The sequence below is a fragment of the Paenibacillus nanchangensis genome (genome assembly GCF_046543445.1).
In the GTDB taxonomy this organism is placed as follows: domain Bacteria; phylum Bacillota; class Bacilli; order Paenibacillales; family Paenibacillaceae; genus Paenibacillus_AQ; species Paenibacillus_AQ nanchangensis.
On sequence record NZ_JBHOFD010000014.1, the window covers coordinates 56,627 to 168,228 of the forward strand.

Consider the following 111,602-nt stretch of genomic DNA (forward strand, 5'->3'; position numbering starts at 1 on the left):
GGCGATTTCCTTGCTGATGACAATCACCCGGAGATGTACGAGATAGCGGGGGTCCGCAATTTTTTGCTGCAGATTGTTCATACAATCATCCAGTGTACGGCCTACTACACTTACGACCCAGACGGGATTTTGATTTTTACTGCCGCCTTCCGAGCCGCTGCCGGGACCAAGCGGTACACGGCCGGGCACGGCGATTTGGGCCGTAACCTTAAGCATTCGATTCGGCAAATTTTCCCTCAGATGCGTACTTTTGATCTCATGCGATTCGCTCTCCGGCGGGGCGGGATCGATGGCAAGGCCGAGCACCAGTCCGCGCTCCTCAATTTGCAGCTGGTCCCAACATCCGGACAGGAACACGGTTAGCATAAGCAGCAGTCCTGCGGCAGCCAGACGGCGGTTCATGAGGGATTCCTCCTTTGTTTCAGCATCGCGGCGATAAGGAGAACAAGCGGATACAAGGTGAGCAGCACCACGCCGGCCGCCATCAGCGAGTGGGACCACGTATAGGCTTCAAAAATATTGGGGGGCAGCATTGCGGCAATAAAAATAAGGGGCAGCAGCGCCGAACCTGTGAGCCGGTGATCCCGGAACCTTCCCAGCTCGCGAAAGGCGTAAGCCGCCAGATAAAACGTTGAATAGGCGGTAGTGAATACCGAGGCCACCCAAATGATGATGAACAAGGCGTCAAACCGCTCGAGCAGGCTGACGCCAATAGATACGGAACGGACACTCTCCAGCGTCGGATAAAACAGCAGCTTGGTCTCTTCCGCACCAAACAGGCCGATGGTGTTGGCTGAGATCAGCACATAGATTAGGCCGGCCAGCAGCACGCCCCAGGATCCCGCCCCCAAAATACGGCCCGGATGCCGCATGTACGGCACAAGCAGCACGGCCACAAACGAACTCTGGAAAAAGGCGGTTGTATGCAGCGATCCCAAAATCATTTGTCCCGCAGTGTGCAAACCCGGTTTGCCGTTCCCGGTTAAAGGAAGGAGGTTCTGCCACTCTACTTCCTGCAACGTTACCAGAATGATAATCAAGCTGAGCCCGATAATGAAAGGCAAGTAGAAATAGTGGATATACGAAAATTTGACGATTCCTCTGCGTGTGGAGAACAGGCAGAGCAGCAGCAGGGACAGGATCACCGCTTCAATCGGCGTCTGCCGGAACAGGACGATTAAAGCGACCTCGCCAAACTGCCGGGCGGTCTGTCCGGTTAACGCTACAAAAAACAGTACCACCAGCAGCGTGAAAAAGTCTGCCGCCGGCCAGCCAATCAATTTACGGGAGAACTGGAACAGGTTCTCATCGGGAAACATGCGGATGAGCAGCAGTACCGGCAGCATGGATAAATAAGCAGCGATCACGGCGATTGTTGTGACCAGCGGAGCGCCGCTTCCTCCGGCATCGGCCATATAACGGGGAAAACTCAAGATGCCGACCCCGATTATGGAGTTACAGACCACCGCGCCCGCAAGCAGCGGTGTTATAGGTTTGCTATTCATCGGTCTCGCCCCGTCCAAATATTCTGCGTTCAAAACGCCGCGAAACGGAATCCGGCAGCCGCTTCCCGTCCTGGTCTTGCAGATAGCTTGGCCGTCTCCGCAATGACCAGAGCGGCGCGCGGATCAGCGTATCTTTAAAGTCATACCATTTTCCCGAGACAAAAGGCGTCATATACGGAACCCCAAACGATTCCAGATACAGCAGGTGATTGAATATCAAAAGCGTGCCGATCATAACGCCGTACAGCCCGAATATGCCGGCCATAAGGATGAGCGGAAAGCGGAGCATCCGCAGCGCAATAGCCGCGTTATAAGCCGGGGTAGCGAAGGAACCGATTGTCGTGAGTGCGACGATCACAACCGTGACGGGGCTCGATAAGCCGGCGGAGACGGCGGCTTGGCCGATGACCAGCACGCCTACAATCGACAAGGCGCCGCCGACCATTTGCGGCAGCCGGATGGTTGCTTCCCTGAGCACTTCCATCGAGATCTCCATAATGAGCACCTCCAGAACGGCAGGGAGAGGAACGCCCGCCCGTCCACCCGATACGGCCACTGCAAACTCTGTTGGAATCAGCTCGGGGTTGAAGGAGATGACCGAAACATAAATAGAAGGGAAAAAGAGCGAAAACATCAGGGCGGCCAGCCGGATAAACCGGATCAGCCCGGCAATGATAAACCGTTCGGAATAGTCGTCAACCGTCTGGAAAAATTCATTAAACAGTCCCGGCATGATGAGACAGAAGGGAGAACCGTCGACGAGCAGCGCTACGCGGCCTTCAAGCAGCGCGGCGGCGGTTTTGTCGGGACGCTCCGTATTTTGGATTTGCGGAAAAGGAGACAGCGGCGCATCTTCGATAAACTGCTCCAGGTATCCCGAATCGATTACGCCTTCGATGTCAATGGCGGACAGCCTTCGCATCACCTCGGCCACCAGCTTCGGGTCGGCGATTTCGCTCATGTAGCAGAGCGCGACGCGGGAGCGGGTACGCTGGCCGATGGGCGCCATGATAATACGCAGCTCGGGGGATTGAATCCGCCTGCGCAGCAGAGACAGGTTCGTCTCCAGCGCTTCGATAAATCCTTCCCGTGCTCCGCGGATCACCTGTTCGGTCTGCGGCTGCTCGATCCCGCGTTTTTCAGTTTTGCGCAGGTCCAGCGTGAGGGCTTCCCGGCGGCCGTCAATCAGCAGCGCTACCAACCCCTCCGGAAGCCCGCTCTCCATTTTGGCCCCCTCCGACACTACCTGCCCTTGAGTAAGCTCGACAGCGGTGTCTAATATATGGTCGGGCAGCGGGGGAGCGTCTGAATCCGGAGCCTGTTTGCTGACTGGATCGGAGGGAAGCGAACCGGTATCAGAACCGGACATTAACGGCTGAAGCACACGTTCGTTAAGTACGTTTATGTCCGCCATTGAGGAAAAAAATACGACCGCAGCCGCATACCGGCCGCGGATCAGAAAACGGCGGGTTACCCAGTCTCCGTTATCGCCGAACCGGTCTTGGAGACGGCGCAAATTGTCATCCAGGGAGGCGGTCAGCCGGAAGGATTCCGGCTTGCCGGCCCGGTCCGGGTTCGCGGACGCACTCCCGTCCCTCCGGCTGCCGGATGGTGAATCGCCGGTTCCTTGCCCGTGCTCCTTTTGCCCTCCGTCCGGCTCCCGCCGGCCCGGCGCGCCGGTGAACGAATCGTATATTTCTTTCCAGCTCTGCATATCCGGCAGCCTCCCTGATCTTCGTTCCTATCTTTTCAGTCTTATAGTATTTGCAGGCTTTTCCTCCTTTATGTAAGGGGGGAAGCCGCTTTTCGCCGGTTGCCCAAATCCGCCCGTCCCGGTAAACTAAGAAGACACTAGAGTTTGAGGAGATAAAAAGCGATGAAGACGAGTATCAAGACGCTGGAAGAAGCGCGGGGCGAACTGCAGAAGTATTTCGGTTACCCTGACTTTCGCGCGGGCCAAACCCCCATCGTCGCCAATCTGCTGGAAGGGCGGGATACGCTCGGCATCATGCCCACCGGCGGGGGCAAATCGATCTGCTATCAGGTGCCGGCGCTGCTGCACCCGGGCATTACGCTTGTAATTTCGCCGTTGATCTCCCTGATGAAGGATCAGGTGGACGCTTTGACCGCCGCAGGCATCCCTGCGGCTTATATAAACAGCACGCTGTCCGGCAAAGAAGTAAACGAGCGCATCCGCGCCGCCCGCTCCGGCGGGCTGAAGCTGCTTTATGTCGCCCCCGAGCGCCTGGAGCTGGACTGGTTCCGCCAGGAGATGGCGGAGCTTCCGCTTGCCTGCGTCGCCGTGGACGAAGCCCACTGCGTTTCGCAGTGGGGACACGACTTCCGCACAAGTTATCTGTCGGTGGCTCCGTTCGTCGAGAGTCTGCCGGAGCGGCCGATTCTGGCCGCCTTTACGGCAACGGCCACGCCTGAAGTCATGGACGATATCGTCCGGCTGCTCCGGCTGCGTGAACCTGGCATTTACATGACGGGGCTCGCCCGGGACAACCTGGCGATGTCGGTGCTGCGGGGCGAAAACAAACGCGAGTACGTGCTGGAGTACACGGCCGGACATGAGGCGGAGCCGGGGATCATCTACGCGGCCACCCGCAAGGAGGTCGACGATCTGTACCAGCGGCTGAGAAACGCCGGTATAGCGGCCGGGCGGTATCACGCCGGGATGACCGACGAGGAGCGGGCGGAGAGCCAGGAGGCTTTTTTGTATGACGATATCCGGGTTATTGTGGCGACCAACGCTTTTGGCATGGGGATCGATAAGTCGAACGTGCGTTATGTGATCCACTACAATATGCCGAAGAACATGGAGGCATATGTTCAGGAGGCAGGCCGCGCCGGCCGGGACGGGGAACCCAGCCAGTGCATTTTGCTGTTCAGCGCCCAGGACATCATGACGCAAAAGTTCCTGATTGAGCAAAATCCGCAGGACGGCGACCGTAAAGCCAACGAATACCGGAAGCTGCAGCAGATGGTGGACTACTGTTATACGACACGCTGCCTGCGGAGCGCCATGCTCGACTACTTTGGCGAGCAGCATAACGGGCAGCCCTGCGGTATCTGCAGCTCCTGCACGGACGAGCGGGAGCTTGTGGACATCACGATTGACGCCCAAAAAATCTTCAGCTGCATCCACCGGATGCGTGAACGTTATGGCGTGGCGCTGGTTGCGTCCGTGCTGAAGGGCTCGCGCAGCCAGAAGGTGCTGCAGTACGGCTTCGACAAGCTGCCGACCCATGGTGCGATGTCCGGCCGGACCGAAAAAGAAATTGCCGAGACGATCAACGTGCTTGTCTCGGAAGGATACCTGGCCTTGTCCGAAGGCCAGTATCCCGTTGTGCGGCTTCAGGCTCCCGCCGCCGAGGTGCTGCGCGGGCGGCAGGAGGTGTTCCAGCGCGTGCCGAAGCCGTCCCGGGCTGGGGACAGCAGCAGGGGACGCAGAGGGCAAGGCCGCCTGGATCTCTCGCCGTCGGCCGTCAACGAGACGGTGTTCGAACAGCTGCGGCTGATCCGGCGGGAGCTGGCGGGGCGCGAGCATGTGCCGTCGTATATTATTTTTAACGATGCAACGCTGCGGGAGATGAGCGTGGTCTGCCCGCAGACCGAATCGGACATGATGAAGATCAAAGGGGTCGGCGAGGTTAAATACCGCAAGTACGGGCAGCCGTTTCTGGAGTTTTTTCAGAACGAGAACGCTCCCTCATTCGAATAAAAAAGAAGGTCGTGAAGCATGAAAGTCATCCTGGCGGCATTAAATGCCAAGTACATCCACACTTCGCTGGCGATCCGCCTGCTTAAAGCGTACAGCGGTCATGAATTCGACATCCGCCTGGCGGAGTACACCATAAAGGACCCTGTGATGAACATGGCGTCCGATCTGTTCCAGAAACGTCCGGATGTGATCGGCTTCTCTTGCTACATCTGGAATATCGAAGAGACGGTCAAGCTGATCGGCATCCTGAAAAAAATCATGCCTGAGGTAAAAATCATATTAGGCGGTCCCGAAGTATCGTATGAGCCCGCTTATTGGATGGGACGGGAGCCCGGGATTGATTTTGTCGTGAACGGGGACGGGGAAGAGACGTTCCATCATCTGCTGCAGGAGATCCGGGACGAGGGCAGGTACCATTATGTATTTGGTGCGGCTTACCGTAAAGGAGACGAAATTGTCGTCAACCCGCCGCGTCCCAAAAGCGATCTCAATACGCTGCCGACGCCTCACCGTTTTCCGGAGGATCTGCCGGATCTTCCAAAGCGAATCGTCTATTTTGAGACAAGCCGAGGTTGTCCGTTTAACTGCCAGTTCTGTCTGTCGAGTATCGAGGTCGGCGTCCGGTATTATGATATCGAGCGGGTGAAGTCGGATCTTTTGTATTTGATTCAAAACGGCGCAAAGGTCATCAAGTTTCTCGACCGCACTTTCAACATCAACCGCAATTATGCGATGGAAATGTTCCGTTTTCTGATCGACAACCATGGCGGCTGCGTGTTCCAGTTCGAAATTACGGCTGACATTATGCGGCCCGAGGTGCTGGAGTTTCTGGCGGAGAATGCGCCGCCGGGCATTTTCCGGTTCGAGATCGGCGTGCAGTCCACCAATGACGTAACCAATGAGCTTGTCAAACGGCGGCAAAATTTCGCCAAGCTGTCGCGGACGGTGATGACGATCAAGCGCAGCGGCCGGATCGACCAGCATCTGGATCTGATTGCGGGGCTGCCGGAGGAAGATTACGCGACCTTCCGCAAGACATTTAACGATGTGTTTGTGATGGAGCCGGAAGAACTGCAGCTCGGTTTCCTCAAAATGCTGCGCGGCACCGGGCTGAGAGCCCAGGCGGCGAAATACGATTATGTGTATATGGACCATGCGCCTTATGAAATTTTGAGCAGCCATGTGCTCTCCTACGGCGATATCGTACAGCTGAAACGGCTGGAGGATGTGCTGGAAAAATACTGGAACAGCCACCGGATGGACCATACGATGAAATATCTGATCCGGCATGTGTTCGAGTCCCCCTTCGACTTTTTTCAGGAGTTCGGGGATTATTGGGAGGAGCGGGGCTGGCAAAAAATCGGGCATCAGCTGGAGGATCTTTTTATCCGGCTGCGGGATTTTCTGACCGGACGGAATACTCCGGGAATGGAGATCGTGCTGGGTCTGATGAAGCTGGATTATTTCTTGGCCCATAAGTACAAGCCGCGCAAAATTTGGTGGGAACCAACCGCGGACAAGGCCGACGTCGCCCGGTATATGCGCGCTGCCGCTGCGCATCGGGAGCTGCTCGGTGCGGCCTGCACCGATGGCGCTGCCGGCCGGCTGGCCGCTGGAGCGGACCGCGCGGCGGTGTCTGAGCGGGAGCTGCACAAGTTCGCCGTGGCCGAGCCGCTGCCGTTTGCGCTTGCACCGGTGCTGCGCAGCATTTCCGGGCTGCGGGCGGATGAGGCAGCGGACGGCGGGCTGGCCGTTGGCGGTGCAGCGGCGGACGCTGCCAGCGCTGGTAGAGACGTTGCCAGCGCCGGTACAGACGGCGTCAGCGCTGGTGCAGTTGGTGCCAGCACAGGAACGGTGCCTGGCAGTGCGGGGGCGGCTGTCCTGGCGGCTGGCGGTGTAAAGGTGGAGGCCGCAGGTTTGGCCTCTACAGGCGGCGCCCTGGCGCTGGATGGCCCCGCGGCTGCAGCGCCAGGAGAAGCGGAGACTGCGCCGCGCTTGGAGACGGAGGCAGCCGGTCTAGGGCAGGCGGGAAGCGCACCCGCGGTTTTTGCCGCTCTCACAGGCGGCGGTTCCCTGGCAGCGGAATCGGAAGAAGAGGGTACACTGCTGATCGTGATGTACCAGCAGGATGAGACGCAGCGGCCCCGGTTCGTCGGCCTGCCGCTAGGGATCGTCTAAACTTGAGAGGGGAACGGTTGGATGGAAGCATTGAAGCTGCTCGAATACGAAGACCGGTATAAGCAGAGATTGCTGGATTTTTATCTGCCGCCAGAGCAACAGGACTTCACGGCTCTGCCAGCCCAGGCGCTGGAGCTGGCGCTGACGGACCCGGACAGGTTGCCTATGGTGATTTTAGCGGACGGTGAGGCTGCCGGATTTTTTGTGCTTCATACAGGGAAAGCCTTGGAGGAGTATGGTGCAGATTCCGCCTCCGTATTAATCAGGGCATTGTCGGTTGACTATGCCTGGCAAGGCAGGGGAATTGCGGGGGCTGCAATGCGTCTGCTGCCGGGTTTTGTCAGGGAGCGATATTCTGCTGCGGCCCGGCTTGTGCTGGCGGTCAATGAGAACAATACGGCCGCTCAAAGGCTTTATACGAAGATCGGTTTTAGAGACGGGGGACGCCGGCGTATCGGCGTTCACGGTCCGCAGTGGATTATGGAATATGATTTGGGCCGTTGACCGGCCGGACACATAAGGGACTGAAAAAAAGGCTTTTCCGGATACCGCCGAAGGCGGATCGGAAAAGCCTTTTGTGTATGCGCGAATTCAGGCGCTGCCGGAGTAACCCGGATAGAAGCCTCTTTTATTTCGTGTCTGAAGCCCCGGCTGAATTACCGTCACTTGGAGTCAGGCTGTCCCGGACCCTCCGGCCTGCGGATTCTCAGATCCTCCGGTTTGCGGATTATCCAAGCCTCCGGCCTGCGGGTCCCCCGGCCCGGATAGCGGTTCGGTATCCTGGGAGATAAAGGCTGCTGGCGCTGTCGCTTGGGTATCGGCCATGTGTGCTTCGGATATCGGCTCTACAGCATTCTGCACTTCGGCCACCTCAGCATCGGCTTCCGGCATCCCGGCCGCCGTTGTCTCAGCTGCCGCCGGCTCAGCCATCGGCTGCCCAGCTACCTGCTGCGCCTCATCCAAAGCCGCCACAGCCGTCTGCGGCTCGGACACCCGCTGCTCCACTGCCGGTGCTTCAGCCAGCAGCGGCAGTAGAACCCCAGCTTCTGCCGCCGGCGCATGCCGGGCCAGCCAATCCAGCACGTCCACGGTCACCTCATCCCGGTTGACCTCGTTCAGCATTTCATGGCGTCCGCCGCTGTACAGCCGCAGCTCCAAATCCTGCACGCCCAGCTTCCGGTACAGGGCCGCCAGCTTGCGGACTCCCTGCCCCTTCATCCCGACGGGGTCCTGATCACCCGACATCAGATAAACCGGCTTGTCTTTAACCAGACCTGACAGTGTCGAGGGCGTATGCAGCGACAGCAGCAGCCGGAAAAAGTCCCGGAAAAACCGTGTGGTACAAATCGCTCCGCAGAACGGGTCCGCTATAAAGCGGTCCACTTCCTCAGGATCGCTGCTCAGCCAGTCAAAGGTTGTACGAAGAGGCGTGAACCCCCGGTTATACGGCCCGAACACGATGGTGTTCAGCAGCACGCTGCGGTGCAGCGGCCCGCGCAGGCGCAGCTGTACCGATGCGAGCGATTCCCCTATGTGCAGAAGACCGCGCGGACCGTTCGTCCCGCTTAAAATAAAACCCGCGTATACGCCGTGATGCTCCTCGCACATCAGCCTTTGGGCGAGAAACGAACCCATGCTGTGAGCGAACAAAAAACAGGGGACGCCTTCATGGCGGCTCCGTGCGGCGCCTGCAATCTGTTCCAGATTGCGGCGCATCCAATAGAAGCCGTCTTTCCCTGCATCGCCGAGCAGGTCCACCCGTCCCGCCGTCCGGCCGTGGCCGCGGTGATCACCCGCGTACACGGCGTAGCCGCTGGCGGTGAGCGCCTCGGCGAAGCGGGAATACCGCGCGGCCGTTTCACACATGCCGTGCGATATCTGGACAATTGCACGGACAGGCGTATCCGGTTCCGGCAGCCACTGCCAGACCTTCAGAACCATCCCCGTCGGGTCCGTAACCGTTAGGCTGTATTCACGCATATCGTCAGCTCCTTGCCCGTATTTTTACGGAAGATAGGAACGAAGCACAGTGGACTGGCCTTCAATTGTATAAGCCCCCAGCGGAGCGGGCAGCAGGTAGCATTCACCGGCTTCGTAAGGCTGGCTGCCTCCATCCCAGCGCAAATGTCCGCTTCCCTCGCAGATTACGAGAATCGTGAAGCTCTCCGGTGTGGTGGACAGCGCCCAATCGCCGCTTACGACGCCTTTTTCCACAATAAAATAAGGGGAAGAAGCAATGCGAAGCCACTCGCCTGGGCGGGCGTCGTCCGTTTTCATCGAAGTGGCTCCCGCGCCTTCATAGGCGGTAACGTTCAGGGAGTCTTCAATATGCAGCTCGCGCGGTTTGCCGTCCAGTCCGGGACGGTTGTAATCGTATATGCGGTATGTAGTATCGGAATTTTGCTGGATTTCGGCCACCACGACACCCGCGCAGAGGGCGTGCACTGTACCTGCAGGAATGTAAAAAGCATCGCCGCGGGATACAGGCACTTCTCTCAATGTGTCCATAACCGTCCCGTTTTCCAGCGCTTCCCGCAAGCTTTCGCGGGTGACCCCGTCCTTCAGGCCATAAATGATTTTGGCACCCGGCTTTGCGTCCAGTACGTACCACATTTCCGTTTTGCCGAGCTCGCCTTTGGGAAGGCGTTCGTAATCGTCGGTGGGATGCACTTGGACCGACAGGTCGTCATTGCAGTCAAGCAGCTTGATCAGGAGCGGAAACCGTCCGGTTCCAGCCACGCTTCCTTTGCTTCCGAACCACGCTGCTCCAAATTGTTCGCGAATCTTGTCCAGCCCTTGTCCGGCCAGCTCCCCGTTAACTACAGTGGACGTGCCGTTCGCATGATCGGCGATCATCCAGCCTTCTCCGATATGTCCATCCGGAAGGTTTAGTCCAAAGCGCTCCAGCGCTCTGCCGCCCCAGACGCGTTCTTTGAACTCGGGCTGAAATTTCAATGGGTAAGGTTGTGTCATGTCACTCATCTTCCTCTCCAAAAAATAAGATTTAACCTCTTTTCTCTACGGCGACGAGGTAAGGGGCCGCGGGGCGCTGCAGCTGACGGTAGACGACGCTTTGTCCGGCGGCCGGGGGGAGGGAGGCGGCCCAATGCTCGACCGCCTCAGCTTCCTCACGCCCGCCTTCATGCCCCGGATACAGCACGGCGGTGATAATGCCGCCCGGCCGGAGCAGCGCCAGCGCCCCGTCCAGTGCGGCCAGCGTCGTATCCGTTCGGGTAATAACCGTCTTATCCGTCCGCTCGCCCGGCAGATAGCCGAGGTTGAACATGACCGCGGAGACGGCGCCCCGCCACTCGGCAGGCAGCGCCGCCAGCATGTTCTCATGCCCCTGCAGCAGCCAGGATACCGGAGCGTAAGCCGCTCCTTGCGTCTCGCTTGCGCGGAGCATCCGCTCCCGCGCAAGCTCCAGCGCCTCCGGCTGAATATCGAACCCGGCCACCGCACCCCGGGGGCCGGCGGCGGACGCCAGGAACAGCGTATCCGCTCCCGTTCCTACGGTGGCGTCAACGGCAAACCCGCCGGAAGCGAGCCGTTCGCCCACGAGCTTATGGGCGAAACTCAGCACGGACAGAAATCCCATGTTACCCCTGCCTCCAGTACTTACCCTGCCAAGTATCGCGGGTAATCAGCTCGTCGTCAATCGCATTCAGCACTTCCCACTTCTTCATGCTCCACATGGGCCCGATCAGCAGATCTCTTGGCGCATCGCCGGTCAGCCGGTGCACGATCATGTCCGGCGGAAGCATCTCGAGCGAATCCGCAATAAGCTTCACGTATTCGTCCTGCTCCAGGAAACGAAGCAGGCCGGCTTCGTATTGCTTGACCATCGGCGTTTTGCGCATCAAATGGAGAAGGTGAATTTTGATGCCCTGCACGTCCATCTTGGCCACCTCGGCCACCGTCTCCAGCATCATCTCATGCGTCTCCTGAGGCAGCCCGTGAATGATATGAGTGCAGACGCGGATGCCGTGCTTCCGCAGCTTGGCGACCGCTTCGAGATAGCATTCGGTATCATGAGCCCGGTTAATCAGCGTCGAAGTGGACTCATGAATGGTCTGCAGCCCCATCTCAACCCAGAGATAAGTGCGCTGATTCAGCTCCGCCAAATACTCCACGACATCATCCGGCAGGCAGTCGGGCCGGGTGGCAATGGACAAACCAACCACGCCGGGCTGCTCGAGGATAACTTCATAATATTCGCGAAGCTCCTCGACAGGGGCGTAGGTGTTGGTATAGGCCTGGAAGTAGCCGATGTATTTGGCGTTCGGCCACTTCAAGTGCTGCCGGTCCCGGATGGTGTTGAACTGGGTGACCAGGTCGTCGCGCCGGCGTCCCGCAAAATCGCCTGATCCCCGGGCGCTGCAAAAGGTGCAGCCGCCTTTGGCGATCGATCCGTCGCGGTTCGGACAGGTGAACCCGGCGTCCAGCATGACTTTGAAGACTTTTTCGTCAAATTGGCTGCGCATTTCGTAGTTCCAGGTATGAAATCGCTTATCTCCCCATAATTGGGGAGCAGTAGAAGGGTTTAGTATAGACATGTGTTGCTCCTTATATAGAAAATGGTTGGATTGACCGGTACGATTCATAAGCCAGGCAAAATTTGAAGTCCGGCCGCATACGACCGTTCCTGATGAGGGAACAGCCCCGTGCACCATTCCTATTGTATCAAAAAAAGCGGGGGAAAGGTTAACCGAATCCCGCTTACGGCGGGAAGGAAGGGGACGGCGCAATTTTTGCCGGATAGGCTCTGATAAAATTTATGGTGGATGTATACTAGAGTCTGTACGCAAACTTATTTCCGCCGCAACCTCATCGAAATCAACGCAAAAACCTTGAACATACTCTCTCGCTGTCTTGTGATAGCGGGTTGCCAAAAGCCGATAATGTTTCATTTTATTAAAAAAAGCATTCATGCTTCAGATTTCATCCCAGATTCCCGCCTTTTGTAGCCGCCAGAGAAAGTAGGGGTACAAGTGTACGGACTCAGAAGGCCCTATTTGCTGATTATTCCGTGTTTTGGCAAAGTTGCGGACTCAGAAGCAGCTATTTACGTGGAGAAGCCATAGTTTGTATGTTTTCGGTACGAATAACGGAACTGGAGTCCGTCAGGCATACCAAAAACCCAAGAATTTCAGAAATAACGGCCGCTGGGTCCGCCAAGACCTCCGTATCGCGTTCTATGGTAATCCGCTGCTCCGCTGCGGGTGTGTCACAGGAGAGGATTTGTAGATCGATCTGACAATAGATCCAGGGTTGACAGCATTTCGTAACCCATCACGGAATCGTTTGACTGACCCTTATTTCCTTAATTTATAGTTTGCGTACACACCCTAAATAAAAATGCCGCCATGTAGGCGGCTTGGCTTGCGGCTTGTATTTGCTGCAAGAAAAGGACGGAGCTGCTCAACAGCGGCTACGTTATAATGTTATCTTAAGCATGCTGTTTGCTCCCTTTTGAAATTCATAACCCACAGTGATTTCCTCGGTTGAACAACCCTGTGCGTGTAAAAAAGTGAGGATTTTATTCAATTGGCCGTATCTTTCTGCTGAAAGATCAGTTAAAGGGAAAATCCGAATTTCCTGTCTTGTAACGCGAAGCAATTCTTGAATTGTCTTTACGTGGAAATCAAAATCGAGTCTGTCTGAGTACATAAACAAAAAATGCGCAGACAATGTCATATCAAATTGTTTGTTCTCAAACGGCAGTGAAGGCAATGCCGCCTGGATATAATGATCGGGGTGTTGTTTCATATCAGTGGAACAATCGGTTAAGGCTTGGAAACGGTGATTTTTTAAATCATCAACAGATTTGAAAAAATCCCATACGTAATTCGTTTGGACACGATCCATATTGTTCATAGCATGGTCTAAGTCTTGAATGCCCTTTTTCTGTAGCTCCTCAAAGTCATGAAAATACGCAATATCTGCTGCAGTTACCTCAGCGCCAAGCTGGTTTGCTAATGCTGTGAACGAACATGCTCCAGCCGGGCAATCCAAAATGGTTCGCCCCGTCAAGTCCGCTTTTGTCAGATTGAACATGGACATGTATTCTTCGAATGTCCTGCCAATAAAAACGATGCGATTTAAATCCAATTTAACCTCTTTGCTCATCTCAGCTCACCTTTCTCTTCTCAACTCTTCCCGGTTCAATCAGCAAGCAATAAATGCTTGCCGTAAAATTACCATGACAGCATCCACCTTGTATAGCCTAGTTAGGAGATCCATCGAAAAAGAGAAGCAAAAAAAGTGGAAAAATAGGTTAAAAGTAAGCGGTTACGCTATTGCAATTGCTTACACCATGTGTTATATTTTAAATGTAAAAACCGCTTAACGGCGGGGCCTGAGCGGTTTACATCAAACCGTTTCTCATTATTCCATGTCGTCCGGTCCATACTATGATTCGTGAGGTGATGAATCAATGAGTTCGCAAACCACGTATGCCGAGGGCAAAGGATCGATTGAAGTGCAGCTGACTCCCGACGAAGCGCTTGCGCTGACCGGAGTCGAATTCAACGGAAATCCGAAGATCAAGACGGAAGCACAGCGGAAGATCCGCAATGCTTTTGAGAAGACATTTGATTTCAATACGGATTCGAAATAAGCGAGCATGCCCGGATGTCCGGGCGCAGCTATCCCAGCCATAGAGAACCCGGCCATTTGGTCAAGGGTTCTTTTTTTCTATAAAGAAGCGTTTTCTCCTTTACATTTGCCGATAAGTTCGGCACAATATTGCAGTAAGTTCCGCGCGGACGCGTTAGGCGTGCAGTTGCGTTCAACTGAAGCGGCGGACGAATTGAACTATCGGAGGACAATCAAATGCGTTTGCGGGGAAGAAAAGGAATTCGCGAAAGTCTCGAAGCCCAGAACGATCTGGTGATCTTGGAGTCGCGCGCACATAAAGGGAACTGGGCCGCCCTGTTCGGCAATGATCACCCGATCCATGTTGAATTTGGAATGGGCAAAGGCCAATTTATCAGCCAGATGAGCGTAAAGCATCCGGATATTAATTATATCGGCATCGATATGTATGACGAGCTGCTGCGCCGGGCCAGCGAGAAGGCGCGCGCCGCCTGGGCGCCGATGGAGCGGGAGACCCCGCCGAATCTGAAGCTGGCGCTGGCCAATATCGAATATGCGGAGGAAGTGTTTGCTCCGGGAGAGCTCAGCCGGATTTACCTGAACTTCAGCGATCCGTGGCCCAAAAGCAAACATGCCCGCCGCCGTCTGACCCATCCGCGTTTTTTGGAGAAGTACAGAACGCTGCTCAGTCCGGAAGGAGAAATTCATTTAAAGACCGATTCGCGGGGGCTGTTCGAGTTTTCTCTGAACGCATTTGCCGATTTTGGCCTTCAGCTGACCAATATTTCCCTGGACCTGCATGCTGGCGGGATTAACGAAGAACACGTAATGACGGAATATGAATCGAAATTTGTCAAACAAGGCATTCCTATTCACCGGTGCGAGGTCATTGTCGGCGAAGCCGCGCTGCAGCGGTATCAGGCATCCCGGCTGGACAAATACAAGCTGTAGCTTAGAGACCCGGGGGCCGGAAAAACGCTTGGGATAAGAGCTTGCCGTTGCGAACGAAGGAATAAGGGGCTGTCCTTGGGTCATCTTCAGATGACTAGCGGGACAGCCCCTTATGCTGCAGCGGAAAAATATAAAATTAGCGGATAAGATCCATAATGCACTGCGCGCTCTGCTGCGGATTGTACCGGGCGATTTGGCTCCGGTGAAGGTCCCGCAGCTGCTGGACTTCTTCATACCGGTTCAGCAGCCGGTCCATCCAGCGGTCGACGACCTCAAGCGTCGAGATCGGCTCCCCGAGTCCGGCCTGCGTGAAGTAACGGCAGTTCTCCTCCTCCTGGCCGGGAAGAGGCTGATGGAACAGCATCGGAATTCCTTTGGCCAATCCTTCGCTGCAGGTCATGCCGCCCGGCTTCGTAATAAGCAGGTCCGACACTTCCATCAGCTTGTCCACCTCGCGTGTGTAGCCGATCAAGGAAATGTTCGGGTGCCGGAACAGCGGATCACGCTGCATTTCTTCCCTGAGCCGGTCGTTGCTGCCCAGGCAGTACAAAATTTGAACACGGTTCCGCCAGCCGGCGATATAACGTTTAACCAATTCGTCGTTCATCAGCCCCCAGCCCCCGCCCATAAACATCACGGTCGGCATCTCCTTCAGGCCAAACCGCCGGCGGATTTCCTCCTTGCCGGGATGCTCCCAGAAATCCGGATGGACCGGGATTCCCGTTACCTGAATTTTGGAAGCGGAGACGCCTTGCCGGCGCAGTTTGGTCTTCACTTCCGGCGTAGAGACCAGGTAGCGGTCAACTTCCGGACTGATCCAGGAAGCGTGGGCATCGTAATCCGTAATGACGGTGCACAGCGGCGTCCGGAATGAAGGGTCCAGCCGTTTGAGCCGGGAGATGACGGCGCTGGGCAGAAAATGAGTGCACACGATGATGTCCGGACGAAGCTGCTGCACAATATTTTTGGCATGGGTATAAAATAGACGATGCAGGGCAAGCGTGGTAAAGCGGTTAAACGATTTCTGATGTTTGTATACATAGCCGACCAGCTCGGGACGGTTGGTCACCGTTTTGCGGTAGGCGGAAATGATGAGCGGCGCAACCTTGGGATTGAGGAATTTCCCCAACTCCATCACTTTGGGGCGTACGCCGGGAAACAGCTTGCGAAGGCTGCTTGAAAGGGCGTACGCCGCCTGGGTGTGACCTGCGCCAAAACTTTCGGACAACAGCAGCACTCTTTTTTTGCGCACGATGGAATTCACCTGTTCTTCAAATGATAGGTTCCGCGCGTCCGCCTGCGTCTTCAGCTCCAGAGAGCGGTGGTCAGCAAAGCGACGGTAGAGCCGATGGCTGCTCCCGCAAGCACGTCCGACGGATAATGAAGCCCCAGGTAAATCCGGGACAGTCCGACGATGAGGCAGAGCGGAAGCAGGATGAACGCCAGCGCCGGCACGGCAACCATAAACGGCATGGCCGTAGCAAAAATGGCCGTCGTATGTCCCGAAGGAAAGGAATGATCCTTCAGCGGATTCCGGAACGTGTTTGTCCCCGGAAGGGCCAGATAAGGCCGCATCCGCGGGTACAGCCGCTTGGCCAGCGCCACGGGAAGATGACTGACGGCAAGGGCTGTCAGCGCCTGGACGGCGGCTCTGTCCCAGGGAGCGGGAGCAAAGGCCCACAGAAGCAGCGTAACGGATATGGTGAAGGTTGCACCGCCAAGATGGGTCATGTAATACAGCCAGAAATTAAAGAAACGGTTGTGCATGCGCCCGTTGATCCATTGAAAAAGCCGGCGTTCCCAAGAATGTAGTTTCATGAACAACTGTCTCATATCGCGATTCCTCCCGCGGGTCCGGCGGCCGGCGTAAGGGCCGTCCAAAAGCGCCCGGATGCCGGCGGCGCTTTAATTTGAAGACGGGTCCCCTGAACCGGAAGCGGCCGGGAAGATTCCCAAGTAACCGCCGCGCCATCCGGGTGTTTAGAGCTATGTTTATCATACTTTTTTAACGGGATGCATTTCAACAAAAAGGTCGGCTGATGACGAAAAATGCGGACTTTGACTTGACGCACCCTTTACACGTACAATGATTCAAGCGGGCCGAACACGTTTATAGGTTACTGAGCAATCCGCAGATAAATAAAGACTGCCGGCAACCCACTTGCGTGATACAAATAATAATTCGATAAACCGCTGAGAATATAAATATGAATTCTTGGGTCCGGTGCATGAGATGGGTAGAGCATACAGGGTCAAGCTTATCAACCCGGCAAAAGACAAAGAGAAAGGACACCAAGAGTGGAAAAAGGGGGTTTACCACTATTATGCTGCAAATGCTGACTGACACGATTATTGTAACGATTCAGGTTCTGCTGGCGGCGATCGCGGTGTACCAGTTCGGATTTTCGCTGTTCGGACTGTACAGGAAGAGAAAGAAAACCGAGTTCGCTCCGCAAAAGACGTTCGCCGTGCTCGTGGCCGCCCACAATGAAGAAGAAGTGGTTGGAGCACTGATGGAGAACCTGAAGCATCTGGATTATCCTCGCGAAATGTATGACGTGTTTGTCATCTGCGACAACTGCACCGACGGGACTGCCCGTATTGTCAGAGAACACGGCATGAACGCCTGTGTCCGCACGAACAACAACCAGCGGGGCAAGGGGTACGCCATCGAATGGATGCTGAAAGAGTTGTGGAGCATGCCCCGCCAATACGATGCGGTCGTCATGTTTGATGCCGACAATCTGGCGCATCCGAATTTCCTGCGCGAGATGAACAACGATTTGTGTTCCGGCGCCAAGGTCATTCAAGGGTACATTGACACCAAGAACCCGGAAGACTCCTGGATCACCGCTGCTTACGGAATCTCATACTGGTATATTAACCGCCTGTGGCAGCTCTCCCGGCACAATCTCGGCATGGCCAACTTCCTTGGCGGAACCGGGATGTGCTTCGAGACGAACCTGTTGAAGGAAATCGGCTGGGGAGCGACAAGCCTTGTCGAGGACTTGGAATTCACGATGCGCAGCGCGATGAAAAATGTTTATCCGAAATTCAACTACGACGCCAAAGTATTCGACGAGAAGCCGCTGACGTTCAAGGCTTCCGCGAGACAGCGTCTGCGCTGGATGCAGGGGCATTTTACCGTCGCCCGCCGATATTTTTTCCCAATGCTGTGGAGAAGTATCAAGGAGCGGAGCCTGCCGAAGTTTGACCTGGCGCTGTACGGCCTGAACGTATACATTGTACTGTTCACGTTTCTGCTGACCGCCGTGATGTGGGTGGATATGGCGTTTTTTGACGGGCCGAACATTGCGAACCTTTACGGCTACATTCCGTTCTGGCTGAGCTATGTGGCTGTAGGTCTGAATCTCTTTACGTTCTTCCTCTCCCTTGCGCTGGAGAAAGTGAAGTTCAAGAAGGTGTACGCCTATATTCTGCTGTTCCCGATTTACATGATCTCCTGGTACCCGATCACGGTTTATGCCTTCTTCACGCAGAACAACAAGCAGTGGAGCCACACGAAGCATACACGGGTTGTGCGGCTGGAGGAAGTGCAGAGCAAGCAGGGTTAATGCCCATAGAAAACAAAAGAATATATGCTTGACATCCCTTTATCGGGTGTTGTATATTATTTGAGTGTCTGAAACATAGAGATTGCAAGAAGAAGCACCGGCTTCTCACCTGGTGGACCACAGTGTCCGCGGGTCTGATCTCAATGGTTTATGAATGTACGTGTTCATGAAACGTTGAAGCATCGGGATGTCGGTTCGCCGGCATCCCGATTTTTGTTGGTGCAGGTAACATCCAATACGTTCAATAGATCCGGAGGTGGAGAGTTATCAGTAAGGAACATATGATCAATGATGAGATTCGGGCCAAAGAGGTCCGGTTGGTTGGTGCGGAAGGAGAACAAATCGGGATTAAACCGATCCGCGAAGCGCTTCAAATGGCGATTGATCTGAACTTGGATCTCGTTAATGTGGCGCCGCAGGCGAAGCCGCCGGTATGCCGCATCATGGATTACGGCAAGTTCCGCTACGAGCAGCAGAAGAAAGATAAGGAAGCCCGCAAGAACCAGAAGATTGTGGACGTGAAGGAAGTATGGTTCCGCGCGAACATCGAGGAACATGACTACCAGACGAAATTCCGCAATGTCGTGAAGTTCCTGAATGAAGGCGACAAAGTGAAATGCTCCGTCCGTTTCCGCGGACGTGAAATCACACACGCCAACATCGGACAGAAGATTCTGGAGCGCGTTAAATCGGAAGTGGCCGAAATTTCGGTGGTGGAACGCCAGCCGAAGCTCGAAGGCCGCAGCATGATCATGATCCTGGCTCCCAAGGCTTCTTCGTAAGCCGTCAAGGGAAGCGGGACCCGCGTTAAGGGCCTATACGATTTATACTTTTAAGGAGGAAACACCATGCCTAAAATGAAAACACACAGCAGCCTGAAAGGCCGCTTCAAAATTACCGGAACGGGCAAAGTCACCCGCTACAAAGCTTACAAAAACCACCTGCTGTCCCACAAGTCCAAGCGCACAAAGCGTGTTCTGGGCACGAACCCGGAAATGGCTCCTGGTGATGTAAGACGTTTGAAACAGGGCCTGGCTAACTTGAAATAGTTTTAACACACATTTTTTGGGAGGTTTTTTGATATGGCAAGAGTTAAGGGCGGATTTGTGACTCGTCGTAAACATAAAAAAGTACTGAAACTGGCAAAAGGATACTTCGGTTCCAAACACCGCATTTTCAAAACAGCAAAAGAACAAGTAATGAAGTCGATGGTTTACGCTTACCGCGACCGTCGTCAAACCAAACGGAACTTCCGCAAGCTGTGGATCGTGCGTATCAACGCAGCGGCCCGCATGAACGGACTTTCCTACAGCAAAATGGTTCACGGCCTGAAACTGGCTGGCGTGGACATCAACCGTAAAATGCTGGCTGACTTGGCAGTGAACGACGTAAATGCGTTCAACTCCCTGGCTAGCGTAGCCAAAGAAAAAATCAACGCCTAAACCGCGTTTATGCAGTCATATAAAAAAGCACCGCTTCCCGGCATCCGGACGGCGGTGCTTTTTTGAGGGCTTGGAAGCCGGAAGGATATTCCAACACAGCTTTGCCTACAGAGCAATGCGTTCTGCCGCCAAAGACCGATTTGGCCGCCGCGGCAGGAGTATTGTGCGTGATCCGCTTATTCCCAATATTTTGTCGTGCTGAGCCGGGAAGCCAGCTTGCGGCTGGCGGCGCGGCGGTCCTTGCGCTGCTCGGCGCGTTCCTCTGCCGACTCGCTGATCAGACGTTCTTCTTCCGTCTCGGGAACTACCGCCGGAACGGGAGTCGGCGCGCCGTCTTCGCCTACGGCGACAAAAGTCAGGAACGAGGTGGCCGCAACTGCCCGTTCTCCGGTGTAGAGATGCTCGGAGATGACCTTGACGAACACCTCCATGCTGGTGCGTCCCGTCCACGACACAAAGGATTCGAAGCAGACGGAGTCGGTAGGCCGGATCGGGAGCAGGAAATCCACAGAATCGGCGGAGGCAGTTACCACGTTGGCCCGGCAGTGCCGCATGGCGGAGATGGAGGCCACCTCGTCAATTCCGCTCATCAGCTTGCCGCCGAACAGCGTTTTGTGATTGTTGACGTCGTTCGGGAAGACACGGCCTGTTTTGAACACCCGGGATTCCCGGCAGAACTTGGATGCCGGACGGTCCGGCGTTTGGGAGACTTCATTCATGGTTTTAGCTTCCTTTCGAGGCGTTATGCCGATTTATAATAATAGAAATGGTATCACTGTGCAATAATATTTATAAGCCATAGGTCGTTGGGATCAGAGGTATTTCGAGGTTTTATGACGTCGACCTCACTTACTAATGTAATATATCCGCGCAGAAAACGTTTTATTGTTGAAATTCGCCAAAAATTATTGACCGAGGGTCATTAATGCACTGGATTTTAGGTATTATAGCGGATATAATCGTAGACAATGGAATGTCCCGTCAGACACAGAAGGCTTCCAAATTACTTAAGGGGGATCACAATCGATGAAAAAGGTTTTTAAGCTGTCTCTTGTGATGCTGCTCGCGTTTACTGTCATTCTGGCAGGCTGCGGCAACAACAATGCAGGCAACTCCGGTAACGGCGGCAACAGCGGCAAGACAACGACCGGAGGCAATGCAAGCGGAGACGCGGGAGCCAAAGCGAGTGCGGCGCCGACGGAATCGACGGACAACAAAGACGTCAAAGTCGGCATGGTAACGGACGTAGGCGGCGTAAACGACAAGTCGTTTAACCAATCGGCATGGGAAGCGCTGCAAGCTCTGAAAGAAGAAAAGGGCATCAGCGTACAGTATCTGCAAAGTAAATCCAATGCGGACTACGAACCGAACCTGAACCAATTCGTTAAAGACGGCTATGGACTGACTTGGGGCATCGGCTTTGATCTTGGCGACGCCATCAAGAAGGTAGCCGGAGAGAACCCTGACGCCAAACTGGCGATCATCGACAGTGTAGTTGAAGCGGACAACGTACAGTCCGTAACGTTCTCCGAGAACGAAGGCGCGTTCCTTGTGGGCGTGGTTGCAGGAATGACGACCAAGTCGAACAAAATCGGATTTATCGGCGGCATGGAAAGCCCGGTAATCAAGCGCTTCGAAGTCGGCTTCAAAGCCGGTATCGCAGCGGTGAACCCGGACGCGAAGCTGACCGTTATGTATGCGGGCGCGTATGACAAGCCCGATGTAGGCAAGCAGCAAGCCGCTACGCTCTTTAACGACGGCGCGGACATCATCTTCCCGGCTGCCGGCGCGACTGGCAACGGCGTGTTTAACGAAGCAAAAGCCCGCAATAAGTCAGGTGGCACCAAACTGTGGGTTATCGGCGTTGACAAAGACCAATCGATCGAGTTTGGCGACGATGTAACGCTGACTTCCATGATCAAACGCGTTGACGAAGCGGTTAAGAAAGTCTCCCAAGAAGTAATCGACGGTACATTCCAAGGCGGCAAAACAACCGTTCTTGGCCTGAAAGACAACGGTGTGGGCATCGCTGACAACAAAGTCAATGTATCCGAAGAGATTCTTGCCAAAGTGGACGAGTACAAAGGAAAAATCATCAGCGGCGAAGTGACTGTACCTGCCGAATAAGCTTTGAGCTTGTGGCTGATTGAATTGAATAAGGAATCTGCAGCGAGGCCGGTTGAAAAACTGGCCTTGTTCCAGGTTTATAAGCTATACTTGACCTGATTCGAATCCGCTCGCGCCCATAAGCGGTCCCGCAAAGGACACCAAAGGCCTGCTGTTCGAGGCAATAATTCATTGATGAGGGTGATTCCATGAGTGCTGCGACTCCAGTCGTAGAGTTGAAGCAAATCACAAAACGCTTTCCCGGAATTGTCGCCAACGATTCCATCAGTCTGACCCTGCGAAAAGGGGAAATTCATGCGCTGCTCGGCGAGAATGGCGCGGGTAAATCCACCCTGATGAATATTGTGTTCGGCTTGTATCAACCGGACGAGGGCAGTATCGAAATTAATGGGAAACCGGTTACGATTGATAGTCCAAACAAAGCGATCGAGCTCGGGATCGGGATGGTGCATCAGCATTTCAAGCTGGTCGATCCGTTTACGGTCACTGAGAATATCGTGTTGGGCAAGGAACCGAAGAAAGGCCTTAAAATTGACTATAAATCCGCTTCAGAGCAGGTGAAAAAACTATCGGAGCAGTACGGACTTCAAGTGAATCCGAACGCCAAAATTCACGATATTTCCGTCGGAATGCAGCAGCGTGTAGAGATTATGAAGACGCTGTTCCGCGGAGCGGATATTCTTATATTTGACGAGCCGACGGCCGTGCTGACGCCTCAGGAAATTACCGAGCTGATGGCGATTATGAAGCGGCTGGTAGCAGAAGGCAAGTCGATCATCCTGATTACGCATAAACTGAAAGAAATCATGCAGATTTCGGACCGTGTGACCATTATCCGGCGGGGAAAGGTCATCGACACCGTTAACACGGCAGAGACCAACCCGAACGAACTGGCGGAGAAAATGGTCGGACGCGGCGTCTCCTTCAAAGTGGACAAGCAGCCGGCTCATGTCGGCCAGACCGTGCTCAAGCTGGACCAGGTCAGCAGCAAAAACAAAGAAGGCATCTCGGTCCTTAACGGCCTGAGCTTTGAAGTGAAGGCAGGCGAGATCCTGGGAATCGCCGGCGTCGACGGCAACGGCCAAAGCGAGCTGATCCAGGCGATTACCGGACTGCGCAAAATCGATTCCGGATCAATCACCGTAACAGGCAAAGAAATCGCCAACCTGCCGCCGCGCAAAATCACCGAAATGAACGTCTCCCATATTCCGGAGGACCGGCACAAACACGGATTGGTGCTGGATTTTACGATAAGCGAAAACATGGTGCTGGAGACGTATTATAAAAGTCCATACAACCGGGCAGGCTTCCTGGATAATGATGTGATCGACAAACATGCGGAGGAATTGGTCAAGCAGTTTGACGTCCGCACACCGTCCATCGACACGAAGGCGCGTTCGCTGTCGGGCGGTAACCAGCAGAAGGCGATTATTGCGCGGGAAATAGACAAAAATCCCGTTCTGCTGATTGCGGCCCAGCCGACACGCGGGCTGGATGTAGGCGCAATCGAATTTGTGCAGAAGCAGCTGATCGCCCAGCGCGACCAAGGCAAAGCCGTGCTGCTGATCTCATTCGAGCTGGATGAAATCATGAACGTCTCCGACCGGATTGCGGTCATCTATGAAGGCCAGATCGTCGGTGAAGTCAAACCGGAAGAGACCAATGACCAGGAGCTGGGTCTCATGATGGCTGGCAGCTTGAAGCGGGGAGGGAAAGCGGGTGCTTAGATTGCGCAAAATTTTTGCTACGGATGTCTATATCGTTCCGATTGTGGCGATTTTCTTGGGATTTCTTGTAGGCGCGATCGTCATGCTGATCGGCGGATACGATCCGCTGACCGCTTATAGCGCGCTCTTTACGCGGGTGTTCGGCAACATGTACAACTTCGGTGAAGCGATCCGCGAAATGACCCCGCTGATGCTGACCGGGCTTGCTGTAGCGTTTGCTTTCCGTTCAGGGATGTTTAACATCGGCGCGGACGGACAGGTCATGATCGGCATGACGGCGGCTTCGGTTGTCGGAATTAAATTCGCGGCGCTGCCGGCGTTTCTGCTGGTGCCGCTGGCGGTGATTGCCGCCGGCCTGGCAGGCGGACTGTGGGCGGGAATTGCCGGGTTCCTGAAAGCGAAACGCGGCATTAACGAAGTTATTACGACGATCATGCTGAACTGGATTGCGCTGTATTTTGCCAATTATATTGTGCGAAATTTCCTGCTGCTTGAAGGCCAAAACCGGTCCGTCGATATTCCGGCCTCCATGTCGATGAGTTTCCTGTTCAATATGTTCGACAACGCGCGGCTGCACTGGGGAACTTTGATCGCGCTGGCCGCGGCTGTATTCTTTTATGTGTACCTTTGGAAAACCAAACAGGGCTACGAAATGCGTGCGGTTGGATTTAACCCGAATGCCGCAGAATACGCCGGCATGAATGTCGGCCGCAACATCGTCAAAGCGATGTTCATCAGTGGTGTGTTCGCAGGTCTGGCCGGCGCCGGCGAGGTGCTTGGCGTGTTCCATTACCAGTCGATTTTTGCTGCGTCGCCGGGTTACGGCTTTGACGGCATTGCAGTGGCACTGCTTGGCCTGACGCATCCGTTTGGTGTTGTCCTGGCCGCAATCCTGTACGGAACGCTGACCTACGGATCGGCGGGTATGAGCTTCAGCGCGGATGTGCCGCCGGAACTGATCCGAATCGTTATCGGTTCGATTATTTTCTTCATCGCTGCACAGGGAATCGTGCGCTGGGTACTCAAACCCTTTTACTTCAAGCGCAAGAAAGAGAAGGTGTCGTAGATGGATACAGTGACGCTTCTAGGCCAACTGCTCAATACAACGCTCGTGTTCTCCACGGCGCTGATCTTTGCCGCGCTTGGCGGTATTTTCTCGGAGCGCTCAGGGGTCGTAAACATCGGGCTTGAGGGATTGATGATGTTCGGCGCGTTTGCCGCCGCAGTTGGGGCGCATTATGCCCAGGAAGCGGGGATGGACGGTACGGGGGCAGCCTGGATTGGCGTGCTCTGCGCCATGGCCGTCGGCGTCATCGGCTCATTGATTCATGCCGTTGCTTCGATTACTTTCAAGGCCGACCAGACGATCAGTGGTACGGTTATTAACTTCCTGGCGGCGGGCAGTACGCTGTACATGGTTAAGCTGCTGTTTGAAGGCGCGGGCGAAACACCGCTGATTGAAGGTTTTGCCAAATACCCGATACCTTTCTTAAGCAAAATTCCGCTGATTGGCGAAGGGATCTTTAATTCATATCCGACCACTTACGTCGCGATCATCCTGGTGTTTGTCATTGCTTACCTGCTCTTCAAGACGCCGTTTGGACTGCGCCTGCGGGCGGTCGGCGAACACCCGAGTGCGGCCGATACGCTGGGTGTAAACGTCAACCGGATGCGTTATATCGGCGTCATGATGAGCGGACTGCTTGCAGGAATGGGCGGTGCGACGATTACGCTGACGACAACGGGCACGTTCGCGCACAATACGGTTTCCGGCCAAGGTTTTATCGCAATTGCGGCGATGATCTTTGGCAAATGGAACCCGATGGGCGCTTTTGGCGCCGCTGTGTTCTTTGGCTTTTCCCAGGCGATCCGGAACTATGTGCAGCTGTTCGAATGGTCCCAGAACATTCCGCAGGAGTTCATTTACATGATTCCTTATGTTCTGACGATTATCGTTCTGGTCAGTGCGGTCGGGCGGTCTTCCGCTCCGGCAGCTCTCGGTGCGCCGTACGATCCGGGGAAACGGTAAAGCCCAATACGGCGTTTGTTTGATACTGCAAAACCCGCGGAGCCGGTTAACCGGCCCCGCGGTTTTTTTTGCATTGCAGGGAGTGAATTCAAACGGTGGGTGGGCCTCGAATTTTGTCTCTTTGCTAATCTGGTTTATGATGTTAAGCGAGTCCTGCTGAACGATCAGCCGGACCCGTCTACCCGGCCTATTCCAGCCGAATAGGGCGGGGGTCCAATCGCTGTCTGAACCAGTGGAATAGACTGGGGCAAGAGGACGTCCCCGTTCCCGAACGCCTGGCCGCCGCCGGTGCGTCCCGGGGACGTTGTCATAACCTTCCGGGAGGGATATCATGGCACAGACAGTGACAAAACAGCAGGTTAGAAAGCTGATAGGAAAACGGATTACGGCGATCAAAAAAGACGGAACGAGAGTGACCGGCAAGCTGGTTCGAATCTCCGGCAACCGCCTCATTTTTGAACGCACCGGAGGCAAAAAAGTGCAAACCAAAGCATTGATTCCGCTGGTCCTGTTCGATTTGCTGGCGGTAGGAACGGCTCCTTATGCCTATGGAGGCTACCCGGGACCAAAACAGCCCTACGGCTATGGCCCCGGTTATGGCCCCGGCTACGGACCGGGTTATGGACCGGGGTATGGCCCCGGCTACGGACCCGGTGGTTATCCGTTCTGGAATTTATAATCCGGGTGCTTCCGTTCAAAACAGCGGCTTTTCCAGCTCATAACACCGGTTTTGGGCAGCATAACGGATGACGGTATACCCTAATCGGCGGTAAAACTCCAGTCCTCCCGTGTTGCCTTCATCGACGGCGACCTTGGACCGTCGGCATCCGCGCGATAGTGCAAAACGTTCGGCCCGGCACATCAGCCGCCGTCCCCAGCGTTTGCGCTGCGCCGCGGGTGCGACGGCCAGCATGTCGATAAACAGCAGATCGCCGTGGAGCAGGCAGTGGACAAAGCCAAGCGGGGTGCTTTCAAGACGGGTGCTGGCCACCAGCGTAATGCCATGTCCAAGCCTGCGGGGCAGCTCCTTCCGGATTTGTCCGATCACGGCAGGAGGCAGATGGGACAGCGGGACAAGCTGGCTTTCGATCAGGCTGATGATAGCGGCATCATCCTGTTTGGGGCGGCGAAACCGGATCACGCAGGCTTCCTCCTTTTCACATTTAGTCGTATATCATATGTGTGGAGCGGGGGAAGGGGTTCCTCGCGCTGATCTGGTCAAACCGCAAAAGGAATGAAAATATAGTATTGACTATCGGTGTGAGGAATCATATAATGACTCTAAACATTTCGCATATACATCATCGGCGATGAAGAGGACGAAGTTTTAAGGGCTCTTTTGACCAGAGAGTGTGAGGATCAGCTGAAACCTCCACCAAAATCCCTTATATACGAGCTCACCTCGGAGCTGTTTCCCTGAAAGGCCCGTTTGCTTACTTAGACGGGATTATTAGGGGAAATCGTGTGGTTCGCGTTACGAACCTCAGGTTACAGAAATTGGGCCCTTGCCTACATCGATGGATTTTTGTATACCTGATAAGGCGCATCTTCGTGAGTTGGTGCGCAAACCTGGGTGGTACCACGGAAGATCAACCTTTCGTCCCTTTCGCAGCTAGAACTGCGTTAGGCGGCGGAAGGTTTTTTTGTTGTCATAAAGCGAAGAATAGGCGGACAGTCTTGAGAATAAGCAGTCAATTTCCGAAGGGAGGAATACTGATGAGCGCGCAAACACCGGAAGTGCGATCGACAGAACAGTTACGTGAGAAATGGATGGAGCCGGAGGTCATTACCGGATCGGAGATTCTGCTGCGCAGCCTGGTGCTGGAAGGCGTAGACTGCGTGTTCGGATATCCCGGAGGCGCGGTGCTGTACATTTACGATGCGCTGTACGGCTTTGAGGATTTCCGCCACGTATTGACCCGGCATGAGCAGGGCGCCATTCATGCGGCGGACGGTTATGCAAGAGCGAGCGGCAAACCCGGCGTATGTATCGCCACTTCGGGTCCGGGGGCAACAAACCTGGTGACCGGCATCGCCACCGCTTATATGGATTCCGTACCGTTGGTGGTTATTACGGGGAATGTCTTCTCAAGCCTGATCGGCACGGATGCATTCCAGGAAGCGGACATTACCGGCATTACAATGCCGATTACCAAGCACAGCTACCTCGTACGTGATGTCGAAGATCTGCCGCGAATTATCCATGAGGCATTTCATGTAGCCAATACAGGCCGGAAAGGTCCGGTGCTGATCGATATTCCGAAGGATGTGTCGGCGGCCAAAACGCTGTTCCGCCCGGTACAGACCGTAAACCTTCGGGGTTATAATCCGCGGGTTGTTCCCAACAAGCTTCAGCTCGACAAGCTGGTTCGGGCGATCTCGGAAGCTGAGCGGCCGATTATCATCGCTGGGGGCGGGGTGATTTACTCCGGGGCACACGAAGCGATGCATGAATTCGTGAAGCGTACGGAGATCCCGATCACGACCACACTGCTTGGCCTTGGCGCCTTCCCGAGCGGCGAAGAGCTGTGGATGGGAATGCCGGGCATGCACGGTACCTATACGGCGAACAACGCCATTCAACAGTGTGATCTGCTGATCAACATCGGCGCACGTTTTGACGACCGGGTGACCGGCAAGCTGGACGGCTTCGCCCCGCTGGCGAAAATCGTTCATATCGATATCGATCCTGCGGAGATCGGCAAAAATGTGACACCGGACATTCCGATTGTCGGCGATGCCAAAACCGTACTGGAAATGCTGAACCAAGAAGTCGGACGCGCATCCCGCGCAGATGCATGGAGAACGCGGATCGCCCAGTGGAAGCTGGATATTCCGCTCCGCTATAAGGATTCCGGCGACGTGCTGAAGCCGCAGTGGGTAATCCAGCATATCAACGATACGACCAAAGGCGAAGCGATTGTGACAACCGACGTTGGACAGCATCAGATGTGGGCGGCCCAGTATTATCAATTCAACCATCCGCGTTCCTGGATCACCTCGGGCGGACTGGGAACGATGGGCTTTGGTTTCCCTTCGGCCATCGGCGCGCAAATGGCTCAGCCGGACCGGCTGGTCGTCTCCATCAACGGCGACGGCGGGATGCAGATGTGCTCCCAGGAGCTTGCGATCTGTGCCATTCACAACATTCCGGTGAAGATCGTCATCATCAACAACCAGGTGCTTGGCATGGTGCGTCAATGGCAGAACCTGATTTATGACAAACGTTACAGCTATACCGACTTGGGCGGAAGCCCGGACTTTGTAAAGCTGGCCGAAGCATACGGCGTCAAGGGACTTCGGGCAACGACCAAAGAAGAAGCGCGCGCCGCCTGGCAGGAAGCACTGGAGACGCCGGGGCCGGTCGTGGTAGAGTTCGTCGTTTCCAAAGACGAAAATGTCTATCCGATGGTAACCCAGGGCTCAACCATTGATCAAATGCTGATGGGGGATGAGGAAGCGTGAAAAAGCATACGATTTCCGTGCTGGTGAATGACCAGCCGGGTGTCCTGCAGCGGGTGTCTGGCTTGTTCGGCCGCCGGGGATTTAACATTGAGAGCATTACTGTGGGCCAATCGGAGGAAGACGGTCTGTCGCGGATGGTCATTGTCACGCTTGGCGACGAGCATACGCTGGAGCAGATCGAAAAACAGCTCTACAAGCTGATTGACGTCATTAAAGTCGTGGATCTGGGAGCCAAACCGATGGTTGCCCGCGAGCTGGCCCTGATCAAGGTGCACGCTGATCCTTCGGAACGTCCCGAAATTATGGGCGTTGTTGAGACGTTCCGGGCTTCCGTTGTCGATATCGGTTCCACCAGCCTGCTGGTCCAGGTGGTTGGGGATACCCAAAAGATTGACGCAATGATTGAACTGATGAAGCCCTACGGCATTCGCGAACTGTCGCGGACCGGTGTAACGGCAATGATTCGCGGCAATGCTTAGTTGTTGTATTTTGCAGCTTTAATGAATTACTGCTTTTAATGATTGCAGATAAAGTCAACAACGTCCCGCCGTAAAGAGCGGGAGCTTGAGGGGAACGCGGGCAGCCGGGGTCTTCTGAAGCACCCGCTCTTTATGATGGGTCGCTAAATAAAAGGAGGATATTGACAATGGCAGTGACAACGTACTATGAACAGGATGCAGACCTTAGCGTATTGAAAGGAAAAACGATCGCGGTAATCGGCTATGGCAGCCAAGGGCATGCCCAGGCGCAGAACCTGCGGGACAGCGGTCTTCAAGTTGTCATCGGCCTGCGTGAAGGCAAATCCTTCGAAACCGCCAAAAACGACGGCTTTGAGGTTCTTCCGGTAGCCGAAGCGGTATCCCGTGCGGATGTGGTGCAAATCCTGATGCCGGACGAAACCCAGGCGGCGGTATACAAAAACGAAATCGAGCCGAATCTGAAATCCGGCGCGGCGCTGATGTTCTCCCACGGCTTCAACGTTCATTTTGGCCAAATCGTGGCTCCAAAAGATGCTGACGTGCTGCTGGTTGCTCCAAAATCCCCGGGACACATGGTACGCCGTACTTATGTGGAAGGCTTCGGCGTTCCCGGCCTGATTGCCATCGAGCAGGACGCGACTGGCCGCGCCAAAGAAATCGGCCTTGCTTATGCCAAAGGCATCGGCTGTACGCGTGCGGGCGTAATCGAAACTTCCTTCCGCGAAGAGACGGAAACCGACCTGTTCGGCGAACAAGCTGTACTTTGCGGCGGGGTTACGGCTCTGATCAAAGCCGGATTCGAAACACTGACCGAGGCTGGCTATGCGCCGGAAATGGCATACTTCGAGTGCCTGCATGAAATGAAGCTGATCGTTGACCTGATTTATGAAGGCGGCATGGCGACGATGCGTGATTCCATCAGTAATACGGCGGAATACGGCGACTATGTTACCGGCCCGCGCATTGTGACCGACGAGACGAAAAAAGCGATGAAGGCGGTTCTGGCCGACATCCAGCAGGGCAAATTCGCCCGCGACTTCATCCTTGAGAACCAATCCGGCCGTGCGTTCCTGACTGCGACACGCCGTAACGAAGCTGCTCATCCGATCGAAGTAGTCGGCGGACAGCTGCGTGAAATGATGCACTGGATCAAAAAGTAATCCCTCTATAGTAAAGGGCCCGCCGGCGGCGGCGCTGTAATTGATATGGTTTGTTCCGGATGCGGCCTTTACAGGGGCCGCATTTGGAGCTTGTAGAGAAGAAGACCAGGAGGTGCGGACACTTGCGTAAAATTTATGTATTCGATACCACGCTGCGCGACGGGGAACAATCGCCCGGCGTCAATTTGGATACACGCGAAAAGCTGGAAATCGCCCATCAGTTGGAGAAGCTGGGGATCGACCGGATGGAGGCAGGGTTCCCTGCCGCTTCGCCGGGCGACCTTGCCGCGGTGAATGCGGTGGCCCGGGCGGTCAAAGACGTAACGGTGATCGGTTTGTCCCGTTCCCGCCAGTCGGATATTGACGCGGTGAAGGAAGCGCTCAAGGGAGCGCAGGACCCCTGCATCCATGTGTTCCTCGCTACTTCGCCGATTCACCGCCAGCATAAACTGCGGATGGATAAGGCGCAGGTGCTGGAAACGGCGCAGGCCGCGCTGCGTTATGCCCGGAAGTATTTTTCAAAGATTGAGTTTTCGCTGGAGGATGCAGGCCGGACCGAACGGGATTTTATGGCAGAAGTGGTCAGCATGGCCATCCGCGAAGGTGCAAGCGTCGTAAATATTCCCGATACAGTCGGTTATTTGAACCCTTCCGAATACGGTGCGATTTTCAAGTTTCTGAAGGATAATGTGCCGGATATCGAACGCGTGCAGCTCAGCGCGCATTGTCATAACGATCTTGGCATGGCAACTGCGAATACGCTGGCTGCAATACTGAACGGCGCGGATCAGATCGAGGGCACCATCAACGGCATTGGCGAACGGGCGGGGAACACTGCCATTGAAGAAATCGCCATGGCGCTTGAAACCCGCAGCGATTATTTTGGCGCCAAAACGTCGCTGAAGCTGTCGGAGATTGCCCGCACAAGCCGTTTGGTCAGCCGGCTTACCGGGATGATTGTGCCGGGGAACAAGGCGATTGTCGGCGCCAATGCGTTTGCCCATGAATCCGGCATTCACCAGGATGGCATGCTCAAGGAAAAAACAACCTACGAAATCATGACCCCGGAAACAATCGGCCTCAAGGAAAGCAAGCTGGTCCTCGGCAAACATTCGGGACGCGCGGCATTCCGGGACAAGCTGAACGATCTCGGCTATACGCTGCCGGACGAGGAGCTGAACGAAGCGTTTGCGAAGTTCAAGGACTTGGCCGACCGCAAAAAAGAAGTGTCCGATGAAGATATCGTCGCGCTGCTGGACGAAAACTTGGCGGATACACCGGAGATTTTTGGGCTTAAGACGCTGTATGTTACATACGGCAATGAGTCGACGCCAACGGCGAAGCTGGTTATTCAGGGACCCGACGGCCAGCAGCTTGCCGTTGAAGCGGAAGGCAACGGTTCGGTTGATGCAATCTACAATGCGATCGATAAAGCTACGGCGGAAGAGGTCACGCTGGACGATTACACGATTAAGTCGGTCAGCCACGGCAAAGATGCCCAAGGCGAGGTGTATGTCGTATTGTCGCAAGGCGAGGTTGCCGCTCAGGGACGCGGCCTCAGCACGGATATTTTGGAAGCCAGTGCCCGGGCTTACCTGGATGCGCTGAACAAGCTGATTGAGAAACGGGCGACCTTTACCCGGCGCGAACATCCCAATTTGTAGGGTTGGCTCAAATACAAATAAATTTTTAGAGATAGGCTCTTTATAATGAAGAGTCTATCTTTTTTTTGCGTTTTTTTCTGAAAAGGGGCAAAAAGTTCTGTATTTGAATGGCATTGTTCAGTTTTTGTTTAGATGGGGGCAATAGAATATGACTTATGTTATAGCTAGCATATTACTGCAGTTACATAAGGGTTTTTGATGAGGGGGGAGCGGGACGAAAGAAGGATGACCGGTTTCCTGTTTGTCTGTCAGGGATGCACAGGAAGCCATGCCTGCGGCGGAGCCGCCGCCGGACAAAAAAAGATTAAGAGGAGGAACAGCAACTTTATGGTCAAGAAGAGAGTAAGCCTCTGGCTTGTCGCCGTACTGCTGGTGACCCAACTGGCTTACAGTATCGGCCTGCCTTTGAAGGCAGCCGCTGCCAGCACAGCGATTGGCGAAGAGCTGATCACAAGCGTAACGCTGGCCGTGTATACGGATGATAATTATCAAGAAACGGTTACCGGCAGTGTTTATCAACTGGATTCCTATTCGGAGCTGAATTACACATGGTCCCTTCCGAACGGGCATGGTTATGAGGCGGGATCAACGTATTCATTTGCTCTGCCCGATGCTTTTGAACTGTATAACGACCTGAACGGCGATCTGCTGTTCGACGGAGAATCCGTTGGTACATATACAGTGAATAAAGACACGAACGGGGTCGTGTTTACCTTCAACAGCTTTATTGAGAGCCACGATAATGTAGGCGGAACCTTTACTGTCCGGTCGCTGCTCAGCTCCAAAAAGATTCATGGCTCCACAAAGCAGGTGCTGACATTCCCGATTCGGGGCGGCACTCAAGAGATTGAGTTAAACTTCAAGCCAAAAAACACATCGTACGTGGAGAAAAAGGGTTCAGTACAACCTCAGTTCTACAATCCGACGAGCATTGACTGGTCGGTCGATGTGAACAAAGTGCAGGATGCCATCACGGGTGCGGCAGTCACAGACACACTTCCGCCGGGGGTTAAACTGGATCCCGCTTCTATTACGGTGCAGGAGCTGGATGTGCAGCTGGACGGTTCTGCTGTAGCGGGCCGTACGCTGAATGCCAGTGAATACCGGACAGATAAGTCGGAAGACGGGAAACTTGTACTGGAGTTCGTAAACAGCCCGATTACGAAGGCTTACCGGATCTCCTACAACACGCCGATTACCGAAGCCGGTGTGGATATGACGTCTTACAAAAACGATGTTGTCCTTACCGGAGACGGCGGATTGTCCAAGCCAGCTTCGGCCACGGTAACCGCTGGACGCGGCAAGCCGCTGGAGAAGTCGAGCACTGGTTACGACTCGGCAACACAGGTCATTAACTGGCAAATCAAGTTTAACTACAACGAAAAAACGATTCCTGCTACTCAGGCGGTTTTGACAGACACTTTTAACGCCTCGCAAGATTTGATTGCCGATTCGGTTAAGGTGTACCCGGTAACCATCGGTGCGGATGGCAATGGAACAAAAGGAGCGGCGATTCCGACCAGCGCCTATAAGGTGACGGAGAACAATATCAAGGATCAAGATGGAAAAGTTACTCATCACGGATTTATTTTAAGTTTTAACGATGAAGTGAAATCTGCTTATATCATTGAATATTCGACCCAAGACAATGGGCGTGTATTCAGTGACGGTAACATTGAGAACAAAGTTACTTATAACGGCGAGACGAAAACCGCTACACGCTGGGTAAACCAAGGCATCCTCAAGAAAGAGCGCGGAGACATCGACTATGATGCCAAAACGGTAAAATGGACGATTCGCCTCAACCAGGACAGCAAAAAGATGGATAATTTGGTGCTTACGGATGTGTTCGGCCATGCCGGACTGAAGCTGGTACCAGATTCGCTGGTTGTTACGCCGGATCAGGGTCCCGGCGGGAATGTATATGAAATTGAGTACAACGAGTCTACACCGCCTGCGGCTACGGACGGATTTGTGCTTACTTTCAAGAAGTCAATCAATGTGCCTTATACGATTACTTATACAACAAGCTTTGATTATGACGGGTTGACAGAAAACAATACCAAATTCGTAAACTCCGCGGGAATTGTCTGGCTGGAGGACGGAGAGGTCACAGAACGCACCAAAACGATCGAATCGGAATTTAATCCGCGCGACGAAGTGAAAAACAACGGCGCCAAATCCGGCAGCTACAACGCGGTAACCAAAAAGATTACCTGGAATATCGGGGCTAACTACAACCGCAAAACGCTGGCCAAAGCCGTGCTGACGGATACGATCGCTCCCGGTCAAGTTGTTAATCTGGATTCAGTTAAAGTCTACAAGTGGGATTATGGCAAAAACGGCAACCCGAGTCCTGGCGCCAGCGTTAATGCTTCGGACTACAAGGTGATCCTTGCCGACGGGAAGCTGAACGTTAATTTCACCAAGTCTATCAATTACGCATTTTATGTTACTTTTGATACGACTTTCGCCGACGATGCGATTGATTTGACTAAAGTCGACAACACCGCTGTACTGTATGATGATACAACCGCCGAATCGAAGGAATTGAAAGCTTCTGTGTCCATTCCGCAGGGCGGCGAGTATGTCAGCAAGGGCGGAAAGCAAAACGGCAACAAAATCGACTGGGAAATTTACATTAACCGCAATCAGTCGTTAGTTAAGGATGCCGTAATTACCGATACGCCAAGCGCCAACCAAATTCTGCTGTCGAATACCTTCCATCTGTTTAAGACCACAGTATCTGCTGATGGGACCGTAAAGCCAGCGGAGGAGGAACTGGTTCGGGGTACCGATTATACGCTGGAGATTCTAACCAGCGAAAGCGGGGAAGAGAGCTTCAAGCTGAGCTTCCTGAAGGAGTTCTCCGAGGCGTATGTCCTGAAATACCAATCGCTTATTACAGCGAACAACAATGACAAAGTCACCAACAAAGTTTCCATTAGCGGAAAAAACGTTAAGGAAATTACGAATGATAGCGTCAAAGAAATCACAGTCAAGCTGTCCAGCGGTTCGGGCACAGGCACTGGCATCAGAGGGCCGCTCACCGTACTGAAAGCAGATCTGGCTGATAACACGAAATTGCTGAGCGGGGCAGAATTCGACCTGTTCCGTGTGGTCGACAATGAAAAGATCTGGATTAAGAGCGGTACTACGGATGCGTCAGGTAAACTCAAATTCGATCAGCTTGTAGGCGGTAATTACATCCTGATCGAAACCAAAGCACCAGCTGGTTATGTGCTCGATCCGAGTGAGCATCCAGTCACTCTGAGCACGTCAACCGGAGTGGAAATTACCGTTAAAAACAGACCAACGGCTACACCGACGCCAACGCCAAGTCCGTCGCCAAGCCCGACGCCGACACCGTCGCCGTCGCCAAGCCCGACGCCGACACCGTCGCCAAGCCCGACGCCGTCGCCGTCGCCAAGCCCGACACCGTCGCCGTCGCCAAGTCCGACACCGACACCGTCGGCAAGTCCGACACCGACACCGTCGGCAACACCGACACCGTCGGCAAGTCCGACACCGTCGCCGTCGCCAAGTCCGACACCGTCGCCGTCGCCAAGCCCGACACCGTCGCCGTCGGCAAGTCCGACACCGTCGCCGTCGGCAAGTCCGACACCGTCGCCGTCGGCAAGTCCGACACCGACACCGTCGGCAAGTCCGACACCGACACCGTCGGCAACACCGACACCGACACCGTCGGCAACACCGACACCGACACCGTCGGCAAGTCCGACACCGACACCGTCGGCAAGTCCGACACCGACACCGTCGGAAGGTCCGACACCGACACCGACACCGTCGGAAGGTCCAACACCGACACCATCGGCACCGGCTGAGACGCCTACGGCGACACCAAGTGCAACAGTAACGCCTGACCCATGGCCATACACGCCTGGAACTCCGACGGCAACACCGCCGTCCGTACCGGGAACTGTAGTATCTCCGGGGCCGTCTGCGACCCCGTCAGTGTCTGCAACACCAATTGTGTCTGCAACTCCATCGGCTAGTTCCAGCCCGGTTGTTCCATCTGCCGAGCCAAGCCAATCGCCGGTGCCTTCGGCGCCTGTGGTGACCGCTTCGCCTGCTCCTCAGCCGAGCCAGCCGGTGACGCGCGAAACTACAGTGGAAGAAGTGCCGATTGAAGGAGAGATTCCGCTGGGAGGCGTGCCGGAAATCGGCGATCAGCCGGAGCACGGTACCGTTGTACTGACGCCTGACGGCAAATGGAGATATACACCGGATCCAGGGTTTGTAGGTAAAGATTCCTTTACGATCATTGTCACCGACGAGGATGGCAATGAAGAGGAAGTGCTGATTGAAGTAGCTGTGGAGGAAGTACCGAAGGGGACAGTAACCGAGCCGGCAAATGGCGGCGGTATTGACCCGGGTCTTCCGGCCACACTCCCCAAAACCGGGGAAGCAAGCACTCTTCCGAATTATCTTATCGGGGGCGGACTTGTTCTGCTGGGATTGTATTTCGCCCGCAGAATGAAACGCGGCGATCAAGTAGACTAATTAGCGCTGCTGCGAAGCTGCAAACGATCGGGCGGGTTTCCGCCTGACCACCCCATCCGATTTTCCCGTCAACTAAATGGACCATATAAAAAACAGCAGCACCTCCAGCCTGACGGCCCGGGGGTGCTGCTGTTTTACTCTGTTGATTGCTGGATTGGGCGGGGAAAATCTGTATTACGGCATACGAAGAGCGGAACGTTTCCATTCTGCGTACCATTTTTCCACAGCTTCGGGCGGTTCCACATGGAGTTCACGGGCCAGCATCGATTTTAACGTATGGTACTGCTCCTCTACAGCGGTACGCTCACCGATCTGCTGATAAATCTTCATCAAGCCAAGATGGCCCTGCTCATAGTATGGCTGCAGCTGGACTATCCGCTGGTATACGGTGACCGCTTGAGGCACACTGCCGCGCCTGGTATAATGTTCCGCCAGTTGAATGGCGTGATGCAGCCAGATGGTGCGCAGCCTTTGACGTTCGCTCTCCGCCCAGAGATAGTCATAATCGTCCAGATAATCGCCCGTGTACATCTCAAACAGCCGCTGATGCTCAGCCTCGTTGGCCGCAGCAATCGGGCCTGCCTGCTGGAGACCTTCCTCCCACAAGACCGTGTCAACGGAAAATCCGCTTGATTCGAGTGTATAGCCTTCGCCGCCGCTAACATTGCTGATCTGCAGCTGAATATCGGCATGCTTTAGCGACTGTCTTAGCTGGTAGATCGTTGTATAGAGATGGGTTGATGCCCGTTTAAAGTCAAAATCCGGCCAAAACAACTCAATCAAACTGTCTTTACTGACAAACCGGTCCCGGTTATGCAGCATGTAAGCGAACATTTCCTGGGCTTTGGACGTTCTCCAGCGGAAGGAGCTGAGCAGTTCGCCGCCGCGTTCAAACCCGAGCGACTGAAAAGCGCGGATCATCAGATCGGGAGCCGCCGCACTTGCTTTGGGAAGCAGGGCGATGCGTTCCTCCAGCCGTTTAACCGTCTTCAGCAATCTGTCGCTGCGGACCGGCTTTAGCACATAATCCAGGGCATTCAGTTCAAATGCTTCAAGAGCATGGTTATTGTATGCCGTTACAAATACGATTTCGCTGCGGGGACACTGCTTCTGAAGCCGTTCCGCCGCCTGCATCCCGTTCATTTCGGGCATGTCGATATCAAGGAAAATCACATCGGCATTCCAATTTTCGGCATCCTGTATCGCCTGGACCGGATCGGTAAAAGAGGCGATCACCGTTACCGTATTCAATTCCGTCAGCATGATTTCAAGCTTCTTAACGGCAAGCCGTTCATCATCAATCAATACAGCCCGAATCATAGTTTTCACCACTCACGCCTCAATTTTTGAATAATTATGGCCTTAATGAATTTATATTCGTTTACCTAATGGTTTTCTGGCCTTGTTTGCCTGTTGACCGTCTGACCGTCTGACCGTTTGACCAACTAGGCTTCTGACCAACTAGCGCTCTGACCTACTACCCCTCTGACCAACTAGCCTCCTGGCCTCCTGGCCTCCTGGCCTCCTGGCCTTAGGGCGTTTACAGGCCAAGATGATAAAGATTCGACATTTCCTTCGGATTTTCCTTCAACAATGACAGGGCCTATAGTAGGATTATTAAGGTGCCGAAAGACATGGGGCCGTTTATAAAAAAATATATTTATTTCTGCAGGGGACCGCAGGTCACCGGCGTCTAACGTTATAGAGTGGAGGAGGGGAGCAAACTGGAAGAGACGGAATGGATAAACGCCGTGCTGGCCGGCCGCCGTGAAGCCTTTACGCATTTGGTGACACGGTATCAAGGCATGGTGTATCGCGTATGCGTCAAAATCACGGGGGAATCTGAATCCGCCAAAGATTTGGCGCAGGAAGTTTTTATCAAGGCATATAAAGCGCTCCCCTCCTTCCGGGGGCAATCCGCCTTCTCCACCTGGCTGTACCGGATCGCTTACCGGACTTGTCTGGATTGGAAAAGAAGCAACGATAGAGAATGGAAGCATCGCAGCTCGGCGGCTTACACGGAAAATGACTGGGTAACCTCTACAACGCCTGAAGAGGAAGCGCTCCAGAAAGAAACGGCTGCTGAGCTTGACCGGAGTGTGAACAGCCTGTCCGAGCCTTACCGCTCTGTCGTACAGATGTATTATTTCAAACGACGGTCTTATCAGGAGATTGCGGAACAGACCGGGGTGTCCATTAAAACCGTGGAGTCCCAGCTGTACCGGGCCAGACAAATGATGCGCAGGAAGGGAGAGGAATGGCGGTGAATTGCCACTACATTAAGGAATGGATTCCGCATTATATAGAAGGTTTGCTGCCCGACGATATGGAGAGGCTGGTTGCACTTCATATTCGGACCTGTCCCGAGTGCGCGATGTGGCTGGAGGAAGCCAAAGAAATGGCCCGGATCTGGGCTGAAGGCGGCGCAGCGTCCCCGGAGGAGGAGATTCCGGACCTTACCGGTTCCGTAATGGCCGCGATTGAGGAGTTGGAGCAGGAACGGCAGAAGGAGGAACCGGTTCGTCCGGCTGCCCGCCGCCAGCCCGTTCGCCGCGTGTCTTGGGTGCATTACGGCGTTGCCGCGTGCCTTACCGTTTTGCTTGCCCAGTTTGGCGTGTTTGAGCAACTAGGATACGGCATTACCGAAATGAATGGACATATGTCGAGCTCGGTGGCTTCGTTTTTCCAGCGCTAGGAAATAAAACAATAGATATAAGATTGTAACGGGAGGTTACTTAATGATTATCAAAAAAAGACGCTGGCTGACGTTCATGCTGGCTATTATTCCAGGTGTCGGCCATCTCTATTTGGGCTATAAAAGACAGGGCCTGCAGTTTATGCTGGGCGCGTGCGCATGCATTATTTTTATCCCGGCTGTTCCCATGGTGTTTCCGTTTGCGCTTGCCGCCCTCTGGTTCTACCAGATGTTCGATGCCCTGCAAAAGGCCACGTGGCTGCGCATGACGGCGCTGGAACATGAACGGCAGATGATGCATCCGGACGGATTTGGCGCACCTTGGAACTATGACCCTTATATGATGCCGGGTGTGCCGAGGGATGAAGTTAAACCGGCTTGGGTTGGCGGCGCTTGTGTGCTTGCCGGCGTTCTGGTGCTGGTGACCACGCTGTTCCCGGATCTCTGGGAGTTTCTGATGGAAGAAAACGTCGGCACCGCGCTGCTGGCAATTGGCCTGATTGGCTATGGGCTGCATCTGCTGCGGCGAAACGGCAAACATACGGGATTTTGAAGAAGCTGACGAAGCGGGGTTAAAGGATGAACAGGTGGAAAATAGGAAGTTTGACGGCTGCGCTTGGCTGCGTGGCGCTTGGAGTAATACTGGTGGCGGCGCAGTTTGGTTCAATCGGTTATGGAGCGCTGGCTTACTTATGGCCGATTCTCATTATTTTGTTTGGAGTGGAGATGCTGGCGCGGGTGATTTTCCGCTCCGAAGGCAAAACCCGGATCAGCTTCTGGTCGATCCTGCTGATTGTACTGCTTGCTGCCGGGAGCGGTGTACAGACGCTGTTCAGCGGGGTGTCGATAGGCGGCTGGTCGGTTACAGGCTGGAATACACTGGCTGGCTCGATTAGCGGCAGCGTTGATGTAGGCGCAGATATCAAAAAGGTGGAAATCCATGTGACCGATGCCAAAGTCACAGCGGAAGGGACAGACGGGGGCAAAGTGAATTATGACGGCCGTCTGAGAGCGCCGGGGGCCTCTACCCAAGAGGAAGCAGACCGGATTACCCAGGAGAACTGGAAAGTTACGACGGAGCAGGATACGGTCATTCTGAGTCAAAATGATGTAAAAGAAGGTTGGCTGTCGGACTGGTCGATCGGTTGGAGTGAGGACACCTATCTGAAAGTGACGCTGCCCAAGCAGGTGGAAGTGGAGGTCTACACAAGCAACGGAGCGGTTGAAGTCTTTAATGTGGACCAGTCGGTTGTGGCAGACACCTCAAACGGAAAGCTCAACCTCCGCGATATCGGCGGCAGCGTGACGGCAGAATCCAACAACGGATCGATTCGGCTTGAAAATATCGGCGGAGAAGCGAAGGTTGGCAGCAGTAACGGGTCGCTGACGCTCACAAATATTGGCGGGGCCCTGCAGGCTAAGAGCAGTAACGGTAAAATTATCGCAGATTCCGCTGTAGGCGGGAACTGGAACCTGCGCACCAGCAACGGCAAGGTGGAAATGATGCTGCGGGATAACCCTGACGTTAAGCTCACGGCCGAGACCAGCAATGGTTCCATTAAAGGCAACGTGAACTGGACGCTCGATGGGGAAGATGACGGCACCGCACAGCTTGGCAGCGGCAAGTATACCATTGAGGTGCATACAACGAACGGCAGCGTCACCGCAAATCAATAAACAATTAAGGCCTGATTATCCAAGTAACCTCTAACCCAACATAATGCTATATAACAAAAGGCCGCTTTATTCCGTATGAACGGGATAAAGCGGCCTTTTTGAAGTGCGCTTTGATGTACGCTTTGATGTATCCTTGATTGCTTATGAAGTGCTCATGGGAGCCTTGATATAACGCCCTGTAATGTTCTTAATGATATGTCCTAGTTATGCCGTTGCCGCCCCTATTCCTGCGCGGCTGGGCAATAGTAAGGGGGGGTTACCAGGCGTATGCTTTGGGTGCCGCGCCTCCTGGGCCAGGGAAAATTTCGTCCAGACGGGCCAGAACCGCATCGTCCAGCGTAACCTCAAGGCTGCGCAGCGAGCTCTCAAACTGCTCCAGCGTACGGGGCCCGATGATCGGTGCCGTAACGGCAGGGTTAGCAAGCAGCCAGGCAAGCGCTACATTATCCTGCGGTTCGCCAAGCTCCTGGCACAGTGCGGCAAACGCTTCCAGCTGCTGGCGGTGCTGTTCGACCCGCTCGGTGTTACCGCCGCTCCGGCTGCCTTCAATTTTCTTCAGCGCATTCCGTCCAAGCAGGCCGCCGTCCAGCGGACTCCACGGGATAATGCCAAGGCCCAAATTCTGAGCGGCAGGAAGCACTTCGAGCTCCGGCAGCCGGCAGTTCAGGCTGTATTTATGCTGCTCCGAGACCAGGCCGAAGAACCCCCGGGCTTTGGCTTCGCCTTGGGCGACGGCAATATCCCATCCGGCAAAATTACTGGACCCGACGTACCCGATTTTGCCCTGAGCGGCAGCCAGCTCAAAGGCGGCCCACAGCTCGTCCCACGAGACGCCGCGGTCGATATGGTGCATCTGGTACAGCTCGATGTGGTCGGTCTGCAGCCGCTGCAGCGAAGCGTCCAGATGACGCCGGATTTTGTAGGCGGACAAGCCGCGTTCGTCGTTCGGATCTTTTTCATCCTTCATGGTGCCGTACACCTTGGTTGCCAAAACCACTCTTTCCCGGCGGCCCCCGCCCTGCTTGAACCAGCGGCCGATGATGCTTTCGGTAAGACCGGGCTGATCCCAGCCGTAAACGTTTGCAGTATCAAAAAAATTAACTCCGGCGTCAAGCGCCGCGTCCATAATCCGGAAGGCTTCCTGCTCATCCGTCAGCGGACCAAAATTCATTGTACCCAGACACAGACGGCTGACCTTCATTCCCGATTTGCCCAGCTTTGCGTATTGCACTAGCATCACTCCTCGAATAGTATGGCATGCCGTTACGACAATATTGTAGCGGACAAGGGGGCAAACGGCAAATGCCGGCAGGATCATAGGCGAAACCTATTAAGCCCATAGAATCTATATCTTTGTCGAATCTCAGCTTGATATGTTACAACAGTATAGAGAAGATTTTTGTGCGTACGAAGTCTGCTTAGCAGGCATAAAGCCGAAGGAGTGAGAGACAATGAGTGAAACAAAAAAAATCGCGGTCATTGCCGGGGACGGAATCGGACCTGAAGTAGTAGCCGAAGCAGAAAAGGTAATGTTCGCCGCAGGCGAGCTGTTTGGATATACGTTTGAAACGGAGCATGCGCTTTTTGGCGGCATTGCCATCGATGAAAAAGGAACCCCGCTGCCTGAAGATACACTGGAGATCTGCCGCAGCGCCGACGCTGTGCTGCTTGGGGCCGTAGGCGGTCCCCAGTGGGACAACAACCCCAAAGAGCTGCGGCCGGAAACGGGGCTGCTCGGCATCCGCAAAGCGCTGGGGTTGTTCTCCAACCTGCGTCCTGCGGTTGTATTTGATTGCCTGAAGGAAGCGTCGACCCTGAAGCCGGAAGTGCTGGAGGGAACCGACCTGATGGTGGTGCGCGAGCTTACGGGCGGCATCTATTTCGGCGATAAGCTCCGGCGTCAAACGGAGCAGGGTGAAGAAGCGGTAGATACCTGCGTTTACAATACGGCTGAGGTGGAGCGGATTGTCCGGCAGGCGTTTGAAATTGCCGGCAAACGCCGCAAAAAGCTGGCCTCCGTGGACAAGGCAAACGTGCTGGAAACGTCGCGGCTCTGGCGGGAAGTCGTTAACCGTCTGGCTCCGGAGTATCCGGATGTCGAACTGGAGCATGTGCTGGTCGATAACTGCGCTATGCAGCTGCTTCGCCGTCCTTCGAGTTTCGACGTCATCGTGACGGAAAATATGTTCGGCGATATTTTGAGCGATGAAGCAGCTATGCTGACCGGGTCGATCGGCATGCTGGCCTCCGCGTCGCTCGGTGAAGGCAGCTACGGTCTCTTCGAGCCGGTACACGGTTCGGCGCCGGATATCGCCGGCCAAGGCCTTGCTAATCCGATCGCAACGATCCTGTCGGTGGCATTGATGTTCCGCCTGACGTTCGGATACGAAGCAGCGGCATCTGCAATCGAAGCCGCTGTGGCGGACGTGCTGAATGCCGGCCATCGGACGGCAGACATTGCCGTAGATCGAAGCACGGCCATCAGCACGTCCGAAATGGGCGATCTGATCGTAGCTGCGCTCCGCAAAGCGTAACCGGAAGGCAAACGCCACAGCATACATTCCAAAAGCAACGTTCGGGCCGCAGAAGCCCGGCAATAACAAATTTGCAATTCCAAATAAGGAGGCCAACCCCGATCCGCTGCAGCGCCGGGACGGCCTCCTTTATGTTACTTCCCGAGCTGAGGCATCCGGGGAGGTCGGTGCTTTTTTCCAAAAGTGGAAGGAAAATTTCCGGCGGCGGTTTAAACCGGCTTCAAACAGGTTGATATATGGCATACAACCAGGAATCACCGGGGTCCAGGCCGAATACACTAATGCAAATGAGCTTGTTAAAGTCGGATCCATATGATAAGGTGAGCATCTGCGATGTAAAATACACACATAACGAATCGGTATCTACCAAGGAGGGTGAGCAGCCATGAGCTTTTGCTGTGGAGCGAGCATGATTGGAACGAAGGGAACCCTTAAGCATTACCGTACGCAGGTTCATAACGTTCCGCTGCTGTTTTGCCCGGTATGCCACCGGGTGGAGGTTCATTACAAAGTGGAGAGCGAATATGAAATCCTGGCCGAGTATGCGCATGGGGACGGGGTGACGGACGTCGATTTTCAGGATTATGTGATGGAAGACGAAGCAACCGTATTCGAAAATGTCATCAATGTGGAGACGGAAGATCCGCTGGATATTATCCGAAGCCAGATTGATATGGCACTGGACCTGCTGGCGGTGGCCAAGCAGATAGAGGATACGAAGTGGGAGCGTGAGCTCAAGAAGCGTCTGGCTGTGATGAGCCAGCGGCGGAAACGGCTGCAGCAGCAGACGTGAGCCTGGCTAGGTTTCCCGCAGTTTGGTTCGGGGTATCGATGTCGGCGGCGCTTAAAAGACAGTACAGAACGTAACCATTACAGCTAACACTTGACAGACAACATAGGGTGAGGCCGGAGAACCGGTCTCATCTTTTTTGCGTAAAGCTGAAAAACCATTCCCGCCGCCTATTGTGCAAACGGTTTGCCCGGATTTGGAACATGTGTTCCTTGTAAACCGACTGGAACTAAAGGATTATTTCTATAAATTTTTTCCATTCGACAGATTCTCCGATTGCGCTAGTTTGTCCGGTTCGATATGATTGAAATAGAGCATTTTGCTAGGGCGTATACATCAGGTGCATCCGAATGTTCCGGTATTTTCGTCATATACTTCAATACATAGTAATTTGATGTCGTAAGTCTGCTCGCCGATTTTATTTAGTGAAGGGGGAACTTCGCATCGTGTTACATGACTATCAAGAAACGCTGCTGGCCACGGCAGGATCGTTTCAATCCGCGTATGAAGACGGTATTTATGAAAGTATCTTGGAACAATTCGATTGCGGCGTAATGTTATTCAGCGAGGAGAATGGGCTGCAGTTCGTGAACTCGATGATGTGCTCCATTCTGGAAGCGCCTCGGCATACGCTGACGGGACAAAGTTTGACGGAACTGCTATTCCATCACCGCTTAAGCCGGCATAAGAAGAAAGTTATGTTGAGAATCTGCCGGGACTTTTTGCACAAGAAGAAAATCTATCACGAATTTGCCGACGAATACGGGCGTTACTGGCAGGTGAAGGCGGTTGGGAGAGACGGCCTGGATCGGCACTGCCTATTTATCGTGAAAGAAATTTCCGACTACAAACGGATTGAACAAACCGCGTACCATAACGACAATCTGGCTACCCTTGGCCGGCTATCGGCTTCTATTGCTCATGAAATCCGCAACCCTCTAACAGCGATCCGCGGATTCATTCAATTGCTGCGTCCTCATTTATTGCAGCTGGGCAAGGATGAATATGCCAAAATCATCCTGGCTGAAATTGACCGGGCCAATGACATTATCCACGAGTTTTTGTCTTCCTCCAAACCTTCCACACCCCAAGTCAGCACGACCCGTGTGTCTGTGCTGCTCAAAGAAGTTATTCTGCTGACGGAAAGCGAAGCCCTGATGAAAGGCTGCCAAATCCATTTACATGTTCCCGCTCCCGATATCCAGGTAACCATTGATGTAAAACAAATGAAACAAGTGCTCATTAATATGATCCGAAATGCAATGGAAGCGATTACGGCGAATGGGGACGAGCAGGAGGGGCGGATTGAAATCGGAGCGAAGGCAGAGGGCGCGGAGGTCCGAATTACCATTTCCGACAACGGCAAGGGGATGGACCGGTGCACGCTTGACCGGCTGTTTAATCCATTTTTTACTACCAAGGAGAATGGAACGGGTCTCGGTCTTTCTGTTAGCGACAAAATTATAAAAAATCACGGAGGACGCGTTTCGGTCAGCAGTCAGCCGAATCAAGGCACGCAGTTTGTCATTACACTGCCGCTTCGTCAATAGCTCAGCAGCACATACAGAAACAGCGGGACCCTACAGAATTACTCTGTAGAGTCCCGCTGTTTGTCTTTTAAGGGCTGGCCCCATTAGCAACCGCTCCGTACGCGTCCGCTGCGTGAACTACATGGCCCCGCTGCCGGATCTCTTTTGCTTCACTTGCGAAGTAAAGCTCGAGATTCCATTCATAATCTTATCGCGTGTCCCTTTATTTTTCAGCAAATAAGCAGCACCCAGAGCGACGGTCGTCAGCAGTGTTTTTTTCGTATTCATGATGATTCCCTCCTCGGTAGGTTCATGTAGTAATTGCTTATACAATACATACCCGGTACCGTGGGAATTAAACAACGGATCTAGGCCTGCTTCCCTCCGTCGCCTTTGATCAGGGCGGAAAGGGCATCCGGACTGGCGCTGCAGGAAAAAGGGGAATCTGCCGATGCGCCGGCACAAGTCTTGCTTTTGTCACAGCCTCCGCAGGCACCCTGCTTGCCCTTTTGAACATGGCGGTACAGTACCCATGCGGCATACCCGAAGATCAGTCCGACAATCAAAAAATTTATCATGGCAACCTCCCGATAGGTTAGACCTGATGCGGATTAGGTCCGATGCGGATGATCACCGGAACCAGAACCTCCCGCAGAACGAATAACACTTTATATTTTTCACGAAAAAACTGCAGACGCCATATTTACTACGACCATCCCAGCAGACGGCCGCCTTGATAAATCACCAGCGCAACCAAATAACCTAAAAGCAGGGAGTATCCGATTGAGAAAAACGTCCACTTCCAGGAAGCGGTCTCCTTCTTAATAACGCCTACAGTAGCCAGACAAGGAACGTACAGCAGGATAAAAGCCATGAAGCTGATGGAGCCAAGCGGCGTAAAAACACCGGCAAGCTGTGCTTCCAGCCCGGCCGTATCAGGAGCATGATAAATGATATTCATCGTGGAGACAATGACCTCTTTGGCCAAAAAACCTGGAACAAGCGTCGATCCGGCCTGCCATGTTCCGAAGCCAAGCGGTTCCAGCAGAGGGGCGATCAGACCGCCGAATTTGGCGAGATAACTCGCCTCCATGTCGACATCCAGCCCGCCGGGCCCCGCATAAGTCATCAGCCAGATGAGCACCGAGCCCGCAAGAATAATCGTGCCTGCTTTACGCAAAAAGCCTTTGCCTTTTTCCCAGGTGCTGCGGGACAGCGATTTCAGCTGCGGCAGACGATAGGGCGGAAGCTCAATGATAAACACCGAAGATTCATTGCGGAACAAATATTTTGAAAACAGCTTGCACAGCGCCAGCGCCAGCGCCACGCCTAGCACATACATCGACATTACGGCGGCAGCCTGCTGCTCCGGAAAAAACACGGCGGCGAACAGCAGATATACCGGCAGCCGCGCAGAGCAGGACATCAAGGGCAGCAGCATCGTTGTAATCATCCGGTCTTTGGGCTGTTCAATGCTGCGGGCAGCCATGATCGCGGGAACGTTGCAGCCAAATCCGATAATAAACGGTATGAAGGCTTTGCCGTTCAGTCCCATGCGTTCCATCAGACTATCCATCAGCAGACAAACACGGGCCATATATCCCGAATCTTCAATAAACGAAATAATCAGGAACAAGATGAAAATCTGCGGGATAAACACGATTACTCCGCCCACGCCGGCAATAATGCCGTCGACGATCAGCGCATGAGTGAAAGAAGAAGCCCCCCAACTGGTCAGCAAGGTTGCTGTCCACTCGCTCAGAGGCCCTGAAATGAACCCGTCCAGCAGGTCGGATAATGGGCCGCCAATCCAGTCGAAGGTCGATTTAAACATCGCGTACATAAACACGATAAAAAGCGGCAGACCGAGCACCCGGTGCGTCAAAATTGCATCCAGCCGTTCGGTCAGGGTATGCGGTTTACGGGCTGTTGTATCCACGGCATCGCGAAGGACCGATAAAATATAATCACGGCGAACGGAGCGGATCCATTGCGGAAGCGTAAGCGCCAGTTTTTTGATTTGGAGCTCCGACTGGCAGGCGCTGAAAATCGGCTGGATGCGCGACATATCCATTCGCCCGTTAAGATATTCCGTTACGACGGGGTTTTGTTCAAGCAGCTGCAGCGCCAGCCACCGCCGGTTAGGCAGGCCTTCTGTATGCTGAAGCTCAGCTTCAATGGCGGTTATGCTGCGTTCGACAATTTCACCGTAGTCCAGCCGGAATGAGGCGGAGGGAATGCGTGAGGCATCCTGCAGTACGCTGAGAACCTGGGAAGTGCCTTTGCCGCTGCGGGCGACCATGGGGATGACGGGCAGGCCAAGGCGTTGTTCCAGAATGTCCGGACTGACACGGATTCCCCGGCTTTCCGCAACATCTGTCATATTTAAGCCGAGTATGGCCGGGCGTCCGTATTCAAGCAGCTGCACGGTCAGCAGCAGGTTGCGTTCCAGCTGGGAAGCATCCACGATGTTAATCATCGCTTCCGGCGCTTCCTCAACGAGGTAGCGGGCTGCCACGCCTTCGTCTTTGGAGAGCGGATGGAGCGAATAAATTCCCGGCAGATCGATCAGCAGGCGTCCGCCGCCTTTGCGGAGCGTACCGACTTTTTTTTCGACCGTGACGCCGGACCAATTGCCGACATATTCATACGAAGAAGTCAGCGTATTGAACAGCGAGGTTTTGCCTGTATTGGGGTTGCCGAACAGGGCAATGGAATTCATTGGAGTTTCACCTCAATACGCGCCGCCTCTTTCCGGCGGATGGCGAACAGTTGGCCGTTGCATTCCAAGGTAATGGGGCCGAGAAGAGGACCTTTCTGCTTAAGTCCGACGGTTACGCCCTCGTCAACGCCTAAATCCGCCAGCCGGCGGCGCAGGATCGGAGACATCCCTTGAATGGAAAGAATACGGCCGGCCGAGCCGGGCTTTAACTGCAGCAGCGGGCAGGATAAGGCAGCCATTTCTAATCTCCTCCAAAAGAGATTGAGAATCAATCTCATTGATTTTGTCCGTAATATAGCATGGAAGTTCCGACAGTGTATGTGATATAAATCATAGACAAATCGAGAGGGGAGTGAATGAAGGCTCTGCGTTCATAAAGCTGGATAGCTTGAAATTGTGCAAGACAGCGGCACAAGCAACGAGTTAAGGGAATTTTAGTTCAGTAGAATAACGTTTAAACCAAAGCAACATTATTAAGGAAGAAACATATTCCGGATAAGCGGAGTAAAGGATGAAAAAACAGCCCCGGACATAAGGATAAGAGCTATTTACACGAAGTAGGATGCGTATAGGCGAAGATAATAACAGGAGCTCTTCGGTTACGTTATGACGATACCTGACAAATGTCGAATCGGCGCTGTAACTTTACAGGCCTATCCAGCCGATATTTAAAGTTAGGACCTTTTTCTGGGAGACAGGCGAGTGCGTTCGACCATAAAGGGGACTTAAGGATGAAGCAGGTATTACGTTTGCATGCGCCCTGGGAACAGAGGCGGATAAGCGCCCGGGCTTCAAACTATGTATAGACGCGAGGGACGAACCCTATGGAACAAGAAGGAAAAAAAACATTTCAGGCTGCGACCTGGGGAGCGCTGGTCTTTTTGTTTATCCAGCTGGCGCACGCTCCGCTCAACCGTTGGTACGGGGAATGGCTGTCGCCCGTCTATTTGTTTTGCGGCATTGTGATTGTAGCGATGGGTTTTGCGATTTTTGCTCAAGGCATGCTGTTGTTCTCCGACCGGCTCTCCCGGCAAAGGCTGTATATCTCCGCGCTTTTTCTCGGCATCTGCATTTTTGACTTTGTGCATATCATTGGATATCTTGGCCTTCCGGTTGGAAATCCGCTGATTACCCGGGATGAATCGTTATGGATTCTCGGCCTGTCGCGGCTGGTTGGTTCAATCGGGATTTTACTGATCTTTAGAAAACGGGACGAGCCGGTACCTGTGGAGTTTAAAAATACCACGTTTACCGTGTTTGGCATCGTGACCGTACTGCTTGTCGTGGCTTTTGCCATTAACCGCCCGATGCTGCCGCGTTTGACGGATGCCGGTATCCTGAGCATTCTCTCCAAATCCGTATCGGTTCTTACGCTGCTCATCTACTTGGTTGGGATTTATGTTGTGGCCCGGCCTGATGCGAAAAACGGTTCATGCTCCAGATTAATTATTGTCCGTTCGCTGGTATGCTTTGCGCTTGGAGAAGCCTGCTACATCGGCGCCAGCAGCCTGAACGAGATGGACTATTTGCTGGGCACGGTTTTTGGATGCGTGGCCTACGCGCTGCTTCTCGCGGGCGTATTCCGGCTGACGGTAGAGGAGCCTTTTCACAAAGAGGTAATGTCCGAGTCGCGAATGAACGACCTTGCTTATTATGACGACCTGACGGGTCTGCCCAACCGGCGGCGTTTGACGCAGCGGGTGGAGGAAAGCATCAAGGAAAGCGACAAGGACCGAAGCAAAGGGTTTTCCGCGCTGGTGATCATGAATATTAACCATTTCAAGAACATCAACGACTCGCTTGGACATCTTGCCGGAGACCGGCTGATCCAGAAGGTGGCGGAGCGCATCAGTGCAGGCCGGAGACGCAACGAAGAACTGTTCAGTATGGGAGCGGACGAATTTGCTTATTTAATGACAGAGCGCTCCAGTCTGGAGGGCTGTCTTCTCCGGGGAAAAGAACTGCTCCGCCTGTTCGAGGAGCCGATTGAGCTAGACTCGGGGGAATATCACATTTCGTTCAGCCTCGGGCTCAGCATTTATCCTGGTGATGGAGAATCGGCGGAAGAGCTGATCCAAAGCGCAGATATGGCGGTCCATAACGCAAAAGAGCAGGGCGTGGAGATTCGGCGCTTCAAGCCGTCGATGCAGATGAAAGCCAAAGAGCGGCTTAAAATCGAAAACGATTTGCGCAAAGCGCTGGAACGCGGAGAGTTCTATCTGGAATATCAGCCTCAGGTCCAACTGGAGACGAGCGAGGTGATCGGGATGGAGGCGCTGCTGCGGTGGAATCATCCAAAGCAGGGACTGATTTCGCCTGCGGTGTTCATCCCGGTGGCCGAAGAAAGCGGCCTGATCGTTCCGATCGGCGAGTGGGTGCTCCGGACGGCTTGCGAGCAGAACAAGGCTTGGCAGGAGGCCGGTTACCGGCCGTTGTGCATATCGGTCAATCTGTCGCTCCGGCAATTTTTGCAGCCGAACCTGGCGGGGAAAATCGGTGCAATCCTGGACAATATCGGCCTGGATCCGAAATACGTGGACCTGGAAATCACGGAGAGTATGACGCTGGACAAGGAAGTTGCTTTTGACCAACTCCAGCGGTTGAAACAGCTGGGCGTGTGCATTAGTATCGATGATTTTGGCACAGGCTACAGTTCCCTGCATTATCTAAAAGACATGCCGATCGACCGCCTGAAGATCGACCGTTCCTTTATTCAGGAGGTGCTGGAAGACAGCAACAATGCTGCGATTGTCTCCACCATTACTTCCATGGCCCACCATCTGAAGCTGAAGGTTACGGCTGAAGGGGTGGAGAGTCTAGAGCAGTTGAACTTTTTGCGGCAGCAGCGGTGCCATGAAGGTCAAGGCTATCTGTTCAGTAAACCGATCAAGGCTAATGAATTCGAGCGTGTATTTCTCAAAAATCCGCTGCTGTGGTTATCGTCTTAGGCTTGTGTCCGGCGGCAGCACGCGGGTGGGTCAGAGCAAGCTGGTGCGCAGGTAAGCAGGCGCAGACGGCTGGCAGGATAGGCAGCACGCGAGCATGCTGCTGGGCAGGGTGCAAGGGAAGGCAGGTCAAGTAGCAGGCGGTAAGGCAGCTGGCAGCCCTCCTGTGGGGCCCGGGGATTGCGCGCAGCTTCCATGTATGCTATAGTAATTATTGTCATTGCGGGTGTAGTTCAATGGTAGAACTTCAGCCTTCCAAGCTGATAGCGTGGGTTCGATTCCCATCACCCGCTCCAATTACAAAGTCAACGCAAACCCTTGGGCCGCAAGGGTTTTTTCTTTGCCCTTTTTTGGGGAGGGGGAGTCTAGTTCAGCGCGTTGGGGCAGATTTTGGGGCAAAATTCGAGCTTTTGGGATTGAGGGCTTCAAGCTTGTCCACTACCTCCCGGTTGATAATATCGGATTCGTGCGTATATTCGGCCGACATATCAATTTTGGAATGCCGTAAACGTTCTTGAATTGTTTTAATATCTGCGCCCGATTCACGCAGCAGCATGCCCGCCGTGTGCCGAAGACCGTGAAGCTTCACATGCGGTAAATCGTGTTTCTTTAAAAAACGGCTCCACGTTAGGGTAGGAGTGTTCGGATAATACGGCTGCCCATTTCCCCGATGAAAAAGATACTGCTTATCTCCGCCTTCCCACTTTTTACATTGGAGCTTTTCTTTGCGCCATTCCTTTTCATACTTCCGTAGTTCCTCCATGTACCAGCCGGGCATACCCACCCAGCCTTCGCTCGATTCGGTTTTGACCTCCCCTTCGACAATAGCCCCTTTTTCGTTGAGAGTGATCTGCTTCTCGATCCAGATGGCCTGGCGCTCCTGTGAGATATCCGGCCATTCTACCGCCATCAGCTCTCCTCGGCGGAAGCCGCCAAGCATACAGCCCGTAAAGTATAGACGCCAGCGGGTAGGCAGATCATAGAGAGCAGTTAACAGCTTTTCGACTTCGGCCCAAGAAAAGTGCTTTTTTCGGCTGCGGATCTGCTTGCGTTCCTTTTTACTTTGGCTGGGCCGCTTTACACCTTCCATAGGATTCTGCTTAATAACCCCCCACTTAGCAGCTGCGCTGAAAATGGAGTCTGCTGCCTTGTAAATGTTCAGCTTGCTGTTTGTAGCCAGCTCCTCGCCCGTTTTGGAATGCTTGAGTTCGGAAAAGAAGTTAACAAGGTGAAGCGTGGTGATTTTGTCCATACGGACGTCACCAAATGCCCTCATCAGTCTTCCTTGGACAATCGGCATCGTCTTATAGAGCGTGTATTCCCCCAGCTCCTGCTTTGCGTAGCCTTTAACCCATAGAGGGACGAAAGCTCGAAAAGTGGTTTTATTCGGGGCCACCACGTCCCCAGCAATTACCGAGTCTTCAAACTTCTGCGCTTCCACTGCAAGCCACACCAGTTTTTTCTTTTCGTTCTTGGCGATCTCTGACGGTACCTCGACCTTTGTGGATACTTTGGGGTTCCCGAGTTTGTTAGGGTCCCGGGTGCGCAAGCGATAATTATTCCCGCTTATGTGCTCCCACCAATTGGACATTTTTCTCACTCTCCAAACGTATGTTCTGTTTTTGGGCATATATAAACGGCCTTGCAGCCGGAAAGCGCAATGTTAGAGGAAGAGTTTATGTAACTCCGGCGGTATCGAACATCGGAGCAGGAACTGCTCCTGAGTTTCTCCGATTTCTGGTTCGGCATTTGCAGTCAATAATTTAACAGCGAAGTAATTGGCCTGCCGTTCATATTTCCCTGCGTTGAAAAATGAATGATCGTCGAGAAAAAACTGACTGATCCCTGGATGTAGACGATCATGGGCTAATTCGTGTGCACATACAAATTTTCTCCAAGGCTCACTCAGTCCCGAATGGATCGCAATAAATCGCCTGCGGATTTTGCGATAGTACATTCCCCGGGTATTTCTCCCCAGGTCACAAAACCAGACTTCAATATTTAATCTCTCCGCAAGCTCAAACGGGCAAGAAGTATTAAATCTTCGGGTGAGCGCTCGCACTTTTTCATCCATGAGAACTCCCGCCTTTTATTTCTTTTTCCGCCCGTATGTTTTTTTGTTTTTCTCCTTCGCGTCCCAAAACATAGCTTCCATTACGCGCTTGATTTTTTCCCTGTCTTCGTCGTCGATCGGAACGCCGTCAAACATAACGGGGGCATCTTCTTCAAGCATCTTTTTGAAGTCACGTTTGTCTTTTGCAGTGGCCCAGTCAGGTGCATCAGGCCCACGATCATTTTCCTCTGTCCGACCTAAGAGGTAATCAACCGTTACTCCGAAAATATCAGCAATGTTGGAAGCCATTTCTGAACCTAACCTCTTTTTTTCCAATTCAAGCTCATACAGATACGTAGGAGTTATATTTAACTGTTCTGCCAACTTCGGTCCGCTTATTCCCTTCTCTTTCCGAATGTCCCTGATTCTATTTGGCATTTTTCATCCTCTTTCAACTATTTGCTCTAATATTATCAGCCAATAGCTTAAAACACAAATAGCTAATAGCTCTAAAAAAGAGCAAAATGGAGAATAATACAGCAAATAGCTATTTAAGTGCTTAATACAATCCCTGAAACAGCTATTTGCTATATAATTGGCGTTGTTTAAATATAGCTATTAGCTTAATATTATCGCCAGGAGGTGGTAATGGTGGATTTTTCTAAAAGCATAAACAAAGCGCTAAATCAGAATGGGTTAACTCCATCAGACCTTGCAAGAATGACAGGATACTCCCCGCAATATGTAATTGACGTTCTAAAGGGTAACCGTCGATGGAATGAGACAACTCTTAATAAGGCCTGCAACGCTCTTGGTCTAGAAATTAAGGTTGTTCCAACGAAAGGAAGCAGGACTGGAGTTGATTTGAAATGACCACTGCTGATCTAATCGAAGCTTTGCGCAAAGATATTCGCCAAGGGTTGCGGGAAGAGCTGTTGTCCGAACTTCAACCTGAAATTGATAGACGGCTGTACGGAAACATCTTTGATGTAAAAGAGCTTTGCAATTACTTGAAAGTATCTGACCGTACTATACGCCGGATGGTGAAAGAGGACAGGCTTCCGCATTTTTGGCAGCGGGGACAAATTTACTTCCGCCAGACTTCTGTTGATCGGTGGATTTCTCAGCGTGAACAGAATGTCGGTATTGAAGTGTCAGAGATTTGAGAAAGGGGGATCAGGACTTGAAAAAGGCGGCGTCAAAAGAAACTGGGATTCTATCAACTCTACAAAGCTGTCATGATGCCGGGGCAGAACTATCGCTGATTAAAGGCATCATTGCAATGTATCGACGGTTTTACGCCGACCAGGTTAAGTTACAACGTTTCATTGATGATATGGAAGTCAGATTTATTTCATCACTGGAGGGATCGCAAGAATGAGCCAATCAATTCAAATTCATGTACGGCAACAGGTGAAAGAGTTGACCGTCCGAGAAATCGAAGGTAATCGGGTCGTAACTTTCAAGGATATCGACGAACTTCATTGCCGACCAGAAGGCACGGCAAGTCGGAATTTCCGGGAGAACCGGGACCGCTTCATCCCTGGCGTAGATTATTACGACATCACGCCGGACAAGTTTCAATCCGACGAAATTCGTCGCTTTGGAATTTCAAGTCCCAGGGGCGGAATCGCTGTTACTGAATCCGGATATCTCATGCTCGTAAAGTCCTTTAATGACGATCTTGCTTGGAAGGTACAACGGCAGTTGGTTAACAGCTATTTCCGTGGACAGGCAGTCCACCGAGATTCGATCCAGTCACTTTTGGCAGCAACCCATAACCTGCTGGCAAGTCAAGGACTCCTTGTTGAGCGAATGGATGAAGTGGAAACGAAACTCAATTCCCAGATTACTTTAGACAGCGGCCAGCAACGCCGGGTACAACGAGCGATTAACGAGAGGGTTTGCAGTATTGAGCAGATCAAGGAAGCGCGGGGAGAATGGTTCCGTCAGCTGCACCGTGAGATTAAAAACCGTTGGAACGTCAGCAGTTACAAGGATGTGCTGCGGCATGACCTCCAGGAAGTTCTAAACTACATTGCGGCCTGGGTGCCAATCAGGCGAGAAGGGTAGGAGGGGAATGATGAACAGGAAATTGAGGGTCCGTGTATGCGGGAATTTGCAGCAGCTGATAGAGACAGCACCGACTGAAACGCTCCGGGAGCACTACCGGCGCCAGTACGTCCGCACCGCTGCGAGGATCGACCAATGCTCTTGATTGCTGCGGTCAAAGATGAAACCGCCAGGCTGCCTGATGAAACACTCCATTGGCTGGCTGATCGGTTCCAGGCGGAGGGTGGGGTCAAGGCAAAGGGCATCACCTTTGAAATCTACGTACACATTTGGCTTTCCGACCGAAAGGACGTGTGGACAAGATGGGGATAACATCCACAAACGAAAAACAGCCCACCGGGGTAGGAGCCGGGGAGCTGTCAGAACTTAAACAAAAAATATTACGGCCATCATACCACCAATCGGAGGAGATCGCAATGCAGAACACCAATTCACAGCCGACTGCTGACGAAGAAAATTTGGAGATCGTCGGAAACTGTGCAAACCCGAAGTGCCGGAAAGTAATTATCGCCGGTCAGACTGCGATTAAGCACGGAAAGGCCCTGTGCTGTAATTATGCCTGCCTGAATCACTATATGTTCGGTGGTCGGCATGGGGTTTAAGATCGGCACTTTTGAGTTCCGGCCCTGTCCAAAACCGGATTTCAAGCGCAAAAAACCCACAGCCAAGCAGCGCGGAGCGATCAGCAAGGCGGTTTATTCCGCTGCGCTGGCCCGCTCCGGCGGCCGCTGTGAGCGTGCGGATGCGTTGGGGAGTTGCAGTGCGCGCATCTTATCCGGCGCCGGAAAATCCAAGGCAAAACCACAGTCAATGACGTTGCTATGCTCTGCGGCCCGTCCGTCAATTCAGGAACATGCCATCATTGGGTTGATTATACGAAGGCTGGCCGAGAGTGGGGCGAGCAAAAGCGTTTGGAATTTTACGAAACGAGTGGGTGACATATGAAAGAGGCTTATTACTTTTCCCATGACAGCAACGCTCGGCATGATCCTAAGATACTCGGGATGCGGGGCGTGTATGGTTCGGAGGGTTACGGCTGGTATTGGATCCTCGTCGAAATGATGCGGGATGCTGACAGCTACAAACTGGATATGCAGGCTAAGTACTCTTTCAATGCATATGCAAAACAAATGGATACCGATTGCACTACAGCAAAGGGGTTCATTGACGACTGTATTCATGAATTCGGCTTGTTTGAAACGGATGGAGTGAGCTTTTGGAGCGTGTCGCTCCTCCGCCGTATGGACAAGAGGGAGAAGGTTAATGCAGCCAAGAAAAAAGCCGCTGAAGCTAGATGGGGCAAGGGAAAGTCATCGGCGGGCAACTCTCCTGATAATGCGGAAAGTATGCATATGCATAGCGAATGCAGTACTGACGGAATGCAAGGAAAGGAAAGTAAAGGAAAGGAAAGTAAAGAAAATAAAAATATAAAACCATTATGTGATGTTCCGCCTTCGGCCGAACCCACTGCTGGCAATTATGACCCTGATTTTGAACGGTTTTGGAAAGTGTTCCCGGCAACACGGAAAAAGGACAAGTCCAAGTCATACGGAATCTGGAAAAAGAAAATTCAGCCTAGCGAGCGTGAAGCGCTTATCCGCTGCACCGTCCTTTACGCTAATGACTTAAAGACCATTGGACTTCATTCCGAATTTGCAAAAATGCCGGCCACATACCTGAACGCCGGAACCTATAAAGACTACCTGCAAGGAGGGGAAGACATTGGACATCAAGGAGTTGAATCTTCCGGAAGAGGACAAGCATCTTTTGCGGAATACGATGACTACGGTCCGCCGCCGCCCGAGCAGCCCAATTACTACGGAACCTATTACGAGCATGCTGGAGCAAATGGAGCGGTCGGCAGCGGCGGAGTTCGCGAAGAAGCCCCTTCGGATGACGACCTCTTTGTTCGCAGATAGCGAGTACGAAGGAACATACAGCTGCGTCGGCTGCCGGCAGACAATCGGCAGAACCTACATCCCGATCAACAAGAAATGGGGACTGAAGCCAGCCTGCCCCTGCGTGGTAGCGGAGCGGGAGCGGGAAGAGAAGGAGCAAGAACGGAAAATCCGCCGGGCCAAGATGGAGCGGATATATGCTCGGTCGATCATGAATGAAGCGTTGAAACAAGCGACTTTTTACAACTTCACCCAACGGTCCGGGACGGAACGTGTCTGTAAGGCGGCGGGCGATTTTGTCCGGAGATTCGAGGGGCGGAAGACCGGCCTTCTGTTCCACGGCAAGCCCGGCAACGGGAAAAGCCACTTGGCGGCAGCCATTAGCCATGAACTGGATCGACGGGGCTGGGTTTGTCTCTTCCTGGATGTCCCGCAGTTATTCAACCTTGCCAAAGACAGCAACCGGTCAGGGTCAAAAGTGAGCCTTACAGACATTATCAACGGCGCCATAGCGGCCGACCTTCTCACGCTGGACGAGCTGGGCAGCGGCTACCTAACGGAATATGAGTTTAACGACATCTTGTTCCCAATCCTCAACGGCCGCCAGGGTAAGCCGACAAACTTCACAACAAATCTAGACCTTCGCCGGCTGCAGCGTTGGTTTGAAAAAGACAAGGAAGGGCGCCCCCTGGATGAAGATGGTCGCATATATGATCGCATCCTCGGCAGCACGGACATTTACGAGAATCAAGCATCCTCCAAGCGTCGCGAAGACGCCATGCTCCGAATGAACGGAGGCAGGTAATGGCTATCACACCAGAACAACGCAACCGGTACATGCTCCGGGAGCTGGAAGACATATTTGAATCCCTGGAATATCGACTTTACGAGAAGTTGGAGGCCGCTGACCACATTGTCGCTCAGATCAGCAGCGAGGCCAGCACCTGCAACATTCCGGCCGCGTTCAGCCAAGCCTTTATCAGGGAAAAGCTAATCGACATGATCGACCAGATAGCGGAGCGGCGGGAACATGAGAGGGGGAAGATGGTTGCGAGCAAACGCGTGGTTAAACCAGCCGCAGGTTAAAGCGTCCGGTAAGCCTGTATTTGTCCCTAAGCCGGAGCAAATCAATGGGGAGTGGGTCAATGGCGGCAAATGGTCTATGGAGCGTCCAGCAGGTGAATGGCTGGGGCTGGAGCGGGAATGCGAGCGAGTTGGCGCGCCGGTCCGGCCGGACGAAGAGCCTGCCGGTTATATTTACATCGCAAAGGCAAAGAGCCAATTCCGTTACGCCCCGCTTTATGCTCGGATGGCCGAGGAGTTAGACCCGGACAAGCTCACAGACTTGGATCATAACGCCATAGCCGCCCGGCGGCGGTGCCGGTAAGGATAAGGAGTGATCTTATGGATTTTAAAGCAGCCACAGATCAGGAACTGCAGGTCGTCCTACAGGACCTAAAGGCTACTCCATGGGACATCATTGCAGTCGAGGAAGAAATCAAACGCCGCAAACCTCACAAATGGGGTCGGGTACAAATCAAGATCAAGGAGGTGCCACGGAGGGCATGACTGATAGTTTTTATCGAGGATCACCTCACGCGGTTAAAGCCAGCAAACCGGAAATGCTCGAGCATGCTGAAGAGCTCAGGAGGATCATCGCCGCAACTGGCAACGAAGTCGAACTGATAGCTGTAAACGAGCTCTACAAGCGGAGTTTTGTCGGACGCGCCCTTTCAGGGTATGGATCAGGCCAGCTCCATTGCTACACCGTTATACCATACCACTCGGGCACGCAGGTCCGGCGAGAATATGAGTTCCGGGGAATCGGCGGCGACATCTGGGAGCAAGCCCCAAACTATGTGCAGTTAAAGGATCTGGAGCTCGGCCAAATGGAGTTATTTTAGGAGGCGATGACTTTGGAGACATGGGACGTCTTTAAGTGCGATTGTGGTCGCAAATACGCCATCTTACAGATCGAAGGGGACGAGCTGGAGGAACCAGCCTGCCCGGAGTGTGGGGAAACATACAGCAGTCTGATCGAGGATGAACAATGAAGCCTGCTGCCGAGCAAATGACGCTGTTTGATTTTCCGGAAGTTATTCAGTCTCCAGAAATAACGAAAACTCCGGCCCTCGAGCGAAAGACGTTGATCAAATGCGAATCCCGACCTCTCGATTTTGACAGTATTAAGATCGGATTGGTATGTGAAATTATCGCGGAAGATCCGCGCAAGGAAATGCTGCCGCGCTTGTATACCGAATCACAGTTAGGCAGGCGTGTTATTGTCACCGAACTATGCGAGTCCGAAGGCACTCGGTGGGTATGGGCATACGTGGCGAAGCCACACCGGTATCGTACAAACAGGAATGGGTCCAGGGTGTGCGAATACGATCCGAGCTGCATGACCAGTCCATATAAGGTCGAGTGGCTGCAGCTCCTTGATAACGAAACATCAAAATTGACGATGGAGTTGATTAAGTAAATTCGCTCCGCCCCAATTAAAGGAGGGATACAGGATGACACCAGAACGGAAAGAAACAACCAAGCTCAAAAAAGGCGACCGGGTAGTAATGCACACCTGCATAGAGGCAGAAACGCATAACGGCCGGATCTGGACGTGCAGCAGCGACCAATTTACGCGGGGGACTGGGGCGCTTGCTCAGGATTCTGTGTTTTTGGAGGGATTTAGCGGATTATTTGCGTCGGAGTATTTGCAGAAGGTAATACTGCCGACCGAAGACGAACGTTTGCTGGCTGCTCTGGAAGATGCAGAGCAACAGAAAACGGAGCTTTGGGAATGTGAAGACTGCGGCTTCAGTTTCAACGCAATTCACACGGACATGATTGATGGGAAAGACACAGGGGAACATAGTTGCCCGTTATGTGCTGAAGAACGCTTAGAAAAGGCGCTGACCGAGGCACAGCAGACCATAGCCCGACTAACCAAAGCGCTGGAAGAAGTAAAGAGCCTCATTCCTTTGATGCAGGAAGATTTGGAGTCGCCCAGCTTACGACACAATACCGGGAACATGATCATTATCAAGATAAACGCCGCCCTTGGGGAAGGAGCTAAGGAAGGGGAGAAGACGGAATGAACAAACCACCAATTGGATTACGACCACGGTATATCTGGGAAGACCTCCGTATCAAGGAAATTGAAGAGGCTATGCAGCGCTACGGTGAGGCAGGGTATGTGATACCACGAGAATGGCTGGAAGAACGATATGAACTCCACAAACGCCGGGAAGCGCGGGAAGGAGCTAAGGGAGCATGACACAGACACAGGGGGCGAATATCGATGCTCACTCTTCAACCGGTCAGCTTTGAGGAATCCTGCGCTTTCGTCCGGCAGCACCATCGGCACCATATCCCTCCGCAGGGCCACAAGTACAGCATCGCTGTTAGTGACGACAACAAGGTAGTCGGCGTGATGATGGTCGGCAGGCCAGTCGCTCGGCATTTAGATAATGACCGGACCTTAGAGGTTACACGCTGCTGCACGGACGGCACCAAGAATGCGGCATCCATGCTATACGGCGCAGCGTGGAGAGCAGCCAAGGCCCTCGGGTACCGCCGAATCATCACATACACGCTAAAGAATGAACCGGGGACAAGCCTCCGCGCAGCTGGATGGCGTTCACTTTACGAGAAACAGGGCGGAAGTTGGAACTGTCCGACACGTCCCAGGGTAGACAAGCATCCAACAGGGCAGAAGACGATAGGGGAGCAGATTTTAGAGGCGAAAGAATGTAACCGACCGAAGGCCACCAACCGACTATATAAGCCTGACTGAAGAGAGGCGGCATAGAGGAGGGCGAGAAGAGCAATAGACTTAAAAGAAGAAAGGGTGATTCTCCAGAGGACCACCCCATAGGTTTATTCTTACTTAATACCAGCCCATGCTGCAAGTCCAGGGAACAATTCTCTCATTGTAGAATCGCAACCTCCGCCGTTACCAATAGTGTTTTCATAATTGAGGATCCCAGCAGCGATAAAATTCAGCTGTGCTTTAGTGTAACTTTCTGCGGAATTAGGAACTTGAAATTTGCATGTACTAGTCATTCCGGATGCTTGAACTAGAATCATATCAGCCGCTTGTTTCATAACACCATTAGTTTTTAACATTTTTTCGCCTCCAATTATTTAACTTACGTCAATAGTATATCAAATGCGATTTTGGCGTTTTGTAGGCTCTGGAGACCGGCGAGAGGGCTCACGGGAAGGTATCTAGTAACAAAAGTGATGTCAAGTCTTTTTTTGTAAGTGAGAGTTGCTTGTTGTTAATTATAAAAATAAGCAAAGGGAGGGGAAGTAATGATAATTAAAACCACCCAAAACATCGATGTACCCACCGGCAGCATCGTATCCGGTGTTGGCTTTAGAGCTAAACAGGAGCGGGACGGCTATCGGGTAACTTTTGGGGAGCATAAAGGGGCTTATATCCCAGCCACGGCTGCAATGGTGATGGATATGTCTGGCGACAAGCGCCATAGGGGCAAGCGATGAAACTGAAGGCAATCAAAGCAGCCTTAGCAGCAGGCCACCGCCATTTTATCTACTACGGCGCCAGCAGGACGGCCAAGCCCGTATACGTCGAAGCTTACGGCGCTACATGGGTCAGAGTCCGGGCAAGCTACGGGCGGCCAATCTCCACTAATATGCGGACGTTTTCCGACGCGGTTAAATGCGTTTATATAGAAAAAAGCCCTGACGCAGCAGGGCAAGAATGATCAGTCCTCACAACCAATTATATCATGCAAAGGGGAATGAGGATGAGTATAGCACAGAGCGACCCTGTAACGTCGTATAAGGATCTCGGCCCGGCGGACATCCTGAATTACAAAATCTCCCTCAGAAAGGCCGAGAGGGCATACAGGCAAGCGCATAAGCGGGACGATGCAGATGATAAGAAGGTCATATCAGGCATGATATCCGATCTGGGATATACAATCGAATGGCTAAGCACGGGGCGGCAGCCGGGAAATAAGCGAGGGATTGAGCGGCGCGCCGGATACGAGCGGGAGATACTGTTGGATCCACTCAAGATGCAAGCGTTCGCCAGCCGCTCCACCGCCGGCAGCCCGAGTAATTTGACCGACGACCAGCGAGATAAGATCGAAGAGGCGCTGCGGTATCTCAGCCCGCGGCAACGGGAATGTTACATGCTGGCTCACGGTGAATGCTTTAGTCATGGACAGATTGCTAATTTACTGGGGATTACTTCCTCGTCTGTCCAAGGATACATTGAGGAGGCGCAGCGTCGAGTGAGCGAAGAACTGAAAAGAAATCTTTTCTTGTGGTTTTGACCCGTGTAAAAGCCCGCTATTAATAGGAAATAATTATAAGTCGGGCATTAATTATAGGTTTTGGATTTAGAGCTTCCGAAAGGAGGCTCTTTTTATAAATATTTTGAAAGATGCTGTACTATCTCGAAGGGGTATAACAACAAGTCTAAAGCATTAATATTCGTTGACTTAAGAATTGTTGAAGCTATAATAAGGGTTATTGAATCAATATTTTGGAAATAATGAAGGGGAAATATTATAATGCCTCAAGATTTCTTGGAAAACGGAAATCTATACCCCGGGATTCATCAATACAACATCGAAGAATTTGAACAACAATTTGTGCGTGATTTTACCGGGTCAACTCAAAGACCAATAATATATGAAAATTTTAAATACTGGCTAGGTCAACTTCTGCAAATCAAAGTGCCACGTTATATTTGGTTAGATGGCAGCTTTCTCACTCGTAAGCTTGACCCAAACGATATTGACCTTGTTGTCTTTTATGGGCCCGAGGATATCGAAAGCGAAGAGGAAGCTGAAAAGATTTTATATATAATTAGCAACCTTTCAAGGGAATTTCGATGTGACGCTTACTTTTGTCTCACGTTTAAACATTGGGATGAAGCAGAACAGCAAAGAGTTGATCCCAATCAAGCAACGAGAGAAACGTATTGGATGGGACAATTTGCGTTTGATAGATCTCGAGAGCCAAAGGGCATGGTCGAAATTATGAAGGACGAATTGTTATCCAAGATGATGATTGGGGGGATAGCTTCATGAACATCTTCGATAGCCTCGATAAACAGATAGCTAGTAGTTCTGATTATATCGCGGAAATACAAAGGATGAATCAAGCATTAGGCATACCCGATTTTCTGACAAAGTTAGAAATTAACTCTGTAGAAATGCGAATAACTGATCTTGAGAGGGTCAGGGAAGAAGAATGTATAAATAATGAATTCGAGGAATTAGAGGTAACTCTTTATCCTGAAGACTTACCTTCAGGAGAAGTGTCTGTTAGATCATTAGTGGCTGTTCTTGGAGGAGTTCAATCGCTCACTGACAATGTGGCAAATACCTTGTTTAATCAACGAAGTAACAGAGGTCCCATTCCACAAGAAATTATAGACAGAAATACATGGGTTCTTAAAGCCGTAAAAGCAGGCTCTTTTATTGCAGTTATTGAATTGGAGAACAATAAACAATTAACTTTTGAGGAACCACCCCAAAGACAAATAATCAACGAGTTGTTTAATCTCCTTTATGCATCAGATGAAGAAGAGTCTTTGCTTGAAGCCGCTTCGTATTTAGGGAAAAGAACATTGAGTCATTATACAGATTGGGCAAAGAGTATCAAAGAGCTTGGAATTCCGATTAATCTTAATTGGACTACCAGTGGGAGTCCAAAAAAAGCAACTGTTCAATTGGATCCGGAAAAAGCAGAGAGAATTTTTACAATACTTACAGATAAGCTGGAGAGTTCTGAAGAGGAAATAACCACGACAGGTAAGCTTACCGCAGTTAATGTAAGAACGGGGTCTTTCGAGTTTATGCCATATGAGGGAGAGATTTTTACCGGGAGAATTCCTAAGTTTCTGATACCTAAGGCTGCGAAGCATTTAGACAATCAATGTACTTTAGAAGTGTTAAAGGTAACTGCTAGAAGCACGGCAGGAAAGGAAAGTGTATCCTGGACACTTAAAGAGATTATGGAAAGTTAAAATACTAGAGCACTCAAAAGGTGCTCTTTTTTGCTGAGAAATCAGCCCAGCTTATTCGCTGGGCTGATCATCTTTAGGTTTGCGGTTATAGGAACTGACGGATTCCTGCAACTTTAACACATCAGAGCGAAGGAATAGACGTTCCCGGCCCACCGTCTTTATAGGAACCAGCCGGCCTTTCTGTACAAAATGATGGAGATTTTGCCGCGTGCAGTTCATGACCTCCATGGCTTCCGAGGTAAACAGGATGTTCTCTTCAACCCACTTACTCATTGCTTCCTGATTTTCAAATGGCGTCATTACCACTTCACCACCAGGATAATCAGGTTGATGATGCTTATGACCAGTGTGGCATAGGTTACCAGTTCTGTACTCTTGCGAGTCATGTTTTATCACTCCTGTCAGTATGTTATACTGGAAGAAAGACAGCCCTTGTTATTCACCCCCTACCGCCTGGCCCCTTTCGGGGCCGAGGTTTCGGGTTTACTACTTGAGCAGTAGCTTGATGAGGGTGAGGATTTGGACAATCAAGCCGATGATGCCAGTCGCCGACTTGATTTTGTTGTCCCTATCCTCTTTCTGTCTTTCTTTCCTTGTCTTCAATATTATCACCTCCTTATATATACATTATAGCATTTTGTTTTACGATTGTCAAACAAAATATACGCCATAAGTCCAATCTTTTTTTGATTGGGCTTTTTTATTTTCCGTTGAAAGGGGTGGGGAAAATCAATCCAGATAAGCTTATTTATTTGGGTCCGTCGCTAATCAATCATGGATTAATGACGGGCAGTGTATTTGTCGGTGATATACCTGAGACCCTCCGTCCGCTCCTGCAAGTCCCTGAGGTCAATATGCTGGTTGTGGACATTGGCCAGGTTGTAGAAACTACAAAGGCAATTAACCTTCATGGATCTGAACAGCAGAAGGCATACGCCTTCTTAACAAACATTGCAAAGGGGATGGGAAGCTTGAGTATCAAATATGAATCGTATCTAGGTAAGGTGTTGTTTATAGAAAACACTGAAGGGGAACTTGTAGCCGTTGGCCCTAATAATCCGTTGCCGATGTCTGGCGGTGGAAGTGGTGGCGGACCCGCTACTGTGACGGCGGACGACATCACAGACGCAACTGAATTGGGTAAGGCGATTCTCAAGGTAACAGACCCTGCAGCTGCTCGCACCGCAATCGGGGCAGGGACTTCCAATCTGGCTTTAGGTACAGGAGCCAACAATGCAAAGCCCGGCAACTATGCACCGAAGGTTGAGGAAATCAGCGATGCTTCGACCATTGGAAAGACGATCTTGAAAGGTACAGACGCTGCCGCAGTACGTACCGCCATTGGTGCAGGTACATCTAACCTTACGATTGGAACCACAGGAACAACAGCCAAGGCTGGGGATTACAAACCTGCTGCTGTTGACATCTCTGACGCTTCGGCAGTAGGGCGGCAAGTCCTGACTGCCACGGATGCAACTGCTGCCCGTACAGCAATTGGCGCGGGCACATCAAACCTTGTGATCGGCACAGGTGCGAACCAAGCGATGGCCGGAAATACTCCGATCCCAGCAGCACCGCCGCAAGGGACTGCAGCAGAACTCGAGGCAGGCACATCGACCACGCCGAAGCTATATTCGGCCAAGATGATTCATGACGAGATCGCCCGGCAGGTTGCGGCAGCACTCGGAACAACTGGATAATAAACGGGTGTTGGTGCAGGTGTTGATGTAAGTACATCAAATAGTATTGGTATTAGATCGTCTGACTCCAATGCATGGAAGACTGAAGGGGTGATATGGTTGGAAAGCGTGAATGTGAGCTGGGCGGGTTACATTAAAGAGGTGTGTGACCTCCTGCGACAAAATGAGTCCGCCATTGTGCAACACCAAAAGCTTATCGAAGAACGCGGATTGGATTTCTATGAAGCCGTATACGTCACTGGCGAAGCCCTTCGTCGCGTTTACGGGGAAGGGGCTCCTGACTATTTGACTACAGAAAGCAAACATGCTGATTTACCCAAGCATCGACAGCCAAAGAACATTGAAGAAAAGGCGTGGGAATTGTACCGCCAAATCCAGCACGAAGAACGGGAGACCGTGCTGGAAATTGGACAGTACCTTCAGGACCTGGCTTGCAACCTGAACTCCCGCTATTAATGAACTTTAACGCCGGTGAACAATTCTTCAAAAGTAGTAGAGACGACGACGGTGAGAAGCCCCTCTGCTTCTAATTGGCGAAGACTTGCTTTGAGTGCTTTAGTGTCGTCAGCTCCTCTAAGGCGACAGGCCGTGATAATGTCGGAGAATTTGACGAGCGGACCGTGATCTTTGTAATTGGACACTGGCAAGCTTCTGACCAGCGCATATAACTCTTCATTGTTCATAGTTACACCCCTTTACCCGTTGATAAAGTAAGACTGACAACTTGTTTTATTCGACGGGCGGAGGCGAATTCCCCTTGCTTTCCAGCCACGGGTCCTTCCGCGGGAGGCGAAGGGGTGCGGGTGCGCGTGAGCCCGAAATCTGGCTAGATACAAATTCAAAATGATCGCTTCGTTTCGGTATGCAGTAAAGTGTATAAAAAACCGTATATAATGTATAGAACGTAAACCCTTGTCCTGCAAGGGTTTTTTCGCATTTCGGGTTCACTTTTTTGGGAAAGGAGGGAAATGATTTGGCGAAATCAGGGGAACAGCAAAGCGAAATGACACTCACGGCGGTTCAACTGTCTGAACTGCTTGGATTGACACCGAGACGCGTACAGCAATTAGCCGAGGAAGGGATCATTGTCCGGAGCGGACGAGGAAAATACAATGCTGTCGGAAGTGTGCAGAACTACATGCGGTTTCAACGGGAGAATGGCAGTACCACATCCGAGGTGGATTATTTCGATGAACGTGCCCTGCATGAACGGGCAAAGCGGAAAAAGGCGGAGCTGGAGCTTGCGGTGATGCAAGGGGACCTACACCGATCGGGTGACGTGGAACTGGTCATGAACGACATGATTGCTGCTTTTCGTTCCCGGATTCTCGCCATGCCCTCCAAGCTTGCGCCTCAATTGGTGGGGAAAGACGAACTTCCGGTCATTTTGGAAATGCTGACTCGCGAAGTACACGAAGCGCTGACAGAGCTTTCGGAATACGACCCGCAGAAATTCTACGCCGCAAGCTCGGAATTCGTGGAGTTGAGCAACGATGATACCAGCTAAATTATCCAAGCTATTCCGCGGTGTCGCTAAGCTAGCCGCACCGCCTCCTGATTTAACCGTGTCCCAATGGGCCGATGCTTATCGCCGGCTTTCTGCGGAGGCATCCGCCGAACCAGGGCAATGGAGGACAAGCCGCGCCCCATTCCAGCGGGGAGTAATGGACGCCATTAACGACCCGCGCGTTCAGACCATTGTGATGATGTTCTCGGCACAGGTCGGCAAAACGGAAGTTCTGCTGAATACGATTGGCTACTTTGTCGACCATGACCCGGCGCCTATCATGATGGTTCAGCCAACCGAGCAAATGGGCGAGGCTTTTTCCAAGGATCGTCTGGCTCCCATGATCCGGGATACACCGACCCTTGGAAAGAAAATCCGCGATGTGAAGAGCCGGAGCGCTGGGAACACACTTATGCATAAAAAGTTTCCCGGCGGACACATCACCATCGCCGGGTCCAATGCTCCTGCTTCGCTTGCGTCTCGGCCGATCCGCGTTCTACTTCTTGATGAGGTGGATCGTTATCCGGCATCAGCGGGCACCGAGGGGGATCCGGTCAACCTGGCGACGAAGCGGACGACCACCTTCTGGAATCGAAAACGGATCATGGTCAGCACGCCGACAACCAAAGGCACCTCGCGGATTGAATTTGCTTACGAGGAAAGCAGCATGGAACAGTGGTGCTTGCCATGTCCGAGCTGCGGTGAAAAGCAGCCGCTGGAATGGGGACAAATCATTTACGACTACGATGAGGAGTCAAAGACAACCCGAACGGTGGACCATGCCTGCCGTACCTGCGGCGCTCTCCATGGGGAACATGATTGGAAAGCCGGAGAAGGCGAATGGATCGCACGGAAAGACAATGCCAAAACCCGCGGTTTCCATCTTAACGAGTTGGCAAGTTCCTTCGTGAGTTGGAAAGAGATTGTGCATAACTTCCGAGAAGCCTACAGAGGCGGTCCGGAAATGCTTAAGACCTGGACCAATACTTCACTGGCTCAAACTTGGGAAGAGACCGGCGACAAGCTGGATCACGAAGAACTGTATAAGCGGCGGGAGGACTATGGACCAGAAACCGATGTGCCGGAGGATGTGGTTTTACTGACCGCCGGCGTCGATACGCAAGACGATCGGTTAGAAGTGGAGGTTGTCGGATGGGGTTCGGGAAAAGAAAGCTGGGGCATTCAATATCATATCATCCACGGGAAGCCGGACCATCCGGAAACCTGGCAGCAGCTGGATGCTTATCTGGAAAGACCCTGGCTTCGGGCAGATGGAACACCGATGGTCGTGACCGCAGCATGCATTGACTCAGGCGGGCATCACACTACAGAGGTTTACAGATACTGCGCTAGCAGGGAACATCGCCGGATTTATGCCATAAAGGGCGAAGGTGGACCTGGAAAACCAATCATTATCGGATCCAGCCGGCGGAACCGGCAGAAATGTCTGCTGATTCGGGTTGGCGTCGATGCCGGTAAAGAACGGATCATGTCCAATCTGAAGCTGGAGGAAACCGGTCCCGGGTATTGCCACTTCCCAGCCGCCGCAGACAAAGGGTATTCCGCCCAATATTTCCGAGGGCTAACGTCGGAACGAAAGGTATTGCGCTTTGTGCGAGGGAAACCGCATTACGAGTTTGTCAAAACGACTGCCCGAAATGAGCCGTTTGACTTGCGGAACTATGCACTTACGGCCCTAGAGATTGTGCAGCCCATTTTCGAACAGTTGCTGCAGGCGGTCGGCGCACCGGCTCCGCAACCACACAAAAAGAAAACGGCCTCGAATGGTAAGAAACGGTTTGTCAAAAAACAAAACATTTGGTAGGTGGTTTAATGAATCAGCGGGTGCGGGAGCGCAGTAGACAGCGATTAGAATCGGTCATACGTCGCCTGGACGCATACTATGCAGCTGAAGAAGCAATCCTGGGGGGCGCTCAAGAATACAGCGTCGGGACTCGGAGGCTCCGCCGCGGCGATTTAAACGCGGTGCGCGAGGAGATCGAGAAGCTGGAGCAGCAGCGAGACGATCTGGAATGTGCAGTCGAACTAGGGAATGGAGGGCGAAAATCATATCGGGTCATTTACCGGGACTTGTAATAAGGTCAGGCGCAGCTGACAAATTGAACTATCACTAGGCGTGAACTGACCCGGTTTTGAAAGGAGGGATAAACTTGTGAATATTGTGGATAAAGCGGTTGCTTGGCTTTCTCCAGCTCGGGGATTAAAACGGGCGTCTGCGAGAGTGCACATGGCTGTGTTGCAGCAGTTCACAAATAGCGGGTATTCGCATTCGGGTGCCAGCAGACGCAAAAAGTCTATGCAGGGTTGGGAGAGCGACAGCCGCAGCCCGCAGGAGGACATCGGCAGCAACCTTCGGCTGTTGCGGGAACGCTCGCGGGACCTCTATATGAGCGGCGGGCTCGCGGCCGGAGCGATCAACAAGAATAAAAGTAACATCTTGGGCTCTGGCTTATCGCTGAAGTGCCAGCTCAATTACCGAATGCTGGGGTTAACGCCGGAGCAGGCGAAGGAATGGGAGGACAAAACTGAATTCGAGTTCGGCCTGTGGGCATCGTCGAAGATTGACCACACGGGCCTGAATGATTTTTATGACGCCCAGCGTATTGCGCTAACGGGGTGGCTACTAAATGGAGATGCCCTATCCATAGTCAAATATGCAGATCGGCCAGACCTGCTTAACCCATACCGGCTGCGCCTTCACTTGGTCGAAGCAGACCGGCTGAACAATCCCAGTCAGTTTAACGGCCTGCCAGCTTTTCCTTTAAGCGGGATTGAACCCGGTACCTTTACAGAACTGGAGGGCGGAGGCGCCATTCAAAACGGCGTCGAGACGGATGCCAGCGGGAAAGTCGTCGCCTATTGGATCAGCAATAAACATCCGAATTCCCTGCTGCCCACTCGTGGCGCTCTTTCTTGGGCACGCGTGGAGGCGATTAATACGGTGACGGGTCTGCCGAACTGTTTATTTATCGTGGATCCAGAGCGGCCGGACCAATATCGCGGGGTCCCCTATCTCGCACCGGTCATCGAACAGATTAAGCAGATGAACCGGTACGCTGATGCTGAGATTGCTGCGGCCATCGTTAACAGCTTTTTCGCTGCTTTTATCAAGGTGGAGAGCGGGGAGAAGGGGGATATTCCTTTTTCCAACTCGATTTCTGCTGAGGATCAGATTGATATGTCGCCAGAAGATCGACTCGCCAGCTATGAGCTGGGCCCGGGCACTATCAACGTCTTAGGAAAAGGTGAGGACGTAACATTCGGCGACCCTAAACACCCTACGGCCGGCTTTGATGCCTTTACAACAATGATGGCGAAGCTCGCCGGGTCTGCGCTGGACATGCCGTTCGAAGTGCTTCTTGGCGTGTTTAACAGTAGTTATTCAGCCAGCCGGGCCGCCCTGCTTCAAGCCTGGAGGACGTTCCGGGATCGGCGGGACTGGTTCGCAGCGGACTTTTGTCAGCCTCTATATGAAACGTGGCTCTTCGAAGCCGTATCCACCGGGCGCATTCAAGCACCCGGATTTTTTGCGGACCCTGCTCGCCGAAAGCTTTGGAGTTCCGCCCTATGGATCGGGCCAAGCCCTGGACAAATTGACCCAATCAAAGAGGTAACAGCGTCGGCTATGCGGATTAATTACGGATTTTCCACGTTCGAGAAAGAGACTAGCGAGCTGACCGGCATGGACTGGGATTCAAATATTGATGTGCTCCGCCGGGAATGGGAGACGCGCGCCGGGTTGCCAAATATCAATAATCCAAGTATGGGACCTGAAGAAGGAGGTGAAAAAGAAGATGCCAATGCCTAAGCTGAAATTTTGGAACATTGTCAACAGCGGCGAGGATGATGCTGAACTGTACATTTACGGCACCATTACCAACGGAGACGGCTGGATCTATGAGTCATTTGGCATGGAGGCGACCGACCAGGTAGAGTTTATCCGCGAGCTGAATGCACTCGGTGAGAAGAAAAACCTTGCGGTCTACATTAATAGCGACGGCGGTGACGTGTATGCAGCCCATACCATTCACAATGTTCTGAGACGCAACAAAGCACATGTAACGGTATATGTGGATGGTATAGCCGCTTCCGCAGCAAGCGTAATTGCTATGGCTGCCGACAAGCTAATAATGCCCGTCAACGCTACACTGATGATTCATGATCCACTGATCGGCATCAACGGCTATTTTAATGCCTCAGACCTTGCCGGTATGAAAGAACTGCTTGACCAAATCAAAGGCTCAATCGTTGCTGCGTATGCGGCAAAGGCCAACCTTTCCGAGAAGGAAATCTCCAAGCTGATGACAGCCGAAACTTATCTTACCGGAAAACAGGCCTATGAAATGGGCTTTGCCGACGAGGTGCTGTATGACAAAACCGTGGAAGTCGTCAATGCCGGACAATATGTCATTGTAAATTCACTGGCCGTTAAAGGTCATCCATTTTCGAAATTAAAAGGAGAGGATCCCATGCAAGGAACAGGAACTAATCAACCAACCAGCTCCATTAATACACCATCGCCACAGGCTGCGGCAACGCCGTCTGCTATTTCATCTAACCTATCACCGGTTGCAGCCCCGCAAAACGTCGCTCCTCAGGTCGCGGCAGCTGGAAATGGAGCTGCAGAAGCAGCCGCCCAAGAACGGGAACGTTTGAAAGCCATCGACGCCATTGCAGGTAACATTGATCCTCAATTAGTGAACGATGCCAAGTATGTCAATCCAATCAGTGCGGAACAGCTTGCCTTTAAGGCGATGAACGAAGGGAAGATGCTGAACGCCGGCTTATTCACTCAGGCGGTCGCTGCCAACCAAGCAGCCGGTACGGGCGAAGTTCAGGCCCAGCCGCTGGCCCAGGTTCAAGAGAAAGAGTATGACCTAAACAACCTGCAGGACATCAACACCATTTTTAATACGTTTGCCGCGGCCGCTCAGGTTGAACGTCCGCAAAATATTAGAAGGGGGTAATAACATTGCCTATCATTGAACGTTTTGACAATGCTGCGTTGCAGCACTTTTTTGCCGGGACCGAGGTTTCCGCCCTGACTACATCCGTTACGCTGGCGCCTGATCAAGGTGTTTTGCTCAAGGGCTCGGTTCTCGGTACCTTGGCAACGGGCGGTCAGGCGAAGCTAGTGAATAAGACAGCAACAGACGGGAGTCAGGTTGCGCGCTATGTTTTGGCAGAGACCGTGGATACGGCTGGAGAAGCCGTCGAAGTGGTCGTATTTAAATCTGGCGTCTTTAACGGTGATGTTTTGACCGTAGCCAAAGGTGATACCGTACAGGCCCACGCAGAAGAACTGCGGCAAGGGAATATTCATTTCCGGTTTGACTATTAAAAGGGGGAATACAGATCATGAAATTGAAACAGAGCAGCATTATCAATCGTCTGCAGCGTGGCGTTGCCCGGCCGCAGAATGCCGCTTTTGACGGCAGCATCAGCATTAACGAACCGCAAACGATGGGGCGGATGACTTCCCGCCGTCTCCCGGTAACCACGTTTTTGCGTGATAACTATTTCCCTTCCTTCTCTACGTTTCCAACCAAACATGTGATGTTGGACTTTGTGAAAAATAAACAGCGTATTGCTCCCTTTATCGCGGAAGGATCACGCCCAATTAACATACGGCGTGACGGGTACCGGACGGAGATTTACACCGCGCCGTTCATTAACATCTCTCGGCCGTATGACACCGATCTGCTGCAAGGCCGCCTCCCGGGCGAAAGTGTATTTGGCGGTATGACTCCGGAAGAGCGGGCGCTAGTTCTGATGCAGAACGACTATAACGAACTGGATGATATGATTGTACGCCGTGAAGAAGTGATGATTGCCCAATTGATGCAGACGGGCAGAGTGACGGTCAGCGGCTATGTTGATGACACGGCGACGAAGGTCCGAGAGGACACGGTCGATTATCAATTCGACAATGTTATCAATTTGGTCGGCGCAGCACAGTGGAGCCAAGGAACGTCGAACAAATATAACGATTTGGCTGAAGCGGTAACGTTGGTACGGCAAGCCGGATACAACCCGGAAAGAGTGCTGCTCGGTGAAAATGCCGCTCGGAACATCTTGGCTGACGATGTGTTTTTAAAACGTCATATGGATCTCCGGTATGCACAGTTTGGGACGTTCAACCCGCAGCTCAACATTCAAAACGGCAACGGCTATGCTTATCTTGGCCGCTTGACAGAGCTTGGTGTTGATCTTTTTGTATATCATGCCTGGTACTTCGACGATGCAACCGGAAAGCTGAAGCCGTATATCGAGCCTGATAAAGTCATTGTCGGCAGCATGGATCTGGGCGAAATGCTGTACGGAGCGAACACAGTAATTCCTGAAGGCGATATCAACTTTAGAACGATTGAAGCCCCGCGGGTGTCCAAAGTGGTGGTTAATCGGAACGATGACACTAAGTCGCTGATCTTGAAATCTCGCCCGCTGCCAAAGCCGTTTGATATTGATTCCTGGGCCGTCATCAACACGGTTGCACAATAAGGGAGGTAATGAATTTGAAATATCAGGTGAATAGAGGCTTTGTAAAGCATGAAGGAGTCCTGTATCCGCGGGGTTCCTTTTTTAATGCGGATCCTGAAGAGGTACACTACCTTATCGATGGTAAATTCATTGCTACCGCCGCGGCTGGTGGAGTGGAAGAACCTCCTGCCCTTCCTCCTGAGGAAGAGGAACTTCCCACACCGGAGGAGTTTGGGAAACTGAAATCGACCGAGCAGAAGGAGTTACTGCTTGAATTGGGAATCGACCCGGAATCCGGCGCCGAAGGTCGACAGAAGCAATATGCCGAGTATTATGAGCAGGCGGAATGAAGACGTTCAAGGAATATCTGGCCAATGACCGGTCGGTATTTTTGAATCCGGCTGAATTTGGCGATCTTTTTATAATTAATGGCCGCGAAATGGCTGCGGTGCTCGACCAGTCGGCCGACTCTGAACATCCATGGGCGGGAGAAGACGGCGTATCAGTCATTACCCATACGCTGTATCTAAGCCTGGAGGACTTCGGCGAGGAGCCTGAGCAGAATGAAAGGGTTGTTGTTAACGGGAAGCGATTCCGCATCGAACGCGTGGAAGCCAATATGGGCATGCTGGCTCTTGGATTGGAGGCCAATGTCACATGATTGATCTCAGAGGGGAAACCCGCGGCGTCCGTGACGCGCTGCGCCGAGTGGGCGCACTGGATAGCGATGTACGAAAGGCCGTCTATTCCGCCTTAAATCGGGTTTCCCAACGGGTCAAAACGGAGTCGGGGCGGAAGGTTCGGGAAACATACGTCACCAAGGCCAAAACGGTGACAGAACAGGTCGTTATGCGTCGCGGTAGCGTCTCAAGCCTGTCCAGTGAGCTGCGCTGGAAAGGCGGAAACATCCCACTCCTCCAGTTCCGCACAAATCCAAAGGCACCGACGCCAGGCCGTCCAGCCCGACCAGTGCGTGCTGCGGTCAAGCGGGCCGGCGGAAACAAAAAGGTGGACGGAGCATTCTTGGCCCGGATGGGTAGCGGTCATGTCGGCGTTTTTCGGCGGAGTGGCCGCCGCAGGTTGCCCGTTGAGGAGCTGTATGGTCCAGCCGTACCGGTCATGCTTAATAATGAGGAGATTGTCGAGCATCTGGAACGTTTCGCGGCTGATGAAATGGACAAGCGGTTGGAACATGAACTGAACCGCCGTTTGGGAGGAGGAACATCATGACGCCCGTTTTGTTGATGATGGCACTGCAGAAATTCTTGCGGGAGGCCTTATCAGACGACGTGCTGATCGGGGATGCAGTACGCCCCCCGGCCGTACACCTTGGCGCATTGCCGAGCAAGACGGCCGATAACCGTGACGATCCCGTATATCCTCTGATCATCATTCGCCCAATTGAAGGTGACAGCGATAAGGAGACGTCCACCGTACAGATTAAACTGATCTTTGGCACACAATCCGACGACGATTCCGGGTTCATTGATGTGCTGAACCTGATGGAACGAGTCCGCATTCTTCTGATGCGGCAGCGAATCATTGATAAGAAATACCGGATTGAGCCGAGTTGGAAATGGGAATTTCTCGAAGACCAACCGGAACCGCAGTGGATCTGCCGGGCGACTACGACCTGGCAGCTGCCGCAAATTAGACAGGAGGGACTCAATATATGAGCCGGAACACAAGAACGAAAGAAGAACAGCGGGAAGAAGGGGTATCGCAGCTGGATGCAGTCATCCTGCCGGAAGATACGGCAACTAAAACGACAGAAGGTTCCCCTGATTTCGACAGCAAAATCACAGGATTTACCCCACAGGAATTGCCAGTGGCCGATTCTCCGGTGGCTGAACCAACGGGACAGCTGATTTATCTGGGGCCAAATCTGCCGGGAGGCCGGTTGCTGCAGTCTACTGTTTTTCGCGGGGGAATTCCAGCGTATCTGCTGCCGCTGATGGAGGAACAAAATGAGGTACGCACGCTGGTCGTTCCACTGAATGAAATGAGCGATGTCCAGGCCCGGATTCTGAAAACCGGGACGGCCGAGTATATCGCCTATCAAACGCTGCTCAAGAGGGGGCAATAACGATGGCATTTAAGCACGGTGTAACAATTATTGAACAGCCGACATCGGTCCTGGCGCCGGTCACAGCAACAAGCGGCATCCCGTTTGTTGTCGGTACGGCACCAGTCAACCTTGCGTCGGTTCCGGCTGTGAATACTCCTGTTCTGGCTCATACGTATGCAGAGGCCGTGGCAGCTCTCGGATATTCAGAAGACTGGGCTTCGTATACGCTCAGTGAATTTTTGAACTCGCATTTTTCACTGTACCAGATGGCGCCGGTTATCCTGGTTAATGTACTCGATCCAGCAGTGCATAAAAAGGCTGTAGCCGCATCAACTGTTCCTGTTCTAAGCCGGATTGCTACGGTGCATGATGTGGGCGTTCTGCTTTCGTCGCTGGTGGTTAAATCTGCCGACGGAACGACGACCTATGCGGCAGGTACGGATTATATTGCAGCGTTCGATGAAGACGGCCATGTGCTGATCACTACACTTGCAGCTGGTACGATCCCGGCGAACGCTCCGGAACTTTCCGTCGCTTATGACAAGCTCGATCCGAAAGCCGTGGGTGCGGCCGACATTATCGGTGGGGTGAATGTTAGCGGTACGTATACCGGATTTGAACTGATTAACCAGGCATTCCCGCGTTTTGGCGTGCTGCCTGATTTGCTGCTGGCCCCGGGATGGTCGCATTTTTCTGAAGTGGCTGCCGTCATGAAGGCGAAAGCCGGAAATATTAATGGCAATTTTAAGGCTATGGCGCTGACCGACTTGGATGCTGCGCAACCTTATACGGATGCTGGTGCATGGAAGTCGGACAACAATTATACCGGTACGCTGCAAATCGCTACGTATCCGAAGCTGACGCTTGGAGAGAAGCAGTATCACTACTCCACACAGCTTGCCGGATTGATTGCAAGGACAGACTCGGAAAACGGCGGAATCCCTTTCGTCTCCCCTTCGAATAAGTCTTTGCAAGCGGACGGCACGGTGCTAGCCGATGGTACTCCGCTGCATCTGGGCATAGACCAAGCGGGGTACCTTAACAGTCAAGGCATTATGACAGCAGTTAATCTCGGAGCCAGCGGCTGGCGGAGCTGGGGAAACAATACCGGAGCGTATCCTGGAAACACAGACCCCAAGGACAGCTTCATCCCGGTACGGCGCATGTTTAACTGGATCGGCAATAGCTTGATCCTTACCTACATGCAAAAAGTTGATTCCCCGATGAACATACGCCTGATTGAGGCTGTGACGGATTCGATCAATATTTGGCTGAACGGACTAACCTCAACTGGAGCGCTGCTTGGCGGCCGGGTGGAATTTTTGGCGAGTGAAAATCCGACTACTGATCTTATGGCCGGGAAAATTACATTCCACCTCTTTATCACCCCACCTGGACCAGCCCAAGAAATCAATTTTGTGCTCGAATACGACGCATCTTATTTGGCTGCCCTGGCAGCGTAAAGGAGGACATAACTTATGGTTGTAAGATCAGAACGAATAACTGAGTTTTCGGTGTTTAAAGATGGAACGGAATATCTCGGGGTAGCCACAGCAGATCTGCCCGAGATCACCTTCCTTTCCGACACGATTAAAGGAGCGGGTATTGCTGGCCAGCTTGAGGCCCCTTCACGCGGGTTGGTCGACTCATTAACCCTGACACTTAACTGGCGCACAATAGAAGAAGGGTCGCTAAAGCTCCTTGCTCCCATCGTACACTCTATTGATTTGCGGGGGAGTATCGAGCGATTCAATACAGCAACGGATGCGTACGAAGAAGTTCCCATCAAAGTAACAACGCGCGGCCGGCCGCTTTCCGGCGGGCTTGGCGGGCTTGAAGCAGCTGCAACGATGGACTCCTCTAATTCGTTTTCGCTGTCCTATCTGAAAGTGTCGATTGACAACAAGGAGTACATCGAGATCGACAAACTGAATTATATTTACAAGGTTTTCGGCAATGACTATCTGGCGCAGATGCGGAAAAATCTGGCGCTGTAAAGGAGCGGAAATAAAGTGGCAGATCAAGAAAAGGATATAGCAGTAGAGGAGGTGGCAGAGAAGGTATACACCTTCTCCCGCCCCGTTTTGTTTGACGAGGAAGAGCACACGACTCTGAACTTGGACTTTGAAAAGCTGACAGGTACAGATGTAGAAGTATGCTTGCGTCAATATCGCGCAGAGCAAAAGGGAAGTATCGGCCTTACACCAGAAACGGACAAGGCCTACCAAGCACATATCGTTGCCAAAGCGGCCGGCGTGCATGTCGGTTTGATCCGGGCAGCCAGCGCCAAAGATTATACTCGCCTGACACTGAGGGCTCAAAATTTTTTGCTTCTGTAGGTGTGGGCAGCGGGCTGCGGCAAAATATTATGGCACTTGCTCGCCTGACCTACACGCCAATTCCGTTTTATCTCTCCCTACCACTGGGCGAGCTGATGGAGTATATGGACGAGGCGGTGGCGATGATGCAGCAAAAGGCGGATCGCCCGCTGCCGCAGCCGGCCAAGCGACCGGTCCGGAAAGCAAGGAGGAGGTAGTACATGGCAGGCAGAAGCCGCGAATATGACATAGCTTTTCGCTTGGAAGGAATCATGGATCCCTCCATCCGGCGGTCCATCGGGGACTCAGAACGGCACATCCAGGAGCTCGAGCGGGCGATCCGTGAGTTGTCCAGTTCCGGTGGGTTTGACTCTCTCCGGCAGGATGCGGGCCAGGCGGAAACTGCAGTTGATAGTCTGCAGAACCAAGCGAAAATCTTCGGGGATACACTTAACCAGGTAGCGGAATTTACAGGGATAAAGTCGTTAATCGACGCTGCAACAGGATCATTTCAAAACATTATCGGTACGATTAGTGATCAGTCAGAGGCTATGGCACAGCTGCAAGCATCCACCGGAATGACGGCGGATGAGATGGCAGAAATGAATAAGGTTGCGAAGGACTTGTACAAGCAAAACTTTGGCGAGGGCTTTGATGATCTGGGAAAAGCAATGGCAGTGGTCAAGCAGACTACCGGCCAAACAGGCGAGCAGTTAGAACAGACCACAAAAAATGCATTGGCATTTCGAGATGTATTTGAAGCGGATGTCCCGGAATCGCTGAAAGTTGTGGATACGATGATGCGCAAGTTTGGTATCAGCTCTGACCAAGCATTTAACCTTCTCGCCCAAGCGCAGCAAAAAGGACTCAATAAATCTGGCGATCTACTGGATACAATTAATGATTATTCCGTCTATTTTGATACAATGGGGTACTCGGCAAATGAAATGTTTGATACTTTGGCAGCAGGGATGGCAAATGGCGCATTTAATTTGGATAAACCAGCGGATGCCGTTAAGGAATTCGGTGTTAAGATCAAAGACGGCAGCAAGACAACTCTTGCAGCATTAACTACCTTATTCGCGCCTAAAGGGGTTGAGAAATTTGCTGAGGAACTGCGGAAAGGTTCGACCAAGTCGGCTGCATACCTCGAAGTTGTAAAGCGCACGTCGAAAACTACGGCGGATTCACTGGTCAATGATCTCAATAAGGGTGGGAAAAAATCCGAAGAAGCAGTCACAAAGATTGAATCCATGTTGGGTGGCGGTAACAAGATTGTAGATGACCTAGGAAAGGGTGTTATAAAGGGACGAGATGCCATTGAGATGGTCATCAGTAAGTTGAAAGAGATCAAGGACCCAGTTAAACAAAACCAGCTCGCGGTCGCAGTGTTTGGAACCCAGTTTGAAGACCTGGAAGCTGATGCTATTCTTGCAATGGGTTCTGCCCGGAGTCAGTTTGATATGACTAAGGAGACGATGGAAGAAGTCGCAGCGGTTAAATACGACACCCTGATGAATCAGTTCAAGGAAATTGGCCGGGGACTCATGGTCGATGTGGTTATACCGATCGGAGAGGACCTTATGCCGACGCTGCAAAGTGTGGCTGACTGGATGGCGGATAATAAGGAGCTGCTTAAGGTCATCGCTTTGGGCGTTCCTGCAGCTATGCTCGTAAGAAACACCGTGAAAATCGTTAATAGCCTTACGTCGATTGGGTCAGCAGCGAGCGGGACAACAGGGACGGTTGGAGGGTTTACAAGAATCCTAGGAGCTTTGAGCAATCCTGTAGGACTTGCGACCACCGCGATCGGTTTACTGGCAGGTGGCGTGATCGCTTATAAGCAGCATCAGGAAGAGGCTCGGCAAGAGCTAATCCACTTCGGGGATCAACTTCAAGAGGCAAGCGATCAATTCCAAGAGACTAAGGACAAGGCTAAGCTTACGAACGACCTGATATGGCAGTATGAGGACCTTGGCAAAAAGATCGCAGTTACTGCTACTGGTGCGGGTAACTTGGCTGGGAATTCAGAAAAGCTGACAACACAGCAGGCTCTACAAAAGGAAATAGTCAAGAAACTTCAAGAGTTGCACCCTCAAACGTTAAGTAATTATGACGTTGAAAACGGTAAGATCGGAGAAAAACTTGGTCTTCTAAAACAAGCTTCAGATGCAGAAGTGGAACTTTCAAGGCTTTCCTTGGAGCGCACGGTCGCTGAAGGAGAGCAAAATCTGGATAAAACGGAAGCTGAGATTTCAAAGCTTCAGCAGCAGACCGAAACAATAGAGGCACGAAAAGATGCCCTTGATGCTGCGATACCAGCTTTTCAAGATATTGCAGCTGAGTTTGAGCGGCTTTCGAATCTTGATCCATCAGATGCGGTTGACAAAAAATATTCTGCTTTGGTTGAGAAAGCAAATGAAGTAGGTTCGACGGTTGGCTTATCCTACAATGGAGTTTATCAGTTGGATGAATTAAGGAGTGACATTGATGACTTAAGCCAACAACGAATCGACTCCATTGACAGCTTAGTCACGAAGCTGGATGAACTGAACACGGCCAAACAAAGCTATGAGGATTTGTATAAAGCCCAACAACAAATCATCGAACTCGACCTTGGCGGAACCGTCGACGAATCTGCGGCAAAGTTCAAGGATATGTCGCATGATCAGCGTGTTGAGTTCCTCGAAGCCTTGGACTCGGTTCAAAAACTGAATGGTGAGATGGACCTGATTCCTAAGGAGAAAAGAATCAACGTCGATATTATTTACAAGGAAATTGGCCGACCTAATCCCATGAAACCTAAAGATCCGCCGGTAACTGATATTGTGAACAACATGTTTAAACGAGCGCGGGCGAGGTTCAAGCAGTACGCTGACGGCGGTTTTTCTGATCGCCCGGCGATCTTTGGCGAAGCTGGTCTGGAGGCTGCAATTCCGATAAACGATAAGCCGCGTTCACACGCCATCCTTGACGCTGTAAACCAAATGATGGGCCATGACAATGTTCCGCCGGCTGAGGCCAGCGAGCAGTGGCGGAATCTGCACAAGATGCAGGCGGTTTCGGTGGCTTCCGCAGCAGCACAGTCTGACCTGCCTGTTGTCCAGGTGCCCCAGCTGCCTGATATGCAGGTGGATGCCCCGTTGATCCCTGAAATCAATCTTCCTGAAATGGCCTTTTCGCAGTTTGACCGGCCGGCACCGATACAGCAGGCGGCCCAGCGGAACGAATTACTGACCGCAGCCGCCGCACCGCAGATGCAGCAGGATAACTCAGTCAAAATCGAGTATGCGCCACAGGTTTTGATTCAGGGTGGAGCCGATCCGGCGACAGAGGAACGATTCAGAGCCATACTACAGGAACACACAAATGAGCTAATGAGAGTGCTGCAGGGACAGAATCGACATCAAAGGCGGGTGAACATGATTGTCGACAACGTATAGAACAGTACAAGGCGATACCTGGGATGGTATCGCCTTTCGTCTTTACGGGGACGCGAGTTACATGACCGCGCTCATGAATGCAAACCTGGAGCACGCGGAGACGGCGGTATTTACCGGCAATGTCGTACTGGTAGTCCCTGAAAAGCCTATCGACGCAGCCGACACCCTGCCGCCTTGGCGTAGGGAGGAATAACCTTGGAGAAAATGCAAGACGCCCGCCGCGCGGTGCTGGTTTTGGTGTACAACGGCAAGGACATATCGACGGAACTATCTGAGTATCTGACGGATTTTTCATACAATGATGCGCCGTCCGGTCAGCTTGACGACATCTCGATAACGCTAGAGGATCGGGCGCGGAATTGGCAAGGGCCATGGTCGCCGGAAGATGGGGACCGGATTAACGCAACGATCCGCACCGTCAACTGGGAAAAGCCTGGGGAAATCAAAAAGCTACCGCTCGGCTCATTTGAGGTGGACAGCTTGGAGTTTTCCGGCCCGCCAGACGTGGTGTCGATCAAAGCCGTATCGCTCCCGGTTAGTTCTTCGATCCGACAGGAAAAACGATCCCGGAGTTGGGAAAAGGTCACGCTTAAGACGGTCGCCGAGCAGGTAGCCAAGCGGTCCGGCCTGAAGCTGATGTACCAGGCGCCGGACAACCCGTCGTATGACCGGTTGGACCAGACGGAGATGTCCGACCTGGGCTTTCTGCTGGAGACAGCGACGAAGGAAGGGATCGCGGTCAAGGTTTCGGCTGGCAAACTGGTCCTGTTTGACGAGTCATCATTTGAGCAAAAGCCGGCCGTACTTACTCTGACCCGGGGCAAGGATAACATCATTGACTATCACTTTACGCTGTTGGCAGCGAGCGCTGCATACCGGGCGTGCAAAGTCACCTATACCCCGCCAAAGGCAAAAAAGCCGATCACGGTGACGTATACTCCGCCCAAAGCACCCAAGACGGGTCCGGTGCTCAAAATCAATGAGCAGGTCGATTCCCAGTCCGCAGCCCTCCGAGTAGCCCGCAAACGGCTGCGGGAGAAGAACAAGGAGTACGGTAAGGGATCGCTTACGCTCATGGGGGACATTCGGATGGCGGCAGGCATCACGATCAATCTGAAAGGCTGGCAGCGGTTTGACGGTAAGTATATTGTTGAGAGCGCAAACCATTCGCTCGGAAGCAGCGGTTACCGGACTACGATTGACATCAGAAAGGTATTGGGGTGGTAACGTGATTGTAATTGGACAGGTCTCAACGGCCGACACAAAGACGGGGAGCGTGCGGGTCACCTTCTCGGACCGGGATGATCTTGTATCCGGTGAACTGCCGGTCATCACCCCGGGAGGTTGGGCCCGAGGCGTAGCCGTACCAGATGTCGGGGAAAGCGTCTTATGCGTTTTTCTGGATAATGGCCGCTCGGTCGGATTCTGCCTTGGAACTTACTATGGAGACGATGATAAGCTGCCCGGCACTGCAGATCAGCGGGGCGTGTGGTTTGAAGACGGTAGCCATGCCTTTTACGACCGTAAGACCCATTCGCTCAACATTAAGGCGGCCAGCGGAGTACGCATTGAGGGGAATGTGAACATATCGGGCAGCTTAACCGCCGACTCCATTACAGACAGGAGCGGATCCGCATGAACAAAATCGGTAATATGGGCCCGGTAGTCTTTGTGGTATCAGAAGGGGCAATACGAACAATTGACAATTTTACCCGCTCTGCTGCCGGACGTTATGCGCAGCATGACATAATCGGCAAAAAGCCAAAAAAGGAGTGGCTGGGCCCGGGGGTTGACTCGGTGTCGTTCGAGGTTATTTTTGATGCGCGGTACGGACTCAATCCCCGGAAAGAGGTGGATAAGCTGACCGCGCTGGAACGTGCTGGAAAGGCAATGCCTCTTGTCATCGGCCGAAAGAGTGTCGGCGTAAGCTTGTGGGTAATCACTGACCTGTCGATTGACTGGACGGTGCTGGACAGCATAGGGAACGTGGTGAACGCTGTCGCTAGAATTACACTGGAGGAATACATCAAATGATCTATACCGTAGACACGCAGATCCAGACGCCGGTGATGTTTAATCCACCGACACTAGCGGACGAGGTTGCCCAGAACATCCGGACGATTTTGAGTACGCCGATCGGCACCGCAGCACTTGCCCGGAGTATTGGGCTGAATTACGAGGCGATTGACGAACCGCAGCAGATTTCAGAAGCGTTGTTGACGGCCGAGGTGTACACGGCTATCGCTGAGCAGGAGCCGCGCGCTCGGGTGGTGGATGTCTCTTTCGGGGGAACTATGAAAGACGCCGTCACAGGCCGCCTGTTGGCTGTGGTGAGATATACGCTCGAAGGAGAGGAGGAATAGCGTGGCCGATTTTGTGGATTTACCCGACATTACTTTTTCAGAAGAAAATGCGGCCAAGGTACTCGGTAACATCGTCGCCATTTACGAAGGCCTTACTAAACGATCTTTGCAGCCCGCCGATCCGGTGAGGCTTTTTTTGTCGTCCTTGGCGACCATCATCGTGCAGCAGCGCGTGCTGATTAATCGTACCGCCAAGAGCAATTATTTAAGGTATGCGAAAGGCACTGCGCTCGACCACATGGGAGCTTTTCAGGGCTCGCAGCGCCTGGCGCCTTCCCGGGCCATCACGACGATGGAGTTCCGGCTGTCTATGCCGCTGCCGTCCGCAACTTCGATACCGGCGGGCACCCGGGTCAGCCCCGACGGCGGGGACGGCTCCATTTACTTTTCCACGACGGAGTACATTGAGATTCCCGTCGGCGCCACAGCGGCGGTCGTCGTCGCTGAGTGCTCGGTACCGGGGATCGTTGGTAACGGGTATCTCCCGGGTCAAATCACTGCACTGATGGACCCGCTACCCTTTGTGCAGGGCGCCCGGAACACTTCGGAAAGTAGCGGGGGAGCTGCAGAGGAGTCGGATGACGTCTACCGGGAGCGGATCCGGACAGCATCGGACAGCTTCAGCACAGCGGGCCCGCGCGGGGCCTATGAGTTCTGGGCCCGGTCTGCTTCGGCGGTTATCTCGGACGTGCACGCTTATTCGCCGTCTGAGGGCAAGGTCGTCATTGTACCGCTCATGACTGGCGGGCAGCTCCCGACGCAAAACGTCCTGGAGGCAGTATCCGAAACGCTGGAGGACCGTGGCATCCGCCCGCTGACAGACCAGGTCACGGTCTCGCCGCCGGCGCCGGTCTCCTACAAAACAAAGATGATCTATTACATTAGCCGCGACCGTGCCGCCGACGCGACGAGCATACAAGCGGCGGTTGCTGCGGCGGTGGACTCATATCATCAATGGCAGCGGGCCAAGCTGGGCCGGGATATTAACCCATCAGAGCTGATCGCTCGGGTCATGGCAGCCGGAGCGCTGCGGGTTGTGGTTACCTCGCCAGCATATGCCGAGATCGCCGCAACGCAGGTTGCCCAGGAGATGCCTGCCGAGATCACTTACGGAGGTCTTGTCGATGATTGATTACCAAACTGTCAGCATGTTGGACCTGCTACCGCCGAATCTCCGTTCTGATCCGGTTTTAGCTGCGGCAGCGGCGGCTATTGATGCCGAGGCGCAGGCGACGGCAGCCGAGATCCGAGAGCTCGACATCTACGGCCGCACAGAGGAATGGATCAGCGAGGAAACGGATGAACTGGCCTGGCAGTACCGGCCACCGTACTATGATTCGGCGCTGCCGCTGGAACAGCGCAGAGAGTTGGTCAAGAACGCAATCCCCTTTCATCGAACCAAAGGCACCCCGGCTGCCGTGGAGCAGCTGATCGCGCTGCTGTTTGGAGAGGGCGACGTCGAAGAGTGGTGGCAATACGGTGGGGACCCGTACCATTTCCGGGTCATTACCAACAATGCAGACGTGACTACAAGCCGCGCCCGGGAATTTATACAGGCGGTCGAAGCAGTGAAACGGCTGTCTACAACGATGGACAGCGTGACGATCGCACAAACGGAACTGCTCGATCTTTACTTTGCCGGCTTCATCCATTCCGGCGAGACCATCAGTTTTTAAAGGAGGGTAATCATGGCTGTATTTGGCGGCATGACATTAACACAAAAGGGCATTGTGCTGCAGAGTAAGACGCAGACGGGCACCCAGATAAAATATACCCGAATGGCAGCCGGTGACGGCTCTCTTACGGGCCAATCTATTCCGGCGCTTAATGGCCTGATTTCACCGAAGATGAACCTGCCGATCCAGAGCGTCCGGCTGCAGCCACCCAATAAGGCGGTTGTCGGGGTCAAATTCTCTAATCAAGATGTGACGGCCGGTTTTTTTCATCGGGAAATGGGGCTCTTTGCGGAAGATCCAGACGTCGGTGAAATCTTGTATGCCTATGCCAATTCCGGTGTAACAGCCGACTATATTCCGGCGGGCGGCGATGGTGGCGACATCATTGAAAAGGTCTTTAACGTTGCGGTTGCGGTGGGGACAACGGCCAATATTACGGCTGTGATCGATGATTCGCTGGTGTTCGTCCAACAAAAGAAGTTTGACGTTCATAAGCACACCGGCGGAGCAGGCGATGCTCCGAAGATCGGCAGCGATGGCCTGGCAGCGGGGGCGGTTAATGATGCAGCTATCGGGGATCGAACAATAAGCGATACGACAGCACCAACGGGCAATGTTGGCAAACTTGGAAGCCTGCTCGGCTGGATTGCTAACCGTATCAAAGCAATAACCGGTAAGGCCAAGTGGACCGATGCTCCGGCGATCAATCTTGAGACGGTGGCCAGTAGATTAGATCAGGATGTTCGGACAACAGCCAGCCCGAAATTTCAAAAGGTGACAGCAGGCGCCTCTGGCATGACTGTGAATCTCCCGACAGATGCGGGCTCAGGTAGTAGCTGGGCGAGAGGTTACGAGCTGTGGAACTCTGCGGGGTCTACCCGTCTGGGAGGGTTCGGTGCCCTAGGAGGCAGTGACGCCGTTAGCGTACTCTTTTTCGGACATGGTCAAAACCCTTGGAGTGACGGGAACGGTATTTATATCAAAACAAATGGTTACGTGGGCGTAAAAACGACGAATCCAGCGAACGAACTGGACGTCAACGGCTGGGTGAAGGCAAAACGGTACATTTCCGATATTGCCACTGGCACAGCGCCGTTCCAGATCGCTTCGACGACACAGGTCGATAACCTGAACGTGCATTACCTCCAGGGGATGCAGCCCCGGGCGGACAACGTGAACAGTACGATTGTTTCTCGGAACAGCACCGGTCAATCCGCGTTCAGCTTTATCTACTTGAACAATGCCACTGGTACCGCGCCGTTTTCGGTATCCCCGGGGTCTACGAAGGTCGCTGACCTGATTGCGGACGCCGTGGACGGGTATCACCTGGACCAGGGTGTTCAGACGACGGACACCCCGACATTTAAGGGGGTTGTCGCCAGCAACGCAGCAAACGCTGCAGCTAACATCCGTCTGGACTTCCAGAACAACACGACCTCCCGCCTACGGATCGGCGGAACAGGAGACGGAAGCGCGGCGAATTTCGAGGTTCAAGGCATAGCAGACAAAATGCTGATGAACATCAGCCAAGCCGGGAACCTCACGGTCCCAGGCCGTTTTATATCGACCCAGGCGACAGGCACCGCGCCATTGGAAGTCAATTCAACTACGACCGTAAGGAACCTAAGCGCGGACCTGCTGGATGGAAAGCAAGGTAACGACTACGCTCAAACGGCGTCCGTGGCCGGAGTCACGTCCCTTGCTGCGGTCACACAAGCAGGAATGTACAGGCTGGGAGGTCCTACTCAACATACGGACATGCCGGCGACACACTACGCCTATGCAAGCATGATCGTAGCACGAGGAGGCGGAGCAGATACCGCCGCCCAGATCATCCTGCCGTATAACTCAAATGACATTGTATGGCGACGCGGAAATCCAACAGAGGTAGGCGGGTCAGGAACATACTCCGGCTGGATGAAAATCTGGAACGAGGGGAACGACGGCGCGGGAAGCGGATTGGATGCCGACATGTTGGATAACCTGCACGCTTCGGACTTCCAGCGGAGCTTGCTGGTAGATAACTACAAAACAGCTGCGGATCTGCCGAGCACGTACCCAAAGGGGATCACGACGTTCTTTGCAAATAACGCGGCGAACGGCTGGCCGTCGAACGAGAAATACGGCACGGTAATGACGATCAAGGGGTACGCGACGTCTCCAGCTGGGATTCAGTATTTCTATCCGTACCTGACGGACCAGCCGATCAAGTACCGGATGGCGACCCACGGAACGGACGCCTGGACGGAATGGCGGGTTATCCTGGATTCGAGCCAGAAATGGCCGACATTTGACACGGTAAACACCACTTCGGCGAACATCTTGCACAATACGCGGCCAGGAATGAAAACTCTCATAATGCACCGGGCGGATGATGGGACTCTGCATATTGCCCGTTCAGCTACGAACGGGGGGACGGACTGGAATTGGAACGCTGACGTTTACTTTGCGGAAAACGGAATGGTATCCGCTCCGACATTCTCCAGCCGGGTAGCAACAGGCACTGCGCCGTTTACAGTCGCAAGTACAACGCGAGTATCTAACTTGAATGCGCATTACGTGGGTGGCGTAGATATCGGGAACATATTGCACGCGAACCAGACCCAGCTGCAATTTGACGCCACGACGGCCGAGAAGTCGCTGCAATGGCTGTATGCCACGGGTAAGGCGTTCGGGATTGCGGCCAACAAGGACGCTCTCAGCCTGTGGGATTGGGGCAACGCCCGTAGCATCCTGCAATATTACCCGGCTGCTAACCTGCTCCAGTCCAAGGTAAACACGACACGGATAGGGTCGGGATTGGAACTGCTTGGACAAGACCAGGGAAGTGCCTATCTTGACTTTAACAGTAAAAACAACGGGGCGGACTTCGACGCTCGGATTATTGCGACAGGTGGTAATGCCACCAATGTCGCTGGTGGCGGAGAGTTAGAAGTCTTCGCTAAACAAATGGTCGTCAATGGATATTTGTGGCTGGGCCGTAACGGGGCTGGAACGCCTAATTGCACATTGACCCTTGGGGACAGTGACACTGGCATTAATTGGACAGGAGACGGGCGGTACCAGCTCCGGGCAAATAACCAAGTGGCCGCCAGCATTGACGCTTCCGGTGTCTCGGTTCCAGCTACCACATCCTACGGGTCTAGCTACGTCCGTAACACGATCATATCCACAGCTGCCCCTAGCGCGGGGGCCGGCGTAGACGGCGACATCTGGGTGCAGTATGTGTAAGGGGGGGTAACGGATGCCGTGGATTCTAATAGCATCAGCAACGGCCGTGGACGAAGCAACAGAGAGAAGCGCGGCGGCCGCTTCCGTTCAAGGAAGGAAATACCGTTTTGTCTTTTCTTGCAACATGCGGGGCGGCACGTCGGCGCAGGGTTGGGTTAGCTCAATCACCGGACAAACTTTGGTCCAGGACTCCTGGTACACCGGCGGGGGCAGTCAGTACGAAGATATATCACGCGCACAGGAGTTTTACGCCAATTCGACATCGTTTATAGCAAGGGTTAAAATGGCGCCTGAGGCAGGTACGCAATCAAGGCCGGACGGCATGGCAAGCGTAACGGTTGAGGAATGGCGGGATTCCGTCAGCTGGGTCAAGGTTTCCAGCGAATGGAAACCGATTGTTGGCCGCTGGGTCAAAGTAAACGGTCAATGGCGGCAGGTTGTCGGACAATGGATCAAAGTAAACGGTCAATGGCGGCAGGCATGAGGTAGGATTGAAAGCATTAGCCCAGATAGCATAAGATAAATGTTTGCTCTCGGAGCCGATCCGGGGGGGGGGTGCCTTTTTAGAGAGAGAGGAAGGGAGCGGGGGTATGAATGGGGGCGAGCAACATTGATACGCTGGAAAGGGTGCTGCCGCTGATTGAAAAATATGGACTTGCGGTTATTGTGGCTGTGGTCTTTGGGGTGGTGCTGTTCGGCGTTTTCCGAGCGCTCCGAACGGGAGAACTGGTACCCCGTGAAACTCTCACCAAGGTGGAAGCGGAACGCGATGAAGCTCAGGAACAGGTACGGGAACTCACCAAGATCATGAACCAGGAACGTGAAAAATTCATGGAGCCGCTTCTGGGGATGGTTAATAATCTGAAGAAGGACTCAAACTCTGAGGACCGGGGAGGATGACGGCATGCTAATGCGGTTTATAAAGCGGCTGCTCCCGGAGCAAAAAACAGAGACAAAAGACGAGCTTCGCGAGACGTCCCGCAGGGCGAAAATAGCAGTCGAACGATATGTGGATGTTTCCTCGGCCATTAAAGAGGAGATCGAGCGCAATCATTTTTTTAAGTATTTGGTCTACGATCACAAAGGGGGAAAAGGAGCATGAATACCACACTCCTACTTGTGCTATACGGCTTGTCGATCAGCTTTTCGGTGTGGATCATATTCGCCCACCGGAAGTACTTCAAAAATCGTTTTAAAGCGGGTGTTGTCAGCGCGTTTATGCTGGCGATGCTCTTTTTTTTGGTCGCATACACGGTTAAGATGTCGGTCGCATTCTGGATTCGCTTGACAGATGTCCCGGGCGTCGGCAGCAACCCGAGCCTTGAAGCAATGCAAAACTGGTTTTGGACCGGCGCGCAGTGCCTGACCACGCTGGGACTTGGCATCCTGGCTTATTTGACGTTCCGGAAGCGGTACGACCTGTTCATCTATCTACGGCGGGCAGACAAGAAGGCGGAGGCACGGAAAGAGGGGGACAGCGGTGCAAAGGAGCAATAACTTTCTGGTTATGGCGCGGGAGGAGTTCCGACCGTGGCTGCAGCAGCAAAAGATTACCCGGACCATTACCCGCCTGCAGGTACATCACACCTGGCGGCCTGCTTATGAGCATTTCAAGGACGGCCGGGAAATGGACCGGCTGGAAGCGATGCGGAACAGCCACATGCAAACAAACGGGTGGCGGGAGATTGGCCAGAACATCACGACGTTTCCAAACGGCAAGATCGGAATCTCTCTCGGTCGGACTCTGAACGATACACCGGCGGGAATTGCGGAGGCCAACACAGGGGCCTTATGCATCGAACACCTGGGAAACTTTGATCGAGGCGGTGACGCCTTGTCTCCTGAACAAAGGGAGACCATTATCCACGTTTATGCCACGCTGGCCGAAAGGCTGGGGCTGCCGATTGACCCCGCCCACATTGTTTACCACGCTTGGTACACGCCGGACGGGCGATGGCTGGGAGACTACAAGCCGGGCCAGTCCTCAAAAACCTGCCCGGGAACGAATTTCTTCGGCGGGAACACAGCGGGCGCAGCGCGCCGGAACTTTTTGCCTCTTGTGCAGGCGGAATATAACAGGCTCACTGGAGCCGAGAAGGAGGCTGACGAATTGTCCTTAGCAGAGAAGCTGGAGCTGGCCGAACTGCGGTCGGAGGTCAAGAAACTGCGCGAAGTGGTCAGCGGTTTGATCAACAGCAAGGACGTGCTTAAGGATCACGGCCTCGAGCAGGCAGAGAGCCTGCAGACCGTCTCGGAGCGGGTGCAGAAGCTGGAGGACTTGGCATCCATGTCTACGGTGCCGAAATGGGCGGTGCCTGCTGTCAATGACGCCGTGGCTGCCGGTCTGATCGACACGCAGGGCGGCGGCAGCTATGACTTCTACCGGATACTCACCGTGCTGCAGCGCGGCGGGATGCTTATCACCAGAATGGAGGACAAATAGTATGAAAAAGTGGAAAAATTACGGCTTGTGGGTATCCCTGACGGCAGCGGTGCTGCTGGCCGTGCAGACAATCGGGGCAATCTTCGGTTTCCAACTTGCCCCGGAGAAATATGACGAGGTTACAGCGGCGGTGAATGCAGTCTTGGGTATACTGGTGGTCTTAGGGATTGTGAGCAACCCGGAAGCCGGCAAGGGATATGCGGATAAAGAGTAAACTTTCAAAAAAAGCAGTCCCCTCGTTAAAGAATGAACGAGGGGACTGCTTTTTTAAAATTGTCTGGCAGAAATATTGAAGTCATTCACTATTCCAGTACTGTTGTATACGTAGATTTTACGGTTATGACCCTTGGTACCGTAAAATTCAGTCGTCTTTTGTTCACCGGGAGCAAACGAAACTTCAAATTGATATACATCATCAGTGTATACCTTCATATAAATAGTTCCTGAACCGGTATTTTGTAACCATAGATTAGCGGTCAATCCGTTTCTCGGGTCCATATAAAAGGTGTTTTCATACGCATTTACAGACGAGTAATGAAAAGGTGAAATAAGTTTTACATCCAATGGGGTGATAATAGGGTCGTCCTGAGCTTTAGCCTCATTACTTACACTGATATCATTACTTACACTAATAGATGATGCCTGGGCAGGATCTTTTACTGTAATTGCGTCTGCGTAAGATATTGGGGTTGAAGCTAAGAACATTGCGGTGACAACACCGAGTTCAAGTATCTTTTTCAATTTTTTTCCTCCTATTATTGTATTTAATCCCCAATAAAATTGTACCATTGTATTATATAAATGTATATATGTGGATAGTCCTAGGGGATTATACTTCTATATTTGAAAAAAATGTAGAATCATAGAATTAATACGGTTACTGTTTATTGATAGTATAGTGTACTTTATTAGTTATATTGAGTGTTTGGGATTATGCCCACTGGCTTCGGCTGGTGGGCTTTTTTTATTTCTATAAGTTCAGTGCCGTGGTAAAATTTAGGGAAAAATTATACGAGGTGCTGAATGCGATTTAAGAGCTTGATAGTATTGCTTTTCGTGTTGCTGGTTGGTTGCGGATCTGGTTCGAAAGACGGGATATCGGCTGATGATCTGGCAATAGTCAAAGTTGATGACGAAAGCCAGGTCGTGAAGTATGGGATGAGTCGGGCTGAAGCAGAAAAGGTTTTGGGAAAGGGAGAGAAAGTAAAGAACCTCAAGAATTATTTTAAGTATAATTCTGATGTCATGATTATGTACCGAAATGAAAAAGTAGTAGGGATCTCTATAGGAGAAGAAACGGCCGATTCTTATCAAACAAGTAATGGTTTGAAGATTGGGATGCTGAAGGATGAAATTAAAGAAATCTACGGAAGTCAACACTTAGGTGATAATGAGAGCAATTTAGATTACGCATATGATTCCGTTAACAAGAAGTTTTTGGACGGATCCTCTTACCCGGACACATTAGAAGAAAACCAGAAAATATATATGATTTCAGCCATGTTCGACGAAGACGGTTATGCGTATACAATTATGCTCTTGGATCGTCAGATGGCGATGCAAGGGAAGTAACACCGTTGATTTATGTTTTCAGGACATTCAATATAAAGGCCAGCCCAGCCGGGTCGACTCGTAGTGGGTTTCCGCGACCGCAGCGCCATCACGGCGGGCGGTTTCGGCCGGTTCCCATCCGGCCATCATCAGGCGGGTTACTGTCTTCTGTCCATCCCGAGCGCGTCTTTCAGGCCGCTCTGAAGGATTTGAGAAAAGTTCAGCCCAGCTTCATCGGCCGCGTCTCGCAGCCATTTCGGAAGTGTGCAATTCTTCGTCACTGCTTTATTTTCCGCCACATCACGAAAAGGAGGCATATATACCTCCACAAAGACAATTCGGTCGGAAGGGTCCTCTAATTCAATTTCGTCAGGCTCGGACGGCCGGGGGAGCTGCTGGCCTGCTTCTTCTAACTCCAACGCTCTAAATGCAAGTAATTCCTTCGCACGTGACAATCCTTCTGTTAGCTCAATGGCCGTAACTGCTGTACCGGAGAAGTCCGGGAAGTACATGCTTAAATTACTTTCGGCTCGCTCAACGACAACGGGATATATATACCGGATCTTCAAGTTTACCTAACCTCCTTGGTTTTCATTTATTAATCGGCTTACCTTCTCTTTTGTGGGAGGGGATAGGGAGGAGCCCCGGGGTTAAAATTCAACCCAGGAAGTCCGTTCTATGCTTTTCAGAGTGCCTTTAGCAAGTACATCGCCTGAGCCGTGATTGCTTATATCAGCATATCGGGTAGGATCATTTTTGTGAATCCACCGTTCATGGCTTGTTCGGTTACCGTGATTCGGTGATTTTACAAACCCGGCTTCTTTTAAGGCTTTTAGTACTTGCCTGACTGTCCGTTGCTTACCCATTATTTCCCCTTCTTCTGATACAATTATCACGCGCGTGATTTATGCATGTCAATAATGCTATGCGTATTTTTTATGCGTTTTAAAAATACTGAATTGAATGGTATTGCAAAAAAAAGGGGGGGGCAAAAACGGGGAAAGGATATACGAATAGAAAGTAAATTCCCAAACGTTTGAGATTTTGTCCACTGGCTTCGGCTGGTTGGCTTTTTTTATTTCTATAAATACAGTAGCGTGGTAAAATTTAGGGAAAAATTATTTGAGGTGCTGAATGCGATTTAAGAGCTTGATAGTATTGCTATTGGTGGTGTTGGTCGGTTGCGGGTCTGGTGCGAAAGACGGGATATCGGTGGATGATCTGGCAATAGTCAAAGTTGATGACGAAAACCAGGTCGTGAAGTATGGGATGAGTCGTGAAGAGGTGGAGAGTATTCTGGGACAACCCGAAGAGGAACATTCATCGAAATACCCTTCTGGGATAGATGTAAAGTATCGCGATGACAACGCAGTTCTCTTCTCACTGAGACAAGAGGCTGGAGGCTCGTATAAATCCGTAGTAGGTGCAAAGATTGGAATGACAAAAGATGATATCATGAAAATCTTTGGCGAAGATAACGTAAGCGAACGCGAATCTTCTGGAAGCGAAGTTTTATCTGTTTCTTATGATCTGAAAAATAAGAAATACTTGGATGAAAAATTGATTGAAGAGTACCCGGCTGAAGAATATAAGTATATCCTCATGATATCAATATATTTAGACGCTAACGGCAAAGCAACCGATATTTCTACCGGCGACGCTTGGGCATTAATTGTTGGTGGCTGAAAAGTTATATCGTATAAGAGTTCCCGCGACCGCAGCGCCATCACGGCGGGCGGTTTCGGCCGGTTCCCATCCGGCCATCGTCAGGCGGGGATTACCACTTAATCACCAGGATAATCGTGTTAGCGATGCTGATTAACAAGGTGACATAAGTGATCCACATGGTGGTTTTTTCCTTCATATTCATAGTTCATCGCTCCTTGTGGTATTATAGAAGAGAAAGACGACCCTTTGTATTTCATCCCCTACGCCTTGGCCCCTTTCGGGGCCGAGGTTTCGGGTTTTCCTACTTGGCTAGCAGGAGAATGAAGGTGAGCAGTTGGTTAATCAAGGCGATGATTGCAGTCACCATCTTGATTGTTTCTTGCCGCTGCTCTAGTCGTCTTTCTTTTCTTGGCTTCATTATTATCACCTCCTTATATCTCTATTATATACTAGCGTGAGTATATTTGCAAGTGTTTTTTATACTTGCGCTAGTATATTTTTAATGGTATTCTGGATATACGGAGGTGATCATTATGAGCGAGAAGACAGGAACAGCGGCAACACGCGCTAAGAATAAATACAATGCCGCCAATTATGATCGGTTGTATCCTTATGTACCGAAGGGGAGAAAGGCTGTTTACGAAGCCGCCGCCGCCGCCGCTGGAATGAGTCTTAATGATTTTGTAGTGACCGCGATTGAAGAAAAATTGCAGCGTGATGGGCGAGAGGGATAAAAGTCACTTTACCGTGCCCGTATGCGCGTTATGATATTTGCAAATCCGAAAGTATCGGCGATTAAAGTCTCTGCCATGTGCAGGGGCTTTTTTATTGCAACATGGAAGATATCGCCAAATGCGATTATATGTTGTACAATGAAGCCGAGCAGGTCTTATTCTCTTGGGATTGGTGGATTATATAAAAAATGAACAAAGATAATAGCATGGCATATTTGTTCTTGGCAGAGGACATGGCTAGAACGGCGGAAGAACGAACTTTGTTAATTGATCCGATTGTTAGAAAAGAAATGAAGATTCCGGGAGAATTTTCATTTTGCATTTGTTCTGGATTCACTATCTCTAACGATGATTTAGAAACACTCGTAATTCAGATGCTAACTCCCGAAGATGAGGTACTTCTTGAAGTAGATATTAAAGAAATGTACTTCGAGGGAGAGGGGAATTATACTGAAGATGGAAAACGGAAAGATAAGTTAGTCGCAACGGAAGTTGGTCTTACAAGTTCACGGGATGAGAGAGTTTGGATTGAATCATCAGGATTATACTCCCTCCGACTTTTAAAGAATGGATCGATGTTAGGGGAGTCATTTTTTAGTATCGGAGTAGAGAGCGATGGCGAGTAATTCACTCAAACGGTTCAAACCTGTCAAGGTCAATTCTACTATCGTTTCAATGGACGAGTTTAAAACGACCAAGGACAGCGGGCAACGAACCAACAATCATCATTTCGGAACGGCTGCAACAGAGTCTGCTGTCGCATCGGAATTTTCTCATAGTGGTGGAGGGGGTGGTGGAATGGATGAAATTCTGAAAAGACTAGCGCAAGTTGAATCGGACTTGTCGAACAAGGTCTCGAAGGAGGATTTGAGAGAGCTTGGGCACCAACTGAGAAGCGAGATTAAGGATCAGACCTATGAGATCAAGGATACGATCCAAAAGTCTATGGAGAAGGTTCCATCAGAAGACTCAATTAAGAATATCATTGGTGATAAAAGCAAGAACTTGGGCCTAGCAACAGAGACATTCGTTCAATCCGAAATTAGCAAAGAAACTATTAAAATGGTATTATGGATGGTCGGTATTTCAATTACAGTAGCAACTGCAGCATCTACCATTTTGTTTAATATCCTTAAACTCGTTATCAAGTAAACGTCACTTTCGAACGTCGGAAGTGACGTTTTTTTTACATTGATTCAGGAACGTACGTTCGGTTATAATACAAACAAACGTTCCTATTAGGAGGCGATCTGCAATGAAAATGGAAGCTGGTAAAGTCATCGAGATCGTTTATATGGACAATGCGGGAAAATTGTCGCAGCGAAACATCGACGTGCGGTCTGTCCGGGACGGACTGATTCAGGCGACTGATTTGCAAACGCGGCAGCCGAGGGCTTTTAAAGCCGGGAATATACTTGCATGGCAGCCTGCCCGTCGGAAGGGCGTGACAGCATGAATCCACTGACCCCAAGATAGCGCCAGGCGCTACACGCAATCATTAAATTATACCGGCATAAAGGGTACTCCCCGACAGTCCGAGAGGTTATGACGGAGCTGGGATTATCCTCAAGCTCTACGGCCAAGGGCCTCATTGACCAACTTGATAAAAAGGGGTACATCAAACGCAAGGTAAGATCAGCCCGATCACTCCAGGTGATCCGTAATGCTGAATGATACACCGCGCAAGCTGCTGATGATCCTGACTCATTTTTCGGGACACTACCGCCGCATGCCGCAACTGCATGAATTGGAGCGTCTGAGTGGTAGGGCGCCGGGCAAAATCTACGAAGGGCTGCGGGAGCTGGCGGCCGATCATTACATTGAGTGGACACCGGGCCGCCCGGTTGAGTCAGCCATTATCCTGGAGGGCTGGCCCCGGCCCGATCCGGCCGTAGAGCGTTTGCGCCGCCGGCGGCCGCCGTCCCCGTGGGATAACAGCGGCAGCAATATAGATTATTGGACCAGCTATTAGGGAGGCGGACATCATGAAGAAACTTGAAGGCGGTCTGCGGCAAAGCAGCTTTATACTGCCGGAGCATCGGCGCCGCGTCCAGGACGATCAGCGAGAACAGGAAAGACGCGGCAAACCAGAAGTGGATGAACAAGAATGGGAACTGATCTTACGGGCGCTTGGGGAGTCGTTTCAGGAGGGATGCTGCGTCACGATCAGGACGTTTGATCCATTTGAGGACAGGGAGTATGCCGGGGTGGTGCAGGTTGTGGATCAGCAGCTGCAGCGGATCAAGCTGGAGACCGGCGAAGACGACTATGAATGGATCTGGATTAAAGAGATGCTTAGAGTATGTACATAAGGAACGCCCCGCTACCATCATAGGTAAGCGAGGCGTTTTCATATGCTGTATAACTCCATCCGAAAGTGGCGGGTTCGATGACGACCAGCTCCCGACCGCACGGTTAGATAATACGTTTCACAGGTCCTTCCTTTGAAAGGTATGATTATTGGGGCAAAACTGGGGCAAAAAGAACAAACTAGGATGTCATGCCTGGGCTAATCAGGTCTAAGGATAAATACGAAAACCCTTATTTATCAAGGCTTTTTCCGTTTTGGACAAACTGAGTTCAGGCCCCGCACCAGCCTTCCAAGCTGATAGCGTGGGTTCGATTCCCATCACCCGCTCCAACTACACAATCAACGCAAACCCTTGTGGCCCAAGGTTTTTTTCTTTGCCTTTTTTTTGGGGGGAAGGGCAGGTAAGTTAGGGGCTTCAGGCGAGGGTTACCACTTAATCACTAGGATAATCAGGTTGGCAATGCTGATTAACAAAGTGATATAGGTGATCCATGTAGTGGTTTTTTCCTTCATATTCATGGTTCATCGCTCCTTGGTTATGATCGAGAGAAGAAAGACGACCCCTTATACTTCATCCCTACGCCTCAGCCCCTTTCAGAGCCAAGGTTTCAGGTTAACTTGCTTTTGAGCAGCGGTTGGATGGGGTGAGCAGTTCGTTATTTATGCCGATAATGACGGCCGCCACAAGCGGGACTTTTATTACCATGCGGAAAAGCTGGATTGGTACTTCACTCGCTCGTTTTCGTAATATTGAACCGGATAATCTCGTCTCACCGTTTGTAAATAGGCGGCGACCGAAAAAGAAGCGACAAGTCCTCCGATAATTCCTACAGTTAGTGTCAATACAGATAACCCTATTACGGCTACGATACACAAAGTAGACAATGCAACCAGACTTAATGTAAGCCACTTCATGGTTAAACGCTCCTTTTCATTAAAATTTTTGGTGCATGTGCGTCTACCTGATGTGTTGTGTACTCATACGTGGAGATTGCCTAAAAGTTCCACATGCCTTAAATGCCCCAAACACCCCAAACACCCCAAACGCCCCAAACGCCCCTTGAGAGTGGAGACTTTATAGAAATCGGATCAATGAACGAAGGATATGCGCTTATATATAAACGGACAAGTTAGTACAGGCGTATTCACAAGACAGCTAGTATCAGTCATGACCCTACTGCTTGATGGGAATCTTGAAGGCTTCCTGCTTTACCAGAAAAATATACAATTTAGAATCCCTGCGATGAACAAGATAGCGCCAAACAAGAGCATGATCCAGCCGGAGAATTTAACGGCCTCGAGGTAGGCGGAGCTGGGCTCTGAGTCGCCTTTTACTTTCCAGCCTACGCTGCTGCGCCAGCCGGATCCCGGTTTTCGGATTGAGTTTATGCCAAATGCAAAGACCACAATCGACATCAAAAGCAGCATAATGCCCATGGTTCTTTCACTTCCTCTTAAAAGATAAGGGTTGCTCCGCACTTCAGATTCTACATGCATCTCCGTGAGTTGTGAGTTGAGGTTGGTTACGCCGAAAAGGACCCTTTAGGGAGCAGAGCCTACTCAGACGGCGGCTTTTTGGATGAATGACCAGACCGGTCGACTTGCGAGAATGCTACGCCAAATGCAACCCCTAAAGCAATACCCAAAGCCAGATTATCAAAAATCAGCCAGAAGATTATGCCAAAGCTTATCCCTAGTGCCAGTCCGTTTTGCTGCTTGGAAGATCGTTTGTCCTTCTTAGTGTCCAAAACGCCACCCCCCGAATGTCGTTACTATACCCTTACATACGATTCCAAAAAAGTAAAGTTGCACAAGGTATTTTGCTTCCAATAAATAAAGACGGTTCCCCAGCCATTTTCATTATGGCTTGATAACCGCCCTTTATTTATGCATCTCCTGGTAAACGGAGATTAAGGAAGAAGGTCAACGGCCGACTGCGGAACAAATGCGCGTTCGCCGTTATAGACTACGACGCCGTTGAGTGTCTTTTTCGCACCGTTCAGAACTGCGGTGTTTTTGTAAATATTCAGTACCAGCTTGGTGTTCCCTTTGGTGACGACAATTTTGGGATCTTTGGCGTTTTTCACATCCAGCGTGTAGGAAGCGCCTTTGGCTTTAAAAGCCTGCTCGGCGGGAACAAACAGCCGGTTGGTCGCCGCATTCAAATCAAGTCCCAACACCCGTGCCGTATACTTGGCCACATCGGTGTTGTCGATCACGCCTGTCGGCCGGTCCCCGTTAGGCGCATACGTGTAGAGCACCACATCGCCGCCTGTGTGTCCGCCAGTTGTCCAGCCGATACCGGCCCGTTTGCTGATTATCGGACCTACCGCATAGTTCATGCTTCCCGGCTCCGCTTCGCGGATGGTTTTGACTTCCTCATCCGTCAGGTCGGTAATGCCGAAGTATTGGCTCATCACTTCTTTTACATTGCTGCGGTTGGTGTTCAGCTTCGACTCGATGCCTTCCCCGGTCAGCTTCGCCCGTTTCAGAGGTGTGATGAACGTTGACAGCGGTTCTTTATCGTAGCTTCCCGTAGTGGAGGTATTGCCGATGGTCAGGCCGCCGTTACCATGGTCCGTTACGGAAATGACGACGGTTTCCTTGTTGCTTTTGGCGAACTTCAGCGCCGTGTCGACCGCTTGATCGAAGGCCAGCACATCGCTGATAATGCCGATTGGATCGTTCGCATGAGCTGCCCAGTCTACCTTACTTCCCTCGACCATCAGGAAAAAACCATCCTTATCCTTCGACAGCACTTCAATCGCTTTGGCTGTCATCTCGGAGAGACTTGGCTCCTTAGCCGGATCGCGGTCCATGTCATAAGCCATGGCCGACGGAGCGAACATGCCCCACAGTTTGTTCGAGGTCGAGGCTTTCATTGCGGCGGGGGTCGTCACATAGTCATAGCCGAGCGCTTTAATGGAGGCAAGCAGGTTGTCCCCGTCTTCCCTGCCGGAAGGAACCAGGTATTTGCTTCCGCCGCCAAGCACGACGTCCATTTCGTTGAACACCTGCTGCTTGCTGAGCGCGTCGTAATTTTTACGGTCAGGGTAATGGGCGGAAAAGTCTGCCGGTGTTGCATGCATGAACTCCGAGGTGGAAATTATGCCGGTTGCTTTTCCTTCAAGCTGTGCGGCTTCGAGGACGGAAGCTACCGGTTTTTTGCGGTCGGCAGCTGCGATTGCTTTTTGGCCGGGCATGGTGGCTTTGTCGGGCAAAACGCCAACATATCCGGTATGCGATTTATGTCCCGTGGCGAAGGCCGTACCGGCCGGAGCGGAATCCGCAATCGGGGCGTCCGCCGAATGCGTGCGGACCAAGCCGCTGGCCAGCGGATCCAGCGCAAGCGAGCCGCCTTTGTACCAGCGGGCCAGTGCAGTGGCGTCACTCGGCATGCCGTCGGGAATGAGCAGGATGACATTTTTGATGGATGAGGCTTCCGTTCCTTGCGGAGCGGCTACTTCGGCAAACGCTCCGCTGCCGCTTACGGACACGGTCATGATGGCGGCGGCCAATGCAAGCACCTTCGGGATCTTGAGGCTGAGCTTTTTCGACATTATAGCGTTCCTCCATTGCCTTTTTATTGGATGTTTGTACACCAGTATGAAGGGGGGAGGTTAAGCCGGTGTTAATTCAGCGTCACCCGATTGTTAATTCTTGTGGATTACGAATAAGCCGCCAATTTTATCCACAAAAAAGATCCCACACCAAGATACGGGTATGGGATCTGCTCTAGGTGGTGCCGGAGCACGGGACGCCAGCAAGGCTGGCCAGCCCAGCGCTACTAAGCAAGCCGTGGACCTGCAGCGGTAGGCCGTGCGTTCAGCCAAGCCACTTGAGGGTGTATGGCAGTAAGCTGCAGCACCCTCGTTTAAGCTGGCCACCGGCCAATATTTAGCCGTCTATTTCAATGAAGTCAAGAACTCGACGACGGTCAGCAGCCCCTTGTCGAAGTTCTCCAGGTTAAAGTGCTCATCCGGCGCATGCAGGTTTTCGTCGTCCAGTCCGAAGCCCATGAGGACAACCGGAGCGCCAAAGATGCGGGAGAAGGTTTCCATGATCGGAATGGAACCGCCGTCTTTGGTGAAAACAGCGCGTGTGCCGTACACCTTGCCAAAAGCGTCTGCCGCCAGCTGCAGCATGGGATGAGACGGGTCGATGTTGAAGGCATTGGCCTTTTCCATCTGAACGACTTCCACCCGGGCACCGGGCTGAACATGCTGATGCAGATGGCGTTCAATTGCGTCAAGCACATGCTGCGGGTCCTGGTCGCCTACGAGGCGGCAGGTGATTTTGGCGTGCGCTTCTTTCGGGATGACGGTCTTGCTGCCTTCGCCCTGAAAGCCGCCGTAAACACCATTCAACTCAAGCGTCGGACGGGCGCCTACACGTTCGGGGAAGGTAAAACCTTCTTCGCCGTACAGAGCGCTAAGCCCTAGTCCTTGGCGGAGCTTGTCTTCGTCGATGCCGAGCTTGGCGAACTCCTCGCGCATCAGACCGGACAGCTCCGGCACGCCGTCGTAAAAGCCTTCCACCGTCACGCGGCCTTTATCATCGTGCAGTGACGCCAGCAGCGAGACGATGGCATGCAGCGCGTTCGGTACGCCGCCGCCAAAGGAGCCGGAATGCAGATCTGTCGAAGCAGTGGAGACGGTAACTTCAAGGGAGCAAAGACCGCGCAGACCGGTGCAGATTGCCGGACGGCCCCGCTCCAGCAGTGCCGTGTCGGAGACGAGTACGGCATCGGCGGCCAGCTTCGCTTTGTGCTGCTCCAGGAAAGGCGGCAGATGTTTGCTGCCGATTTCTTCTTCGCCTTCAATGCACAGCTTGATGTTAACCGGCAGCGTGCCTTCCTGCTTCAAAATCGCTTCAATCGCTTTAATGTGGATGAACACCTGGCCTTTATCGTCTGTAGCGCCGCGCGCGTACAGCTTGTCGCCCCGAATTTCGGGCTCAAACGGCGGCGTCGTCCACAGGTGAAGCGGATCAACGGGCTGCACGTCGTAATGGCCGTATACAAGCACGGTTGGTTTGCCCGGAGCGTGCAGATAGTCGGCGTAGACGACAGGATGGCCTTCGGTCGGAAGAATTTCGATATGTTCGAGTCCAGCCCGCTGAAGCGTGTCCGCAAGCCACTGCGCGGCGTTCAGCACATCCTGTTTGTGCTCGGACAAAGCGGAGATGCTGGGGATGGACAACCACTGTTTGAGTTCGTTCAACTGCTCGTCCCGGCGGGACTGAAAATAAGTAGCGTAAGACATGGTATGTACCTCCTGGGTAATTTGGCGAAGGTCAAGGCGGAGGCGGCGTGTGAGACCGTAGTCGCCAGGACGTGCCCGGCCTTCTCAACATTTCATTATAAACAATTCGCCTGCTTGTTACCAATTTGAGGAACGGATGCGTACAAGTATCCTTGGCTTCCCTTTGGCACGCGTGATAAACTGGAAAAATCAGCAAGAGGGGAAGAGTTTAACTCAAAGAAACCATACCTGACTCCGGAGGGGAAAACCATGGAACCGAAATGGCTTAGCTGGGCAAAAGAAATTCAAGCGACCGCGCAAAGCGGGCTGGCTTACGTAAAAGACGTATACGATAAAGAGCGTTATGAAAGACTGCGGGAGCTGAGTGTAGAAATCCTCGCCCACTATACGGAAGACAGCGCAGACAAAATCCGGCTCGCGTTTGCAAGCGACAGCGGGTACTGCACGCCGAAGGTCGATATCCGGGGCGTCGTGTTCCGGGACGGCAAGGTCCTGCTGGTACGTGAAAAAATCGACGGGAAATGGGCGCTCCCCGGCGGCTGGGCCGACATCGGCCTGTCGCCGAAAGAAGTGGCGGTGAAGGAAATCCGCGAGGAATCGGGATTCGAGGTGGAAGCAGAACGTCTGCTTGCCGTACTCGACAAAAAATTCCACCAGCATCCGCCGGAGCCGTACCATGTTTACAAAATGTTCATTTTGTGCCGGATTACCGGCGGTCAGGCGCTGGAAGGCCTGGAGACGTCAGCCGTGGAGTTTTTTGCGGAGGACGAGCTGCCGGAGCTGTCGGAGGAGCGCAATACAGAAGCGCAAATCCGGATGATGTTCGATTATTTGCGTCATCCGCAGACAGAAACCCGGGTGGACTAACGCTTTTAAAAATACAACAGGTGTTCCACAGAGGGCCGTATTCAACGATCCGCGAAGCATAGGGTCACCTTTTTAAGTGGATTGAGGAAAATAGTTATGCCGTGGCCGGCCCGCCGAGAGAATCGTATATTGTCGGAAAATGGAACCGCAGCGATGAGCAGGACTGGTTGACCGAACTGCAGTTGCCTGTTGTCCGAAAGGGAGGAGCTGTGGAGTAGTTCCGTCAGCAGGCCCGCCTGACCCGGGACGCATGCCGATTAGACCCGTTTAGCCTGAGCGCTAAACGGGTTATTTTGTATAAGGCAGGAAAAAGAAGGCAAATCTAGGTCTTAACGGCTGCCAGAGTAGCGCTGGATGCTTCTTCGGTGCTATGATGAAAAAGAGGAAATCGCGATAACATTTTGGCAAAGCCATATTTGGCGGACAGACGGGCAGGACAGAAAAACCAACCATATTTGGGTCTGGCGGTCTACAATTTTTCCTCTAACCTGACGATATTGTACATTAGGAGGGGATCGCATGGAACAAGAAGAGTTGAGACTTCCGCTTAAGCAGCAGGAAAGCGCGCCGCGCCCCAGAGAGGGAAACATTGCGGCCGGTTTGGTCTGGGGTGTACTGATCAGCGTCCCGCTGTGGATTTCTATATTCGGATGGTTTATGGGCCGCTAAATGAACGTCGGCTAAGCAAGTTTCTGTTAAATAAGTAAATAAGCCGGCTAACGGCTGGCAGCTCGTGATAACAACCTCATAGCACTTTGCATTATTTAAAAATAAAAGCCGTCTTTACCCGGTTAACGGGCGAAGACGGCTTTATTGTGCTTCAAGCCTTGCAAGGGGCGGGCGCCAGCCTGGGGCTGGGCCGTTCAGAGCATGCGGTGCGGTGCGGAAAACCTTATTCCGCAGCGGTGTCCTCCGCAAGCGCCAGCCATGCTGCATACGCTTCGTCCAGCTCCGCCTGGACGGTTTCGCGCTCCTCGTGCAGCTCAGCCAGACGCCCGGCGTCGCAGCCGATATCCGGAGCCTCCATCGCGGCATCCAGCCCGGCGATCCGCGCCTCGGCTGCGGCGATCTGCTCCTCCCAATAGGAGGCGGACCGGCGTGCTCCCCCTCTACGTGGAGCGCGGGATTTGGCACCTCCGGCTCCGGAGGCGGAGGCAGCGGTGCCCCCTGCGGCTGCGGGGGAGGCAGCGGAACCGCTAGCGGCGGCTGCGGAATGAGCAGCCGATTCAGCAGCGGCAGCCGCGGAGGAAGAGCCGGCCGCCGCAGTAGAGCCGGCCGCCAGAGCCGCACCGGCGCCTGCGGAGCCGCTGGCGGAGCTGCCCGTAGCGCTGCCGCCGGCCTTTACGCGGGCACTGCCTGGCACCGCCCTGCTGTTCCCGGCGCCTGCGGAGCCTTCTCCGCCTGACGGCCCGTCGCCTCCAGCAGCAGCGTTACGTTCGCCTCTCGAATCGGCACTCCCCTTATTAGCGGAACGTTCGCCCCTCGCATCGGCGCTGTCCGTACTAGCGTTACGTTCGCCCCTCGCATCGGCGCTGCTCATGCTAGCGGAACGTCCGCCTTCCGCATCAGCGCTGCCCGTACTAGCGGAACGTCCGCCTCCCGCACCGGACCCCGCTGCACGAGGACTTCCGCTCCTAGCATCGGAGCCTCCCGCCGCGGCACCGGCCGCCGCAAGCTTCTCCGCCCGCTTTTCCCGGTAATAAGCATAGCCGCCGCGATACACGGTGAACTCGCCTTGCTCGATGGTCCACAGCTTGCCGAACAGGCGGTTAATAAAGTAACGGTCATGCGAAACCGCCAGTACGGTGCCCGGATATTCCTCCAGCGCCTCTTCCAGCGCTTCGCGGGAGTCGATGTCCAGATGGTTTGTCGGCTCGTCGAGAATGAGCAGGTTCGGCTGACGGTGCATCAGTACGGCAAAACGCAGCCGGGTCCATTCTCCGCCGGACAGGCTGCCGACCGCCTTGAACACGTCGGCGCCATAAAAAAGAAACCGCGCAAGCCGTCCGCGTGCCTCGCCTTCCTCCATCGCCGCTTCAAGACAGAAGTAGCGCAGCACACTCAGCTTGTCGTCCTCCGGCACGGCTTCCTGGGCAAGGTAGCCAGTTTCAACTCTGGCCCCTAGCTGACAGCGGCCTGCATCCGGCTGCTCCAGGCCGAGGATCATGCGCAGCAGGGTGCTTTTTCCAGCGCCGTTACCGCCGATTAGGGCCGCAAACTCCCCGTAATGCAGCTCTTCATTGACGCCGGAGAACAGCCGCCGGGCCCCAAACGACTTGCTGACGTCGTCCAGAATGACCGTCCGCTTGCCCGACCGGTCCTGCTGGGTCAGCTGCAGATCCATGGACTTGCGCTCCAGTATGGGACGTTTAATCTTGACCATCCGGTCAAGCGCCTTCTGCATGGATGCGGCCCGGCGGTGAAAGCCGGGATTTGGCGGGTTGGAGCGGTTGCCCCATTCGATCAGCTGTTTGATTGCTTCTTTCATTTTTTTGATTTTTTTCTGCTGCTCCTGGTAATCCGCAAATTGCTGCAGCAGCCGGGTTTCCTTTTCCTTCTGGTACCCGGTGTAATCGGTGTGGTAGGTGAAGGCTTCGCCATCCTCAATCTCGATCACTTTACGGACCACAGCGTCAAGGAAAAAGCGGTCATGGGAAATCACTATAACGGTTCCCGCATATTCCTTCAAAAATTGCTCCAGCCACTCGATTGCATCCATATCCAGATGGTTTGTCGGTTCGTCCAGCAGCAGCACGTCCGGACGGCGCAGCAGCAAAACGGCGAGGCCAATTTTGGTTTTCTCCCCGCCGGAGAGGGAAGCAAATGGCCGGCCGTAAGTGTCCGGGCCAAAGCCGAGGCCCGAAGCGACCCGGTCGATATTCGCTTCCATCTCGTACCCGCCGGCCCGCTCGAAGCGTTCCTGCAGGCTGCCGTACTCCCGGAGCAGCGCCTCCAGGCGGCTTCCCTCTTGACCGGAGCCAAGCGCGGCCATCTCGGCTTCCAACTCCCGCAGCCGGCGCTGCCACTCCAGCGGTTCGGCGAAGCTGCGCTGCAGGGCCGCATAAACGGTTCCGGCCCCGTCCGCTTCCTGAATCTGAGCCAGCGCTCCCAGCACAGCGCCTCTGCGGATGGACAGCTGGCCGGCGTCTGGCCGTTCTTCGCCCGTGAGCAGCTTAAAGAGGGTAGTTTTGCCGCAGCCGTTTCGGCCGATAAGTCCGACCTTTTCGCCTTCGCGGATTTCAAAAGTAATATCGCTTAGCACAAGCTGTGCGCCGTGGTATTTTTGGATATTTTGACATTGAATAATCATGAGGATTCTCCTTTGTATAGCGAAAGGGCCTCATCCGGCGCTGCCGGGCAGCTTCTTTTCCCAGCGGTGAGTTACCGCGCTAGAAGCATACAAAAAAGACCGCAGGAAATGATTCCCGCGGTCTTCTTCATAAAACGTCCGTTAGAAGGAAGACAGGATGGGCATTTCGCTTTGTGATCGTGTTATTGAGTTCATGCAAATGGACAGACTTCTCCCGTTGTTGCGATATGCATGAACAATGCCGGCCATGGCAATAGGCAGCCGGCTAATAACACTGTTGGTCACGTTGCGATCCATCCTGTACACCTCCTCTTTTTCGTATAGTTACTGTTATTGTATTCAATCTTCCGGCATTTGGCAAGTGTTAAACAGGCCGCATTTACTGCAGGATTTCCCGTTTGTTTACTTTCATTCCGGACAAGGACCGGTCGAACATGTCGAGGATAAACAGGAAACGCTCGGCTTCACGGAACACGTGATCCGCAAGCAGCGGATGAATGATGCTTTTGATCCGGCATTCTTCAATCAAGTCCCGAGCCGTCTTTTTGAAGTCGCGCAAAGATTTGACGGAAACCCGGTTTTCGTCCACAAATTGACTCAGCAGGGGATGGGTCTGCGATTCCGGACGCATGGAGCTGAGATCGATAGCCTGAAACATCAGTGTATCAAAATCCTGACTGAATTCCCTGGCCATCTGGACAAGCTTGCGTTCCGACGGATCAAGCAGATGACCAATAAATTTGGCGTGATCGGCCATGATTTTAAGGAAAAAAACATTTTCGTCGATAATCGCATCAGCCAAAGGTTCCAGCTTGCCGCTGTTTAGCTCCTCCAGACGGTTGCGGAAGTAATTGGCTTCCCGGCTGACGTGATCGACCAGCAGAGGGAAGTTGTTGCCGCCGGGCAGCTTGCATCGCAGAATCAAACCGAGCACTTTTCGTTTAAACGCCCAAATATGCGAAGCCGCGCTGTGGACTTCTGAATTAAACTGCCGGATCGTCTGGGGATCGGTGTTCACCTGAAAGGCATGTGCTCTGCGCTCAATATCCTCAAACAGGGCGTGGAACCGGTCAGCTTCTTCAATCAACTGGGTATCCTCACACCGGAAGCCCAGGCGCAAAAAAAAGGAATGCTCTTTCATAATACGCGACCAGAAACGAATTTCGTCCAAAGACCGCACGACAAAAGGATCGGACAACATTACCCCTCCATTCGGTATGCTTGACCAGACCATCTGTGAAATGGCTTGTTAGCAGATTTATATGGACCAGTAAGGTTGTCATATACCGACGGAAATGAAAATGTTAAGAATCCTTAAGCCGTTAGCCGTTAGTGAAGCACAAGCGCGCCGTAGGCAAACGCCGCAAGGATTACGGCGGCGGGATGGATATGCCGGAGCTGCATCGCCCAAAAGGACACCGCCGCAATGCCAAACGTCTGCCACAGTCCAATCGAAGCGGCCGGATCCGCTGCCATACGCCAGGTCAGCGCCGCCATCATAACCGCGATAACGGGCTGGACGAGCAGGGTCATTCCTTTTACCGCCTGCGACTTGCGGTGCCTGTCCAATACGCGGAGCAGGAGGACCAGCGCGGCTGCAGAAGGAAGGATGGTAGCGGCCAGCGCTGCCAGCATGCCGGCCCAGCCGGCTGTGCCATAACCGACGTAAGCTGCGATTTTGGTCGCAATCGGCCCGGGCAGGGCGTTCGCCAGGGCAAGCATGTTGGAGAATTCGCGGTCGGTAAGCCAGCCGTAATGCGGCACAATTTCTGCGTACATGAGGGGGATCGAGGACGGACCGCCTCCGTAGCCAAGCAGATTAGCCATAAAAAAGCCGTAGATCAGCTTAATCCATTCCATCGTCCATGCCTCCAGGCGGAGTGTTTTTTCGTAGTTTGGAGATGAGACGGTAATGGAAGGCTCCGTACGCAAGGAACAGCAAAATTACGATGGCGGGATGGATGTGGAGTCCCTCCAGGAGAAGCAGCGCTGTCAGGGCCGCGGCGGCTGCTGCCGTCCAGCCCAGCCCGTTAGCGCCTCTCTGAGCAAATTCGTAGGCCATTACTCCGAGCATGACCGCAATAACCGGCGTTACCGCCGCAATCATTGCCGCTACCATACGGGAGCCGCTCAGCACGTTGACAGCAGACAGCAGCGCGATCATAGCTAGCGAGCTAGGGAAAATATGCGCCAGCACGGCCACCGCTGCTCCCGTGATTCCTCTGCGCTTGTAGCCGAGATAGGCTGCCATTTTGGTGGCGATGGGCCCGGGCAGCGCATTTGCGACAGCCAGCGTATCGCCGAATTCGTCGTCGCTCAGCCATCCGTACCGCTTCACCGCATCGTGCCGGATCAGCGGGATGACGGAAGGACCGCCGCCGTATCCCAGGATGCCGGTTCTAACCATCGATAAGGCCAACTGCAGGTAATCTCTGTAAGCCGCTTTCAGGGCCGTTCCCCTCCTTTTGTCAGAAATAGTATGCGGATGGCTGGAGCCGCTTATCCTCCAAGCCGGGGCAGATACGCGCCCCAATTTTCACTGGATTCACGGGCGGGATGGAGGTATGATGGAAGGAATATTAACGTGCCGCCCCCGCACTTCTTGTGCACAGCCGAGATAAACGGACAAACGGACTTTCCCATAAACGAAGGGAAGGCCGTTTCTTTTGTATCAAGAGCCAGAATACACGAGGCAGACTGCGGGATGTCAGGCATAATGACCTTAGAAAAATAGATAGGGAGTGTGGAGAGATGAAATTTACGAGACAGCCTTTGGCGGACTGTGTCCGCGAGCTTGCGGCTGCCGCGCGCGGCGACAAGCCGGCCAGCCTGGTGATCACCGGCGGCAAACTGGTTAATGTCTGCTCCGGCGAGATTTTGCCGGGAATGTCGGTTGGCATCCAAGGGAGCCGGATTGCTTATGTGGGCAGGGATGTCTCGCATATGATCGGGGCCGAAACCCGTGTCATCGACGCGTCCGGCCAATACATCGCTCCAGGCCTGCTTGACGGCCACTGCCATATTGAGAGCACCCAGCTGACCGTGACCGAATTCGCCCGGGCGGTGCTGCCGCTTGGAACAACCGGCGGATTTTTTGATGCGCATGAAATGGCGAATGTGTTTGGGCTCCGCGGTATCCGGCTGATGCTGGACGAACTTCGGGGAACGCCGCTGGCCGGATATATGCAGGCCGCTTCCTGTGTGCCGGCGGCAGGTCCGGAGTTTGAGACGACTGGCGCGTCCATCGGGCCGGAGGAGGTTGCCGAAACCTATACGTGGGGAGAAGATATGATTGCTCTCGGTGAAGTGATGAATTTCCCGGGCGTCGTGTACGGTGACGATAAAATGATGGGCGAAATCGAGGCGACTTTGCGGGCCGGCCGCAAGGTGGACGGCCACTTTACGTGGCCTGCCGGGGACTGGCGGCTGCCGGTTTACGCGGCGGCGGGCGTAACCGGCGACCACGAATGCGTGACGGCCGAAGACGTGATCGAGCGGGTACGGCTGGGCATGTACGCAAAAATGCGCCGCGGCTCCGCCTGGCATGATGTGGCGCGGACCATTGCGGCCCA

At 52.8% G+C, this 111,602-nt stretch carries 125 protein-coding genes, 1 tRNA gene and 1 pseudogene (2 of these 127 running past the window's edge); 91 read left to right on the forward strand and 36 right to left on the reverse strand.

The features are described 5' to 3' along the window. The 3 genes in view from ACE6ED_RS12940 to ACE6ED_RS12950 are tightly spaced (each overlapping or abutting the next) and all read right to left on the reverse strand, a layout consistent with a single transcriptional unit that may run on beyond the window. Positions 1 to 402: the start of a Ger(x)C family spore germination protein gene (locus ACE6ED_RS12940; protein ID WP_410827584.1), read on the reverse strand. The gene continues 807 nt to the left of window position 1, outside the view; only the first 402 of its 1,209 coding nucleotides appear in the window; its start codon is at positions 400 to 402; its stop codon lies beyond the left edge, outside the window. Next, positions 399 to 1,505, reverse strand: a complete 1,107-nt coding sequence (locus tag ACE6ED_RS12945; protein ID WP_410827585.1) for a GerAB/ArcD/ProY family transporter — start codon at positions 1,503 to 1,505, stop codon at positions 399 to 401. The genes ACE6ED_RS12940 and ACE6ED_RS12945 overlap by 4 nt, the downstream gene beginning before the upstream one ends. Then, positions 1,498 to 3,219 carry a spore germination protein gene (locus ACE6ED_RS12950; protein WP_410827586.1) on the reverse strand — a complete coding sequence of 574 codons (1,722 nt, stop codon included), beginning with the start codon at positions 3,217 to 3,219 and terminating at the stop codon, positions 1,498 to 1,500. The genes ACE6ED_RS12945 and ACE6ED_RS12950 overlap by 8 nt, the downstream gene beginning before the upstream one ends. A gap of 162 nt (positions 3,220 to 3,381) precedes the next feature. On the opposite strand from ACE6ED_RS12950, the gene recQ reads away from it, so the two are divergent. From recQ to ACE6ED_RS12965, 3 genes and pseudogenes are all read left to right on the forward strand, one after another. Continuing rightward, positions 3,382 to 5,232, forward strand: a complete 1,851-nt coding sequence (gene recQ / locus ACE6ED_RS12955) for a DNA helicase RecQ (RefSeq protein ID WP_410827587.1) — start codon at positions 3,382 to 3,384, stop codon at positions 5,230 to 5,232. A gap of 18 nt (positions 5,233 to 5,250) precedes the next feature. After that, a pseudogene (locus ACE6ED_RS12960) lies at positions 5,251 to 6,924 on the forward strand (B12-binding domain-containing radical SAM protein); the annotation flags it as partial. A gap of 507 nt (positions 6,925 to 7,431) precedes the next feature. Then, a complete protein-coding gene (locus ACE6ED_RS12965) occupies positions 7,432 to 7,914 on the forward strand; it encodes a GNAT family N-acetyltransferase (protein ID WP_410827588.1) in 483 nt (160 codons plus the stop codon). A 168-nt stretch (positions 7,915 to 8,082) separates the two neighbouring features. Here the strand turns inward: ACE6ED_RS12965 and ACE6ED_RS12970 are convergent, their stop codons facing one another. From ACE6ED_RS12970 to ACE6ED_RS12990, 5 genes are all read right to left on the reverse strand, one after another. Then, positions 8,083 to 9,390 carry an alpha/beta fold hydrolase gene (locus ACE6ED_RS12970; RefSeq protein WP_410827589.1) on the reverse strand — a complete coding sequence of 436 codons (1,308 nt, stop codon included), beginning with the start codon at positions 9,388 to 9,390 and terminating at the stop codon, positions 8,083 to 8,085. Positions 9,391 to 9,414: 24 nt separating this feature from the next. Then, a complete protein-coding gene (locus tag ACE6ED_RS12975) occupies positions 9,415 to 10,383 on the reverse strand; it encodes a type I phosphomannose isomerase catalytic subunit (protein WP_410827590.1) in 969 nt (322 codons plus the stop codon). 31 nt (positions 10,384 to 10,414) lie between these two features. After that, complete coding sequence (locus tag ACE6ED_RS12980; protein WP_410827591.1) at positions 10,415 to 11,008, reverse strand: tRNA (mnm(5)s(2)U34)-methyltransferase; 594 nt, start codon at positions 11,006 to 11,008, stop codon at positions 10,415 to 10,417. A 1-nt stretch (position 11,009) separates the two neighbouring features. Beyond that, the gene (locus tag ACE6ED_RS12985; RefSeq protein ID WP_410827592.1) at positions 11,010 to 11,966 is read right to left on the reverse strand and encodes a TIGR01212 family radical SAM protein; all 957 of its coding nucleotides are present in this window, start codon (positions 11,964 to 11,966) and stop codon (positions 11,010 to 11,012) included. A gap of 880 nt (positions 11,967 to 12,846) precedes the next feature. Continuing rightward, positions 12,847 to 13,539 carry a class I SAM-dependent methyltransferase gene (locus tag ACE6ED_RS12990; RefSeq protein WP_410827593.1) on the reverse strand — a complete coding sequence of 231 codons (693 nt, stop codon included), beginning with the start codon at positions 13,537 to 13,539 and terminating at the stop codon, positions 12,847 to 12,849. Between the two features lie 307 nt (positions 13,540 to 13,846). Between ACE6ED_RS12990 and ACE6ED_RS12995 the strand changes: the two genes are divergently transcribed. Beyond that, positions 13,847 to 14,029 (forward strand): hypothetical protein, encoded by a 183-nt coding sequence (locus ACE6ED_RS12995; protein WP_410827594.1) that lies wholly within the window; start codon positions 13,847 to 13,849, stop codon positions 14,027 to 14,029. A gap of 215 nt (positions 14,030 to 14,244) precedes the next feature. Continuing rightward, positions 14,245 to 14,958, forward strand: a complete 714-nt coding sequence (gene trmB / locus ACE6ED_RS13000; RefSeq protein ID WP_410827595.1) for a tRNA (guanosine(46)-N7)-methyltransferase TrmB — start codon at positions 14,245 to 14,247, stop codon at positions 14,956 to 14,958. Between the two features lie 136 nt (positions 14,959 to 15,094). Here the strand turns inward: trmB and ACE6ED_RS13005 are convergent, their stop codons facing one another. Beyond that, positions 15,095 to 16,210, reverse strand: coding sequence for an MGDG synthase family glycosyltransferase (locus ACE6ED_RS13005; protein WP_410827596.1), 1,116 nt, complete (start codon positions 16,208 to 16,210; stop codon positions 15,095 to 15,097). A 53-nt stretch (positions 16,211 to 16,263) separates the two neighbouring features. Beyond that, positions 16,264 to 16,791, reverse strand: a complete 528-nt coding sequence (locus ACE6ED_RS13010) for a phosphatase PAP2 family protein (protein ID WP_410827597.1) — start codon at positions 16,789 to 16,791, stop codon at positions 16,264 to 16,266. A 503-nt stretch (positions 16,792 to 17,294) separates the two neighbouring features. Between ACE6ED_RS13010 and ACE6ED_RS13015 the strand changes: the two genes are divergently transcribed. The 4 genes from ACE6ED_RS13015 to rplT all read left to right on the forward strand — a co-directional run bounded on the left by ACE6ED_RS13015 (position 17,295) and on the right by rplT (position 19,975). Continuing rightward, on the forward strand, positions 17,295 to 18,533 hold the full coding sequence (locus ACE6ED_RS13015; RefSeq protein ID WP_410827709.1) for a glycosyltransferase family 2 protein: 1,239 nt from the start codon (positions 17,295 to 17,297) through the stop codon (positions 18,531 to 18,533). A 281-nt stretch (positions 18,534 to 18,814) separates the two neighbouring features. Beyond that, entirely contained in the window at positions 18,815 to 19,315 is a 501-nt protein-coding gene (gene infC / locus ACE6ED_RS13020) for a translation initiation factor IF-3 (protein ID WP_410827598.1), read from the forward strand. A gap of 66 nt (positions 19,316 to 19,381) precedes the next feature. Beyond that, positions 19,382 to 19,582: a 50S ribosomal protein L35 gene (rpmI, locus tag ACE6ED_RS13025; RefSeq protein ID WP_410827599.1), complete on the forward strand. Its 201-nt coding sequence runs from the start codon at positions 19,382 to 19,384 to the stop codon at positions 19,580 to 19,582. Between the two features lie 33 nt (positions 19,583 to 19,615). After that, on the forward strand, positions 19,616 to 19,975 hold the full coding sequence (gene rplT / locus ACE6ED_RS13030; RefSeq protein WP_410827600.1) for a 50S ribosomal protein L20: 360 nt from the start codon (positions 19,616 to 19,618) through the stop codon (positions 19,973 to 19,975). Positions 19,976 to 20,151: 176 nt separating this feature from the next. On the opposite strand, the gene ACE6ED_RS13035 is transcribed toward rplT, so the two are convergent. After that, positions 20,152 to 20,694 (reverse strand): acyl-CoA thioesterase, encoded by a 543-nt coding sequence (locus ACE6ED_RS13035; protein WP_410827601.1) that lies wholly within the window; start codon positions 20,692 to 20,694, stop codon positions 20,152 to 20,154. Between the two features lie 307 nt (positions 20,695 to 21,001). Here ACE6ED_RS13035 and ACE6ED_RS13040 point away from each other — a divergent pair, with 307 nt between their 5' ends. The 5 genes from ACE6ED_RS13040 (at position 21,002) to ACE6ED_RS13060 (ending at position 26,537) form a co-directional block, all read left to right on the forward strand. Then, positions 21,002 to 22,102 (forward strand): BMP family lipoprotein, encoded by a 1,101-nt coding sequence (locus ACE6ED_RS13040; protein ID WP_410827602.1) that lies wholly within the window; start codon positions 21,002 to 21,004, stop codon positions 22,100 to 22,102. 188 nt (positions 22,103 to 22,290) lie between these two features. Then, the gene (locus ACE6ED_RS13045) at positions 22,291 to 23,829 is read left to right on the forward strand and encodes an ABC transporter ATP-binding protein (protein WP_410827603.1); all 1,539 of its coding nucleotides are present in this window, start codon (positions 22,291 to 22,293) and stop codon (positions 23,827 to 23,829) included. After that, positions 23,822 to 24,895 (forward strand): ABC transporter permease, encoded by a 1,074-nt coding sequence (locus tag ACE6ED_RS13050; RefSeq protein ID WP_410827604.1) that lies wholly within the window; start codon positions 23,822 to 23,824, stop codon positions 24,893 to 24,895. Before ACE6ED_RS13045 ends, ACE6ED_RS13050 begins: the two co-directional genes overlap by 8 nt. After that, positions 24,896 to 25,858, forward strand: a complete 963-nt coding sequence (locus ACE6ED_RS13055; RefSeq protein WP_410827605.1) for an ABC transporter permease — start codon at positions 24,896 to 24,898, stop codon at positions 25,856 to 25,858. 331 nt (positions 25,859 to 26,189) lie between these two features. Then, positions 26,190 to 26,537, forward strand: coding sequence for a hypothetical protein (locus ACE6ED_RS13060; RefSeq protein ID WP_410827606.1), 348 nt, complete (start codon positions 26,190 to 26,192; stop codon positions 26,535 to 26,537). Between the two features lie 15 nt (positions 26,538 to 26,552). On the opposite strand, the gene ACE6ED_RS13065 is transcribed toward ACE6ED_RS13060, so the two are convergent. Further along, positions 26,553 to 26,999 carry a GNAT family N-acetyltransferase gene (locus ACE6ED_RS13065; RefSeq protein ID WP_410827607.1) on the reverse strand — a complete coding sequence of 149 codons (447 nt, stop codon included), beginning with the start codon at positions 26,997 to 26,999 and terminating at the stop codon, positions 26,553 to 26,555. A gap of 575 nt (positions 27,000 to 27,574) precedes the next feature. Here ACE6ED_RS13065 and ilvB point away from each other — a divergent pair. The 5 genes from ilvB to ACE6ED_RS13090 all read left to right on the forward strand — a co-directional run bounded on the left by ilvB (position 27,575) and on the right by ACE6ED_RS13090 (position 37,150). Continuing rightward, entirely contained in the window at positions 27,575 to 29,323 is a 1,749-nt protein-coding gene (ilvB, locus tag ACE6ED_RS13070) for a biosynthetic-type acetolactate synthase large subunit (RefSeq protein ID WP_410827608.1), read from the forward strand. After that, complete coding sequence (gene ilvN / locus ACE6ED_RS13075) at positions 29,320 to 29,802, forward strand: acetolactate synthase small subunit (RefSeq protein WP_410827609.1); 483 nt, start codon at positions 29,320 to 29,322, stop codon at positions 29,800 to 29,802. Before ilvB ends, ilvN begins: the two co-directional genes overlap by 4 nt. A gap of 167 nt (positions 29,803 to 29,969) precedes the next feature. After that, positions 29,970 to 30,962 (forward strand): ketol-acid reductoisomerase, encoded by a 993-nt coding sequence (gene ilvC, locus ACE6ED_RS13080; protein ID WP_410827610.1) that lies wholly within the window; start codon positions 29,970 to 29,972, stop codon positions 30,960 to 30,962. Positions 30,963 to 31,084: 122 nt separating this feature from the next. Then, complete coding sequence (locus ACE6ED_RS13085; protein WP_410827611.1) at positions 31,085 to 32,626, forward strand: 2-isopropylmalate synthase; 1,542 nt, start codon at positions 31,085 to 31,087, stop codon at positions 32,624 to 32,626. A 327-nt stretch (positions 32,627 to 32,953) separates the two neighbouring features. Next, positions 32,954 to 37,150: a collagen binding domain-containing protein gene (locus ACE6ED_RS13090; protein WP_410827612.1), complete on the forward strand. Its 4,197-nt coding sequence runs from the start codon at positions 32,954 to 32,956 to the stop codon at positions 37,148 to 37,150. A 174-nt stretch (positions 37,151 to 37,324) separates the two neighbouring features. On the opposite strand, the gene ACE6ED_RS13095 is transcribed toward ACE6ED_RS13090, so the two are convergent. Continuing rightward, a complete protein-coding gene (locus ACE6ED_RS13095; protein WP_410827710.1) occupies positions 37,325 to 38,470 on the reverse strand; it encodes a response regulator in 1,146 nt (381 codons plus the stop codon). Between the two features lie 386 nt (positions 38,471 to 38,856). Here ACE6ED_RS13095 and ACE6ED_RS13100 point away from each other — a divergent pair, with 386 nt between their 5' ends. The 4 genes from ACE6ED_RS13100 to ACE6ED_RS13115 are packed head-to-tail and all read left to right on the forward strand — an operon-like array spanning position 38,857 to position 41,522. Then, positions 38,857 to 39,417, forward strand: coding sequence for an RNA polymerase sigma factor (locus ACE6ED_RS13100; RefSeq protein ID WP_410827613.1), 561 nt, complete (start codon positions 38,857 to 38,859; stop codon positions 39,415 to 39,417). After that, positions 39,408 to 39,845: a zf-HC2 domain-containing protein gene (locus ACE6ED_RS13105; RefSeq protein ID WP_410827614.1), complete on the forward strand. Its 438-nt coding sequence runs from the start codon at positions 39,408 to 39,410 to the stop codon at positions 39,843 to 39,845. The genes ACE6ED_RS13100 and ACE6ED_RS13105 overlap by 10 nt, the downstream gene beginning before the upstream one ends. A 43-nt stretch (positions 39,846 to 39,888) precedes the next feature. After that, the gene (locus ACE6ED_RS13110) at positions 39,889 to 40,398 is read left to right on the forward strand and encodes a hypothetical protein (RefSeq protein ID WP_410827615.1); all 510 of its coding nucleotides are present in this window, start codon (positions 39,889 to 39,891) and stop codon (positions 40,396 to 40,398) included. Positions 40,399 to 40,424: 26 nt separating this feature from the next. Next, positions 40,425 to 41,522: a DUF4097 family beta strand repeat-containing protein gene (locus ACE6ED_RS13115; RefSeq protein WP_410827616.1), complete on the forward strand. Its 1,098-nt coding sequence runs from the start codon at positions 40,425 to 40,427 to the stop codon at positions 41,520 to 41,522. A 256-nt stretch (positions 41,523 to 41,778) separates the two neighbouring features. On the opposite strand, the gene ACE6ED_RS13120 is transcribed toward ACE6ED_RS13115, so the two are convergent. Next, entirely contained in the window at positions 41,779 to 42,753 is a 975-nt protein-coding gene (locus ACE6ED_RS13120) for an aldo/keto reductase (RefSeq protein ID WP_410827617.1), read from the reverse strand. A gap of 220 nt (positions 42,754 to 42,973) precedes the next feature. Between ACE6ED_RS13120 and leuB the strand changes: the two genes are divergently transcribed. The 3 genes from leuB (at position 42,974) to ACE6ED_RS13135 (ending at position 46,396) form a co-directional block, all read left to right on the forward strand. Next, positions 42,974 to 44,056 carry a 3-isopropylmalate dehydrogenase gene (gene leuB, locus ACE6ED_RS13125; RefSeq protein WP_410827618.1) on the forward strand — a complete coding sequence of 361 codons (1,083 nt, stop codon included), beginning with the start codon at positions 42,974 to 42,976 and terminating at the stop codon, positions 44,054 to 44,056. A 385-nt stretch (positions 44,057 to 44,441) separates the two neighbouring features. Continuing rightward, on the forward strand, positions 44,442 to 44,849 hold the full coding sequence (locus ACE6ED_RS13130; RefSeq protein ID WP_410827619.1) for a hypothetical protein: 408 nt from the start codon (positions 44,442 to 44,444) through the stop codon (positions 44,847 to 44,849). A 443-nt stretch (positions 44,850 to 45,292) separates the two neighbouring features. Then, the gene (locus tag ACE6ED_RS13135; RefSeq protein WP_410827620.1) at positions 45,293 to 46,396 is read left to right on the forward strand and encodes an ATP-binding protein; all 1,104 of its coding nucleotides are present in this window, start codon (positions 45,293 to 45,295) and stop codon (positions 46,394 to 46,396) included. A 117-nt stretch (positions 46,397 to 46,513) separates the two neighbouring features. On the opposite strand, the gene ACE6ED_RS13140 is transcribed toward ACE6ED_RS13135, so the two are convergent. From ACE6ED_RS13140 to ACE6ED_RS13155, 4 genes are all read right to left on the reverse strand, one after another. Beyond that, positions 46,514 to 46,663: a hypothetical protein gene (locus tag ACE6ED_RS13140; RefSeq protein ID WP_410827621.1), complete on the reverse strand. Its 150-nt coding sequence runs from the start codon at positions 46,661 to 46,663 to the stop codon at positions 46,514 to 46,516. Between the two features lie 80 nt (positions 46,664 to 46,743). After that, a complete protein-coding gene (locus ACE6ED_RS13145) occupies positions 46,744 to 46,953 on the reverse strand; it encodes a FeoB-associated Cys-rich membrane protein (RefSeq protein WP_410827622.1) in 210 nt (69 codons plus the stop codon). Positions 46,954 to 47,081: 128 nt separating this feature from the next. Further along, positions 47,082 to 49,097, reverse strand: a complete 2,016-nt coding sequence (feoB, locus tag ACE6ED_RS13150; protein WP_410827623.1) for a ferrous iron transport protein B — start codon at positions 49,095 to 49,097, stop codon at positions 47,082 to 47,084. Then, entirely contained in the window at positions 49,094 to 49,336 is a 243-nt protein-coding gene (locus tag ACE6ED_RS13155; RefSeq protein WP_410827624.1) for a FeoA family protein, read from the reverse strand. The genes feoB and ACE6ED_RS13155 overlap by 4 nt, the downstream gene beginning before the upstream one ends. A gap of 585 nt (positions 49,337 to 49,921) precedes the next feature. Between ACE6ED_RS13155 and ACE6ED_RS13160 the strand changes: the two genes are divergently transcribed. After that, positions 49,922 to 52,045: a putative bifunctional diguanylate cyclase/phosphodiesterase gene (locus tag ACE6ED_RS13160; protein WP_410827625.1), complete on the forward strand. Its 2,124-nt coding sequence runs from the start codon at positions 49,922 to 49,924 to the stop codon at positions 52,043 to 52,045. Positions 52,046 to 52,264: 219 nt separating this feature from the next. Continuing rightward, a tRNA-Gly gene (locus ACE6ED_RS13165) sits at positions 52,265 to 52,338 on the forward strand. Positions 52,339 to 52,412: 74 nt separating this feature from the next. Here ACE6ED_RS13165 and ACE6ED_RS13170 read toward each other — a convergent pair. The 3 genes from ACE6ED_RS13170 to ACE6ED_RS13180 form a co-directional block, all read right to left on the reverse strand. Continuing rightward, the gene (locus tag ACE6ED_RS13170) at positions 52,413 to 53,633 is read right to left on the reverse strand and encodes a tyrosine-type recombinase/integrase (protein WP_410827626.1); all 1,221 of its coding nucleotides are present in this window, start codon (positions 53,631 to 53,633) and stop codon (positions 52,413 to 52,415) included. Between the two features lie 72 nt (positions 53,634 to 53,705). After that, on the reverse strand, positions 53,706 to 54,116 hold the full coding sequence (locus ACE6ED_RS13175) for an ImmA/IrrE family metallo-endopeptidase (RefSeq protein ID WP_410827627.1): 411 nt from the start codon (positions 54,114 to 54,116) through the stop codon (positions 53,706 to 53,708). 15 nt (positions 54,117 to 54,131) lie between these two features. Beyond that, complete coding sequence (locus tag ACE6ED_RS13180; RefSeq protein ID WP_410827628.1) at positions 54,132 to 54,533, reverse strand: helix-turn-helix domain-containing protein; 402 nt, start codon at positions 54,531 to 54,533, stop codon at positions 54,132 to 54,134. A gap of 210 nt (positions 54,534 to 54,743) precedes the next feature. On the opposite strand from ACE6ED_RS13180, the gene ACE6ED_RS13185 reads away from it, so the two are divergent. The 15 genes from ACE6ED_RS13185 (at position 54,744) to ACE6ED_RS13255 (ending at position 61,859) form a co-directional block, all read left to right on the forward strand. After that, on the forward strand, positions 54,744 to 54,968 hold the full coding sequence (locus ACE6ED_RS13185; RefSeq protein ID WP_410827629.1) for a helix-turn-helix domain-containing protein: 225 nt from the start codon (positions 54,744 to 54,746) through the stop codon (positions 54,966 to 54,968). Further along, the gene (locus tag ACE6ED_RS13190; protein WP_410827630.1) at positions 54,965 to 55,261 is read left to right on the forward strand and encodes a helix-turn-helix domain-containing protein; all 297 of its coding nucleotides are present in this window, start codon (positions 54,965 to 54,967) and stop codon (positions 55,259 to 55,261) included. Before ACE6ED_RS13185 ends, ACE6ED_RS13190 begins: the two co-directional genes overlap by 4 nt. Positions 55,262 to 55,278: 17 nt before the next feature. Continuing rightward, positions 55,279 to 55,476, forward strand: a complete 198-nt coding sequence (locus ACE6ED_RS13195) for a hypothetical protein (protein WP_410827631.1) — start codon at positions 55,279 to 55,281, stop codon at positions 55,474 to 55,476. Further along, positions 55,473 to 56,168, forward strand: a complete 696-nt coding sequence (locus ACE6ED_RS13200; RefSeq protein WP_410827632.1) for an ORF6N domain-containing protein — start codon at positions 55,473 to 55,475, stop codon at positions 56,166 to 56,168. Before ACE6ED_RS13195 ends, ACE6ED_RS13200 begins: the two co-directional genes overlap by 4 nt. A 591-nt stretch (positions 56,169 to 56,759) precedes the next feature. Then, positions 56,760 to 57,113: a hypothetical protein gene (locus ACE6ED_RS13205; protein ID WP_410827633.1), complete on the forward strand. Its 354-nt coding sequence runs from the start codon at positions 56,760 to 56,762 to the stop codon at positions 57,111 to 57,113. Further along, positions 57,110 to 58,087, forward strand: coding sequence for a DUF4373 domain-containing protein (locus ACE6ED_RS13210; RefSeq protein ID WP_410827634.1), 978 nt, complete (start codon positions 57,110 to 57,112; stop codon positions 58,085 to 58,087). The genes ACE6ED_RS13205 and ACE6ED_RS13210 overlap by 4 nt, the downstream gene beginning before the upstream one ends. Then, the gene (locus ACE6ED_RS13215; RefSeq protein ID WP_410827711.1) at positions 58,062 to 58,871 is read left to right on the forward strand and encodes an ATP-binding protein; all 810 of its coding nucleotides are present in this window, start codon (positions 58,062 to 58,064) and stop codon (positions 58,869 to 58,871) included. Before ACE6ED_RS13210 ends, ACE6ED_RS13215 begins: the two co-directional genes overlap by 26 nt. Then, complete coding sequence (locus tag ACE6ED_RS13220; protein ID WP_410827635.1) at positions 58,871 to 59,152, forward strand: hypothetical protein; 282 nt, start codon at positions 58,871 to 58,873, stop codon at positions 59,150 to 59,152. Before ACE6ED_RS13215 ends, ACE6ED_RS13220 begins: the two co-directional genes overlap by 1 nt. Further along, the gene (locus ACE6ED_RS13225; protein WP_410827636.1) at positions 59,115 to 59,453 is read left to right on the forward strand and encodes a hypothetical protein; all 339 of its coding nucleotides are present in this window, start codon (positions 59,115 to 59,117) and stop codon (positions 59,451 to 59,453) included. Before ACE6ED_RS13220 ends, ACE6ED_RS13225 begins: the two co-directional genes overlap by 38 nt. Positions 59,454 to 59,470: 17 nt before the next feature. Next, complete coding sequence (locus ACE6ED_RS13230; protein WP_410827637.1) at positions 59,471 to 59,635, forward strand: hypothetical protein; 165 nt, start codon at positions 59,471 to 59,473, stop codon at positions 59,633 to 59,635. Next, positions 59,632 to 59,970, forward strand: coding sequence for a hypothetical protein (locus tag ACE6ED_RS13235; RefSeq protein WP_410827638.1), 339 nt, complete (start codon positions 59,632 to 59,634; stop codon positions 59,968 to 59,970). The genes ACE6ED_RS13230 and ACE6ED_RS13235 overlap by 4 nt, the downstream gene beginning before the upstream one ends. Positions 59,971 to 60,116: 146 nt before the next feature. After that, entirely contained in the window at positions 60,117 to 60,548 is a 432-nt protein-coding gene (locus tag ACE6ED_RS13240; protein ID WP_410827639.1) for a hypothetical protein, read from the forward strand. Positions 60,549 to 60,582: 34 nt separating this feature from the next. Continuing rightward, a complete protein-coding gene (locus tag ACE6ED_RS13245) occupies positions 60,583 to 61,161 on the forward strand; it encodes an FmdB family zinc ribbon protein (RefSeq protein ID WP_410827640.1) in 579 nt (192 codons plus the stop codon). Next, positions 61,158 to 61,340 (forward strand): hypothetical protein, encoded by a 183-nt coding sequence (locus tag ACE6ED_RS13250; RefSeq protein WP_410827641.1) that lies wholly within the window; start codon positions 61,158 to 61,160, stop codon positions 61,338 to 61,340. The genes ACE6ED_RS13245 and ACE6ED_RS13250 overlap by 4 nt, the downstream gene beginning before the upstream one ends. Positions 61,341 to 61,364: 24 nt before the next feature. Then, positions 61,365 to 61,859: an XF1762 family protein gene (locus ACE6ED_RS13255; RefSeq protein WP_410827642.1), complete on the forward strand. Its 495-nt coding sequence runs from the start codon at positions 61,365 to 61,367 to the stop codon at positions 61,857 to 61,859. Between the two features lie 89 nt (positions 61,860 to 61,948). Here the strand turns inward: ACE6ED_RS13255 and ACE6ED_RS13260 are convergent, their stop codons facing one another. Next, a complete protein-coding gene (locus ACE6ED_RS13260) occupies positions 61,949 to 62,191 on the reverse strand; it encodes a hypothetical protein (RefSeq protein ID WP_410827643.1) in 243 nt (80 codons plus the stop codon). 189 nt (positions 62,192 to 62,380) lie between these two features. Here ACE6ED_RS13260 and ACE6ED_RS13265 point away from each other — a divergent pair, with 189 nt between their 5' ends. From ACE6ED_RS13265 to ACE6ED_RS13280, 4 genes are all read left to right on the forward strand, one after another. Then, the gene (locus tag ACE6ED_RS13265; protein WP_410827644.1) at positions 62,381 to 62,572 is read left to right on the forward strand and encodes a hypothetical protein; all 192 of its coding nucleotides are present in this window, start codon (positions 62,381 to 62,383) and stop codon (positions 62,570 to 62,572) included. Positions 62,573 to 62,838: 266 nt separating this feature from the next. After that, positions 62,839 to 63,372: a sigma factor-like helix-turn-helix DNA-binding protein gene (locus tag ACE6ED_RS13270; protein ID WP_410827645.1), complete on the forward strand. Its 534-nt coding sequence runs from the start codon at positions 62,839 to 62,841 to the stop codon at positions 63,370 to 63,372. Between the two features lie 240 nt (positions 63,373 to 63,612). Then, positions 63,613 to 64,134, forward strand: a complete 522-nt coding sequence (locus ACE6ED_RS13275; protein ID WP_410827646.1) for a DUF6932 family protein — start codon at positions 63,613 to 63,615, stop codon at positions 64,132 to 64,134. Then, positions 64,131 to 65,075: a hypothetical protein gene (locus ACE6ED_RS13280; RefSeq protein WP_410827647.1), complete on the forward strand. Its 945-nt coding sequence runs from the start codon at positions 64,131 to 64,133 to the stop codon at positions 65,073 to 65,075. The genes ACE6ED_RS13275 and ACE6ED_RS13280 overlap by 4 nt, the downstream gene beginning before the upstream one ends. A gap of 51 nt (positions 65,076 to 65,126) precedes the next feature. Here the strand turns inward: ACE6ED_RS13280 and ACE6ED_RS13285 are convergent, their stop codons facing one another. Next, positions 65,127 to 65,375 carry a helix-turn-helix domain-containing protein gene (locus tag ACE6ED_RS13285; RefSeq protein WP_410827648.1) on the reverse strand — a complete coding sequence of 83 codons (249 nt, stop codon included), beginning with the start codon at positions 65,373 to 65,375 and terminating at the stop codon, positions 65,127 to 65,129. Between the two features lie 386 nt (positions 65,376 to 65,761). Between ACE6ED_RS13285 and ACE6ED_RS13290 the strand changes: the two genes are divergently transcribed. Beyond that, a complete protein-coding gene (locus ACE6ED_RS13290; RefSeq protein ID WP_410827649.1) occupies positions 65,762 to 66,775 on the forward strand; it encodes a hypothetical protein in 1,014 nt (337 codons plus the stop codon). A 99-nt stretch (positions 66,776 to 66,874) separates the two neighbouring features. After that, the gene (locus tag ACE6ED_RS13295) at positions 66,875 to 67,231 is read left to right on the forward strand and encodes a hypothetical protein (RefSeq protein WP_410827650.1); all 357 of its coding nucleotides are present in this window, start codon (positions 66,875 to 66,877) and stop codon (positions 67,229 to 67,231) included. Here the strand turns inward: ACE6ED_RS13295 and ACE6ED_RS13300 are convergent. After that, positions 67,228 to 67,458, reverse strand: coding sequence for a hypothetical protein (locus ACE6ED_RS13300; protein WP_410827651.1), 231 nt, complete (start codon positions 67,456 to 67,458; stop codon positions 67,228 to 67,230). The two genes, ACE6ED_RS13295 and ACE6ED_RS13300, sit on opposite strands and share 4 nt — an antisense overlap. Positions 67,459 to 67,748: 290 nt before the next feature. Here ACE6ED_RS13300 and ACE6ED_RS13305 point away from each other — a divergent pair, with 290 nt between their 5' ends. The 30 genes from ACE6ED_RS13305 to ACE6ED_RS13450 all read left to right on the forward strand — a co-directional run bounded on the left by ACE6ED_RS13305 (position 67,749) and on the right by ACE6ED_RS13450 (position 92,539). Further along, positions 67,749 to 68,282: a hypothetical protein gene (locus ACE6ED_RS13305; protein WP_410827652.1), complete on the forward strand. Its 534-nt coding sequence runs from the start codon at positions 67,749 to 67,751 to the stop codon at positions 68,280 to 68,282. Continuing rightward, positions 68,269 to 70,107 (forward strand): phage terminase large subunit family protein, encoded by a 1,839-nt coding sequence (locus ACE6ED_RS13310; protein ID WP_410827653.1) that lies wholly within the window; start codon positions 68,269 to 68,271, stop codon positions 70,105 to 70,107. Before ACE6ED_RS13305 ends, ACE6ED_RS13310 begins: the two co-directional genes overlap by 14 nt. A 348-nt stretch (positions 70,108 to 70,455) precedes the next feature. Next, positions 70,456 to 72,111 (forward strand): phage portal protein, encoded by a 1,656-nt coding sequence (locus ACE6ED_RS13315; RefSeq protein ID WP_410827654.1) that lies wholly within the window; start codon positions 70,456 to 70,458, stop codon positions 72,109 to 72,111. After that, the gene (locus tag ACE6ED_RS13320; RefSeq protein ID WP_410827655.1) at positions 72,098 to 73,270 is read left to right on the forward strand and encodes a head maturation protease, ClpP-related; all 1,173 of its coding nucleotides are present in this window, start codon (positions 72,098 to 72,100) and stop codon (positions 73,268 to 73,270) included. The genes ACE6ED_RS13315 and ACE6ED_RS13320 overlap by 14 nt, the downstream gene beginning before the upstream one ends. 5 nt (positions 73,271 to 73,275) lie before the next feature. Then, positions 73,276 to 73,644 (forward strand): head decoration protein, encoded by a 369-nt coding sequence (locus tag ACE6ED_RS13325; RefSeq protein WP_410827656.1) that lies wholly within the window; start codon positions 73,276 to 73,278, stop codon positions 73,642 to 73,644. A gap of 17 nt (positions 73,645 to 73,661) precedes the next feature. Continuing rightward, on the forward strand, positions 73,662 to 74,804 hold the full coding sequence (locus ACE6ED_RS13330; RefSeq protein WP_410827657.1) for a major capsid protein: 1,143 nt from the start codon (positions 73,662 to 73,664) through the stop codon (positions 74,802 to 74,804). A 14-nt stretch (positions 74,805 to 74,818) separates the two neighbouring features. Continuing rightward, positions 74,819 to 75,133 (forward strand): hypothetical protein, encoded by a 315-nt coding sequence (locus ACE6ED_RS13335; protein WP_410827658.1) that lies wholly within the window; start codon positions 74,819 to 74,821, stop codon positions 75,131 to 75,133. Then, on the forward strand, positions 75,130 to 75,444 hold the full coding sequence (locus ACE6ED_RS13340; RefSeq protein WP_410827659.1) for a hypothetical protein: 315 nt from the start codon (positions 75,130 to 75,132) through the stop codon (positions 75,442 to 75,444). The genes ACE6ED_RS13335 and ACE6ED_RS13340 overlap by 4 nt, the downstream gene beginning before the upstream one ends. Next, a complete protein-coding gene (locus ACE6ED_RS13345; RefSeq protein ID WP_410827660.1) occupies positions 75,441 to 76,013 on the forward strand; it encodes a phage tail protein in 573 nt (190 codons plus the stop codon). The genes ACE6ED_RS13340 and ACE6ED_RS13345 overlap by 4 nt, the downstream gene beginning before the upstream one ends. Next, positions 76,010 to 76,459 (forward strand): hypothetical protein, encoded by a 450-nt coding sequence (locus ACE6ED_RS13350; protein ID WP_410827661.1) that lies wholly within the window; start codon positions 76,010 to 76,012, stop codon positions 76,457 to 76,459. The genes ACE6ED_RS13345 and ACE6ED_RS13350 overlap by 4 nt, the downstream gene beginning before the upstream one ends. Further along, positions 76,456 to 76,869 (forward strand): hypothetical protein, encoded by a 414-nt coding sequence (locus ACE6ED_RS13355; RefSeq protein WP_410827662.1) that lies wholly within the window; start codon positions 76,456 to 76,458, stop codon positions 76,867 to 76,869. The genes ACE6ED_RS13350 and ACE6ED_RS13355 overlap by 4 nt, the downstream gene beginning before the upstream one ends. Before the next feature lie 2 nt (positions 76,870 to 76,871). Then, positions 76,872 to 78,314: a phage tail sheath family protein gene (locus tag ACE6ED_RS13360; RefSeq protein WP_410827663.1), complete on the forward strand. Its 1,443-nt coding sequence runs from the start codon at positions 76,872 to 76,874 to the stop codon at positions 78,312 to 78,314. 15 nt (positions 78,315 to 78,329) lie between these two features. After that, positions 78,330 to 78,848: a phage major tail tube protein gene (locus ACE6ED_RS13365; protein WP_410827664.1), complete on the forward strand. Its 519-nt coding sequence runs from the start codon at positions 78,330 to 78,332 to the stop codon at positions 78,846 to 78,848. Positions 78,849 to 78,863: 15 nt separating this feature from the next. Beyond that, positions 78,864 to 79,190, forward strand: coding sequence for a phage tail assembly protein (locus ACE6ED_RS13370; RefSeq protein ID WP_410827665.1), 327 nt, complete (start codon positions 78,864 to 78,866; stop codon positions 79,188 to 79,190). 29 nt (positions 79,191 to 79,219) lie between these two features. Next, positions 79,220 to 79,387 carry a hypothetical protein gene (locus tag ACE6ED_RS13375; protein ID WP_410827666.1) on the forward strand — a complete coding sequence of 56 codons (168 nt, stop codon included), beginning with the start codon at positions 79,220 to 79,222 and terminating at the stop codon, positions 79,385 to 79,387. Positions 79,388 to 79,390: 3 nt separating this feature from the next. Further along, complete coding sequence (locus tag ACE6ED_RS13380; RefSeq protein WP_410827667.1) at positions 79,391 to 82,612, forward strand: phage tail tape measure protein; 3,222 nt, start codon at positions 79,391 to 79,393, stop codon at positions 82,610 to 82,612. Continuing rightward, positions 82,596 to 82,805: a tail protein X gene (locus ACE6ED_RS13385; protein WP_410827668.1), complete on the forward strand. Its 210-nt coding sequence runs from the start codon at positions 82,596 to 82,598 to the stop codon at positions 82,803 to 82,805. Before ACE6ED_RS13380 ends, ACE6ED_RS13385 begins: the two co-directional genes overlap by 17 nt. 11 nt (positions 82,806 to 82,816) lie before the next feature. Continuing rightward, entirely contained in the window at positions 82,817 to 83,839 is a 1,023-nt protein-coding gene (locus ACE6ED_RS13390) for a phage late control D family protein (RefSeq protein WP_410827712.1), read from the forward strand. Between the two features lies 1 nt (position 83,840). After that, a complete protein-coding gene (locus ACE6ED_RS13395; RefSeq protein WP_410827669.1) occupies positions 83,841 to 84,251 on the forward strand; it encodes a phage baseplate assembly protein V in 411 nt (136 codons plus the stop codon). Continuing rightward, complete coding sequence (locus ACE6ED_RS13400; protein ID WP_410827670.1) at positions 84,248 to 84,646, forward strand: phage tail protein; 399 nt, start codon at positions 84,248 to 84,250, stop codon at positions 84,644 to 84,646. Before ACE6ED_RS13395 ends, ACE6ED_RS13400 begins: the two co-directional genes overlap by 4 nt. Beyond that, positions 84,643 to 84,975, forward strand: a complete 333-nt coding sequence (locus ACE6ED_RS13405; protein ID WP_410827671.1) for a GPW/gp25 family protein — start codon at positions 84,643 to 84,645, stop codon at positions 84,973 to 84,975. The genes ACE6ED_RS13400 and ACE6ED_RS13405 overlap by 4 nt, the downstream gene beginning before the upstream one ends. 1 nt (position 84,976) lies before the next feature. Next, positions 84,977 to 86,107: a baseplate assembly protein gene (locus tag ACE6ED_RS13410; RefSeq protein WP_410827672.1), complete on the forward strand. Its 1,131-nt coding sequence runs from the start codon at positions 84,977 to 84,979 to the stop codon at positions 86,105 to 86,107. Beyond that, a complete protein-coding gene (locus ACE6ED_RS13415) occupies positions 86,100 to 86,651 on the forward strand; it encodes a phage tail protein I (protein ID WP_410827673.1) in 552 nt (183 codons plus the stop codon). The genes ACE6ED_RS13410 and ACE6ED_RS13415 overlap by 8 nt, the downstream gene beginning before the upstream one ends. A 12-nt stretch (positions 86,652 to 86,663) precedes the next feature. After that, complete coding sequence (locus ACE6ED_RS13420) at positions 86,664 to 89,882, forward strand: phage tail-collar fiber domain-containing protein (protein WP_410827674.1); 3,219 nt, start codon at positions 86,664 to 86,666, stop codon at positions 89,880 to 89,882. 13 nt (positions 89,883 to 89,895) lie between these two features. Continuing rightward, positions 89,896 to 90,366 carry a hypothetical protein gene (locus ACE6ED_RS13425; RefSeq protein ID WP_410827675.1) on the forward strand — a complete coding sequence of 157 codons (471 nt, stop codon included), beginning with the start codon at positions 89,896 to 89,898 and terminating at the stop codon, positions 90,364 to 90,366. 110 nt (positions 90,367 to 90,476) lie between these two features. Further along, entirely contained in the window at positions 90,477 to 90,782 is a 306-nt protein-coding gene (locus tag ACE6ED_RS13430) for a hypothetical protein (protein ID WP_410827676.1), read from the forward strand. 4 nt (positions 90,783 to 90,786) lie between these two features. Continuing rightward, positions 90,787 to 90,984 (forward strand): hypothetical protein, encoded by a 198-nt coding sequence (locus ACE6ED_RS13435; RefSeq protein ID WP_410827677.1) that lies wholly within the window; start codon positions 90,787 to 90,789, stop codon positions 90,982 to 90,984. Next, positions 90,981 to 91,379: a hypothetical protein gene (locus tag ACE6ED_RS13440; RefSeq protein ID WP_410827678.1), complete on the forward strand. Its 399-nt coding sequence runs from the start codon at positions 90,981 to 90,983 to the stop codon at positions 91,377 to 91,379. The genes ACE6ED_RS13435 and ACE6ED_RS13440 overlap by 4 nt, the downstream gene beginning before the upstream one ends. Then, positions 91,363 to 92,325, forward strand: a complete 963-nt coding sequence (locus ACE6ED_RS13445) for a peptidoglycan recognition protein family protein (RefSeq protein WP_410827679.1) — start codon at positions 91,363 to 91,365, stop codon at positions 92,323 to 92,325. Before ACE6ED_RS13440 ends, ACE6ED_RS13445 begins: the two co-directional genes overlap by 17 nt. 1 nt (position 92,326) lies before the next feature. After that, positions 92,327 to 92,539, forward strand: coding sequence for a phage holin (locus tag ACE6ED_RS13450; RefSeq protein WP_410827680.1), 213 nt, complete (start codon positions 92,327 to 92,329; stop codon positions 92,537 to 92,539). A gap of 53 nt (positions 92,540 to 92,592) precedes the next feature. On the opposite strand, the gene ACE6ED_RS13455 is transcribed toward ACE6ED_RS13450, so the two are convergent. Continuing rightward, the gene (locus ACE6ED_RS13455) at positions 92,593 to 93,066 is read right to left on the reverse strand and encodes a hypothetical protein (protein WP_410827681.1); all 474 of its coding nucleotides are present in this window, start codon (positions 93,064 to 93,066) and stop codon (positions 92,593 to 92,595) included. A 282-nt stretch (positions 93,067 to 93,348) separates the two neighbouring features. Between ACE6ED_RS13455 and ACE6ED_RS13460 the strand changes: the two genes are divergently transcribed. Continuing rightward, positions 93,349 to 93,897, forward strand: a complete 549-nt coding sequence (locus ACE6ED_RS13460; RefSeq protein ID WP_410827682.1) for a hypothetical protein — start codon at positions 93,349 to 93,351, stop codon at positions 93,895 to 93,897. A gap of 137 nt (positions 93,898 to 94,034) precedes the next feature. Here the strand turns inward: ACE6ED_RS13460 and ACE6ED_RS13465 are convergent, their stop codons facing one another. Further along, positions 94,035 to 94,445, reverse strand: a complete 411-nt coding sequence (locus tag ACE6ED_RS13465; RefSeq protein WP_410827683.1) for a type II toxin-antitoxin system HicB family antitoxin — start codon at positions 94,443 to 94,445, stop codon at positions 94,035 to 94,037. A gap of 81 nt (positions 94,446 to 94,526) precedes the next feature. Continuing rightward, the gene (locus tag ACE6ED_RS13470) at positions 94,527 to 94,742 is read right to left on the reverse strand and encodes a type II toxin-antitoxin system HicA family toxin (protein WP_410827684.1); all 216 of its coding nucleotides are present in this window, start codon (positions 94,740 to 94,742) and stop codon (positions 94,527 to 94,529) included. Positions 94,743 to 95,010: 268 nt separating this feature from the next. Here ACE6ED_RS13470 and ACE6ED_RS13475 point away from each other — a divergent pair, with 268 nt between their 5' ends. The 8 genes from ACE6ED_RS13475 to ACE6ED_RS13510 all read left to right on the forward strand — a co-directional run bounded on the left by ACE6ED_RS13475 (position 95,011) and on the right by ACE6ED_RS13510 (position 98,590). Continuing rightward, positions 95,011 to 95,562 (forward strand): hypothetical protein, encoded by a 552-nt coding sequence (locus tag ACE6ED_RS13475; protein ID WP_410827685.1) that lies wholly within the window; start codon positions 95,011 to 95,013, stop codon positions 95,560 to 95,562. A gap of 515 nt (positions 95,563 to 96,077) precedes the next feature. Next, positions 96,078 to 96,278: a transcriptional regulator gene (locus ACE6ED_RS13480; protein WP_410827686.1), complete on the forward strand. Its 201-nt coding sequence runs from the start codon at positions 96,078 to 96,080 to the stop codon at positions 96,276 to 96,278. Positions 96,279 to 96,466: 188 nt separating this feature from the next. After that, a complete protein-coding gene (locus ACE6ED_RS13485; protein WP_410827687.1) occupies positions 96,467 to 96,904 on the forward strand; it encodes a hypothetical protein in 438 nt (145 codons plus the stop codon). After that, positions 96,894 to 97,430: a hypothetical protein gene (locus tag ACE6ED_RS13490; protein ID WP_410827688.1), complete on the forward strand. Its 537-nt coding sequence runs from the start codon at positions 96,894 to 96,896 to the stop codon at positions 97,428 to 97,430. Before ACE6ED_RS13485 ends, ACE6ED_RS13490 begins: the two co-directional genes overlap by 11 nt. Positions 97,431 to 97,533: 103 nt before the next feature. Further along, positions 97,534 to 97,734 (forward strand): hypothetical protein, encoded by a 201-nt coding sequence (locus ACE6ED_RS13495; RefSeq protein ID WP_410827689.1) that lies wholly within the window; start codon positions 97,534 to 97,536, stop codon positions 97,732 to 97,734. A gap of 41 nt (positions 97,735 to 97,775) precedes the next feature. Then, complete coding sequence (locus tag ACE6ED_RS13500; RefSeq protein ID WP_410827713.1) at positions 97,776 to 97,952, forward strand: LexA family protein; 177 nt, start codon at positions 97,776 to 97,778, stop codon at positions 97,950 to 97,952. Further along, positions 97,942 to 98,250: a hypothetical protein gene (locus ACE6ED_RS13505; protein WP_410827690.1), complete on the forward strand. Its 309-nt coding sequence runs from the start codon at positions 97,942 to 97,944 to the stop codon at positions 98,248 to 98,250. Before ACE6ED_RS13500 ends, ACE6ED_RS13505 begins: the two co-directional genes overlap by 11 nt. Before the next feature lie 13 nt (positions 98,251 to 98,263). Next, positions 98,264 to 98,590: a YolD-like family protein gene (locus tag ACE6ED_RS13510; RefSeq protein ID WP_410827691.1), complete on the forward strand. Its 327-nt coding sequence runs from the start codon at positions 98,264 to 98,266 to the stop codon at positions 98,588 to 98,590. Positions 98,591 to 99,288: 698 nt separating this feature from the next. Here ACE6ED_RS13510 and ACE6ED_RS13515 read toward each other — a convergent pair. The 5 genes from ACE6ED_RS13515 to ACE6ED_RS13535 form a co-directional block, all read right to left on the reverse strand. Next, the gene (locus ACE6ED_RS13515; RefSeq protein WP_410827692.1) at positions 99,289 to 99,504 is read right to left on the reverse strand and encodes a hypothetical protein; all 216 of its coding nucleotides are present in this window, start codon (positions 99,502 to 99,504) and stop codon (positions 99,289 to 99,291) included. A gap of 294 nt (positions 99,505 to 99,798) precedes the next feature. Next, a complete protein-coding gene (locus tag ACE6ED_RS13520) occupies positions 99,799 to 100,026 on the reverse strand; it encodes a DUF6199 family natural product biosynthesis protein (protein WP_410827693.1) in 228 nt (75 codons plus the stop codon). Between the two features lie 119 nt (positions 100,027 to 100,145). Beyond that, positions 100,146 to 100,337, reverse strand: coding sequence for a hypothetical protein (locus ACE6ED_RS13525; RefSeq protein WP_410827694.1), 192 nt, complete (start codon positions 100,335 to 100,337; stop codon positions 100,146 to 100,148). A 162-nt stretch (positions 100,338 to 100,499) separates the two neighbouring features. Continuing rightward, positions 100,500 to 102,149: an alkaline phosphatase gene (locus tag ACE6ED_RS13530; protein ID WP_410827695.1), complete on the reverse strand. Its 1,650-nt coding sequence runs from the start codon at positions 102,147 to 102,149 to the stop codon at positions 100,500 to 100,502. Between the two features lie 345 nt (positions 102,150 to 102,494). After that, positions 102,495 to 103,853 (reverse strand): dipeptidase, encoded by a 1,359-nt coding sequence (locus tag ACE6ED_RS13535; RefSeq protein ID WP_410827696.1) that lies wholly within the window; start codon positions 103,851 to 103,853, stop codon positions 102,495 to 102,497. Between the two features lie 249 nt (positions 103,854 to 104,102). Here ACE6ED_RS13535 and ACE6ED_RS13540 point away from each other — a divergent pair, with 249 nt between their 5' ends. Continuing rightward, positions 104,103 to 104,720 carry an NUDIX hydrolase gene (locus ACE6ED_RS13540; RefSeq protein WP_410827697.1) on the forward strand — a complete coding sequence of 206 codons (618 nt, stop codon included), beginning with the start codon at positions 104,103 to 104,105 and terminating at the stop codon, positions 104,718 to 104,720. A gap of 519 nt (positions 104,721 to 105,239) precedes the next feature. Next, a complete protein-coding gene (locus ACE6ED_RS13545; protein ID WP_410827698.1) occupies positions 105,240 to 105,389 on the forward strand; it encodes a hypothetical protein in 150 nt (49 codons plus the stop codon). Between the two features lie 223 nt (positions 105,390 to 105,612). On the opposite strand, the gene abc-f is transcribed toward ACE6ED_RS13545, so the two are convergent. From abc-f to ACE6ED_RS13565, 4 genes are all read right to left on the reverse strand, one after another. Beyond that, entirely contained in the window at positions 105,613 to 108,030 is a 2,418-nt protein-coding gene (abc-f, locus tag ACE6ED_RS13550; RefSeq protein WP_410827699.1) for a ribosomal protection-like ABC-F family protein, read from the reverse strand. Between the two features lie 379 nt (positions 108,031 to 108,409). Beyond that, on the reverse strand, positions 108,410 to 109,231 hold the full coding sequence (locus ACE6ED_RS13555) for a DUF2935 domain-containing protein (protein WP_410827700.1): 822 nt from the start codon (positions 109,229 to 109,231) through the stop codon (positions 108,410 to 108,412). Between the two features lie 128 nt (positions 109,232 to 109,359). Continuing rightward, positions 109,360 to 109,890: a chromate transporter gene (locus ACE6ED_RS13560; RefSeq protein WP_410827701.1), complete on the reverse strand. Its 531-nt coding sequence runs from the start codon at positions 109,888 to 109,890 to the stop codon at positions 109,360 to 109,362. Then, positions 109,877 to 110,479, reverse strand: coding sequence for a chromate transporter (locus ACE6ED_RS13565; RefSeq protein ID WP_410827714.1), 603 nt, complete (start codon positions 110,477 to 110,479; stop codon positions 109,877 to 109,879). Before ACE6ED_RS13565 ends, ACE6ED_RS13560 begins: the two co-directional genes overlap by 14 nt. Positions 110,480 to 110,781: 302 nt before the next feature. On the opposite strand from ACE6ED_RS13565, the gene ACE6ED_RS13570 reads away from it, so the two are divergent. After that, positions 110,782 to 111,602, forward strand: the start of a protein-coding gene (locus ACE6ED_RS13570; protein WP_410827702.1) for an adenine deaminase. 994 nt of this gene lie beyond the right edge of the window; only the first 821 of its 1,815 coding nucleotides appear in the window; its start codon is at positions 110,782 to 110,784; its stop codon lies beyond the right edge, outside the window.

Bases quoted from the DNA above. Each gene is read 5' to 3' on its own strand.
- ACE6ED_RS12945 (WP_410827585.1), bottom strand. From the start codon at position 1,505: ATGAATAGCAAACCTATAACACCGCTGCTTGCGGGCGCGGTGGTCTGT.
- ACE6ED_RS12950 (WP_410827586.1), bottom strand. From the start codon at position 3,219: ATGCAGAGCTGGAAAGAAATATACGATTCGTTCACCGGCGCGCCGGGC.
- recQ (WP_410827587.1), top strand. From the start codon at position 3,382: ATGAAGACGAGTATCAAGACGCTGGAAGAAGCGCGGGGCGAACTGCAG.
- ACE6ED_RS12965 (WP_410827588.1), top strand. From the start codon at position 7,432: ATGGAAGCATTGAAGCTGCTCGAATACGAAGACCGGTATAAGCAGAGA.
- ACE6ED_RS12970 (WP_410827589.1), bottom strand. From the start codon at position 9,390: ATGCGTGAATACAGCCTAACGGTTACGGACCCGACGGGGATGGTTCTG.
- ACE6ED_RS12975 (WP_410827590.1), bottom strand. From the start codon at position 10,383: ATGACACAACCTTACCCATTGAAATTTCAGCCCGAGTTCAAAGAACGC.
- ACE6ED_RS12980 (WP_410827591.1), bottom strand. From the start codon at position 11,008: ATGGGATTTCTGTCCGTGCTGAGTTTCGCCCATAAGCTCGTGGGCGAA.
- ACE6ED_RS12985 (WP_410827592.1), bottom strand. From the start codon at position 11,966: ATGTCTATACTAAACCCTTCTACTGCTCCCCAATTATGGGGAGATAAG.
- ACE6ED_RS12990 (WP_410827593.1), bottom strand. From the start codon at position 13,539: ATGAGCAAAGAGGTTAAATTGGATTTAAATCGCATCGTTTTTATTGGC.
- ACE6ED_RS12995 (WP_410827594.1), top strand. From the start codon at position 13,847: ATGAGTTCGCAAACCACGTATGCCGAGGGCAAAGGATCGATTGAAGTG.
- trmB (WP_410827595.1), top strand. From the start codon at position 14,245: ATGCGTTTGCGGGGAAGAAAAGGAATTCGCGAAAGTCTCGAAGCCCAG.
- ACE6ED_RS13010 (WP_410827597.1), bottom strand. From the start codon at position 16,791: ATGAGACAGTTGTTCATGAAACTACATTCTTGGGAACGCCGGCTTTTT.
- infC (WP_410827598.1), top strand. From the start codon at position 18,815: ATGATCAATGATGAGATTCGGGCCAAAGAGGTCCGGTTGGTTGGTGCG.
- rpmI (WP_410827599.1), top strand. From the start codon at position 19,382: ATGCCTAAAATGAAAACACACAGCAGCCTGAAAGGCCGCTTCAAAATT.
- rplT (WP_410827600.1), top strand. From the start codon at position 19,616: ATGGCAAGAGTTAAGGGCGGATTTGTGACTCGTCGTAAACATAAAAAA.
- ACE6ED_RS13035 (WP_410827601.1), bottom strand. From the start codon at position 20,694: ATGAATGAAGTCTCCCAAACGCCGGACCGTCCGGCATCCAAGTTCTGC.
- ACE6ED_RS13040 (WP_410827602.1), top strand. From the start codon at position 21,002: ATGAAAAAGGTTTTTAAGCTGTCTCTTGTGATGCTGCTCGCGTTTACT.
- ACE6ED_RS13045 (WP_410827603.1), top strand. From the start codon at position 22,291: ATGAGTGCTGCGACTCCAGTCGTAGAGTTGAAGCAAATCACAAAACGC.
- ACE6ED_RS13055 (WP_410827605.1), top strand. From the start codon at position 24,896: ATGGATACAGTGACGCTTCTAGGCCAACTGCTCAATACAACGCTCGTG.
- ACE6ED_RS13060 (WP_410827606.1), top strand. From the start codon at position 26,190: ATGGCACAGACAGTGACAAAACAGCAGGTTAGAAAGCTGATAGGAAAA.
- ilvB (WP_410827608.1), top strand. From the start codon at position 27,575: ATGAGCGCGCAAACACCGGAAGTGCGATCGACAGAACAGTTACGTGAG.
- ilvC (WP_410827610.1), top strand. From the start codon at position 29,970: ATGGCAGTGACAACGTACTATGAACAGGATGCAGACCTTAGCGTATTG.
- ACE6ED_RS13090 (WP_410827612.1), top strand. From the start codon at position 32,954: ATGGTCAAGAAGAGAGTAAGCCTCTGGCTTGTCGCCGTACTGCTGGTG.
- ACE6ED_RS13095 (WP_410827710.1), bottom strand. From the start codon at position 38,470: ATGATTCGGGCTGTATTGATTGATGATGAACGGCTTGCCGTTAAGAAG.
- ACE6ED_RS13105 (WP_410827614.1), top strand. From the start codon at position 39,408: ATGGCGGTGAATTGCCACTACATTAAGGAATGGATTCCGCATTATATA.
- ACE6ED_RS13110 (WP_410827615.1), top strand. From the start codon at position 39,889: ATGATTATCAAAAAAAGACGCTGGCTGACGTTCATGCTGGCTATTATT.
- ACE6ED_RS13115 (WP_410827616.1), top strand. From the start codon at position 40,425: ATGAACAGGTGGAAAATAGGAAGTTTGACGGCTGCGCTTGGCTGCGTG.
- leuB (WP_410827618.1), top strand. From the start codon at position 42,974: ATGAGTGAAACAAAAAAAATCGCGGTCATTGCCGGGGACGGAATCGGA.
- ACE6ED_RS13130 (WP_410827619.1), top strand. From the start codon at position 44,442: ATGAGCTTTTGCTGTGGAGCGAGCATGATTGGAACGAAGGGAACCCTT.
- ACE6ED_RS13140 (WP_410827621.1), bottom strand. From the start codon at position 46,663: ATGAATACGAAAAAAACACTGCTGACGACCGTCGCTCTGGGTGCTGCT.
- ACE6ED_RS13145 (WP_410827622.1), bottom strand. From the start codon at position 46,953: ATGATAAATTTTTTGATTGTCGGACTGATCTTCGGGTATGCCGCATGG.
- feoB (WP_410827623.1), bottom strand. From the start codon at position 49,097: ATGAATTCCATTGCCCTGTTCGGCAACCCCAATACAGGCAAAACCTCG.
- ACE6ED_RS13155 (WP_410827624.1), bottom strand. From the start codon at position 49,336: ATGGCTGCCTTATCCTGCCCGCTGCTGCAGTTAAAGCCCGGCTCGGCC.
- ACE6ED_RS13160 (WP_410827625.1), top strand. From the start codon at position 49,922: ATGGAACAAGAAGGAAAAAAAACATTTCAGGCTGCGACCTGGGGAGCG.
- ACE6ED_RS13170 (WP_410827626.1), bottom strand. From the start codon at position 53,633: ATGTCCAATTGGTGGGAGCACATAAGCGGGAATAATTATCGCTTGCGC.
- ACE6ED_RS13175 (WP_410827627.1), bottom strand. From the start codon at position 54,116: ATGGATGAAAAAGTGCGAGCGCTCACCCGAAGATTTAATACTTCTTGC.
- ACE6ED_RS13180 (WP_410827628.1), bottom strand. From the start codon at position 54,533: ATGCCAAATAGAATCAGGGACATTCGGAAAGAGAAGGGAATAAGCGGA.
- ACE6ED_RS13185 (WP_410827629.1), top strand. From the start codon at position 54,744: ATGGTGGATTTTTCTAAAAGCATAAACAAAGCGCTAAATCAGAATGGG.
- ACE6ED_RS13190 (WP_410827630.1), top strand. From the start codon at position 54,965: ATGACCACTGCTGATCTAATCGAAGCTTTGCGCAAAGATATTCGCCAA.
- ACE6ED_RS13200 (WP_410827632.1), top strand. From the start codon at position 55,473: ATGAGCCAATCAATTCAAATTCATGTACGGCAACAGGTGAAAGAGTTG.
- ACE6ED_RS13205 (WP_410827633.1), top strand. From the start codon at position 56,760: ATGGGGTTTAAGATCGGCACTTTTGAGTTCCGGCCCTGTCCAAAACCG.
- ACE6ED_RS13210 (WP_410827634.1), top strand. From the start codon at position 57,110: ATGAAAGAGGCTTATTACTTTTCCCATGACAGCAACGCTCGGCATGAT.
- ACE6ED_RS13215 (WP_410827711.1), top strand. From the start codon at position 58,062: ATGACGACCTCTTTGTTCGCAGATAGCGAGTACGAAGGAACATACAGC.
- ACE6ED_RS13220 (WP_410827635.1), top strand. From the start codon at position 58,871: ATGGCTATCACACCAGAACAACGCAACCGGTACATGCTCCGGGAGCTG.
- ACE6ED_RS13230 (WP_410827637.1), top strand. From the start codon at position 59,471: ATGGATTTTAAAGCAGCCACAGATCAGGAACTGCAGGTCGTCCTACAG.
- ACE6ED_RS13235 (WP_410827638.1), top strand. From the start codon at position 59,632: ATGACTGATAGTTTTTATCGAGGATCACCTCACGCGGTTAAAGCCAGC.
- ACE6ED_RS13240 (WP_410827639.1), top strand. From the start codon at position 60,117: ATGAAGCCTGCTGCCGAGCAAATGACGCTGTTTGATTTTCCGGAAGTT.
- ACE6ED_RS13245 (WP_410827640.1), top strand. From the start codon at position 60,583: ATGACACCAGAACGGAAAGAAACAACCAAGCTCAAAAAAGGCGACCGG.
- ACE6ED_RS13250 (WP_410827641.1), top strand. From the start codon at position 61,158: ATGAACAAACCACCAATTGGATTACGACCACGGTATATCTGGGAAGAC.
- ACE6ED_RS13255 (WP_410827642.1), top strand. From the start codon at position 61,365: ATGCTCACTCTTCAACCGGTCAGCTTTGAGGAATCCTGCGCTTTCGTC.
- ACE6ED_RS13260 (WP_410827643.1), bottom strand. From the start codon at position 62,191: ATGTTAAAAACTAATGGTGTTATGAAACAAGCGGCTGATATGATTCTA.
- ACE6ED_RS13265 (WP_410827644.1), top strand. From the start codon at position 62,381: ATGATAATTAAAACCACCCAAAACATCGATGTACCCACCGGCAGCATC.
- ACE6ED_RS13270 (WP_410827645.1), top strand. From the start codon at position 62,839: ATGAGTATAGCACAGAGCGACCCTGTAACGTCGTATAAGGATCTCGGC.
- ACE6ED_RS13275 (WP_410827646.1), top strand. From the start codon at position 63,613: ATGCCTCAAGATTTCTTGGAAAACGGAAATCTATACCCCGGGATTCAT.
- ACE6ED_RS13280 (WP_410827647.1), top strand. From the start codon at position 64,131: ATGAACATCTTCGATAGCCTCGATAAACAGATAGCTAGTAGTTCTGAT.
- ACE6ED_RS13285 (WP_410827648.1), bottom strand. From the start codon at position 65,375: ATGACGCCATTTGAAAATCAGGAAGCAATGAGTAAGTGGGTTGAAGAG.
- ACE6ED_RS13300 (WP_410827651.1), bottom strand. From the start codon at position 67,458: ATGAACAATGAAGAGTTATATGCGCTGGTCAGAAGCTTGCCAGTGTCC.
- ACE6ED_RS13310 (WP_410827653.1), top strand. From the start codon at position 68,269: ATGATACCAGCTAAATTATCCAAGCTATTCCGCGGTGTCGCTAAGCTA.
- ACE6ED_RS13320 (WP_410827655.1), top strand. From the start codon at position 72,098: ATGCCAATGCCTAAGCTGAAATTTTGGAACATTGTCAACAGCGGCGAG.
- ACE6ED_RS13330 (WP_410827657.1), top strand. From the start codon at position 73,662: ATGAAATTGAAACAGAGCAGCATTATCAATCGTCTGCAGCGTGGCGTT.
- ACE6ED_RS13340 (WP_410827659.1), top strand. From the start codon at position 75,130: ATGAAGACGTTCAAGGAATATCTGGCCAATGACCGGTCGGTATTTTTG.
- ACE6ED_RS13345 (WP_410827660.1), top strand. From the start codon at position 75,441: ATGATTGATCTCAGAGGGGAAACCCGCGGCGTCCGTGACGCGCTGCGC.
- ACE6ED_RS13350 (WP_410827661.1), top strand. From the start codon at position 76,010: ATGACGCCCGTTTTGTTGATGATGGCACTGCAGAAATTCTTGCGGGAG.
- ACE6ED_RS13355 (WP_410827662.1), top strand. From the start codon at position 76,456: ATGAGCCGGAACACAAGAACGAAAGAAGAACAGCGGGAAGAAGGGGTA.
- ACE6ED_RS13360 (WP_410827663.1), top strand. From the start codon at position 76,872: ATGGCATTTAAGCACGGTGTAACAATTATTGAACAGCCGACATCGGTC.
- ACE6ED_RS13365 (WP_410827664.1), top strand. From the start codon at position 78,330: ATGGTTGTAAGATCAGAACGAATAACTGAGTTTTCGGTGTTTAAAGAT.
- ACE6ED_RS13375 (WP_410827666.1), top strand. From the start codon at position 79,220: ATGGCACTTGCTCGCCTGACCTACACGCCAATTCCGTTTTATCTCTCC.
- ACE6ED_RS13380 (WP_410827667.1), top strand. From the start codon at position 79,391: ATGGCAGGCAGAAGCCGCGAATATGACATAGCTTTTCGCTTGGAAGGA.
- ACE6ED_RS13390 (WP_410827712.1), top strand. From the start codon at position 82,817: ATGCAAGACGCCCGCCGCGCGGTGCTGGTTTTGGTGTACAACGGCAAG.
- ACE6ED_RS13400 (WP_410827670.1), top strand. From the start codon at position 84,248: ATGAACAAAATCGGTAATATGGGCCCGGTAGTCTTTGTGGTATCAGAA.
- ACE6ED_RS13405 (WP_410827671.1), top strand. From the start codon at position 84,643: ATGATCTATACCGTAGACACGCAGATCCAGACGCCGGTGATGTTTAAT.
- ACE6ED_RS13415 (WP_410827673.1), top strand. From the start codon at position 86,100: ATGATTGATTACCAAACTGTCAGCATGTTGGACCTGCTACCGCCGAAT.
- ACE6ED_RS13420 (WP_410827674.1), top strand. From the start codon at position 86,664: ATGGCTGTATTTGGCGGCATGACATTAACACAAAAGGGCATTGTGCTG.
- ACE6ED_RS13425 (WP_410827675.1), top strand. From the start codon at position 89,896: ATGCCGTGGATTCTAATAGCATCAGCAACGGCCGTGGACGAAGCAACA.
- ACE6ED_RS13430 (WP_410827676.1), top strand. From the start codon at position 90,477: ATGGGGGCGAGCAACATTGATACGCTGGAAAGGGTGCTGCCGCTGATT.
- ACE6ED_RS13435 (WP_410827677.1), top strand. From the start codon at position 90,787: ATGCTAATGCGGTTTATAAAGCGGCTGCTCCCGGAGCAAAAAACAGAG.
- ACE6ED_RS13440 (WP_410827678.1), top strand. From the start codon at position 90,981: ATGAATACCACACTCCTACTTGTGCTATACGGCTTGTCGATCAGCTTT.
- ACE6ED_RS13450 (WP_410827680.1), top strand. From the start codon at position 92,327: ATGAAAAAGTGGAAAAATTACGGCTTGTGGGTATCCCTGACGGCAGCG.
- ACE6ED_RS13460 (WP_410827682.1), top strand. From the start codon at position 93,349: ATGCGATTTAAGAGCTTGATAGTATTGCTTTTCGTGTTGCTGGTTGGT.
- ACE6ED_RS13470 (WP_410827684.1), bottom strand. From the start codon at position 94,742: ATGGGTAAGCAACGGACAGTCAGGCAAGTACTAAAAGCCTTAAAAGAA.
- ACE6ED_RS13475 (WP_410827685.1), top strand. From the start codon at position 95,011: ATGCGATTTAAGAGCTTGATAGTATTGCTATTGGTGGTGTTGGTCGGT.
- ACE6ED_RS13480 (WP_410827686.1), top strand. From the start codon at position 96,078: ATGAGCGAGAAGACAGGAACAGCGGCAACACGCGCTAAGAATAAATAC.
- ACE6ED_RS13485 (WP_410827687.1), top strand. From the start codon at position 96,467: ATGAACAAAGATAATAGCATGGCATATTTGTTCTTGGCAGAGGACATG.
- ACE6ED_RS13490 (WP_410827688.1), top strand. From the start codon at position 96,894: ATGGCGAGTAATTCACTCAAACGGTTCAAACCTGTCAAGGTCAATTCT.
- ACE6ED_RS13495 (WP_410827689.1), top strand. From the start codon at position 97,534: ATGAAAATGGAAGCTGGTAAAGTCATCGAGATCGTTTATATGGACAAT.
- ACE6ED_RS13505 (WP_410827690.1), top strand. From the start codon at position 97,942: ATGCTGAATGATACACCGCGCAAGCTGCTGATGATCCTGACTCATTTT.
- ACE6ED_RS13510 (WP_410827691.1), top strand. From the start codon at position 98,264: ATGAAGAAACTTGAAGGCGGTCTGCGGCAAAGCAGCTTTATACTGCCG.
- ACE6ED_RS13515 (WP_410827692.1), bottom strand. From the start codon at position 99,504: ATGAAGTGGCTTACATTAAGTCTGGTTGCATTGTCTACTTTGTGTATC.
- ACE6ED_RS13520 (WP_410827693.1), bottom strand. From the start codon at position 100,026: ATGGGCATTATGCTGCTTTTGATGTCGATTGTGGTCTTTGCATTTGGC.
- ACE6ED_RS13530 (WP_410827695.1), bottom strand. From the start codon at position 102,149: ATGTCGAAAAAGCTCAGCCTCAAGATCCCGAAGGTGCTTGCATTGGCC.
- ACE6ED_RS13535 (WP_410827696.1), bottom strand. From the start codon at position 103,853: ATGTCTTACGCTACTTATTTTCAGTCCCGCCGGGACGAGCAGTTGAAC.
- ACE6ED_RS13540 (WP_410827697.1), top strand. From the start codon at position 104,103: ATGGAACCGAAATGGCTTAGCTGGGCAAAAGAAATTCAAGCGACCGCG.
- ACE6ED_RS13545 (WP_410827698.1), top strand. From the start codon at position 105,240: ATGGAACAAGAAGAGTTGAGACTTCCGCTTAAGCAGCAGGAAAGCGCG.
- abc-f (WP_410827699.1), bottom strand. From the start codon at position 108,030: ATGATTATTCAATGTCAAAATATCCAAAAATACCACGGCGCACAGCTT.
- ACE6ED_RS13555 (WP_410827700.1), bottom strand. From the start codon at position 109,231: ATGTTGTCCGATCCTTTTGTCGTGCGGTCTTTGGACGAAATTCGTTTC.
- ACE6ED_RS13560 (WP_410827701.1), bottom strand. From the start codon at position 109,890: ATGGAATGGATTAAGCTGATCTACGGCTTTTTTATGGCTAATCTGCTT.